Source organism: Frankia sp. AvcI1 (assembly GCF_001420875.1).
Classification (GTDB): domain Bacteria; phylum Actinomycetota; class Actinomycetes; order Frankiales; family Frankiaceae; genus Frankia; species Frankia alni.
In genome coordinates this window covers 1-113,271 of sequence record NZ_LJFZ01000027.1, presented here as the reverse complement: position 1 = coordinate 113,271, position 113,271 = coordinate 1, and the positions used below count along the sequence as shown (strand labels likewise).

At 73.4% G+C, this 113,271-nt stretch carries 65 protein-coding genes, 97 pseudogenes and 2 riboswitches; of the genes and pseudogenes, 90 read left to right on the top strand and 72 right to left on the bottom strand.

All coding sequences use genetic code 11. From position 1 onward, the window contains the following. Positions 1–281, bottom strand: a pseudogene (locus tag UK94_RS23975) (TCP-1/cpn60 chaperonin family protein); the annotation flags it as partial. Positions 282–640: 359 nt separating this feature from the next. After that, positions 641–1,447 (bottom strand): hypothetical protein, encoded by an 807-nt coding sequence (locus tag UK94_RS23970; RefSeq protein WP_011607526.1) that lies wholly within the window; start codon positions 1,445–1,447, stop codon positions 641–643. A gap of 4,374 nt (positions 1,448–5,821) precedes the next feature. Here UK94_RS23970 and UK94_RS76435 point away from each other — a divergent pair. The 7 genes and pseudogenes from UK94_RS76435 to UK94_RS23940 all read left to right on the top strand — a co-directional run. Further along, positions 5,822–6,037 (top strand): annotated as a pseudogene (locus tag UK94_RS76435) (SDR family NAD(P)-dependent oxidoreductase); the annotation flags it as partial. Position 6,038: 1 nt separating this feature from the next. After that, positions 6,039–6,130, top strand: a pseudogene (locus UK94_RS63815) (short-chain dehydrogenase); the annotation flags it as partial. Position 6,131: 1 nt separating this feature from the next. Beyond that, a pseudogene (locus UK94_RS63810) lies at positions 6,132–6,349 on the top strand (SDR family oxidoreductase); the annotation flags it as partial. 1 nt (position 6,350) lies between these two features. Then, positions 6,351–6,585: pseudogene (locus UK94_RS63805) on the top strand (SDR family NAD(P)-dependent oxidoreductase); the annotation flags it as partial. A 1-nt stretch (position 6,586) separates the two neighbouring features. Continuing rightward, positions 6,587–6,718: SDR family oxidoreductase (locus tag UK94_RS63800; RefSeq protein WP_235489544.1), on the top strand; the 132-nt coding region annotated here is incomplete at its 5' end. A 625-nt stretch (positions 6,719–7,343) separates the two neighbouring features. Next, entirely contained in the window at positions 7,344–7,562 is a 219-nt protein-coding gene (locus UK94_RS23945; protein ID WP_055751604.1) for a glycosyl hydrolase, read from the top strand. A gap of 285 nt (positions 7,563–7,847) precedes the next feature. Continuing rightward, positions 7,848–8,390 (top strand): hypothetical protein, encoded by a 543-nt coding sequence (locus tag UK94_RS23940; protein ID WP_231861398.1) that lies wholly within the window; start codon positions 7,848–7,850, stop codon positions 8,388–8,390. Between the two features lie 113 nt (positions 8,391–8,503). Here the strand turns inward: UK94_RS23940 and UK94_RS63795 are convergent, their stop codons facing one another. Then, complete coding sequence (locus UK94_RS63795) at positions 8,504–9,301, bottom strand: HlyD family efflux transporter periplasmic adaptor subunit (protein ID WP_055751603.1); 798 nt, start codon at positions 9,299–9,301, stop codon at positions 8,504–8,506. Between the two features lie 334 nt (positions 9,302–9,635). On the opposite strand from UK94_RS63795, the gene UK94_RS63790 reads away from it, so the two are divergent. The 3 genes from UK94_RS63790 (at position 9,636) to UK94_RS63780 (ending at position 11,006) form a co-directional block, all read left to right on the top strand. Further along, positions 9,636–10,373 carry a hypothetical protein gene (locus UK94_RS63790; protein WP_055751602.1) on the top strand — a complete coding sequence of 246 codons (738 nt, stop codon included), beginning with the start codon at positions 9,636–9,638 and terminating at the stop codon, positions 10,371–10,373. A gap of 48 nt (positions 10,374–10,421) precedes the next feature. Then, complete coding sequence (locus tag UK94_RS63785) at positions 10,422–10,703, top strand: hypothetical protein (RefSeq protein WP_231861395.1); 282 nt, start codon at positions 10,422–10,424, stop codon at positions 10,701–10,703. Positions 10,704–10,790: 87 nt separating this feature from the next. Next, positions 10,791–11,006: a hypothetical protein gene (locus UK94_RS63780; RefSeq protein WP_235489507.1), complete on the top strand. Its 216-nt coding sequence runs from the start codon at positions 10,791–10,793 to the stop codon at positions 11,004–11,006. 132 nt (positions 11,007–11,138) lie between these two features. On the opposite strand, the gene UK94_RS23915 is transcribed toward UK94_RS63780, so the two are convergent. The 6 genes and pseudogenes from UK94_RS23915 to UK94_RS63755 all read right to left on the bottom strand — a co-directional run. Then, on the bottom strand, positions 11,139–12,179 hold the full coding sequence (locus UK94_RS23915; protein WP_041939901.1) for a hypothetical protein: 1,041 nt from the start codon (positions 12,177–12,179) through the stop codon (positions 11,139–11,141). A gap of 199 nt (positions 12,180–12,378) precedes the next feature. Beyond that, positions 12,379–13,528, bottom strand: a pseudogene (locus UK94_RS23910) (ABC transporter permease); the annotation flags it as partial. Between the two features lie 329 nt (positions 13,529–13,857). After that, positions 13,858–13,919 (bottom strand): annotated as a pseudogene (locus UK94_RS63770) (hypothetical protein); the annotation flags it as partial. A 1-nt stretch (position 13,920) separates the two neighbouring features. After that, positions 13,921–14,059: pseudogene (locus tag UK94_RS63765) on the bottom strand (ABC transporter ATP-binding protein); the annotation flags it as partial. Position 14,060: 1 nt separating this feature from the next. Further along, a pseudogene (locus UK94_RS63760) lies at positions 14,061–14,150 on the bottom strand (ABC transporter ATP-binding protein); the annotation flags it as partial. A gap of 1 nt (position 14,151) precedes the next feature. After that, positions 14,152–14,414: ATP-binding cassette domain-containing protein (locus UK94_RS63755; protein ID WP_235489505.1), on the bottom strand; the 263-nt coding region annotated here is incomplete at its 3' end. Positions 14,415–16,417: 2,003 nt separating this feature from the next. Between UK94_RS63755 and UK94_RS32990 the strand changes: the two genes are divergently transcribed. Continuing rightward, a complete protein-coding gene (locus UK94_RS32990) occupies positions 16,418–16,585 on the top strand; it encodes an SAM-dependent methyltransferase (protein ID WP_095212948.1) in 168 nt (55 codons plus the stop codon). Between the two features lie 129 nt (positions 16,586–16,714). Here the strand turns inward: UK94_RS32990 and UK94_RS63750 are convergent. From UK94_RS63750 to UK94_RS23860, 11 genes and pseudogenes are all read right to left on the bottom strand, one after another. Further along, positions 16,715–17,015, bottom strand: a pseudogene (locus UK94_RS63750) (hypothetical protein); the annotation flags it as partial. A gap of 1 nt (position 17,016) precedes the next feature. Beyond that, positions 17,017–17,482 (bottom strand): maleylpyruvate isomerase N-terminal domain-containing protein (locus tag UK94_RS63745; protein WP_268761585.1); only part of this gene is annotated, 466 nt, incomplete at its 3' end. Positions 17,483–17,675: 193 nt separating this feature from the next. Continuing rightward, the gene (locus UK94_RS74890; protein WP_157734410.1) at positions 17,676–19,484 is read right to left on the bottom strand and encodes an Ig-like domain-containing protein; all 1,809 of its coding nucleotides are present in this window, start codon (positions 19,482–19,484) and stop codon (positions 17,676–17,678) included. A 1,366-nt stretch (positions 19,485–20,850) separates the two neighbouring features. Continuing rightward, positions 20,851–21,969: a type III polyketide synthase gene (locus UK94_RS23880; protein WP_235489503.1), complete on the bottom strand. Its 1,119-nt coding sequence runs from the start codon at positions 21,967–21,969 to the stop codon at positions 20,851–20,853. Next, a complete protein-coding gene (locus UK94_RS23875; protein ID WP_200912892.1) occupies positions 21,966–23,216 on the bottom strand; it encodes an acyl-CoA dehydrogenase family protein in 1,251 nt (416 codons plus the stop codon). The genes UK94_RS23880 and UK94_RS23875 overlap by 4 nt, the downstream gene beginning before the upstream one ends. Then, a complete protein-coding gene (locus UK94_RS23870) occupies positions 23,213–23,962 on the bottom strand; it encodes a methyltransferase domain-containing protein (RefSeq protein ID WP_055751620.1) in 750 nt (249 codons plus the stop codon). Before UK94_RS23870 ends, UK94_RS23875 begins: the two co-directional genes overlap by 4 nt. Positions 23,963–24,219: 257 nt before the next feature. Further along, positions 24,220–24,547, bottom strand: a pseudogene (locus tag UK94_RS63725) (hypothetical protein); the annotation flags it as partial. 1 nt (position 24,548) lies between these two features. Continuing rightward, a pseudogene (locus UK94_RS63720) lies at positions 24,549–24,705 on the bottom strand (hypothetical protein); the annotation flags it as partial. A 1-nt stretch (position 24,706) separates the two neighbouring features. Beyond that, positions 24,707–25,077, bottom strand: a pseudogene (locus tag UK94_RS63715) (hypothetical protein); the annotation flags it as partial. Positions 25,078–25,681: 604 nt separating this feature from the next. Next, a pseudogene (locus tag UK94_RS63710) lies at positions 25,682–25,928 on the bottom strand (SpoIIE family protein phosphatase); the annotation flags it as partial. A 1-nt stretch (position 25,929) separates the two neighbouring features. Then, a partial coding sequence (locus tag UK94_RS23860) for a SpoIIE family protein phosphatase (protein WP_313949583.1) occupies positions 25,930–28,228 on the bottom strand: 2,299 nt, incomplete at its 3' end. A 224-nt stretch (positions 28,229–28,452) separates the two neighbouring features. Here UK94_RS23860 and UK94_RS63705 point away from each other — a divergent pair. The 4 genes and pseudogenes from UK94_RS63705 to UK94_RS63690 all read left to right on the top strand — a co-directional run. Continuing rightward, positions 28,453–28,886: pseudogene (locus UK94_RS63705) on the top strand (HAMP domain-containing protein); the annotation flags it as partial. A 1-nt stretch (position 28,887) separates the two neighbouring features. After that, positions 28,888–29,131 (top strand): annotated as a pseudogene (locus UK94_RS63700) (HAMP domain-containing protein); the annotation flags it as partial. A 1-nt stretch (position 29,132) separates the two neighbouring features. Further along, positions 29,133–30,591, top strand: a 1,459-nt coding sequence (locus UK94_RS63695; RefSeq protein ID WP_235489499.1) for a HAMP domain-containing protein, incomplete at both ends; no start/stop codon positions are given. Positions 30,592–30,636: 45 nt separating this feature from the next. Next, a partial coding sequence (locus UK94_RS63690) for an ATP-binding protein (RefSeq protein WP_235489497.1) occupies positions 30,637–32,007 on the top strand: 1,371 nt, incomplete at its 5' end. A 72-nt stretch (positions 32,008–32,079) separates the two neighbouring features. Here UK94_RS63690 and UK94_RS23850 read toward each other — a convergent pair. From UK94_RS23850 to UK94_RS23845, 3 genes and pseudogenes are all read right to left on the bottom strand, one after another. Further along, positions 32,080–32,955, bottom strand: a pseudogene (locus UK94_RS23850) (acyl-CoA desaturase); the annotation flags it as partial. A gap of 83 nt (positions 32,956–33,038) precedes the next feature. Further along, positions 33,039–33,192: pseudogene (locus UK94_RS63685) on the bottom strand (acyl-CoA desaturase); the annotation flags it as partial. A 29-nt stretch (positions 33,193–33,221) separates the two neighbouring features. Then, positions 33,222–34,337 (bottom strand): ferredoxin reductase, encoded by a 1,116-nt coding sequence (locus UK94_RS23845; protein WP_235489495.1) that lies wholly within the window; start codon positions 34,335–34,337, stop codon positions 33,222–33,224. A 385-nt stretch (positions 34,338–34,722) separates the two neighbouring features. On the opposite strand from UK94_RS23845, the pseudogene UK94_RS76430 reads away from it, so the two are divergent. Further along, a pseudogene (locus UK94_RS76430) lies at positions 34,723–34,925 on the top strand (hypothetical protein); the annotation flags it as partial. 1 nt (position 34,926) lies between these two features. After that, positions 34,927–35,544: DUF308 domain-containing protein (locus UK94_RS23840; protein WP_235489493.1), on the top strand; the 618-nt coding region annotated here is incomplete at its 5' end. Positions 35,545–35,604: 60 nt separating this feature from the next. Here UK94_RS23840 and UK94_RS23835 read toward each other — a convergent pair. After that, positions 35,605–36,384 carry an SDR family oxidoreductase gene (locus tag UK94_RS23835; RefSeq protein WP_055751593.1) on the bottom strand — a complete coding sequence of 260 codons (780 nt, stop codon included), beginning with the start codon at positions 36,382–36,384 and terminating at the stop codon, positions 35,605–35,607. Positions 36,385–36,939: 555 nt separating this feature from the next. Here UK94_RS23835 and UK94_RS63680 point away from each other — a divergent pair. From UK94_RS63680 to UK94_RS23815, 8 genes and pseudogenes are all read left to right on the top strand, one after another. Continuing rightward, positions 36,940–37,175: pseudogene (locus UK94_RS63680) on the top strand (TOBE domain-containing protein); the annotation flags it as partial. Between the two features lies 1 nt (position 37,176). Further along, positions 37,177–37,219: pseudogene (locus UK94_RS74880) on the top strand (hypothetical protein); the annotation flags it as partial. Position 37,220: 1 nt separating this feature from the next. Further along, positions 37,221–37,362, top strand: a 142-nt coding sequence (locus tag UK94_RS63675) for a TOBE domain-containing protein (protein WP_235489538.1), incomplete at its 5' end; no start/stop codon positions are given. Between the two features lie 249 nt (positions 37,363–37,611). Further along, positions 37,612–37,730, top strand: a pseudogene (locus UK94_RS74875) (hypothetical protein); the annotation flags it as partial. 1 nt (position 37,731) lies between these two features. Next, positions 37,732–37,878: UBP-type zinc finger domain-containing protein (locus tag UK94_RS63670; RefSeq protein ID WP_235489534.1), on the top strand; the 147-nt coding region annotated here is incomplete at its 5' end. Between the two features lie 75 nt (positions 37,879–37,953). Continuing rightward, positions 37,954–38,803: pseudogene (locus UK94_RS23820) on the top strand (SRPBCC family protein); the annotation flags it as partial. A gap of 1 nt (position 38,804) precedes the next feature. Continuing rightward, a pseudogene (locus tag UK94_RS74870) lies at positions 38,805–38,927 on the top strand (cyclase); the annotation flags it as partial. Between the two features lie 112 nt (positions 38,928–39,039). After that, positions 39,040–40,149 (top strand): zinc-dependent alcohol dehydrogenase, encoded by a 1,110-nt coding sequence (locus tag UK94_RS23815; RefSeq protein WP_313949582.1) that lies wholly within the window; start codon positions 39,040–39,042, stop codon positions 40,147–40,149. A 14-nt stretch (positions 40,150–40,163) separates the two neighbouring features. Here UK94_RS23815 and UK94_RS23810 read toward each other — a convergent pair whose 3' ends face one another. Further along, positions 40,164–40,847, bottom strand: coding sequence for a TetR/AcrR family transcriptional regulator (locus UK94_RS23810; protein ID WP_055751588.1), 684 nt, complete (start codon positions 40,845–40,847; stop codon positions 40,164–40,166). A 156-nt stretch (positions 40,848–41,003) separates the two neighbouring features. On the opposite strand from UK94_RS23810, the gene UK94_RS23805 reads away from it, so the two are divergent. Then, entirely contained in the window at positions 41,004–41,771 is a 768-nt protein-coding gene (locus UK94_RS23805) for a HesA/MoeB/ThiF family protein (RefSeq protein WP_011607487.1), read from the top strand. Positions 41,772–42,381: 610 nt separating this feature from the next. Here the strand turns inward: UK94_RS23805 and UK94_RS23800 are convergent. Next, a partial coding sequence (locus UK94_RS23800) for a hypothetical protein (protein ID WP_235489491.1) occupies positions 42,382–43,431 on the bottom strand: 1,050 nt, incomplete at its 3' end. Between the two features lie 797 nt (positions 43,432–44,228). Between UK94_RS23800 and UK94_RS63665 the strand changes: the two are divergent. The 21 genes and pseudogenes from UK94_RS63665 to UK94_RS76420 form a co-directional block, all read left to right on the top strand. After that, positions 44,229–44,819 (top strand): annotated as a pseudogene (locus UK94_RS63665) (AAA family ATPase); the annotation flags it as partial. Between the two features lies 1 nt (position 44,820). Further along, positions 44,821–45,061 (top strand): annotated as a pseudogene (locus tag UK94_RS63660) (ATPase); the annotation flags it as partial. A 1-nt stretch (position 45,062) separates the two neighbouring features. Continuing rightward, a pseudogene (locus UK94_RS63655) lies at positions 45,063–45,233 on the top strand (ATPase); the annotation flags it as partial. Between the two features lie 1,424 nt (positions 45,234–46,657). Next, a pseudogene (locus UK94_RS63650) lies at positions 46,658–47,413 on the top strand (DUF58 domain-containing protein); the annotation flags it as partial. Positions 47,414–49,062: 1,649 nt separating this feature from the next. Beyond that, positions 49,063–49,409: pseudogene (locus UK94_RS63645) on the top strand (transglutaminase-like domain-containing protein); the annotation flags it as partial. Position 49,410: 1 nt separating this feature from the next. After that, a pseudogene (locus UK94_RS63640) lies at positions 49,411–50,151 on the top strand (transglutaminase domain-containing protein); the annotation flags it as partial. A gap of 379 nt (positions 50,152–50,530) precedes the next feature. Beyond that, complete coding sequence (locus tag UK94_RS23780) at positions 50,531–50,713, top strand: hypothetical protein (protein WP_041939897.1); 183 nt, start codon at positions 50,531–50,533, stop codon at positions 50,711–50,713. 288 nt (positions 50,714–51,001) lie between these two features. Next, positions 51,002–51,138: pseudogene (locus UK94_RS63635) on the top strand (PIG-L family deacetylase); the annotation flags it as partial. Between the two features lies 1 nt (position 51,139). Beyond that, positions 51,140–51,269, top strand: a pseudogene (locus UK94_RS63630) (PIG-L family deacetylase); the annotation flags it as partial. Position 51,270: 1 nt separating this feature from the next. Then, positions 51,271–51,396 (top strand): annotated as a pseudogene (locus UK94_RS63625) (PIG-L family deacetylase); the annotation flags it as partial. Between the two features lies 1 nt (position 51,397). Next, positions 51,398–51,640, top strand: a pseudogene (locus tag UK94_RS63620) (PIG-L family deacetylase); the annotation flags it as partial. A 192-nt stretch (positions 51,641–51,832) separates the two neighbouring features. Next, positions 51,833–51,928, top strand: a riboswitch (glycine riboswitch). Continuing rightward, a riboswitch (glycine riboswitch) is annotated at positions 51,929–52,056 on the top strand. Beyond that, a pseudogene (locus tag UK94_RS63615) lies at positions 52,043–52,407 on the top strand (glycine dehydrogenase (aminomethyl-transferring)); the annotation flags it as partial. Its footprint overlaps the riboswitch before it by 14 nt. A gap of 1 nt (position 52,408) precedes the next feature. Further along, a pseudogene (locus UK94_RS63610) lies at positions 52,409–53,273 on the top strand (glycine dehydrogenase (aminomethyl-transferring)); the annotation flags it as partial. Between the two features lies 1 nt (position 53,274). Then, a pseudogene (locus tag UK94_RS63605) lies at positions 53,275–54,530 on the top strand (aminotransferase class V-fold PLP-dependent enzyme); the annotation flags it as partial. Position 54,531: 1 nt separating this feature from the next. Next, positions 54,532–54,669: pseudogene (locus tag UK94_RS63600) on the top strand (hypothetical protein); the annotation flags it as partial. Positions 54,670–54,727: 58 nt separating this feature from the next. Continuing rightward, positions 54,728–54,849: pseudogene (locus UK94_RS63585) on the top strand (hypothetical protein); the annotation flags it as partial. Between the two features lies 1 nt (position 54,850). Continuing rightward, on the top strand, positions 54,851–55,156 hold a 306-nt coding region (locus tag UK94_RS63580), incomplete at its 5' end, for a hypothetical protein (protein WP_235489489.1). Between the two features lie 755 nt (positions 55,157–55,911). Continuing rightward, a pseudogene (locus UK94_RS63575) lies at positions 55,912–56,410 on the top strand (FkbM family methyltransferase); the annotation flags it as partial. Positions 56,411–57,484: 1,074 nt separating this feature from the next. After that, positions 57,485–59,884: diguanylate cyclase (locus UK94_RS23760; RefSeq protein ID WP_235489487.1), on the top strand; the 2,400-nt coding region annotated here is incomplete at its 5' end. 807 nt (positions 59,885–60,691) lie between these two features. Continuing rightward, positions 60,692–61,036: pseudogene (locus tag UK94_RS76425) on the top strand (hypothetical protein); the annotation flags it as partial. 141 nt (positions 61,037–61,177) lie between these two features. After that, a pseudogene (locus tag UK94_RS76420) lies at positions 61,178–61,598 on the top strand (hypothetical protein); the annotation flags it as partial. A gap of 66 nt (positions 61,599–61,664) precedes the next feature. Here UK94_RS76420 and UK94_RS23750 read toward each other — a convergent pair. After that, a complete protein-coding gene (locus UK94_RS23750; protein WP_268761592.1) occupies positions 61,665–62,399 on the bottom strand; it encodes a TetR-like C-terminal domain-containing protein in 735 nt (244 codons plus the stop codon). Between the two features lie 159 nt (positions 62,400–62,558). Between UK94_RS23750 and UK94_RS23745 the strand changes: the two are divergent. The 4 genes and pseudogenes from UK94_RS23745 to UK94_RS63560 all read left to right on the top strand — a co-directional run. Beyond that, positions 62,559–64,356, top strand: a pseudogene (locus UK94_RS23745) (MMPL family transporter); the annotation flags it as partial. 1 nt (position 64,357) lies between these two features. Then, positions 64,358–64,444 (top strand): annotated as a pseudogene (locus tag UK94_RS63570) (hypothetical protein); the annotation flags it as partial. Position 64,445: 1 nt separating this feature from the next. Next, positions 64,446–64,574, top strand: a pseudogene (locus tag UK94_RS63565) (MMPL family transporter); the annotation flags it as partial. A gap of 1 nt (position 64,575) precedes the next feature. Further along, a partial coding sequence (locus UK94_RS63560; RefSeq protein WP_235489485.1) for an MMPL family transporter occupies positions 64,576–65,003 on the top strand: 428 nt, incomplete at its 5' end. A 76-nt stretch (positions 65,004–65,079) separates the two neighbouring features. Here UK94_RS63560 and UK94_RS63555 read toward each other — a convergent pair. From UK94_RS63555 to UK94_RS63460, 19 genes and pseudogenes are all read right to left on the bottom strand, one after another. Continuing rightward, positions 65,080–65,379: pseudogene (locus UK94_RS63555) on the bottom strand (glutamine synthetase); the annotation flags it as partial. Between the two features lies 1 nt (position 65,380). After that, positions 65,381–66,147: glutamine synthetase family protein (locus tag UK94_RS23740; protein WP_313949581.1), on the bottom strand; the 767-nt coding region annotated here is incomplete at its 3' end. 515 nt (positions 66,148–66,662) lie between these two features. Further along, positions 66,663–67,313 (bottom strand): annotated as a pseudogene (locus tag UK94_RS63545) (ferric iron reductase); the annotation flags it as partial. Position 67,314: 1 nt separating this feature from the next. Continuing rightward, positions 67,315–68,245, bottom strand: a pseudogene (locus tag UK94_RS63540) (IucA/IucC family protein); the annotation flags it as partial. A 340-nt stretch (positions 68,246–68,585) separates the two neighbouring features. Further along, on the bottom strand, positions 68,586–68,768 hold a 183-nt coding region (locus tag UK94_RS63530; protein ID WP_235489483.1), incomplete at its 3' end, for a hypothetical protein. Beyond that, positions 68,765–69,264: pseudogene (locus UK94_RS63525) on the bottom strand (lysine 6-monooxygenase); the annotation flags it as partial. The pseudogene UK94_RS63525 and the gene UK94_RS63530, both read right to left, overlap by 4 nt. A gap of 1 nt (position 69,265) precedes the next feature. After that, a pseudogene (locus tag UK94_RS63520) lies at positions 69,266–70,040 on the bottom strand (SidA/IucD/PvdA family monooxygenase); the annotation flags it as partial. 1 nt (position 70,041) lies between these two features. Further along, on the bottom strand, positions 70,042–70,351 hold a 310-nt coding region (locus UK94_RS63515), incomplete at its 3' end, for a SidA/IucD/PvdA family monooxygenase (protein WP_235489527.1). 50 nt (positions 70,352–70,401) lie between these two features. Continuing rightward, positions 70,402–70,612: pseudogene (locus UK94_RS63510) on the bottom strand (siderophore synthetase); the annotation flags it as partial. 9 nt (positions 70,613–70,621) lie between these two features. Continuing rightward, a pseudogene (locus UK94_RS63505) lies at positions 70,622–70,681 on the bottom strand (hypothetical protein); the annotation flags it as partial. Position 70,682: 1 nt separating this feature from the next. Next, the coding region (locus tag UK94_RS63500; RefSeq protein ID WP_235489523.1) for a hypothetical protein at positions 70,683–70,737 on the bottom strand (55 nt) is incomplete at its 3' end. 19 nt (positions 70,738–70,756) lie between these two features. Continuing rightward, the coding region (locus UK94_RS23725; protein ID WP_235489521.1) for an IucA/IucC family protein at positions 70,757–72,099 on the bottom strand (1,343 nt) is incomplete at its 3' end. Between the two features lie 290 nt (positions 72,100–72,389). Then, positions 72,390–73,160 (bottom strand): annotated as a pseudogene (locus tag UK94_RS63495) (pyridoxal-dependent decarboxylase); the annotation flags it as partial. Position 73,161: 1 nt separating this feature from the next. Then, the coding region (locus tag UK94_RS63490) for a pyridoxal-dependent decarboxylase (RefSeq protein WP_235489480.1) at positions 73,162–73,958 on the bottom strand (797 nt) is incomplete at its 3' end. After that, a pseudogene (locus UK94_RS63485) lies at positions 73,955–74,473 on the bottom strand (aminotransferase class III-fold pyridoxal phosphate-dependent enzyme); the annotation flags it as partial. The gene UK94_RS63490 and the pseudogene UK94_RS63485, both read right to left, overlap by 4 nt. A 1-nt stretch (position 74,474) precedes the next feature. After that, a pseudogene (locus tag UK94_RS63480) lies at positions 74,475–74,654 on the bottom strand (aminotransferase class III-fold pyridoxal phosphate-dependent enzyme); the annotation flags it as partial. A 1-nt stretch (position 74,655) separates the two neighbouring features. After that, positions 74,656–74,843, bottom strand: a pseudogene (locus UK94_RS63475) (aspartate aminotransferase family protein); the annotation flags it as partial. 35 nt (positions 74,844–74,878) lie between these two features. Continuing rightward, a pseudogene (locus UK94_RS63465) lies at positions 74,879–75,217 on the bottom strand (aminotransferase class III-fold pyridoxal phosphate-dependent enzyme); the annotation flags it as partial. Between the two features lies 1 nt (position 75,218). Beyond that, positions 75,219–75,394, bottom strand: a pseudogene (locus UK94_RS63460) (aspartate aminotransferase family protein); the annotation flags it as partial. Positions 75,395–75,874: 480 nt separating this feature from the next. Here UK94_RS63460 and UK94_RS63455 point away from each other — a divergent pair. The 3 pseudogenes from UK94_RS63455 to UK94_RS63440 form a co-directional block, all read left to right on the top strand. After that, positions 75,875–76,502, top strand: a pseudogene (locus UK94_RS63455) (type III PLP-dependent enzyme); the annotation flags it as partial. Position 76,503: 1 nt separating this feature from the next. Then, positions 76,504–76,594: pseudogene (locus UK94_RS63450) on the top strand (hypothetical protein); the annotation flags it as partial. Between the two features lie 21 nt (positions 76,595–76,615). Beyond that, positions 76,616–77,305: pseudogene (locus UK94_RS63440) on the top strand (type III PLP-dependent enzyme); the annotation flags it as partial. A 9-nt stretch (positions 77,306–77,314) separates the two neighbouring features. Here UK94_RS63440 and UK94_RS23705 read toward each other — a convergent pair. Further along, positions 77,315–77,677, bottom strand: a complete 363-nt coding sequence (locus UK94_RS23705; protein ID WP_235489520.1) for an NUDIX hydrolase — start codon at positions 77,675–77,677, stop codon at positions 77,315–77,317. 448 nt (positions 77,678–78,125) lie between these two features. On the opposite strand from UK94_RS23705, the gene UK94_RS23700 reads away from it, so the two are divergent. Next, on the top strand, positions 78,126–78,422 hold the full coding sequence (locus tag UK94_RS23700) for a hypothetical protein (RefSeq protein WP_055751574.1): 297 nt from the start codon (positions 78,126–78,128) through the stop codon (positions 78,420–78,422). A gap of 551 nt (positions 78,423–78,973) precedes the next feature. Here the strand turns inward: UK94_RS23700 and UK94_RS23690 are convergent. From UK94_RS23690 to UK94_RS74865, 5 genes and pseudogenes are all read right to left on the bottom strand, one after another. Then, the coding region (locus UK94_RS23690) for an ATP-binding protein (protein ID WP_268761591.1) at positions 78,974–79,727 on the bottom strand (754 nt) is incomplete at its 3' end. 273 nt (positions 79,728–80,000) lie between these two features. Then, positions 80,001–80,646, bottom strand: a pseudogene (locus tag UK94_RS63435) (PP2C family protein-serine/threonine phosphatase); the annotation flags it as partial. A 1-nt stretch (position 80,647) separates the two neighbouring features. After that, positions 80,648–81,711: pseudogene (locus UK94_RS63430) on the bottom strand (GAF domain-containing protein); the annotation flags it as partial. Position 81,712: 1 nt separating this feature from the next. Further along, positions 81,713–81,965 (bottom strand): annotated as a pseudogene (locus UK94_RS63425) (serine/threonine protein phosphatase); the annotation flags it as partial. A gap of 26 nt (positions 81,966–81,991) precedes the next feature. Next, a partial coding sequence (locus UK94_RS74865) for a hypothetical protein (protein WP_268761590.1) occupies positions 81,992–82,075 on the bottom strand: 84 nt, incomplete at its 3' end. 174 nt (positions 82,076–82,249) lie between these two features. On the opposite strand from UK94_RS74865, the pseudogene UK94_RS63420 reads away from it, so the two are divergent. From UK94_RS63420 to UK94_RS76410, 17 genes and pseudogenes are all read left to right on the top strand, one after another. After that, positions 82,250–82,724 (top strand): annotated as a pseudogene (locus UK94_RS63420) (hybrid sensor histidine kinase/response regulator); the annotation flags it as partial. A gap of 1 nt (position 82,725) precedes the next feature. Next, positions 82,726–82,813: pseudogene (locus UK94_RS63415) on the top strand (hypothetical protein); the annotation flags it as partial. 1 nt (position 82,814) lies between these two features. Then, a pseudogene (locus tag UK94_RS63410) lies at positions 82,815–83,210 on the top strand (HAMP domain-containing protein); the annotation flags it as partial. 1 nt (position 83,211) lies between these two features. Then, positions 83,212–83,258 (top strand): annotated as a pseudogene (locus tag UK94_RS76415) (hypothetical protein); the annotation flags it as partial. A 1-nt stretch (position 83,259) separates the two neighbouring features. Continuing rightward, positions 83,260–83,968 (top strand): annotated as a pseudogene (locus UK94_RS63400) (HAMP domain-containing protein); the annotation flags it as partial. Between the two features lies 1 nt (position 83,969). After that, a pseudogene (locus UK94_RS63395) lies at positions 83,970–84,265 on the top strand (HAMP domain-containing protein); the annotation flags it as partial. Position 84,266: 1 nt separating this feature from the next. Then, a pseudogene (locus UK94_RS63390) lies at positions 84,267–86,300 on the top strand (ATP-binding protein); the annotation flags it as partial. A 1-nt stretch (position 86,301) separates the two neighbouring features. Next, positions 86,302–86,352, top strand: a pseudogene (locus UK94_RS63385) (hypothetical protein); the annotation flags it as partial. Position 86,353: 1 nt separating this feature from the next. Next, positions 86,354–86,476 (top strand): annotated as a pseudogene (locus UK94_RS63380) (hypothetical protein); the annotation flags it as partial. A 1-nt stretch (position 86,477) separates the two neighbouring features. Beyond that, positions 86,478–86,554, top strand: a 77-nt coding sequence (locus UK94_RS74855) for a hypothetical protein (RefSeq protein ID WP_268761589.1), incomplete at its 5' end; no start/stop codon positions are given. 136 nt (positions 86,555–86,690) lie between these two features. After that, a pseudogene (locus tag UK94_RS63375) lies at positions 86,691–86,889 on the top strand (response regulator); the annotation flags it as partial. Between the two features lies 1 nt (position 86,890). After that, positions 86,891–86,990, top strand: a pseudogene (locus UK94_RS63370) (response regulator); the annotation flags it as partial. 1 nt (position 86,991) lies between these two features. Then, a pseudogene (locus tag UK94_RS63365) lies at positions 86,992–87,329 on the top strand (response regulator); the annotation flags it as partial. Positions 87,330–87,864: 535 nt separating this feature from the next. Continuing rightward, positions 87,865–88,094: pseudogene (locus UK94_RS63360) on the top strand (hypothetical protein); the annotation flags it as partial. Position 88,095: 1 nt separating this feature from the next. Continuing rightward, positions 88,096–88,247 (top strand): annotated as a pseudogene (locus tag UK94_RS63355) (serine/threonine protein kinase); the annotation flags it as partial. 1 nt (position 88,248) lies between these two features. Beyond that, positions 88,249–89,119: pseudogene (locus tag UK94_RS63350) on the top strand (protein kinase); the annotation flags it as partial. Positions 89,120–89,391: 272 nt separating this feature from the next. Further along, complete coding sequence (locus UK94_RS76410) at positions 89,392–91,155, top strand: hypothetical protein (protein ID WP_313949580.1); 1,764 nt, start codon at positions 89,392–89,394, stop codon at positions 91,153–91,155. Between the two features lie 87 nt (positions 91,156–91,242). Here UK94_RS76410 and UK94_RS23665 read toward each other — a convergent pair whose 3' ends face one another. Further along, complete coding sequence (locus tag UK94_RS23665) at positions 91,243–91,911, bottom strand: alpha-ketoglutarate-dependent dioxygenase AlkB (RefSeq protein WP_041941099.1); 669 nt, start codon at positions 91,909–91,911, stop codon at positions 91,243–91,245. Positions 91,912–92,205: 294 nt separating this feature from the next. Between UK94_RS23665 and UK94_RS23660 the strand changes: the two genes are divergently transcribed. Next, positions 92,206–92,742, top strand: coding sequence for a MarR family transcriptional regulator (locus UK94_RS23660; protein ID WP_011607454.1), 537 nt, complete (start codon positions 92,206–92,208; stop codon positions 92,740–92,742). 144 nt (positions 92,743–92,886) lie between these two features. On the opposite strand, the pseudogene UK94_RS23655 reads toward UK94_RS23660, so the two are convergent. The 11 genes and pseudogenes from UK94_RS23655 to UK94_RS63300 all read right to left on the bottom strand — a co-directional run. Continuing rightward, positions 92,887–93,121: pseudogene (locus UK94_RS23655) on the bottom strand (metal-sensitive transcriptional regulator); the annotation flags it as partial. 1 nt (position 93,122) lies between these two features. Continuing rightward, positions 93,123–93,168 (bottom strand): annotated as a pseudogene (locus UK94_RS74850) (transcriptional regulator); the annotation flags it as partial. Between the two features lie 35 nt (positions 93,169–93,203). Continuing rightward, positions 93,204–93,532, bottom strand: a pseudogene (locus UK94_RS63340) (allophanate hydrolase); the annotation flags it as partial. 1 nt (position 93,533) lies between these two features. Further along, on the bottom strand, positions 93,534–95,012 hold a 1,479-nt coding region (locus UK94_RS63335; protein WP_268761588.1), incomplete at its 3' end, for an allophanate hydrolase. Between the two features lie 507 nt (positions 95,013–95,519). Further along, positions 95,520–95,682: pseudogene (locus tag UK94_RS63330) on the bottom strand (cysteine hydrolase); the annotation flags it as partial. Between the two features lies 1 nt (position 95,683). Then, positions 95,684–95,792: pseudogene (locus tag UK94_RS63325) on the bottom strand (isochorismatase family protein); the annotation flags it as partial. 1 nt (position 95,793) lies between these two features. After that, a pseudogene (locus UK94_RS63320) lies at positions 95,794–95,991 on the bottom strand (cysteine hydrolase); the annotation flags it as partial. A 1-nt stretch (position 95,992) separates the two neighbouring features. Beyond that, positions 95,993–96,113, bottom strand: a pseudogene (locus UK94_RS63315) (cysteine hydrolase); the annotation flags it as partial. A gap of 1 nt (position 96,114) precedes the next feature. Next, a pseudogene (locus tag UK94_RS63310) lies at positions 96,115–96,398 on the bottom strand (hypothetical protein); the annotation flags it as partial. Positions 96,399–96,463: 65 nt separating this feature from the next. Further along, positions 96,464–96,919, bottom strand: a complete 456-nt coding sequence (locus UK94_RS63305; protein WP_268761587.1) for an FCD domain-containing protein — start codon at positions 96,917–96,919, stop codon at positions 96,464–96,466. A gap of 19 nt (positions 96,920–96,938) precedes the next feature. Beyond that, positions 96,939–97,189: GntR family transcriptional regulator (locus UK94_RS63300; protein WP_268761586.1), on the bottom strand; the 251-nt coding region annotated here is incomplete at its 3' end. A gap of 333 nt (positions 97,190–97,522) precedes the next feature. On the opposite strand from UK94_RS63300, the gene UK94_RS23635 reads away from it, so the two are divergent. Next, complete coding sequence (locus UK94_RS23635; protein WP_050997280.1) at positions 97,523–98,284, top strand: alpha/beta fold hydrolase; 762 nt, start codon at positions 97,523–97,525, stop codon at positions 98,282–98,284. Between the two features lie 567 nt (positions 98,285–98,851). Here UK94_RS23635 and UK94_RS23630 read toward each other — a convergent pair. Continuing rightward, positions 98,852–99,151 carry a hypothetical protein gene (locus tag UK94_RS23630; RefSeq protein WP_011607446.1) on the bottom strand — a complete coding sequence of 100 codons (300 nt, stop codon included), beginning with the start codon at positions 99,149–99,151 and terminating at the stop codon, positions 98,852–98,854. A 69-nt stretch (positions 99,152–99,220) separates the two neighbouring features. Between UK94_RS23630 and UK94_RS76405 the strand changes: the two are divergent. Beyond that, a pseudogene (locus tag UK94_RS76405) lies at positions 99,221–99,403 on the top strand (hypothetical protein); the annotation flags it as partial. An 817-nt stretch (positions 99,404–100,220) separates the two neighbouring features. Next, positions 100,221–100,451 (top strand): hypothetical protein, encoded by a 231-nt coding sequence (locus tag UK94_RS63295; RefSeq protein ID WP_011607444.1) that lies wholly within the window; start codon positions 100,221–100,223, stop codon positions 100,449–100,451. A 6-nt stretch (positions 100,452–100,457) separates the two neighbouring features. On the opposite strand, the pseudogene UK94_RS63290 reads toward UK94_RS63295, so the two are convergent. Further along, positions 100,458–100,602 (bottom strand): annotated as a pseudogene (locus UK94_RS63290) (FmdB family zinc ribbon protein); the annotation flags it as partial. Positions 100,603–100,699: 97 nt separating this feature from the next. Further along, positions 100,700–101,427 (bottom strand): 5-formyltetrahydrofolate cyclo-ligase (locus UK94_RS23615; protein ID WP_235489477.1); only part of this gene is annotated, 728 nt, incomplete at its 3' end. A gap of 381 nt (positions 101,428–101,808) precedes the next feature. On the opposite strand from UK94_RS23615, the pseudogene UK94_RS63285 reads away from it, so the two are divergent. The 11 genes and pseudogenes from UK94_RS63285 to UK94_RS34070 all read left to right on the top strand — a co-directional run. After that, a pseudogene (locus UK94_RS63285) lies at positions 101,809–102,019 on the top strand (sugar phosphate nucleotidyltransferase); the annotation flags it as partial. Between the two features lies 1 nt (position 102,020). After that, positions 102,021–102,300, top strand: a pseudogene (locus tag UK94_RS63280) (UTP--glucose-1-phosphate uridylyltransferase); the annotation flags it as partial. A 1-nt stretch (position 102,301) separates the two neighbouring features. Further along, on the top strand, positions 102,302–102,741 hold a 440-nt coding region (locus UK94_RS63275; RefSeq protein ID WP_268761582.1), incomplete at its 5' end, for a sugar phosphate nucleotidyltransferase. Between the two features lie 277 nt (positions 102,742–103,018). Continuing rightward, a pseudogene (locus UK94_RS23605) lies at positions 103,019–103,979 on the top strand (molybdopterin molybdotransferase MoeA); the annotation flags it as partial. Positions 103,980–104,005: 26 nt separating this feature from the next. Beyond that, a pseudogene (locus UK94_RS74845) lies at positions 104,006–104,056 on the top strand (hypothetical protein); the annotation flags it as partial. A gap of 1 nt (position 104,057) precedes the next feature. Beyond that, positions 104,058–104,365, top strand: a pseudogene (locus UK94_RS63270) (molybdopterin molybdenumtransferase MoeA); the annotation flags it as partial. Further along, a complete protein-coding gene (gene moaC, locus UK94_RS23600; protein WP_055751562.1) occupies positions 104,362–104,991 on the top strand; it encodes a cyclic pyranopterin monophosphate synthase MoaC in 630 nt (209 codons plus the stop codon). The pseudogene UK94_RS63270 and the gene moaC, both read left to right, overlap by 4 nt. After that, complete coding sequence (locus UK94_RS23595; RefSeq protein WP_055751561.1) at positions 104,988–105,569, top strand: MogA/MoaB family molybdenum cofactor biosynthesis protein; 582 nt, start codon at positions 104,988–104,990, stop codon at positions 105,567–105,569. Before moaC ends, UK94_RS23595 begins: the two co-directional genes overlap by 4 nt. Before the next feature lie 9 nt (positions 105,570–105,578). After that, positions 105,579–105,977, top strand: a pseudogene (locus tag UK94_RS63265) (GNAT family protein); the annotation flags it as partial. Position 105,978: 1 nt separating this feature from the next. Next, positions 105,979–106,211: GNAT family protein (locus UK94_RS63260; RefSeq protein WP_235489475.1), on the top strand; the 233-nt coding region annotated here is incomplete at its 5' end. A 443-nt stretch (positions 106,212–106,654) separates the two neighbouring features. Beyond that, positions 106,655–106,795 (top strand): hypothetical protein, encoded by a 141-nt coding sequence (locus UK94_RS34070; RefSeq protein ID WP_157734409.1) that lies wholly within the window; start codon positions 106,655–106,657, stop codon positions 106,793–106,795. Between the two features lie 1,691 nt (positions 106,796–108,486). Here the strand turns inward: UK94_RS34070 and UK94_RS23580 are convergent. Together UK94_RS23580 and UK94_RS63255 are read right to left on the bottom strand one after the other, a co-directional pair. Further along, positions 108,487–109,197: a cyclase family protein gene (locus tag UK94_RS23580; RefSeq protein ID WP_011607435.1), complete on the bottom strand. Its 711-nt coding sequence runs from the start codon at positions 109,195–109,197 to the stop codon at positions 108,487–108,489. Positions 109,198–109,419: 222 nt separating this feature from the next. Further along, on the bottom strand, positions 109,420–109,607 hold a 188-nt coding region (locus UK94_RS63255; protein ID WP_268761581.1), incomplete at its 3' end, for a YiaA/YiaB family inner membrane protein. A gap of 114 nt (positions 109,608–109,721) precedes the next feature. Between UK94_RS63255 and UK94_RS23570 the strand changes: the two genes are divergently transcribed. The 3 genes from UK94_RS23570 (at position 109,722) to UK94_RS23560 (ending at position 112,293) form a co-directional block, all read left to right on the top strand. After that, positions 109,722–110,954, top strand: coding sequence for a DUF5931 domain-containing protein (locus UK94_RS23570; RefSeq protein WP_235489473.1), 1,233 nt, complete (start codon positions 109,722–109,724; stop codon positions 110,952–110,954). Continuing rightward, the gene (locus UK94_RS23565; protein ID WP_055751557.1) at positions 110,941–111,621 is read left to right on the top strand and encodes a response regulator transcription factor; all 681 of its coding nucleotides are present in this window, start codon (positions 110,941–110,943) and stop codon (positions 111,619–111,621) included. The genes UK94_RS23570 and UK94_RS23565 overlap by 14 nt, the downstream gene beginning before the upstream one ends. Before the next feature lie 123 nt (positions 111,622–111,744). Further along, a complete protein-coding gene (locus UK94_RS23560; RefSeq protein ID WP_041939884.1) occupies positions 111,745–112,293 on the top strand; it encodes a YbaK/EbsC family protein in 549 nt (182 codons plus the stop codon). Positions 112,294–112,330: 37 nt separating this feature from the next. Here UK94_RS23560 and UK94_RS63250 read toward each other — a convergent pair. From UK94_RS63250 to UK94_RS23550, 3 genes and pseudogenes are all read right to left on the bottom strand, one after another. After that, positions 112,331–112,450: pseudogene (locus tag UK94_RS63250) on the bottom strand (phosphopantetheine-binding protein); the annotation flags it as partial. Position 112,451: 1 nt separating this feature from the next. Next, positions 112,452–112,591 (bottom strand): annotated as a pseudogene (locus tag UK94_RS63245) (acyl carrier protein); the annotation flags it as partial. 116 nt (positions 112,592–112,707) lie between these two features. Continuing rightward, the coding region (locus UK94_RS23550; RefSeq protein ID WP_055751556.1) for a ferritin-like domain-containing protein at positions 112,708–113,271 on the bottom strand (564 nt) is incomplete at its 5' end.

Here is a 113,271-nt window from a genome sequence, read left to right as displayed (position 1 = left end):
TCTTCAGGCCCAGGGGGTTCGCGCCGGCGGCCACGTTGCGCAGACCCTCACGCACCAGGGCCTGGGCCAGGATCGTCGCGGTGGTGGTGCCGTCACCCGCGACGTCGTTGGTCTTCTTCGCGACTTCCTTGACGAGCTCCGCACCGATCCGTTCATAGGAGTTTTCCAGTTCGATCTCTCTGGCGATGCTCACACCGTCGTTGGTGATCGTGGGGAGACCGAACTTGTTCGCCAGAACGACGTTGCGACCCTTCGGACCGAGCGTGACCTTGACCGCATCGNCCAACCGGTTCATGCCGCGCTCCAGGCCGCGCCGAGCCTCCTCATCGAAGGCGATCATCTTTGCCATGCGTGATGGTCCTCTCAGGGGGGCAAGCCTGCGCGGAGAGGTACCAGTCATCGATGGGGTGCCCGGCACCGCGGGCGGTGCTCGGCGTTCATGCAGGCACCCGTCGCACCGAGGATTGGCACTCGACCTCGCTGAGTGCCAGCCACTGTATAGCCCGCGGAACCTCCGAAAACGAGGTCACCACCACGTCGGAGCCGCGTCCGCCGCCATCCCACCCTGAAGTGGGGCCCTGCCGGGAAGGCCGACCCGCGGCTGAGGGAACGGCGGTGAGCGCCGGTGCGAGGTGCCGGGTCAGGCGGGGGACGGACCGGCCGGGGCGGCCCTGACCCGGAGGGTGAGCAAGGTCAGGTCATCCTTCTCCACCGCGCCCGACCCGCGCTGGGTCGCCAGGTGGGCGCGCAGCTCGTCCCGGGGCGTGCGGGCGACCTGCCGCAGTCCGGCCGGATCGTCCCGGGCCAGGGTGAGCAGCCACCGGGCGACCGCGTCGGTGGCGAGGAACAGGGTGTCGCCGGCCGTCAGCGGGCCGGCCAGGTAGCGCAGGCCGGTGCGCAGGGCACCGTCGATCATGGCCGGACTGCCCGGCACGAGGTGCGGAGTGTCGGTGAACTGCTCCGGCCCGGTCAGCGGAAACGTCGTGATCTCGGCGTCTGCGCCGAGCCGGACCAGGCAGCAGTCGCCCACGGCGACCGCGTCCCACCCGGTTCGACCGTCGGGGCGCCGGACCAGTTGCAGCCCCAGGAAGGTGGCGTAGGCGGTGGTGACCGCGCCGGGCCCGTCGTCGAGCCAGCTCGGCCCGACCGCCTCGGGCGCCGTCGCGGACCACTGCTGTGCCACGGCGTGGAACCAGTCCCGCAGCTCGGTGCCGGTCGGCTGCACCGGCGGCGGTCGACGGATATAGGCGTGCACGAGGGCACGCGCCCACAGATGCACGTCTCGGCCGGCCGACGCGCCGTCCGCGACGGCGAACCGCCCCGTCCGTTCGCTCGCCGCCGCGCCGTCCTCGATCGGGTCGATCGCGTTCTTCGGCAGGCGCAGGATCCCCGCGCTGGTCCGCAGCGGCCCCTCCGGCCGAGGGACGGCCGACTCACCTGCGGTCATCGGTCAGGCTCGTGCCGACTCGCAGCGCCAGGACGAGGTCGTCGGGCGCCNCGTTCGCCACGAAGCCGCGGGCGCCCGCGGCCAGGGTGATGTCGTTGGTGTACTCCGCCCGCTTGCGCATCTCCGCCGGCACTTCGCTGGAGGTGTCGAACAACAGGCGGGCGAACTCGTCACCCACCGGCAGCTCGGTGGAGCTGGCCGGGAAGCGCACGGAGACCGACATGCCGTCGGACAGGCTCACGTTGAACAGCAGGAGGTTCCCGTCCCGAGTGTGCAGCGACCGTAGCCGACCGGCCCACGTCCGCACCGCCTCGCTGTCACCGTCGGTCGCCATCCCGTCGGTGATGTTGATGACGATCGGGGGATGCGAGCGCTGGTGACCGGCCGCCCAGCCGTTGGCCAGGCGGCCGGCCTGGTTGAAGGCCGCGCACATCGGGGTCGGGCCGGTCGCGAACGGCTCGACCCAGACCGGCTTGGGCCGGCCGTCGCGATCCTCGTGCCGGAGGATCGAGCCGAACAGCTCCGGGATGGACGCCAGCCACTGGCCGGCCAGCGGTCCACCCAGCAGCGAGCGCACCTCCTGCCCGTAGTAGCCGATCACCGCCAGGTCGTAGTAGGCCCGTGGCGTGGGCTCGGTGTGGACCTTTCGGCAACGGCGCATGATCATGGCGATCGTGTCGTTGACGATGTCGGCCAGCAGTTCGGCCCTGGAGACACCGGGACGACCGCCGACCGGCAGGTTCATGGAGTCGGACTGGTCCAGAAGGAAGATCACACAACCTGGGGTGGTGCGGTCGATGGACTGGGAGTAGGGCACGAACCATCTCCTCGCGGTGTCACGAAGCGTCAGAGGGAACGGCGGTCCGGGCGTTCCCCGAGCGCGGGGACGGGCCCGGCGGCCAGGGTCGGCGCCGACGGATCCACCACCACGTCGGGCCAGGGATCGCCGGATTCGACAGTCCAGCGATGTGCGCAGTGCCCGCAGTCATAGGTCGCCGTGATCGCGTGATCGGTGCTACAGCGCGGGCACATCGGATCGTTCAGTAGTCGCCAGCCGAGGGACGGCGGCGCCGCTGGTCGCGCGGGCGCGTAGTCGTCGTCCGAGGCCCCCTCGGGCGGTGTCTCGGGGAACGGCTTCCGTGCGGGCCTTCCGTACTCCGCCTCCACCTCGTACTCCGCCTCCACCTCGCGTGCTGCCTCCGCCTCGTATGCCGGGCCTGCCTCGTACGGCGAGCCGGTCTCGTACGCGGGTTCGGTGTCGTACGCCGTTTCGGCGTCGTACGGCGGGGACGCCTCGCGTTCCGCGAGTCCCTCCGGCTGCGCGGGGAGGGATCCCGACCTTCGGGCGCCCTCGGTACGAGCGCCCCCCAGGACCAGGTTCGTCATCGGTATCAGAGCGACCCCCACCGCGAACAGGACAGCCCAGCCGAGCGCTCGACCGCTGCGGGTGTCGTCGGCCGTCGCCCGCCGGGTCGCGTCTCGCAGCCGGGATGCCTTGTCGCTCCCGGCAGTGTCGCCGTACACGGCAAAGGAGGACGGCAGCTTACCGGCGGCGTCCCGCAGGTCGCCGGCAGCGACCAGGAGAACCCCGGCCGAGCGCAGCGCCTCGGCCTGGCCGGGCTTCAGCGCCAGTTCCACCACGGCGCCGGCCCCGGTGGGCGCGGCCTTGTAGACGGGCGTCTTCTTGTCCACCGGCCACGTGCTGTCGAAGTGGAGCGGGCCGGAAAGTCTGAGCACGATGNCGCGCTGCTGATCGGCAAAGCACGGGGGTTTGGCACCCTGCCCGGAGCCGGTACCGAGGGGATGGTCCGGCTCACAACGGGGATCCTGCGCGGGTCTTCTGTCCGCCGGAATCGCCTTGACGTTCGACGGGTAGACGGAGGTGGGGAAATCCACCTGGCTGGGCNCATCCGACGGCGGTGCCGAGGACGCAGTCCTGCCGACCAGGGCAACCAGTTCGTAGGCGCGGGACTCCGATTCCGCCACCTGAGCGGCTCGGGACGGATCTGTGGTCACGAAGGCCCGGGGCGCCGGCGAAGCCGAGGATCCGCCGGTCAGCAGCCCGGTCACCGCGATGACCAGTAGCGCCGTGGCGACGACGGCGATGTGCACGCGGTAGGCCCGGACATGGTCCGCGAGAGTCGGCGAGCGGCCGGGCGGCCGGGTTGGNGGCGAAGCGGGATTCTGCATGGAGCCGTCCTCAGCGGGCCGGAACGTCAGGAGANCGGAACGTCAGGAGATCAGAGCCAGGGTGACAATCAGAACGGCCAGGGCCGCCAGAACGAGGACCGTGCGACCGAGCCGACGTCGTGGGCGGGTGCGCGGCGGATGGGACGTGGGGGCGACGGCGGGCCCCACGGGCGGCGTGGAAATGATGGTCGTGCCCCTGCTCTCCTCGGCCTCGAACCATTCACCGCCGGTTTCCACCGGACCTTGGCCGGGTTCCTCCCACCAGCGGTCCCCGTCGTCCTCGGCGCCGTCATTCCCGCCGACCGGTGTCAGGGCCACCTGCGTCGTGGAGCCCTCGGCCAGCGCCTTGNGATGGCTCTCCAGCAGGGTCGTGAGGTCGCAGCCCGGGTCGGCCGGCCCGTCACAGAGTTCGCGCAGCAGGGNCAGGAGCTGACGGACTTCCCGGTCCGAACTGCCGGACAGNCGGTCCCACAGGGAGGTCCTGCCGGGGCGTGCCAGATCGTTGTCGCTGAACACCAGGTTCTCGCCGTTGTGATAGCGCTCCCAGAGTTCCGGGTCGGCGGNCAGCGCGCGAAGCGACGCATAGATGACCAGCGCGGAGAACGTGTCGGTGGTCCGGCCCCAGTCGGTCCGNCCGCGGCGCGGATGCTGGTAGTGCCGGTGCCCCGTCTCGCTCGGGGGCAGGTGGGCTGTGGACNGAAGCCAGACCCCGTCGAGGTCGACGGCCTTCAGCTGTCCTTTCGGCGTGACGAAGATGTTGTCCTGCTGGAGGTCGCCGTGCGCGATGTCGGNGGCGCCGAGCGCGGAGACGAACGCCAGCCAGTCCTCCGCGGCCGCGAGCAGCCTCCCGGGCTCGTTCTCGACCGCGTGCTCCACGTGGTTGGCCAGCGTGNGACCCTCCACCCGTTCCATCACGATCACCGGCCACCACTCGCCGTCAACCTGGACGCCGCGATCGATCCACTCCGCCTCGGCGAGCCCGGCGAGCCCGGCGAGCCCGGGGTTGCCCGCACGCCGAGCGGCCAGCTCCGCGTAGCGGGCCGGGGCGCCGCTGCCGAGGTCGCGGGTCGGGCAGCGCAGCGCCACGCCCTCCGTTCCCCGTCGGCCGAAGAAGACGACGGCCGAGGCGCCGAGCGCGTGCAGAAGCCCGCCGGACGCCTCCCGATCGAAGGTGATCCCCTGGAGGCGCGGGTGCTCGAACGAACCGCGGGAGACCGCCGCCTCGAACTTCCCGTCGTCCGGCCAGGAACGCACTCCACCCACCATCAACTCCGAAGGAACAACGGATACGAACTAACGGTGGCTGAACGCGAAGTAGACCGGAGGATGAGTCCGGAATCGGAGCAGCTTGAAAAGACCGCCTCGTGATGGNCGGGTCCAGGAACACTACCCTGGCTGCTGTCTGGCCTCTGTACAGTCGAGACGGACTTGAGAAACGATCAGACCCCCGTGTGAATTACTATAGCCGAGGCCCGGCGGGAACGTCCACCTGTGATCCGCGGGCTGCTGATGCCCGTTGACTCCATCCGGCAGCCCAGCCCCTCGGCGCCCGGTTCCGCATGTATGGGCTNCCGAGAAGAGGTGTTGGGTCGACGTTGAGATCGGACGATGCGGTCATGTTCTCCCCCGNGAGACAGCACAGCGAGCTCCGCTTTTGATGCTATCGCATCTACTAAACCATGGTCGCGGGTGCGCTGGAGCGGGAAGCCGGTGGCGGTCCCTGATCGCGGATTGGGTCGCTCACCGGGGCTTCGGCAGAGTTGCTGGTCGGCAAACCGGGTCGGTGGTGCGGACGTACGCCGGCGAGTGGACCGGGCAAGCGGCCGAGGGGGCGGACGAGCGCGGGCCGTCGGGCGAGCGCGGGCAGGCAGCCTGACGCTGCCGATCGTCCACCCCTTCGTCGACCGGGGTTCCCTCGTCGACCGGGGTTCCCTCGTCGACGACGGTCCCGACGCGGGCCGCGGCCCGTCGGGCGAGGGCAGTCGTCCCGCTGGACCGACGCCGCTTTGATCGCCTCGATGCCGGGAATGCGTGACCCCGGCGGAATGACGGGTAAGAAGCGCTGGATCGTGGGTGCACTGCCGCGACGAACTTTCTGCGGCCCGATCGGACGTCGAGCCGGATCACGCCCTGGTGAATCTCTCGGCGAGGCGAGTCGGCCTGCCGTGCAGCCCTTGGCCCTCGATGATGCACCGTATAAGGAGGATCGTCGCGGCCGCCTACCGTAGGCTTGGCCGGCTCGCGGCCGCGGGCGCCGGCGGGTCGAACTGCCGAGGAGGGGTTGAGGAGAATGTCATGGGTGTATTAGACGGCAAGGTCGCGATCGTGACCGGCGCGGGCCGGGGTATCGGCCGGGCGATCGCGCAGGAGTATGCGCTCGAAGGCGCCCGCGTCGTCGTCNCCTCCCGGACCGCGGGGACGGTCAGCGAGGTGGTCGACGGCATTCGCGCCCGGGGCGGTGACGCGCTGGGCATCACCTGCGACGTCGGCGTGNCGCAGAACATCCGCGAGATGGTCGACCGCACCGTGGCCGAGTACGGCGGCGTGGACATCCTCGTCAACAACGCGCAGAGCTTCGGCACCCGCGACCGGCCGCGTGCCTCCAGCGAGCCGACGAACCTGGAGGACGTCGACGAGGCCGAGTGGGACTGGAACTTCGAGACGGGCGTCAAGGCGACGCTGCGCGCCATGCAGGCCGTCTTCCCGTACATGNAGGCCGCGGGCGGCGGGCGAATCCTGAACTTCGGGTCCCGCCGCGGCATCATGTGCAACGCCGAGTCCGCCTCCTACAACTGCAACAAGGAGGCGATCCGTGCGCTGAGCCGGACCGCGTCCAACGGCTGGGGGCAGCATGGGATCACGGTGAACGTCCTGAACCCGGTCATCCTCACCGATGCCGCCGAGGGCGTCTTCGCCGACCACCCCGGGGCGCGGGAGGCGGCGCAGGCNCAGATCCCGCTGCGGCGCTGGGGTGTTCCCCGGGACTGCGCGCGGGTGGCGGTGTTCCTCGCCGGGCCGGACGCGAGCTACCTGACCGGCATGACGTTCATGGTCGAGGGCGGCCTGACGACGCTTCCCTAGCGTCCGTCGGCAACGCCCGTCCCGTCCTGCCGGATCGGCGGACTGNGCACACCGATGTCGAGCGTGCGGACCCACCACCTGGCGTGGACCTGGCTGGTTGCTGCGGCGACGTCGGCCGAACAAGATGCCCGGCGTCGCCGCCGTTCGGATCGGCCCGCTCGCCGCGGTGGCCGCGCCGAGTCATCGACCAACCCGCCGGCAGGTACCGGTGTTCGGCTTTCCGTAGGCAGACGCAAAACCGTTGGTCTCGTCGGAGGCGTTTTACCGGAGTGGCTCGATGGCCGGCGTTGCCAGCCTTCGTTCGAGGTGGATTGAGGGGCGTCGAATCTCCGGAGAATAGCGCCTGTCCGGAACGGGGCGACGGAATGCAGGCGGAAGAAAGATCGGACGAGAAGGTATTCCCGTCGGAAGCGCGTTCCGGTGGCGCTGGCGCACGGACTGGTCCGCGGCATGTGCGCAGTGTCCGGTCGGCGCCGGGATGGCGGGTGCGAGGACGGTCCGCCGAATCCGAGGGCACACGCACCGACCGTCAGCGCGGGCGGCGTGGGCGACACTCCCGGCGGGCGGGATCCTCGCCCTCCTGGCCGGCCGGCCGACCTGCCCGGCGCTGGGTCTTATCGCGGTCATGACGACGCTGGCGACGCCGAGCCACAACGCGATGGACATGTGCCCGGGTGACGCCTGGGTGGATGTCGTCGGTCTCGACGCCTACGAGTTCTACTTCAACAACTGCGATCCCGGAAACATCGGGTCCAATAACCTGTATCGCCCACTCGGTGGTGACTGCGTCTACGTGAATCCCAACGCAGCCGCACGCTATAAACAGCGCTACTCGGCGAACTAGGCCCGCCGAAACGCTCACCGCCCGGTCGGCCCGCGGCCTNGGTCGACGGGCCGACCCGGCTCACCGCTTTACCGGCTCGGGTCCGGACGTCGAGCGAGGCCTGCCCAGGTCGGGGGCCGGTATCGGGAACGCGACGGTGCCGGCAGGCGCGGCAATCGCTACAGTTGCACAGCGTCCCCGCGGGCGCGGTAGATCTCTGACCAGGCGATAGCCGCACGAAGTTGGTGGTGGATGTTTTCGACAAGCGCTAGGCCGACCGCTCGGACCACGCGGTACGCGGCTGCTGTGATCGTGTTGCTGCTCTCGGTCACGCTGCTCGGTGCGTGCGGCGGCTCGTCGGGTGGCTCCGGGAAGAACGGCGTCCGTACGTCGAGCTCGGCGGGCACCGACACCGACTCCGAGTACTCCGGTTCCTGCCCCACCTCGGGTAACACCAAGGTCTTCGCGAAGACGCGGTTCGCGCTGCATTCCGGGCTCGCCCTGGGCGCCTTCCACCGCTACATCTACAAGCCGACGAAGAACGGCGCCTTCGCCAAGGGTGCGCCGAAGCGGACACGGAGCTTCGCCAAGGCCGCGGTGGCCGGGGCGTTCACGGTCCACGAGCTCAAGGTGGCCAAGCGGTTCGCGCTGGCCAATCCGACGCTGTGTAACTCGGTGCAGTCGATCAGCGACAAGTTCAGCAGCCTGACCGGCAAGCTGAAGAACGGCACCGCGACGCAGGCCGACATCGACGCCGACGAGAACGCCTTCGCCGCATTCCAGCAGGGCGCATCCAGCAACGGCTTCGGCTTCAAGGAACGGAACGCCACCGTTCCCGGCGCGGCCTGACCCCGCCTGGATCATCCGCCGGTCCCGCCGTCCGAACCGGACGGCGACCGGCACCCCACGGCCGGGCCGGCCGCGAGTTCGCTCTCGCGACCGGCCCGGCCGACCCAGCCCGTTCAGGCCGTCTGATCAGCCTGCCCGGTTGCCACCGAAGCCCCGGCCCGGCCACCGCCCAGACCGCCTGCACCGAGCCCGCCTCCGCCGAGGCCGCCGCCTCCGAGCGCACCACCGAGGCCGCCACCGCGGCCGGTCGTGGTGCCGGCGCTGGGCAACGGGGTCGACAGGTCGGCGAGCACCACCCGATCGCCGACCTTCACCCCCGAGGTGATCTGCGTCAGGGTCGTTCCGGCCGCCCCGACACCGACGATCGTGGTCGTCGCCTTACCACCGCGCACCACCGTCACGGTCTGTATCTGGCCCAGGGATCGCAGGGCCGAACTGGGCACCGCGGTCGCGTTCGCCGCCTGAGCGATCACGATGGAGACGTCGGCGTCCGAACCGGAGAAGATCCGCTGGCTCGCCCGGTTGAGCGAGATCGTCACCGGATAGCTCACCGAACTCGACGCCCCCGAGCCGCCGCCGTTCGAGCCGCTCGTCAGCGAGGACGTCGGCAGCAGCCCGATGCCGACGACCGTGCCGGTCAGCGCCGTGGCCGAGCCGTCCACGATCGCCGACGCGGCCTGACCGACGTGCACCTTCGCCAGGTCGGAGTCGGCCACGGACGTCTCGACCGCGTAGGAGGTCCCGGCGCCGATCACGGTGATCCCGGAGCCCGCGGAGGCCGTCGAGGCGGCCTGGACGGACTCGCCGACGGTGAGGCCCACCGCCCCGACCGTGCCCGCCAGCGGACTGACCAGAGTGGTCTGGACCAGGTCGTCCTTCGCCTGGACCAGTGCGGCCTGCGCCGCGTCCACTGCGGCCTGGTCGGCAGCGATCTGTGCCGGGGAGGCCGGCGCGCCCTGGGCACCGCCGCGCGCCGAGGACGCCGCCCCGTTGGAGCGCCCCGCTCCGGATCCGCCGCCGGCGCCTCCGGAACCGCCGGCGCCCCCGGAACCGCCGGCGCCTCCGGAACCGCCGGTGCCACCGGAATGAGCCGACCGAGCGCCGCCTGCGCCCCCGGTACCACCCGCAGCTCCTTCGCCACCGCCACTCACGCCGCCTGCACCACTCACGCCGCCTGCACCACTCGCGCCGCCTGCACCACTCGCGGTCGCCGTCCCCGCGGCCGGCCCGCCGGGGTTCGCGCCCGTGGCGGTCGATCCCCCTGCGGACGGGGTCGCCGCGGAGGAACCGGAGGTGGGCGCGAGGGCGACGAGGGCCTCGATCGCGTCACCGAGCGTCGCCTCGTCCTGGGTCACCGCCCCCTGGTCGGCCGACACGAGCTGCTGGTCGGTAAGCACGGTGCTCAGCAGCGCCGAGCAGGCGGATGCGGCATCTGTGCCCGCCGCCGTCCCCGTGGCCACCGCCGTCCCCGTGCCCGTCGCCGTCCCCGTGGCCGCCGAGACGGACGAGGTCGCGGGTTGCGCGCCCGACCGCTGCACGGTCTCGATCACCCGGAGCCCCGAGGTCGACGAGGCCGACGAGGCCGGCGCGGCACTCCTCGAGGCGGAGGCGCCCGTGGTGATGGGTGCCGGGCTCGCGGCCGGTCCCGACGTGGCCGGTACCGATGTGGCCGGTCCTGCAGTGACCGGTGTCGAGGGGACCGGTGCCGACGCCGTCGGTGCCGAAGTGGCCGGTGCCGACGTGGCCGGTGCGGGGGAGTTCGACGTCGGCGGGTTGGTACGGAGCGGCGGGGCGGCGGGTGCGGACGAGTCGGCATGGGCCGACGGGGCGCTGCGGACCACGCCGCCCGACCGGCCCCTGCCCGCCGGGGTGGAGCCAGCCGGACCGGCCGCCGTCGCGGGCGATCCGACCGTCGCGGACGGTGTGGCCGTGCCGGGCGTCGCCGTCGCGTCGATGTACGCCGCGCAGGTCGTCTTCTCCTGACCGAGGTCCGTCGTGGCGACGGCGAGGTCGGTGTCGGCGGAGTGCTGCGTGGCGACCAGGGACTTCTGCGCCTGGGTGATGGCGGCGCGGGCGGCGGCGACGGCGCCGCCGTTCCCCGCCGTCGTGGGGCCTTCCGCCGTGGAGCCTGACCTTGCCGGTCCGGAGGCCGTGGGGCCGGAGACCGTGGGGCCGGACACGGTCGGGCCGGATGCCGTCGGGCCGGATGCCGTCGAGGTGGGCGGGGTCGGGGTGGAGGTCGTCCGGTCGGTGGGCCGGGCGCCGCCGGTCACCAGGGAGATCGGCTGGATCGTTGCCGGGCCGCCCGCGTAGGAGGCGGTGGAGCCCGTCGCCGTGGCAGACCCGGTGCCGCCTTCGCCTGCCTCGTCGGAGCTCAGCTTCGCCTGGTCGGAGGCAAGCGTGGCTGTGGCCGCATCGACCGCGGCCGACAGCGCGGCGCCGTCGAGAGTGGCCAGCGTCTGCCCGGCCTCGACATGGTCACCCGGGGCCACGGCGACGCTGGCGACCGTCCCCGAGACGGGGAAGGTCACGCTCGCCTGGCTCGCCGGCGAGACGACACCGGTCGAGTCCAGCGTCTGCGCGACGGTGGCGCGCACCGCCGTGGCGGTGCGGTAGTCCGGACCGGAGGACCCCGTCGCCGCGAGCGTCGCCGAGCCGGCGGCGACGACGATCACGGCGACGACGCCGATCACGACCCAGGTTCGGGCTCCCCGCCGGCTGGTCCGGGCCAGCGCCCGGCCGAATCGTTCACCCATTGGCCGTGCCGCCGCCCGAGCCCTGACGCCCCGAGCCCTGGCCGCCCGAGCCCTGGCTACCCGAGCCCCGACCGCCGAAGCCCCGGCCGCCGAAGCCGCCGGTGCATCCCCCCTGCTGGGCGGCCGGGCGGACGCTGATGGAGGTGGCGGACACCGCGCCGGTGTCGTCGGCCTTGCCGACGGCGGTCAGGCATTCACCGACGGCCAGGGCCGCCGAGGTGGCGCTGCTCGTCTCCTCGACGGTCGTCGACGAGCCCAGGATCACCGTCGAGGTGACGGTCGCGCCGGACGGCGAGGTGGCGGTGGGCGCCGCCGAGGCCGATGCGCCGACGCGGAGCCGCTGCGGACCCTGGACGGTGATGGTCGTGCCCACCACCTTCGTCACCGACCCGGTGACCACGGCGAACCGGCCGTTGTCCGGGCGACCCTGCCCGTTCGGACGGCCCTGCCCGTTCGGACGGGTCGTCGAACGGTCACTCGGACGGGCGGTGGGCGCGCCGGACGGCCGGGCACCGCCCGGGAACCCGCCGGCCCCACCGAAGGCGCGGCCGAAGCCCGCCGTGCAGCCGCCGGACACCGGCGCGCTCACGGTCACGGTCTGGGCGGTGAACGTGCTGCCCGGGCTGCCGCCGGTCACCGTCACGCAGTCGCCGACCGCGACGGCGGACGCCGTGGCGGTGGCGGTCCTGACGAATCTGGTGCTCGGTGTCCAGGTGACGGTGACCTGGCCGGTGGCGGGGTTCTGGACCTCGACGTTCGTCGCGGTGACCGCGGCGATGGTGCCGCTGGTGCCCGGCCGGCCCGCCTGACCCTGCCCCTGGGCGGAGCCGGCGGCCCGGCTCGGCGTGCTCGCCGCGGCGGCCGTCGCTCCGTCGGACCCGTCGGAACGGCCGCCGCTGCCGCCGCTGCCGCACGCGCTGACGGTGATGATCATTGCGAGCCCGATGCCGACGATCGGCCCCGCGGCCAGGGCGCGGCGATGCGGGCGGGACTGGCCCGATCGGACCGGGGCCATCGGATTGACAGTGGTCATGAGGTCGTCGCTCCTGACGGACGGCCCGGGACTTCCCACCCGGGCTGGGACGAGGCGCGCGGACAGGTGCTGCGCAGTCGAATGGCCCGCAGTCGAAAGGCCCGCAGTCGAAAGGCCCGCAGAGGAAAGGCCCGCAGAGGAAAGGCCCGCAGAGGAAGGGCCCACGGTCGGGCGCGACGCGGGCGGGTGCCGGCCGGTGTCAGTCACTGCGCAGCGCCTCGATCGGCGCGAGCCGGGCCGCCCGGGTCGCCGGGTACACGCCGAACGCCACCCCGATCGCGACCGCGATGACGATCGAGCCGACGGTGGCGGTCGGGGAGATCGAGATCGGATCGGAGATCAGGTGCGGCAGGATGGCGGCCCCGGCGAGGCCGAGCGCGGTGCCGAGCAGGCCGCCGGCGAGACCCAGCACGGACGCCTCGACGAGGAACTGCCGCCGGATCACCCGCGGGGAGGCGCCGAGCGCCTTGCGCAGGCCGATCTCACGGATCCGTTCGGTCACCGAGACGAGCATGATGTTCATGACGCCGATGCCCCCGACCAGCAGGGAGATCCCGGCGACGCCGGCGAGCAGCACCGTCAGGGTCCGGTCGACCGAGGTCGCGGTGGACAGGATCGACTGCTGGCTGGTGATGGAGAAGTCGGCCGCCGTGGGCGTCGTGATCCGATGCCGGGCCAGCAGCTCGTAGTCGGCCTCCTGGTAGGCGGCCGACAGGGTGTGGCCGGAGGTCGCCTCCAGGTAGATGTCCTGGACGGCGTTCCGGCTCACGCCCCCGGTGATCCGGTCGGCGGCGGTCGTGATCGGCACGATGGCCTGGTCGTCCTCGTTGGTGTTCGCGGACGAGCCGGCGGCGGTCAGGGTGCCGATGACCGTCATCGGCACCCCCGACACGGTGACGGCCTGCCCGACCGGGTCGCGCGCGCCGAACAGCTCCTCGGCGGTGGTCGCGGCCAGCACCGTCACGGCGGCGTGGTCGGCGACGTCCTGGCCGCTGATGAACCTCCCCGTGCCGATCGCGCGGGCGCGCACCGACAGCCAGTCGGGCGTGGTGCCGACGACCGAGGCCGTCCACGAGGCACTGCCGGCGGCCAGCGCCGCGGACCGGGAGGTCGTCGGTGCGACCGCCCTGATGTCGGGGGCCACGACCGTGGACCTCAGGGCGTCGGCGTCGGCCCGGGTGAGGGTCGACGCGCTGCCGAAGCCGCCGCGTACCCCGTTCGTCGTCGTGCTGCCGGGGGCGACGATCAGCAGGTTGCTGCCGAGCGCGTTGATCTGGCCCCGTACCTTGTCCTGCGCCCCCTCGCCGAGCCCGACGGTGAGGATGACCGCGGCGACGCCGATGAGGATGNCGAGCATCGTCAGCCCGGACCGCAGCCGGTGCGAGCGGACCGCCTCGAGCCCGGTCCGCACGATTTCCGCCCAGCTCACGTGCGCACCGTCCGGGACACTCGGGCGGATGGACCCGAATCGGCCGTGACCACGCCGTCGCGAACCTGCAGCACCCGGTCCGCCGCGGCGGCGACCTCGGCCTCGTGAGTGATCAGGACGATCGTGCGGCCGAGGTCGTGCAGGCGCCGGAACAGCCCCAGGACATCCTCGGTGGACGCCGAGTCGAGGTTGCCCGTCGGCTCGTCGGCGAGGATCAACGACGGGTTGGTGACCAGCGCCCGGGCCANNGCGACCCGCTGCTGCTGACCGCCGGAGAGCTCCGCCGGGCGGTGCTCGACCCGGTCGGCGAGNCCCACGTCGGCCAGCGCGTCGACAGCCCGCTGCCGGCGTTCGGCGCGCGGCCCCCCGGCATAGCAGAGGGGCAGCTCCACGTTGCGCCAGGCGGTCATCGAGGGGAGCAGGTTGAACTGTTGGAACACGAACCCGATCCNCCGGTTGCGGACCTCGGCGAGCTGGTCCTCCGACATGCCGCCGACATCGTCGCCGGCCAGCCGATACAGGCCCGACGTCGGGACGTCGAGNCAGCCGAGGATGTGCATCAGCGTCGACTTTCCGGACCCGGACGGGCCCGTGATCGCCACATATTCACCTTCCTGGATGGACAGGCTGACCCCGCGCAGGGCCGCCACCTCGAACAGCCCCGACCGGTAGGTCTTGCGGACGTCCGTCAGCTCGATGACGGCGGCGCTCGCCCCGAATTCGTGCGCTCCGAATTCGTGCGCCCCGGATTCCTGCGACGTGGAGTCGGTGGATGGGGAGTCGGATGAGGAGTCGGTCGGGGTCATCCGGTGGCCCGCCCACCGAAGCCGCCGCCGCCGAAGCCGGTGCCGGTGCCGCCGCCGAAGCCGGTGCCGCCGCCGAAACCACCGCCTCGGAACCCGCCGCCCGCGCCACCGCCGAACCCACCGCCGGTACCGCCCGTCCGGGCCCGGGTGGTCGAGCCGCCGACGACCGGGACGACGACCTGGTCACCGGCCACGAGCCCGGAGGTGATCTGGGTCTGCGCCCCCGAGGTGGCGCCGGTGGTCACCACCGTGGAGACCTGACGGCCGCCGCGCATCCGATAGACGACGGTCTGCGACCCCGAGGTGTGCAGCGCCTGACTGGGGACGGTCAGGACGTCGGAGAGCTGCCGGACGATGATCGAGACGTCGGCGCCGGCGCCCGGGTGCAGACCGGTCGGGGTGCCCGTGACGTTGATGGTCACCGGGTAGCTGGCGACCCCGGAGGTGCTGGTCGCGATGAGGCCGATCGTGCCCACGGTGCCGTAGATCGTCCCCGACCCGCCGGCGCCCGACAGACCCGCACCCGTGCCACCCGTCCCACCCGTCCCGCCCGAGCCGGCTGCTCCGCCCGAGCCGGCGATCCCGCCCGAGCGGCCCGCCCGGGCGGCGACGGTCGTGGCGCCGGTCGAGCCGGTCGGGGTGATGACGGCCTGGTCGCCGGTCTTGAGCTGGCCGATCGCCGTGTCGTCGACGGTCGCGTTGACCAGGTAGGAGTCCGTGCCGACCACGACGATCTGGGCACCGGACGCCGAGGACGACGACGACGTCAGCGAGGACGACGCGCCCGAGCCGGACCCGCCGCCGTTCCCGCCCAGGCCGCCCGAACCCGAGCCACCGCCCGAGCCGGAGCCGGAGCCACCGCCCGAGCCGGACCCGCCGGCGGATCCGCTGCCCGACCCGCCGGCGAGCTGCTGGCCGACGGTGAGGTTGACCACGGCGACCGTCCCGGCGATCGGCGACGTCATCGCGCTCGCGGCGAGGTTGCGCTGCGCCGCGCCCGCCGCGTCCTGCGCCGAGGTCAGCGTGGCCTCGTCGGCCGTGAGCTGCGCGCCAGTTACCCCCGACGCCTGGTCGGAGGCGACCTTCGCCTGGTCGTTCGCCACCGTCGCCCGTNCCTGGGCGGCCGTGGTGGCGAGCGCCGCCGAGTCGATGGTGGCGAGGGTCTGCCCGACCTGCACCTTGTCGCCCACGGCGACCTTGACCGCGGTGACCTCGCCGGACACGGCGAACGAGAGGTTGGCCTGCCGGGTCGGTTCGAGGGTGCCGGTCGCACTCACGGTCTGGCGGATCTGCCCGACGCTCGCCGCGACGAGCCTGGACGAGGCCGGCGTGCCCGCATCCCCGCTCAGGGCCCAACCGAGCAGGCCGCCGCCGACGGCGACGACGACGACGGCGGCAATCACGACGACGCCGGCACGGCCCCGGGGAATCCGCACCCGCCGCCCGGCGGACGACGGGTGGCGGGCACTCCGTCGTGTTCTACGATGGGACGACTCCGGCGGCTCGATGCTCTGCTGCGGCGCCGTTTCGTCTGCCGACAAGGACGACAAGAACCCTCCAGGATGACCCGCGATCCGGGGTGTGGCCACCGGAAGGCATGCAGAGGTTGAAATTCCGTTGTCTTTTTGGGTTTCCGGCGGGCAACGCCCGCGAGAGTTCGGTTGGGGCGGTCCGAACTTTGCCGGAAGATCCTAAAGGTTCACTGGTCGGATCCTGTGAAAATACTTAGCGAACCATTGGATTTCGGTCGCGNCCGCACCGAACGTTGAAGCTATGAATCACCTGTGAGTACCGGGGATGTGGGTACGGATCGCCTACTGGTTCGATCCAGTTCCCTTCGGCCCGTTTCCCGAGTTCCCGCTTGCCCGAGTTCCCGATGNCCGATGCCCGATGGCCAGGTCGGCCCGGCGCGCTGTGGGCCGGGCGCGGTACGTTGACGACATCCCACGCACTCGGGACGGTCTGACGCGGCGAGACGAGCGTGTCGTGGCGGAGCCGGACGCTTGGGCGTCGGGCAGTCCCCTGCGCAGGTCGCCCAGTTCTTCGGCGGCCTCGACCTCGTCGGCCCGGGCCTGCGGGTCGTGCACCGTTGGCAGCCCGCCGGCGACGTCGACGAGGGCCTGACCGACGCGCAGGTCGGCGTCCACGGAGCCGTCGCACGCAAGGGCTGACCGCCGCTGACGGCGGAACAGCCGGCGCGGTTCCGCGGAACCGCGGACGAGGTCGAGGCCGTCACCGGTTGACGCCACCGCGGGATACGCGCCGCAGTCGCGGCTACGCGAGCCGGGTGGCGACAGAGCTCAGAAGCCGGGAAATGCCACCCGAAGAAGGTCGACGTCCACACCGTCGGCCGCCAGGGGCGGGGTGTGGGCGGGGTCGAGACGGCCGTAGACCAGCCGGACGAACGCCTCTGCCGGCAGGCTCAGCCGGGCGGGCCGCTCCGCTCCGTCCCAGGGCCCCAGGTGCACGGCGTCGCCGAGATCGAGGGCGATCTCGCGGTCCGGGTCGGTGGTGGTGACGTGGATCCGGGTGGGGTCGGTGGGCTTGCCGGCGAAGCCGGCGATCATGCCGAGACCGTCGATGAGCAGGTCGACGGCGGTCNCCTCCACGGTGGCGGCGGGGTCGAGCATGACCGCGACGTCCCAGGTGTGCACGGCGTGCTCGCTCAGCCGGAGCCGGACGACCCCGGCGGCATCCAGGCTCATCGGCCCGAGCGCGACCCGCAGGCCCGCAAGCTGGGTGTCGTCGAGGGCCTCGTACGCCTCGACCAGGGCCAGATCGGCGGGCAGCACGTCGGCGGCCTGCGCGTCCGGGGTCCTGGCGTTCCACGTGTCCCAGACGGCGACGAAGGCGTCCTGGCCGGGGGCGTCCTGCCCGGCGACGGCGGCGTCGAGGACGAGCCGGCCGATCTCGGCGCCGGACCCGAGGTGGGACAGCACCTGGGCGATCGTCCACTCGTCGTCGTAGGAGGGCCCGCGCACGGCCTGGGCGTCGAGCGACCCGACGAGGGCGCGCAGCCGCTCGTGCGAGCGGCGCAGGCTGGCGATGACGGTGCGGGCGTCGGTCAAGGGGACGGCTCCTTCGGACGGAGGCCTCGGCGGCGGGGCCGGTGAAGCCGGNCGTGACGACCGCCCGCGGAGGTGTTCCCATCGTTCCAGGTGACGACGGGTTGCGCCGACCCCGGCCGCCGCGGAACCGTACTCGGCCGCCCGACGCGGGGCGCCACCCGCGTCAGGCGGCCGAGGGGTGTGGGGGTGGGTGTCAGGCGCACTGACCCGATCGCGGGCCGATCACGACGTTGCCCGTCTGCACCAGACTCGGCTGGTTGCCAGTGCAGCTCAGCGGCCCGGTGACACGGTTGTCGCGGAACTCGGGCACCGCGTCGTCGGGCAGTGGGCCGCTGCCGCTGTTGCCCGTGATCCGAACCGGGCCGGTAATGGTGTTCGCGGAGGCCTCGAGGCCGCCGGTGTTCGCGTCCACGGTCAGCGGGCCGCGCAGCGTGTTGCCCGCGCAGGGCGTGACGTCGGCGGCGTCGGCGCCGAGCAGGACGTAGCCGCCGGCGGCGTGGACCGTCACCGGGCCGGTGATCGTCGACCGGCAGGCGGTGAGGGCCAGCGCGCCCTCGGCGGACACCGGGCCGGTGACCTCGGCGCCGGTGAGCGCGAGGGCCCCGCCGGAGCGGACGGTGACCGGACCGACCTGCCGGCCGCCCGGTCCGACGCAGAGCGCCTGGCCGGCGGCGACCGTCAGGGGTCCGGTGCGCGTCGTCGTGACGCACGGCTGGCTGAACCCGACGGTGACGTCGGTGGATCCGGCCGTGGTGCCCGGCGCGAAGGCCGGGTCGCCGCTGTAGCTGGCCGTGATCGCGTGCGCGCCGGGCTGGAGACCGTTGACGCTGACGCCGGCCTGGCCGCCGGCGAGCGACGCCGTTGCCAGAGTGGTGGAACCGTCCAGGAAGGTGACCGTCCCGCCGGGGGTGCCGGCGGCCGGGTCCGCGCCGGTGACGGACGCGGTGAGGGTGACGGTCTGGCCGAACAGCGGCGTGGTCGTGCTGGCGGCGACCGCGACCGAGGCGCCGTAGCGGAACGACACCGTCGCGCGACCGTCGCCGTGGTTGACGCCCCCGACGAGCGCGGCGTCGGTCACCGTGGGTGCCGCGAAGCCGCTGCCGCCGCCACCGCCCGCCCCGGAGAAGTTGCCCGGGTCCCCGCCGCCGGAGCCGCCGCCGCCGCCGTAGTAGCCGCCCCCGCCCCCGCCCCCGCCGTTACCGCCCCCGGCGCCGTTGCCGCCGGGGCCGCCGCTGCCCGGATTGGGCTCGCCGGTCCAGGGATCGATGTCGCCGCCCGGGATCCCCGGGCCGCCCCTGGCCGAGTTCGGGCTGCCCGTGCCCGGCGCGGTCTGCGTGGCGCCGCCGCCGGCGACCCCGGAGCCCGCCGGCCCGCCGCCCTGGCCGCCGTCCTCCCCGGCGAGCCCGCCGCCGTTGCCGCCGTGCAGCAGCGGCCCGCCGTTGCCGGCGCCGCCGCCGGCGCCGGCCACCAGGACCCGGTCGCCCGCGCCGAACGCGCCGACCCGGACGTCCGAGCCGCCGCCGCCCGCCCCGCCGCCGCCGTGCGCCCCGCCGCCGCCGGCCCCGTGGCCGATGCCGCCGCGCCGGGCGAACTCGCCGTGCCGCGACGTCCCGGGGACGCCCGCGGCGCCGACGGTGAGCTGGAGAACCTGTCCCGGGCTGACGGCCAGGGTGCCGCTGGTCTCGCCGCCGAGGCCACCGGCGGCGCCGGTGTTCGGCGGGTTGGGGGCCACGAACCCGGCCGCGCTGCCGCCCTCGCCGCCGAACAGGTCGATGCGCACGCTGGTCACGCCGGCGGGCACGGTGAAGGTGTCCGTGCCCGCCGTGGTGTAGGCGCAGGTGGGCGGGGAGGTGGTGAGGACGCCGGTCGCCCCGCAGGTGGCCGTCCCGCCCGCGGCGTCCGCGACGGCGGGCAGGGGTACCGCGACGGCGACGGCCAGGACACCGGCCGCGCCGGCGATCGCGGCCAGCCGGCCTCTGGGCATGGTGATACGACGGTTCAAGGGAATCGATGTCGCCTTTCGGGTCAGATGCCGTCGTCGGCGCACAGCGCCCAGACGTCGGTGTAGGTGCTCGGCGAGCTCGCGCCGCCGGTGTGGCTGAACGCTGTCCAGTACGCCGCGGTGGTGGTGCCGTCACTGACGGGGCTGCCGCCGGAGGTGCTGGGGAAGCTGCCGTTGAGGTGGTCGCCGCCCGAACCCGGGCCGGTGNAGTCGGTGGTCGTCACGCTGCCGCCGCTGACGGCCGCACCGCCGCTGATCAGCTTCCCGTCCCCGGCGCCGCAGCCGACGGTGGCCGTCTGGCCGGTGGTCGCCGAGGTCGGCCCGCTCACCTCGCTGTAGCGGACCTTCACGGTGGCCCCGCTGACGTTGATGCCGCTGCCGCTGCAGATCGCGTAGGCGTAGGTCACGTTGCTGGTGCCGCCCCCGCCGCCGTTCCACCCGACGGACGCCCAGGAGTTCGGGTTGGTCGCCCCGTCGGCCGCCGCCTTCCGGCCGTAGTCATGGGCGGCGTCGTTGAAGGTGGGGAAGCTGGCGATCGGCTTGAGGCTGCCGATGCTCGCCGGGGTGGTGCGCGCGCCACCGCCGAGCAGGATCGTGTTCGCCGGGCAGGTCGCCACCACCAGGTTGACCGTCGATGCCGCCGTGGGGCCGCTGGCCTTGTTCATGACCACCTGGGTGTGGTTGACCAGGTTGCTGGTCAGGCAGGTCGCGTAGGGGGTGGTGGAGTACGCGGCGTCGGTCGCGCCCCCGCTGCCGCCGATGCCGAGCCAGTGCGTCACGTCGGTGCCGACGACGCCCGTGGTGCCGGTGTATTCGGTGCTGCCGTCGGAGCTGGGCTCGCTGCCCATCACGTGGTTGCCGTTCGAGGCCGAGCCGGTGCCGATGGCCTGGTTGACGCCGCCGCCGGCGGCGAGGCCGCTGGAACAGTCGGCGTGGGTCGAGATCTCGGCAAAGGCCGAACCGGGTCCGCTGGTGGCGCCGGGTGTTTTCACGGTGACGCCCACGGTGTTGGCGTGCGCGGTTCCCGGTACCGAGACGGCCAGCAGGGCACTGAGCCCCAGCACGACGGCACTGCCCATCGTGCGACGACGCAGGGTCATTTCCGCCATCAGATCCTCTCCTGGTGCGAGACGGCCTGCGCCCCCGAGACGACCGGCACGGGGCGGCCGGTGGTCGGCGGCAGCCCACGCGAGCAGGCGCGCATCCGCGGCTGTTTTCCGAGGTCAGGAGCCAGGTCGCAGCCGTCATGGCTGCGCGGATACGGACGTTAGCATCGAAAAAGTCCGTACACACGGCATGTTGGACGAAATTTGTGCGCAGATGAGTCTCTGTGACTCGTTGTGACCCGCTCCGGGGAGGGCTGCCGCTACCTGCGGCGCAGCGCGGCGAGGCAGAGGGTCAGGCCGGGGCCGAACGCCATCGCGACGGCGGTCGCCCCGGCGGCGAGGCCCCCGCGGATCTGGTCGAGGACGAGCAGGACGGTGCCCGACGAGCAGTTCCCCCGGGTCGCTAGCACCCGGCGGGCCACGGCGGTCTGCGCCGCAGCGAGGCCGAGGCGTTCCTCGACGACGTCGATGATGCGCGGCCCGCCGGGATGCACGGCCCAGCCCGCGACGTCGCCGCGGTCCGCGGTGAACGGGTCGAGCAGCGACGCCGTCGCCTCCTCGACGTGCTTCGCGAGGACGTCGGGCACCTCGCGGGACAGCCCCATGCGGAAGCCGTGGTCGGTGACGTGCCAGGTCATCAGGTCCTCGCTGCCCGGGGCGGTGGCGGCGGTGGTGTCGAGCACCTCCAGGCCGTGGGCGGCGTCGGGGACGAGCACGATCGCCGCGGCGGCGTCGCCGAACAGGGCGTGCGCGACGACCTGTTCCAGATCCCGATGTGGCTGCTCGGGCTGGATGTGCAGGGAGGTCAGTTCCACACACAGCACGAGCGCGGGCAGCCGGCGGGCCCGGACGAAGTCCGCCGCCGCGCCCATCCCCGGAATGGCGCCGTAGCAGCCCATGTGCCCGATCAGCAGGCGGCGCACCGAGGCCGGCATGCCGAGCTCGCGGGCGAGCTGGATGTCCAGGCCCGGCGTCGCGTAGCCGGTGCAGGAGACGACGACGAACAGCCCGACCTCGGCGGCGCTCAGCCCGGCGTCCGCCAGCGCGCCCCGCACGGCGCGACCGCCCAGCGCGGGCGCCTCGTCGACGTAGCGACGCATCCGCGCGGCCGTCGACCAGCCGCTGACGTCCTCCCGCCGCGGATCCACCACCCCGTGCCGGGTCCGCACCCCGGCGCCGAGGAACAGCCGGCGGGCCAGCCGGTCACCCCGGTACCGCCGTTCGAAGACCTCGTCCCACAGGCTCTGCTGGTCAAGGGAGCCGGGAAACGCGGCGCCCATGCCCGTGATGACGGCGGCGCTCAACGTCCCGGTGCTGGGCGTCCTGGTGCTGGGCGTCCGCGCGCTCGGCGTCCGCGCGCTCGGCGTCCGCGCGCTCACCACCGGGCCACGTCCGCGTCCGCCTCCGGGTCGCCGCCGAGTGCCGCGAGCCCCAGCCAGTCGGCGCAGACGTCGGTCGTCGCGGGCTGCAGGGACCCGCAGCGGGCGTCGCGGTAGAGCCGTTCGAGCGGGTGCCCGCGGCGGGTGACGGCGGTTCCGCACGCCTCGACGACCGAGGCGGCGACGTCCTGCGCCGTCCGGCCGGCGAGCAGCTTGGCTCGCCACACCCACCGGTTCGTCGACGCCGAGCCCGGGTCGGCGTCGACCCGGCGCGCGCACTCGTCGACCACCGCGTCCAGCGCGGCCAGTGCCGCGTCGGCATGGCCGAACCGGGCCCGCACGGCGGGCAGCGCCGCGAGGCCGCCCGGCATCCCGGCCGTGCGCCTGGCGCGGGCGTGCGCGACCCCCGCGTCGAACGCGGCCCGGCCGACCCCGGCGTAGACGGCGGCGTAGGAGGCGACCAGCCACTGCGGCATGACCTGCGCCACCAGCGAGCTGAGCCCCTCCAGACCGCCGACGAGCGCCTCCGCCGGCACCCGGACGTCGAAGCGCACATCGTGGCTGCCGGTGCCCCGCATGCCGAGGGTGTCCCAGGCCGGCTCGACGCGCACCCCGGCCCCACGCGGGACGAGAAAATGACTGATCCGCGCGGCCCCGCCGTCGGCGTCCGGTGCCGCGTCCGGTGCCGCGTCCTCGGCGCGGGCGGCGACGAAGTAGACGTCCGCGTGGGACGCCCCCGAGCAGAACGACTTGACCCCGGTGATGCGGTAGCCCCCGTCCTCGCGCCGGTAGCGGGTCCTCAGCTCGGACAGCCGGGACCCGGCGCCCCGCTCGCTCATCGCGACGGCGATGAACTCCCCGGCCGCGGCGCGGGCCAGCATGCGGTCGCGCGCGGCGAAGAACGACTCCGGTGCCCCCATCGTGCGGGCGAGCCCGTCGGGCGTCCCGGCCAACGCGCCCACGACCGAGGTGTGCATGTTCAGCACCAGGGCGGTCGCGCCGCTGCCCGCGGCGAGCACCCGCGCCGCGTCGGCCCAGTCGGCGAAGCCGCCGCCGGACCCGCCGAGCCGGGCGGGCACCAGCAGGCCGAAAAGCCCGGCGGCGCGCAGGTCGTCGAGGTCGGCGCCGGGCAGCTCCCCGTCCCGGTCGGCGGCGCCGGCACGGGCGGCGAGCGCGTCGACGACACTCCCGGCGAGCCCCGCGCCGTCCACGGCGGGGCCGCGAGGTGCCGGGATCGTGGCGTTCACAGGTCGTCCCTCCCGGTCTCGATCCTGGTTCCGACCGCCTGGTAGACGCCGGCGGTGGAGCCGGTCGGCAGCATCCGCACCGAGTCGGCCCGGCGGGCCAGCCAGCGGGCATAGTCGACGAGCGAGGGGCGAAGGCCGCCCACGACCGTCATCTCGATGCCGCAGCCGCCCAGCGCGCGGGCCAACCGGTCGGGCGCGACGAGCAGCCGAGGATCGTGGATGCGCGGCGGCGGCCCCCCGGGAAGGCGTTCGGCGACGCCCACCAGGGCCACCCGGCAGAACAGCGTGTCGGCGAGCGTGTCGATGACGAGCGTCCCGCCCGGGGCCAGCACCCGCGCGATCGCCGCGCAGGCCGCGTCCAGATCCTCGAGGTGCTCGAACAGCTCGCCGGCGACGACGCAGGGGAACTGCCTGTCCCGGAACGGCAGGCGCAGCACGTCGGCCTGGATCGCCGTGACGCCGTGCCCGGCGGCCTGCTGCAACGCCGGCGAGGACAGGTCGACGCCGACGTGCCGCCAGCCGGCGAGCCGGCCCGTCAGGGCCAGGGAGAGCAGCCCGGCGCCGCAGGCGAGGTCGAGCAGCGCGGCGCCGGGCTCGGGCGGGTCCGGGATGAGCCGGCCACGGGCCTCGGCGAGCCAGCGCAACGCGGCGAACCGCCCGTGCGTCGGCCACCACTCGGCGGCAAGATCGTCGTACTGGGCGGGATCGTTGCGGGCCCGCCGTGGTCTGCGCCGCCCCGCGACCACGGTGCCGGTCGGGATCGATGCCGGTCGGCCCNTCGACCTGTCCACATGTCTCCCCTTGGTCTGGAGAATCCGTTGTCCGCGGCTGACATGGCGACCGGTCCGACGCAGTCTGTGCTCTGAGTAGCGCTCAGGGTAATCATCGCCCAGCCCCGATCCAATGACCTGCACGGTGTCGNCTGGCCTGCACGGTGTCGGCTGGCCTGCCGGTGCCGGTGCCGGTGCCGGTGCCGGTATCGGTGTCGGTGTCGGCGTCGGCGTCAGGCCGGGCGGGTGCCGGCGGCGGCGACGAGCGCGACGTCGATCGCGGCGACCGCCATCGCGGCGCGGAAGGCCTGCCGGTCGCCGAGGCGCAGGCCGAGCCCGGTCAACCCGCTCACCGCGGCCAGCGCGCCCACCTGCCAGCCCCGCGGGTCCCCCGGGCCGAGCACCGCGACGACGGAGCCCGCCGCGAGCAGCAACGCCGCCGACGCGCGCACACCGGCCGGGCCGAGGCGCTGCGGCAGCCCGCGCACCCCCGTGCGGGCGTCGGCGTCGAGGTCCGGCAGGACGTTGGCGAAGTGGGCGCCCGAGCCGAGCAGCGCCCCCNCCAGCGGCAGCCACCACGGCGGCGTGGGGTGGCCGGGCAGTCCGAGGACGACGGAGGCGGGCAGCAGCGCGAACGAGACGGCATAGGGGGCGACGGACAGCGGCGTCGCCTTCAGCCCGAGGTTGTACGCCCACCCACCCGCGACCGCGGCGAGATGNGCCGACCCCGCCCGTCCGCCGGAGAGGAAGGACAACGGCACGCACGCGACCAGCGCTGCGGCAGTGGCCCCGGCGACCGTCCCCGGCGCCAGGCCGTCGACGACGATCGGCTTGTCCGTCCGGCCGCCGGCGGCGTCCCGGCCACGGTCAACGAGGTCATTTCCCCAGCCGACCGACAGCTGACCGGTCCCGACCGCCGTCGCCACCGCGACGACCCCGGCCCTCGTGCGACCGCCGGCGGCCGCGAGCGCCGTCGCGAACAGCGTCACCGCGACCGTCGGCTCCGGATGACAGGCTCGCACCAGCGCGACGATTCGCCCCCCTGCCAACCGGGGCGCCGCTCCCGTGGCTGCCTGCCGGCCTGCTTCCATGGCCCTTCCGGTGGCTGCTTGCCGGCCTGCTTCCATGGCCCTTCCGGTGGCTGCTTGCCGGCCTGCTTCCGTGGCCGTTTGCCTGACCGCTCGCAGGGTTGCTCGCCTGGGCGTTCCTGCGACCGCGCGGCTGACCGGTCCTGGCATGGGCGCGACCGTCTCAGAATCGCAGGCCCGACACACGCCGCACCGCCGCCCGGCGCGCCGGGCCTGAACCGTGTGTCCAGCTTCGTGAACCCTGGGGCACTCGGCGGCCGACCCGGTCGGCACGGGCCCCGGCCGCCGCCTGCCGGTCCGGATCTCGGCCAGATCGCGGCCAGATCATGCCGAGGCTTCGGCACGGTTTTTCGGCCGAAAACCGTGCCGAAGCCTCGGCACGTTTCCGTGCACGAATGGTTACCCGGTTCTCCGGGCGTCGCGGGTCTTCCGGGGGCCGGGAGTTGTCGGGCAGGTCAGGAGTCACCCGGCGAGCCGGCCTTTACCCGGCGAGCGGCTGTCAGCCCGCGAGCGGCTGTTGCCCGGCGAGCGGCTGTTACCCGGCGAGCGCCTGTTACCCCGCGAGCGCCCGTTACCCCGCGAGCGCCCGTTACCCCGCGAGCGGGCGTTACCGAGTGGGCCGGGCAGACGCTGGTTGGGGCGCGGGGGCACGGCGGTCGCGGCGCTGGATGACGATGAGGCAGGTGTCGTCGTCGGTGTCGGGCCTGGTGTGTGCGAGGACATGGTCGGCCTGCCGGGCGACGTCGGGCTGGCGCTGGGCGGCGATCCGCAGTAGGGCGGCCAGGGAGGTGTCCAGCCCGGTGCCGCGGCGTTCGATGAGACCGTCGGTGAACAGCAGGAGGATGTCCTCGGGGNCCAGATGGTGGACCGCCTCCTCGTAGGCCGCGTCGGGCTCGACGCCGAGCAGCAGGCCGTCCGGCTGCGGCAGCGTGCTGGCGGACCCGCCGTGGACGAGGACCGGGGGCAGATGCCCCGCGCGGGCCCACCGCAGCGTGTGGTCCGACGGCCGGTACAGGCCGCAGACGACGGTCGCGGTGATGTCGTCCGTCAGATGGTAGGTGACCCGGTTGAGCCAGTGCAGCAGCTGCGCGGGTCCCGCGCCGGTGACGGCCAGGCCGCGAAGGCTGTTGCGCAGGGTGACCATGCCGGAGACGGTCCGGATGCTGTGGCCCGCGACGTCGCCGACGACGAGCAGGACGTCCCCGCCGGGGAGGGTGACGGCGTCGTACCAGTCGCCGCCGACGAGGTGTTCCTGTTCGGCGGGGCGGTAGCGGACGGCGACGGCGAGCCCGCTGGCCTCGACGGCCTCGTCCGAGCCGGGCAGCAGCGACTGCTGCAGGGTCAGCGCGAGGCGGTGCTGGCCGGCGGCCCGCGCCTCGGAGTCGGCGAGCTGGTGGCGGGTGGCGTCGAGGACGACCTGCGTGCGGTAGTGGCTCGTCAGGTCCTGGTAGACGCCGCGGACCGCGACCAGCGTCCCGGCGGTGTCGGTCACGGGCTCGGCGAGCGCGCGAAGCTGGCGCATCGTCCCGTCGGGAAGCAGGACCCGGAAGGAGACGGTGACCGAGCGCTTCAGCCGCAGCAGCGCGTCACGGAGCTGGTCGACGGCCGCCCGGTCCTGGGGATGGACGTGCGTGTGGAGATCGTCGAGGGGGATGGGTGGGGTGTGGCCGGCCCGGCCGAACAGCTCGTGGGTGTGCCGGGTCCAGCGGACCGCGCCGGTGCGGATCTCCTCCTGCCAGGCGCCGAACCGGCCGAGGCGCTCCACGGCGCGTAGCAGCGAATACCCGCCCTCGCTCGCCTCGCCGACGGTCCAGCCGATGGCGACGCCGTCGAAGAGGCGGGCGATGCGCACGTCGACCTCCTCGCCGACGACCACGTCGTCGACCAGGGTGAGCAGGATGGTGCCGTCGGCGCGGTACGGCTCGCCGGTACGCAGGACCTCGACCGCGCGCCCGAACAGGCCGGCGTCGGCGCCGAGGAGGGGGTAGAGCTCCAGCAGGCCGCGCCCGCGCAGCTCGGCGCTTGGGCGCCCGCCCGGATCCCGGAAGCCCTCGCCGACGTGGTCGATGCGGAAGTCGAGCACCTCGCCGTCGTCGGCGCGCTCGGCATGGGTGAGCAGCACAGACCCGCCCACGGCGTCGAGCAGCGCCGGCAGCCAGGCGACCCCGGCCGCCAGGGTCGGCGTGCCGTCACCGATCTGCGTCGGCGAGGTGCCGGGCGCGTTGCCGGGCGCGTTGCCGGACGTGTGGCCGGGCATGTGGCCGGGCATGCTGGTGGGTCCGCTCGCCGGCCGCAGGCTGCGCAGGCAGAGGTCGGCGAGGGCGACGAGTTCGCGCCGCAGCCCCTCGCCGAACTGCGTCTGCGGGGCCGGCCAGCAGACCTCCATGGCGCCCACGACGGCGCCGGCCCGCCGGAACGGCAACGCTGCCCGCGCCCCCGGCCAGGGACCCAGCCGGGGTGGCCCGTCCGTGCCCCCCGCGACCCCCGTACCGGCCGGCCCGAGCGTGCCTCGCGCGCCGAGCGTGCCTCGCGCGCCGACCGTGCCTCCCGCGCCGAGCGTGCCGGCCGGCCCGACCGTGCCTCCCGCGCCGACCGTGCCTCCCGCACCGGTCGGGTCGACCGCTGGCCGCGGCGGGGATCCGGCCGGCCACCACTGGGGTGTGCCGAGGCGGGCGGCGCGCTGGGCGGCGCAGTCCAACTGCGGCGGGATCCGCTGCCAGCGGCTCGCGTCGAGCGGGCTCAGACCGGCCTCGCCGACCAGGGCGAGCGCGCCGTCCGGCTCCAGCAGCCAGAAGGCCACGGCCACCGCGCCCAGCGGGGCCAGGACCTCGTCGTAGACGGCCTGCGCGACCGGGCAGCCGTCGTCGGCGTGACCGACGGCGGCCTGCGCCAGCCAGGAACGGCGGCGGGCCTCGGGGTCGAGTGCCGGCCGCGGGGACGCGCCCGGGGCCTGGCCGAGCACCTCGGCCGCGAGGTCGGCCGGGGCCACTCCGGCCGCGGCGGCGAGGCTGCGAAGCTGCTCGCCGGCCTCGACCACCGAGCACCGCAGCCGTTCGACGAGCACTCCGGTGGCGACGTCGATCAGGGCGTCGGATGCACTGCGTGACCGGGCTTCCGCGAGCTGTCGCTGCTGGCCGGCGATGACGTTCAGCATGCCCGCGGCGGGGCCGGACCGGCCAACACTGCCTTGCGCGGAGCCCACGACCGTGTCTCCTTGTCCACCCCGAGCGCTGGCCGTTCACCAGGACAAGGGTGTATGGCCGGGACGCCGGTCTTGTCACCCTTACCCTACTGCAGAAGCTTCGAACGGATCTGGACATCGACCGCGGCGGCTCCCGGAAGGGGGCGGGCACCGTGGGCGACAGGCTGGAGGCAACGGTGACCGAGGTCACGGATCGTGAAGCGGCGCGCGCGAGGTTGGACGATCCGGCCCTGCGGCAGCTGCTGGCCGGGCTCACCGCCGTGCGGGGAGGTGATTTCGGCACCCGCCTGCCCAGGGTCGGCGACGATCTGCTGGACGAGATCGCCACGGTCTTCAACGGGATGATCGACCAGCTCGCCCTGTTCACCTCCGAGGTGACGCGGGTGGCGCGCGAGGTCGGCACCGAGGGCAAGCTCGGCGGCCAGGCCGAGGTGCCCGGCGTCTCGGGCTCGTGGAAGGACCTGACGGACAACGTCAACGCCATGGCCGGCAACCTGACCGGCCAGGTCCGCGACATCGCGCAGGTCGCGACGGCGGTGGCGAAGGGCGACCTGTCGCAGAAGATCACTGTGGATGCCCGGGGTGAGATCCTGGAGCTCAAGAGCACGATNACCGACGGGCGGCTCGGCGGGCAGGCGGACGTCAAGGGCGTCTCGGGGACCTGGCGTGACCTGACCGAGTCGGTGAACGTCATGGCCGGCAACCTCACCGACCAGGTCCGCTCGATCGCCCAGGTGACCACGGCGGTCGCCCGGGGGGACCTGTCGCAGAAGATCCGGGTCGACGCCCGCGGCGAGATTCTCGAGCTCAAGGAGACCATCAACACGATGGTCGACCAGCTCTCCGGCTTCGCCGNCGAGGTGACCCGGGTGGCCCGCGAGGTCGGCACCCAGGGCAACCTCGGCGGCCAGGCCAACGTCCGCGGCGTGTCGGGAACCTGGAAGGACCTCACCGACAACGTCAACGTGATGGCCTCGAACCTGACGGCGCAGGTCCGGTCCATCGCGCAGGTCGCCACGGGTGTGGCCCGCGGCGACCTGTCACAGAAGATCACGGTGGAGGCGAAGGGCGAGGTCGCCGCGCTGGCCGCCACGATCAACACGATGGTGGACACGCTCGGCGCCTTCGCCGACGAGGTGACCCGGGTGGCCCGCGAGGTCGGCACCGACGGCCGCCTCGGCGGCCAGGCGAGCGTGAAGGGGGTGTCCGGCACCTGGAAGGACCTCACCGACAACGTCAACTTCATGGCGAACAACCTGACCAGCCAGGTCCGCAACATCGCCCAGGTCACGACGGCGGTCGCCCGGGGTGACCTGACCCGCAAGATCGACGTCGACGCCCGCGGGGAGATCCTCGAGCTGAAGACGACCATCAACACGATGGTCGACCAGTTGTCCTCGTTCGCGGCCGAGGTGACGCGGGTGGCCCGCGAGGTCGGCACGGACGGCATCCTCGGCGGCCAGGCCGAGGTCGAGGGCCTGTCGGGCACCTGGAAGCGCCTGACCGAGAACGTCAACGAGCTGGCCGGGAACCTCACCCGGCAGGTCCGGGCGATCGCCGCCGTCACCAGCGCCGTCGCCACCGGCGACCTGACCCGGTCGATCGACGTCGACGCCCAGGGCGAGGTCGCCGAGCTCAAGGACAACATCAACGCGATGGTCCGCTCGCTGCGCGAGACGACCCGCGCGAACCAGGAACAGGACTGGCTCAAGACCAGCCTCGCCCACATCGGCGGGCTGATGCAGGGCCACCGCGACCTGCAGACCGTCGCCCAGCTCGTCATCGACGAGCTGACGCCGATGGTCGACGCCCAGTACGGCGCCTTCCTGCTCGCCGAGTCGGGGGTCGACCGGCCGGCGCTGAACCTGATCGCGAGCTACGGCTACCAGGCCCCGTGGGACGTCCCGCGCCGGTTCGACTTCGGGCAGTCCCTGGTCGGGCAGGCCGCGCGGACGAAGCGGACGATCGTCGTCGCGAACACCCCCGCCGACTACCTGCAGATCGCCTCGAGCCTCGGGCAGTCGGCGCCGGTCGCCCTGATCGTGCTGCCGATCCTGTTCGAGGACCAGGTGCTCGGCGTCATCGAGCTCGCCTCCTTCAGCCCCTTCGCCCAGGTCCACCACGACTTCCTGAACCTGCTCACGGAGACCATCGGCGTCAACGTCAACACGATCATCGCGAACGCCCGCACCGACTCCCTGCTGGACGAGTCCCAGCGGCTCGCCTCCGAGCTGCGGGCGCGGTCCGAGGAACTGCAGTCCCGGCAGGAGGACCTTCAGCTCTCCAACGCCGAGCTGGAGGAGAAGGCCACCCTGNTGGCCCGGNAGAACCACGACATCGAGGTCAAGAACTTCGAGATNGAGCAGGCCCGACAGGAGCTGGAGGAGCGGGCCCGCCAGCTCGCGCTCGCCTCGAAGTACAAGTCCGAGTTCCTGGCGAACATGTCCCACGAGCTGCGCACGCCGCTGAACAGCCTGCTGATCCTGGCCCGGCTGCTGGCGCAGAACCCGACCCGCAACCTGTCACCGAAGCAGGTCGAGTACGCCCACGTCATCCACTCCGCGGGTTCGGATCTGCTGCAGCTCATCAACGACATCCTCGACCTGTCCAAGGTCGAGGCCGGGAAGATGGACGTCCACGTCGAGGAGGTCGCCCTGGTGGACATCGTCGAAGACGTCCAGGCCACCTTCTCGCCCATCACCGCGGAGAAGGGCCTGCGCTTCACCGTCGCGATGGCGCCCGACCTGCCCGCGCGGCTGCGCACCGATCGCCACCTGGTCGCGCAGGTGCTGCGCAACCTGCTGTCGAACGCGGTGAAGTTCACCGAGCAGGGCAGCGTCGACCTGGCCATCGCGGTGTCCGGCGCCGGCGCCGGCGGGCGCGCCCCGGGACAGGCCGTGCTGTTCTCGGTGTCCGACACCGGCATCGGGATCGCGGCGGAGAACCTCGAACGCATCTTCGGGGCGTTCCAGCAGGGCGACGGCACCACCAGCCGACGTTACGGCGGCACCGGCCTCGGGCTGTCGATCTGCCGCGAGGTGGCGACCCTGCTGGGTGGGGAGATCCAGGCCCGCAGCGAGTTCGGACGGGGCAGCACCTTCACCCTCCAACTGCCCATGGCCCCGGCCGCGACCACCTCGTCCGACGGCCCTCAGCCTGCTGCCGAACAGCCGGCCGCCGTTCCCCCCTCCCCGCGGGCCGCGCTCCCCGCCGCGACCCCCGTGGACGAGGCGAAGCCGGGGCTGCACCTGGTGACCGCGACCGCAGCGGCGCCGACGACGGCGTCGACTCTCGTCGATCCGGGCCCGTCCCCGGCGCCGGAGGTGGCCGGTGCGCCGGGGATCGCCGGGCGCACCGTGCTGGTGGTCGACGACGACGTGCGCAACGTCTTCGCCATCACCAGCATCCTCGACCTCTACGGGCTGCGGGTGATCCACGCCGCCGACGGCCGGATGGGCATCGACGCGCTGCGGTCAAACCCGGGCATCGACCTCGTGCTGATGGACGTGATGATGCCCGAGATGGACGGCTACGCCACGACCACCGCCATCCGGGCCATGCCCCAGTTCGCCGATCTGCCGATCATCGCCGTCACCGCCAAGGCGATGCCGGACGACCGGCAGAAGTGCCTCGACGCCGGGGCCACCGACTACGTCACCAAGCCCGTGGACATCGAGGAGCTCCTCGCCTGCATCCGGGCCGGCCTCGCCCCCGGCGGGCACCCTCGGTAGGCGGGCCGGGGGCNGCTCCAGGCCGGCCGGTGCGCCGCCAGGTCGGCCGTCGNGCGGAGGTTCGGGCGGAGGTCAGGCGGCGCGGGGGACGACGGGTTCGGTCCGGCCGCGGCGCGTCGCCGAGCGCACCGGGCCGGGCAGCGCCAGGCGGGTGATCTGTCGCCAGACGCTCGCCGTCTGCCGGGGCAGCGAGCCGGTGGTGTAGGGCAGGCCGAAGCGTTCACACAGCTCGCGCACCCGCGGGGCGATCTGCGCGTACCGGTTGCTGGGCAGGTCCGGGAAGAGGTGGTGTTCGATCTGGTGGCTGAGGTTGCCGGACAGCAGATGCAGAAGCGCCGGGCCGCTGATGTTGGCGGAGCCGAGGAGCTGGCGCAGGTACCACTCGCCCCGGCTCTCCTCGGCGATCTCGTCCTCGGTGAAGGTCCGGGTGCCCGCCGGGAAGTGGCCGCAGACGATGATGGTGTGCGCCCAGACGTTGCGGGTGACGTTCGCGGTGAGGTTGCCCAGCAGGACGGGCAGGAACGCCGGACCGCCCAGCAGCGGGAACGCCACGTAGTCCTTGAGCCCCTGGCGGGCGGCCTTGCGCAGCGCCCGTGCGAGCTGGCCCGCCGTCTCCCCCCAGCCCTTCTCGCCCTGCCACGCCTTGTCGATCTCCGCGTCGTAGATCGCGATGCCGTACTCGAAGACGGCCGCGAGACCCAGGTTGTAGAGGGGCTGGGCCAGGTACACGGGGTGCCAGGGCTGCTCGGGGGAGACCCGCAGCATGCCGTACCCGAGATCCCGATCCCGGCCGAGCACGTTCGTGTAGGTGTGGTGGGCGTAGTTGTGGGAGTGCCGCCACTGCTCGGCGGGTGAGGCGAAGTCCCATTCCCAGGTGGTGGAATGGATGTCCGGGTCGCGCATCCAGTCCCACTGGCCGTGCAGGACGTTGTGCCCGATCTCCATGTTNTCGAGGATCTTGGCGACGGCGAGCATCGTCGTGNCGGTCAGCCATGCCGGTGGCAGCAGGGACGCGAACATGACCGTCCGGNCGCCGACCTCGAGCCTGCGCTGGGCGGCGATCACCCGGCGGATGTAGCGGGCGTCGTCCTCGCCGCGGCTCGCGATGACCTCGGCCCGCAGCCGGTCGAGCTCCCGGCCGAACTCCTCGATGTCTCGGGCGCGCAGGTGCGTGGGCGCTGGCATCCGTGTTCTCCTCACAGGTTCGGTTCGGGTCACAGGTCGAGATCGACGTCGCCGACGGCGGTGGACACGCAGGTCTGGATGACGTCGCCCGGGTCGCCGTGCTCCTCGCCGGTGCGCAGGTCCCGGACCCGGCCGCCGGCCAGGCGGGCCAGGCAGGTGCGGCAGACCCCCATCCGGCAGCCGCTCGGCATGGAGACGTCCGCCTTCTCACCCGCCGCCAGCAGGGGCGTGCCCGCATCGGCAAGCGTCTCCCGTCCGCTGCGGACGAAACGCACCCGCCCGCCGGGCCCGGCGGACGGGCGTGTCACCGGCTGGAACCGTTCCGTCCGCAGCCGGTCGGCGATGCCAGCCGCCCGCCAGTACGCCTCCGCGTCGTCGAGTAGTCCCCGCGGCCCGCAGACCCACGCCGGCCGATCCGGCAGATCGGCGCAGGCGGCGGCCAGATCGGCCATCGTCGGCCGCCTCGCCCGCCGGCCGGGGCGGGGACGGGTGTGATGCTCGTGCAGGTGCAGACCGGGGGTTCGGGCGGCCATCCGGCGCAGTTCGTCACCGAAGATGACCGCCGGCCCGTCGGGTGCGACGTGCGCGAGGAGGATGTCGGGCCGGTCTCCGGTGAGGGCGAGATCGCGCAGCATCGACATCACCGGGGTGATGCCGCTGCCGGCGGTCACGAACAGCAACCTGGGTGGCAGGTCCGCCGGCAGCACGAACCGGCCCGCCGGCTGGCCGAGCCGGACGATCCCGCCGGGACGCAGCCGGTGGACCACGTGGTGGGACACGAGCCCGCCGGGAGCGGCCTTCACGGTGATGGTGACGAGCCCGTCCGGGCGGCCGGGCGGGGACGACAGCGAGAACGTCCGCCAGTGCCACACGCCGTCGATGTCCACGCCGACGCCGACGTGCTGGCCGGCGAGGTGCCGTCGCCACCCGTGACCGGGCCGCAGGACGACGGTCGAGGCGTCGGGGGTCTCCGGCACGACCTCCTCGACCCGGCCGGACAGCTGACGCCGCGACCACAGCGGGTTCACCATGGCCCGGTAGTCGTCCGGCGTCAGCGGGCTCGTCAGGACACCTGCCGCCGCGCTCAGCATCGGCCGCACGCTCGGCATCGGCCGCTTGGTCAGCTTCCGCCTGAAGGTCAGCATCGATCGAATCACCTCGCCGGCGGCCATACCGGACCAGACGTCTTTCCGAAGAGAATCCCGGTGACTCCGAGNATCCCGGTGATTCCGAGCGGGGGCACAGCGACTTCGGGTCGGCTCGACGGCAGGTTACACCGCAGCCTCGGGCCGTCGATTCGATCAATGTGCCCCGTGGTTGGCGTAGGCGGCCTTTGGCAGTGCCTTCCCGAGGATTCCTGCGCGGTCGGTCAGCTGAATGCGGCTCGCGGGGGCGGGCCGGGTCTGACCCGAATGGTCCGGTACCGCCGCCGGCGGTCCGTCGGGCTCACCCGCCTTCCGTGAGCATCCCCGCGTGATTTCCGGTGGCCATGCGTGGTCGGCTCCACGGTGGGAATCAGGGTGCTGACCTGTGGTCCAGGGGACGGATCCCGCCAGACGGGACGACCCTGACAAGACGGGGGTGGGCACTGTGATCGATCAACGGGCTGCGGAACGAAGGACGCAGTCGCGGCCATCCGGTATTCCGTGGTACGCGCTTCTCGCTGTCGGGGTGGCTTTCGCGCTGTTTGCGCTGGCGATCCCGCAGTTCGACATGAATTCCCTGAAGAAGATNGCGGTGGTGCTGGGGATCGTCCTGCTGCTCGGCGCGGTCAGCGAGGTGCTGGCCGCGAGGGCGACCGCCCGGGACTGGCGGTGGTCTCACCTGCTGCTCGCCGCGCTGTTCGTGGTGGGCGGGATCGTGGCGCTGGTCTGGCCGGATCCCACCTTCAAGGTGGTGGCTCGGACGGTGGCCTGGTTCTTTCTGATCAAGGGTGTGTACGACATCATCAACTCGTTCGCGGCCCGGCGCTCCGAGCAGCACGCCGAGGTCGAGGCGGACGGGCGGGCGCCGGCGCAGTGGTGGATGCCGCTCGTCGTCGGCGCGCTGGAGATCGGGGCCGCGTTCTGGGCGGTGGGCTACCCGCGGGACTCGCGGTCGCTGCTTGCCCTGTGGGTCGGGCTCGCCGCCCTCGCGCTTGGCCTGACCAAGATCGCCATGGCCCTGCGGCTGCGGGGAGTCCGGTCGCCCGCGCCCCTGGACTGCCTGCACCTGGACGACCTGACGACCGCCGGCTTCGGCGGCCGGGCGGTCGCGGAGGGCGGCCGCCTGGAGGGGGGCCGCGCCCAGCGGGCGACGACGGCCGCCGACCGCTACCCGGGCGGCGACAGCTACACCGGCGGCGACCGGTAGGCGACCGGTAGGCGATCGGCGGTAGGAATCGGGCGGTTGACCGGGCCGCGCCGGCGGCCCTCAGGCTGTGGGGCCGCCGGCGAGGACCGACCAGCCGGCGTCGACGCGCAGGACCGTTCCGGTCGCCGGGCGCAGGGCGGGGTCGAGAGCCAACCCGACGGCGGCGGCGACGTCCGCCGGTTCCAGGACACGATGCAGCACCGAGTTGTCCGCCAGCGCCTTCTCACGCTCCGCGCCGAGGACCGCCGCGGTGGCCTCGGTGCGCACGGCGCCGGGTGCGACGGTCAGGACGCCGATCCCGTCGCGGGCCGTTTCGGCGGCGACGTGACGGGCGAAGGTGGCCAACGCCGCCTTCGCCGTGCCGTGGGCGAGCCGGCCGGCGCCCACGTAGTCGGCGGCGGTGCTGCCGAGGTAGACCACCCGCCCCTCGCCCTGCGCCCGCATGACCGCCACCACCTGCTGGGTGATGTGGAAGGCCCCGGCGAGCTCGCCGTTCATCTTCGCGGCGAACTCCGCCCAGGTCAGCTCGCTCAACGGCGCGAAGGGCGGGGCGGCGGTGTTCGCGTTGACCACCAGCGCGTCGATCCGACCGCGGTCGGCGAGCACGGTCGCGACCATAGAGGCCACATCGCCCGGATCGGTGACGTCACCCGCCAGCGCGACCGCGCTGCCTCCGGATCGGTGAATGCCCGCGACCACGGTGGCGGCCGCGTCGGCGTCGCGCCGGTAGTTGACGACCACGTGGTAATCGCGGCGGGCGAGGTCGGCGGCGATCGCCGCCCCGATTCCCCGTCCCGCTCCGGTGACGATCGCCGTCGCTTTCGTCGGTGTGTCTGCCATTGCGTCCGTCCTCGTTTCGGATGAGCGAGTAGGCCACGGACCTCGGCGAATCCCCGAATCACGGGCCGCCGCCAACCGCGGGGCGGGACGGCATTCGGCCCGGCTCCCCGGCGGCTGTCGAACCGAACCGCACACCCACCATCGGGGCGGGCCGTCATTGCCCGTACTCTATCGGTCGGTCGGTCGCCGGGCGGGTGGTGGCCGGAGCGTTTTGGGGTGAACATCCGGCTGGCCCGGTTCAAGCCGCTTTGCGCCGTTCTGGCCGGAGCTGACGGCCAGCAATCCCCCGCCTCGGGCGACATGCGCCGGGGACGGCAGGAACCTGTCGAGCGGTCCCGGGACATCGACGCCCGCGCCGAAATGTGGGATCGGCCACATCCGTGCGGCCACTTGCCTACGCTTTCCGGACGCAAGTCGAGACGCATCCGCGGCGTTCACTCGCGGCTCTTTTCGGTACGTGCGGAAATCAGGACGGCGACGGGAGCGGGCACCCGCCCGAGGTGAACGAGTAGAACTGAAGGGACGTCCTGAGCAGCCCAATGAAAGGCGGACCCCGTGAGTCTGACCATACGTAACCAACTGACCGGAACCGTCACCGACATCACCGAAGGTGCGGTAATGAGTACGGTACTGATCGCATTGTCTGGCGGGCAGAATGTGACGGCCGCGGTGACCGTGGATGCGATCAGGGAACTCGGCCTGTCGGCGGGTTCCACCGTCGAAGTGCTGATCAAGTCGACCGAGGTTTCCCTGACCACGGGCAGCGTGGACGGTCTGAGCATCCGCAACCANCTTCGTGGCACGATCTCCGGCCTCGAGACCGGCGGCGCGATGGNCGTCGCGCACATCGCCCTCGACAACGGCGGCGAGCTCACCTCCGCGATCACCCTGGCTGCGGCGACCGATCTCGGCCTCGCCGAGGGCTCCGCCGTCACCGCCCTGATCAAGTCGACGGAAGTGGCCCTCGCGGCAGCCTGACCGGCCCGGCACGATACCGACGCCCGCGCCGCCGCGGCCGTGCGCACGGTCGCGGCGGTCTCACCCCCGGTCGGGCCCGCCCGCCCGCGCCGCTCGGTGGCGGGGCCGGCCGGGTCCGTGACCTGCCGGGATCTGGCGTCATACCTCGATTGGTTCCGGCCCACGGGGGCAGCCTTCGCGTGACCCGCACGCCGCGCACTCTCGGGAGGGCATCGTGGGTGAGGCCATAGAAAACTTCGGGGGTCGATCATGACCACTACCGGGGTGGATCCCCATCTCGCTCTGGTCCGACCCGTTGTTCCGCACACCGCGCGCGGCTGTGAGGACTGCCTGCGGGTCGGCTCCGTCTGGGTGCACCTGCGGCTGTGNCTGACCTGCGGCCACGTCGGCTGCTGCGACTCCTCCCCGCTGCGCCACGCCCGGGCCCACGCGCACGCCACCGCCCATCCGATCGTGCGCTCCTTCGAGCCGGGCGAGCACTGGCGCTGGTGCTACGTCGACGAAACCTTCGTCTGACCGGGATCAGGAGCCGATCACGAATGCCCACGCCCGGCCGGNGCGGCCGGTCGAAGTCGAAACGGGGGATCAGCGATGAGCACGCAGAGCACGCAGAGCACGCAACAGCAGTTCCGCGATCCGCAGGCGCGCCAGCCCGGCGATCAGCGGGAACGCGGCGGCGCGCGAGGGGCCGTCCGCCTGGACGCCCTCGGTGGCGCGCTCGGCTGGTTCAGCATCGGCCTCGGCGCGACCGAGCTCGGGGCGCCCGACCTGGTCGCCCGGGCCGTCGGAGCCGAGGACTCGGCCGTCTCCAGGACCATCACGCAGATCTTCGGCGGCCGCGAGATCGCCAGCGGGGTTGGCGTGCTCGGCAGCGAGCAGCCGGGCTGGTGGCTGTGGGGACGGGTCGCGGGCGACCTCCTCGACCTGTCGGCCCTGGCGCTCGTCGCGGCCCGCCGCCGGGTGACCGGCGCCGGGCTGGCCCGCCCGCTGCTGGCCGTGGGCTCGGTCGTGGGCGTCACCGTGCTGGACGTCATCGCCGCCCGCCGCCACAGCCGCGCCCAGGCGCCGGGCCATCTGGTGCACGCGAGGTCGAGCACCACCATCCGCCGGGCCCCCCAGGACCTCTACCGCCGGTGGCACGACTTCGAGTCGTTGCCCACGTTCATGTACCACCTCGACTCGGTGCGGACCGACGACGGAACCTCCCACTGGAAGATCCGGGGACCGGCCGGGAGGAAGATCAATTGGGATGCCCGGATCGTCGCGGACCGGCCCGGCGAGCTGATCGCCTGGCAGTCGGTCGGCCACTCGGACATCCGCAACGCCGGCACGGTGCGCTTCGCTCCGGCGCCCGGGGGCCGGGGGACCGAGGTCCAGGTCGACCTGGAGTACCAGCCGCCCGCCGGAGCCGCCGGCGTCGCGCTCGCGAAGGTGCTCGGGGNGGACCCCGGTCAGCTTCTCGCCGAGGACCTGCGCCGCTTCAAGCAGCTCATGGAGACCGGCGAGGTCGTCCGGTCCGAAGGGAGCCCGACCGGCTCCCGGCCGGTCAGTCGCCTGCTGCGCCANCACCCGGCCCAGCCGCTCGGGCGGTCATAACTCGAAGGGACTGCACTCATGCGTNCAAACTGCTGGCTCGGACGGGGCGATGTCGAGGTCCGACAGGTCCCCGATCCGCAGATCCTGAACAGCCATGACGCGATCGTCCGGATCACCAAGACCGCCATCTGCGGCTCCGACCTGCATCTCTACGGCGGGTTCGTGCCGACGATGATGAAGGGGGACGTCCTCGGCCACGAGTTCATGGGCGAGGTGGTCGACGTCGGCCACGACGTGGAGTCCCTCCGCATCGGCGACCGGGTCGTCGTGCCGTTCCCCATCGCGTGCGGACAGTGCAACACCTGCCTCGCCGGCGACTACTCGCTGTGCGAGAACTCGAACCCCAACGCGGCGCTGGCGGAGAAGATTCTCGGTCACGCCCCCGCCGGCATCTTCGGCTACTCGCACATGCTCGGCGGATTTCCCGGCGGGCAGGCCGAGTACGCCCGGGTGCCGTTTGCCGACGTCGGACCGATCAAGATCGAGGACGATCTGCCGGACGAGCGCGTGCTGTTCCTCTCCGACATCCTGCCCACCGGCTACATGGGGGCGGAGTTCTGCGACATCACGCCCGGGGACGTCATCGCCGTCTGGGGGGCCGGGCCGGTCGGCCAGTTCGCGGTCGCGAGCGCCTTCCTGCTCGGCGCCGAGCGGGTGATCGTCATCGACCGCTTCCCCTACCGGCTGGAAATGGCCCGGGACAATTCGGGGGCCGAGCCCGTCAACTATGAGGAGACCGACGTCCGCGAGGCGCTGCTGGAACTGACCGGCGGGCGCGGCCCGGACGCCTGCATCGACGCCGTGGGCCTCGAGGCGCACCATTCCTCGCACGCGGCCTACTCCTACGACCGCTCGAAGCAGATCACCCGGGTGGAGAGCGACCGCCCGTTCGCTCTGCGGGAAGCGGTGCGCAACTGCCGCAACGGCGGTATCGTCTCGGTCATCGGCGTGTACGGCGGGTTCGTCGACAAGTTCCCGATGGGCTCGCTGATGAACCGCGGGCTGACCCTGCGGTCCGGCCAGTGCCACGTGCAGCGGTATCTGCGGCCGTTGCTCGACCGGATCCGCAACGGCGAGATCGACCCGAGTTTCGTCATCACCCATCGGCTCGGGCTCGACGACGCGCCCCACGGCTTCGAGACGTTTCGCGACAAGGCGGACGAGTGCATGAAGGTGGTGCTCACGCCCTGACGGGACGGCGGCCGCTACCCGCCAGCGGCCGCCTCGCCGCGCACCCCGGGCGGCTCCGCCTCCAGCGCATCGCCGCGCATCACGGTGAGCAGCTCGGACTCGGACGGGGGCGGCGCCGCCGGTGTCGCCGAGGCGGCCTGTAGCCCGTCGAGCAGCAGGGCGATCAGTCGGGCGGAGCTTTCCGGGGCGTGCGCGCCGGCGCGGTGGACGAGGCCGGCGTTCGCCATCAGGATGATCAGGATGTCCTGCGGGGCGAAGTCGGCGCGCAGCGCGCCGGCGCGCTGCGCGCGGCGGATGGTGCGCACCACGTCCCGCCGGGCGTTGTCGCGGGCGGCGTCGATCGCGGCGTCGGGAAGGGTGTCGCTGGTCAGCAGGTCGGCCAGCCCGCGATCCGCCGCCTGCATCCGGCACAGCGCCGTCAGGTAGCCACGCAGGGCATTCCACGGATCGGGTTCCGCCGCCGCCGCGGCCGCCATCTGCGCGTACTTTTCCATCTGCTCGGACAGGGCGGCGGCGACGAGCTGGCAGCGCGAGCCGAAATGCCGGTACAGCGTGGCGTTCCCGACGTTGGCGCGCTGCGCGATCCCGTCGAGTGAGGCCTGGACGCCCTGCTCCGCGAAGACCCGGCGAGCGGTCGCCAGAATCGCCTGCCGGTTACGGCGGGCGTCCGCGCGGGTGGCCGGTGCAAGATCAGGCATCCAGTCATCCCAACCGCGGCCCGGGATGCGACCGGCGTCGTTGGTAGTGTGGCCGGCGAACCGCAGATTCGTCCCCGGTGGGGGTGAGAAGCCGCAAGCGCGGGAGACAAGCGCCAGCTTCTGGAAAGCGTCGGCCACAGCAGACGAGGGCAGGTCATGGACACCCAGCGCTTCACGCGCCAGCTGATGGCCGGTTTCGGCCCGGGTGAGCAGGAGCGCCTGGGCGGGGCGACGGTGCTCGTGGCCGGGATCGGCGGGGTGGGCGGCGCCGCCACCACCTATCTCGCCGCCGCCGGCATCGGGCGGCTGGTGCTGGTCCATCCCGGCGCGTTGGAGAAGCCCGACCTGAACCGCCAGACCCTGATGCGCCCCGACCGGATCGGCGAGCCCCGCGTCCTGATCGCCGCGGACACGCTGGGTGTCCACTACCCGGAGGTCGCGGTGGAGACCTGGGACCGGGACCTGTTCGATCCGCTGCTGCCCGAGCTGGTGGCCGCCGCCGACGTCGTGATCGACGCCCGGCACAACTTCCCCGAACGCTTCCAGCTCAACCGGATGTGCCTGGACGCCGAGGTGCCCCTGGTCGTCGCGGCGATGAACGCGACCGAGATCCAGTTGCTCACCGTCGCCGGGGACAGCGCATGCCTGCGGTGCGTGTTCGCCGAGGGCGACCCCGACTGGGACCCCCTGGGGTTCCCCGTCTTCGGAGCGGTCGCTGCGACGGTGGGGTGCCTCGCGGCGATGGAGGTCATCAAGCTGGTCTCCGGGTTCGGTGAGCCGTCCATCGGCCGGATGCTCGTCGCCGATCTGTGGGATCTGGACGTCCGCTCGCTGTCGGTCGCGCGCGATCCCGCATGCGCGGACTGCGGCTCCCGGCAGCGCACGCCTCGCGCCTCCCGGTCCGCCGGCGCCGCGGGGCGTTAGGGCTGGGCCGTCCCGACGCCGAGGCCTGATCGTGGGTGAGCCGGCGGCCGGGCCCGGTCGTTCAGGTGGGTCGGCGGGGGGAGTGGGGCTGTGTCGTCGCGTCGGCGCCCGGAAGCTCGACGAGTGTCTGCTCCGGTTGGGTGGTGATGCCCGGCCGCGGGCTCGGGGTGTCCGTGGGCTGCGGGGGGCGAGGGACGGGCGATGTCGTCGGCGGCGGAGGCGGCGGGGCGACCCCGTTTCCGGCTCCGGGGTTGGGAGTGACGGCCGGTTGCAGCCCCGACCCCGACCCCGACTCCGACCTCGTCCCCGTCCCCGCCCGCTCGGCGCTCGTGGGTGCCGGGCGCGGCTCGACCGGCGTGGCCTGCGGTCGGGGCGGCGGGGCCGGCAGCGGGCGGGCCGGCGCCGTGCCCGTCTGACCCGGCAGGCCCGCTGGCTGTTTCGCCACCGTCGTCCGCCGCGTGCCGTCGATGAGCACGGCGTTGGGACCGGCCGGATCGTTCACCCACACCTGTTCGCCGTCGGCGGTCACGGTGATCCGCGCGGCGTCNGTGGCGGCCGCCGGCCGGGGGGTGGAGCCGGGGACGACGACCGGCGGGGNGAATTCGCGGGNGCGCGTGTCGAAGACCCAGACCATCCGAGCATCCTGGTCCGGGATGTAGATCATCCCGTCGTGCTCGACCGGTGGGCCGAGCCGGCGCGGAGCCACCGGTCCCTCGTCCCCGCTGTGGGGGTCCCCTGGAGACACCGCCGAGCCCGGCAGCGATCCCGCGGGTCGATCGATGTCGGGGAGCACGGTCGAGGCCACGGTGTCGCCGGCGGCCGCGTCGTCGCCAACCCCCGCTCGGGCCTCTTCCGCGCCCGGCACGGCTGGCAGCTCGTGCGTGGTCACCGTGCCGTCGTGGACGTCGGCGAGCAGGAGCCGTCCGGCGACCGCGTCGAGGATCGGGACCGTGCTCCGCTCTGCCGCGTCGGCCGCAATCACCACCGGATCGGACGGTACGGACGCGGTGGTCAGGGTCACCGGCAGTGCCGTCGCCCGGCCGGGCCGGGCGCCGGTGAGCGGGATAGCCGTCCCGGCGGTGCCGTCGACGACCACCGGGCGATCCTGGGCCAGCACCATGTCGATCTGATGGTCCGGTCGGGCGACGCGAATCGGGGCCGACGCCCCGCCATCGCGGATCGGTACCACGGAGCCGCTGGTGCGAACGGGCGCCCACAGCGTTTCGTCCCGCGTCCGGACGGCGGTGCCAAGGGTTCCGCCGAGGTCGATGACCGGTCCGACGTCGGTGAGCAACCGTCCGTCCAGGCGTCGTACCCGCCCGCTCGCAGCGTCGACGGCGTAGATCACCCTGTTTCCCACGATCACCGTGGTGCCGGGACGCAGCGTGGCCGTTCGGGCGGGGGCGAGGCGTTGCGGCTCGATCAGGTGGAGCAGGCCGGCGTCCTCGTCGCAGACGAGGAGATCCGGGCCGTCGCGCAGGACGGAGAGCCGATGCCCGACCGCGCCGGGCACGGTGACGGCTGCGTCGGCCCGCCCGGTCGTGCTCTGCAGGTGCGTGACGATGCCGGTCGACGCGCTCGCCAGCCAGGTGCCGCCGGTGGTGAGGTCGAGAGCGAACGGCGGCGTTCCGGGCGCGGCGGCGGCCAGCCCGGCGCCCACGCACAGGGCCGCCCCGGCCGCCGCCGTGATGACGCGACGAAGCCGCCGCCCGAATGCGGAGATGGTGTGGTCTCACTTTCCCTGATCATGGCCGGCGCGCGGATGCGGCGCGGCTGCGGTGGCCCGGCCGCGCCGAGCGTCGTCGGTACTCGGCGCCGGAGTGCAGGCGGCCCGTAACGGGTCGGTGTCTGTGTGGGCGTGCCACCCCGCCCGCCCACACAGACACCGNGGGGGAGCGCCGTGGGAGGGGTACAGCGCTCACCGCGTCCCAGGCGCCATACCCAACGGCGCGCGGNAGTCTGTTGATATTCATGTTCTGATGTTGACTAACCCGAGATGGACCACTCGGGCGGGTCATCCCTCTCGATAGGTAAGACGCGGCATCCACCGGACAGGTTGCGACGCGATTGCTGCCTTTCGTGACATCGCCTCGAGAGGCTCGCGCAGCACGTGGCACGCCGGTGCGGCGCGTGCATGTCGGTGTGGCTCCTCCGGCCATCAGATCAACAACTAATTCGGGCTATGGCACAACGAAACGGGGGTGCCCGTCGTCTACCGCAGCGGAACGGATCGTCTCCGTGCCGGCGACGGTCGCCGGAGTCACCGTTCCCGGGCGGATCTCCCCACCGCCCGTGGGCGGACCGGGCCGGTCGCCCCCTCGTCCGGCACGGTCCGCCTCCCGACTCGCACCAGCCCACCCCCACCAGCGAGGAGGAGCCCGACCCGGTGATGAGCAGCCAGCCCGCGCGGCGAGGACGGTCAGCGTTCCCTGCCCCGACCGGACCAGGAGGCAGGGCATGACGAACAGGAACGACGACCGCGACCATCTGCGCGGTGACCAGTCCGGCGTGGCCGCGTTCTCGGCTGCCTTCCAGGACGTCGTCGCGAATGTCGAGAAGGTCATCCGAGGCAAGCGGGAGGTCGTCGAGCTCGCGACGATCTGCCTGTTCGCCGAGGGGCACCTGCTCGTCGAGGACGTTCCGGGCCTGGGCAAGACCTCGTTGGCCCGAAGCCTCGCGGCCTCGGTCAACGCCGGCTGCCATCGCATCCAGTTCACGCCGGATCTGCTGCCGGCGGACATCACCGGGACGATGGTGTACGACCAGCGTGCCAACGAGTTCGGCTTCCGCCCCGGACCCGTCTTCGCCAACCTCGTCATCGGCGACGAGATCAACCGGGCCTCGCCGAAGACGCAGTCGGCCCTGCTGGAGGTGATGGAGGAGGCGCGGGTCACCGCCGACGGCACGGGCTATCCCGTGCCCCGCCCGTTCATGGTCGTCGCGACGCAGAACCCGATCGACATGGACGGGACGTACAGCCTTCCCGAGGCCCAACTGGACCGGTTCCTCATGCGGCTGAGGATGGGGTACCCGTCGGTCGACGCCGAGNTGGAGATCCTCGAAGGCCGGCAGGTGGGACGGCGGATCGAGGACCTGAGGCCGGTGATGCGGGCGGAGGACGTCGTGGCCCGAGCGGCCCAGACCTTCGCCGTCCACGTCGCGCCGGCGCTGCGCCGTTACCTGGTGGACCTGGTCGCCGCCACGCGGACCATCCCCGACATCGTCCGGCTGGGCGCAAGCCCACGGGGCAGCATCGCGTTGCTGCGCGCCGTCCAGGTCAGGGCCGCCGCNCACGCCCGGGTATTTGCCACTCCCGACGACGTCAAGGCGGTGGCCGGCCCTGTTCTGGCGCATCGTCTGGTGCTCAGCCCGGAGGCCGAGCTGCGGCGCGTCATCGCCGAGGACGTCGTCGACGAGATCCTGCAGACGGTGCCGTCACCGCGTCGCCTCGTCGGCATCTGATCGTGTCGCACCCCGACGACCGTCGCCCGGGCGACGACCGGACCGACCGCGGGCTACTCCGGGTCATCGACGCGGACACGACGACCACCCCGTTGCCCGCCTCGGTGCCGCCCATCTCGGTGCCGCGTGCCACGGAGCCGCCCGCCTCGGTGCCGCGTGCCACGGAGCCTCCGTCGTCAGCCTCCCTCGTCCGGACCATGCGGCGCCGGACGGGCCGGTCCGTGCCGGATCAGCCCGAACCCCCCGGGCAGACCGCGCGCGGGCTCGGTGAGCGCCATCGCCCGCCTGTCCCGGAGCCACTACCGCGGCCGGCCGCTTCGGGCCGAGGAAACGCCCCGGCGGGCCGACGGACCGCCTCGGCCGGTGCGGACGTCGCAGGCCGGCCGGACGTCGCAGGCCGGCCGGACGTTGGCGAGCGGGCAGACGTCGGACAGCGGGCAGCCTCCGCTCCGCCGGGCCCGACACAGGCGGGGCGGGCTCGGGCGGAGCAGGGCTGCCCGCCGAATCGCGGACCCGTGGGGGGCGCGGAAACGCCGGGACGGGCCCGCCTGAGGGCCACCCCGCTGGGCTGGGGGGTGTGCGTCACCGTCGCGGTCCTGCTGCTGGGCGCGCGGGTGCTGCGCTACGCGGAGCTGGCTGTCCTCGGCGGGGCGGGGGCCGCGGCGATGGGCCTCGCGGCCGCCACGGCCGTTCGCCGTCCACGAGTGTCGGTGACCGTCCGTGTGTCGCCCAGACGAGTCATCCGGAGCGAGCCCGCCACCCTCACCGTGACGGTCCGCAACATGTCGCGGTGGCCTTCGCCGCCGTTCACCCTGCACCTGCCGCACGGCCCCGTCGTCGCCCGTCCGGACCCGCCAGGGCCGGGCGCCCCTCGTGCGGGGCGGCTGCTGGCCGCCTCTGACCTGGTGGAGACGTGGTGGGACCGGCGTGCGTCGACCGTCACCGCCCGCGGAGGGGGCGGCCGCGTACACACCCTCCCGGCCGCGCACCGGGGGGCGCCGCGCACGGGCGGCGGGCCTGACGACCGCCCGACGCGCGCTGCCGACGTCCTGCACGGCTCAGGCTCCACGCCGTCCCGCGGCGCCGGCACGGATGGCCGGGCCGCGGCGGCCGGTGCGCCGGATACGTACCCCCCGACCGGGACGGACACGCCGGCTGCGGCAGTGTCCGTCCCGGTGCCCCGACTCGCCGGCTCGGGCTGCCGGACGATCGAGCTCGCCATGGACACCAGGCGACGCGGGGTGGTCCGGCTGGGCCCCGCGGAGGTGATCAGATCGGATCCGTTCGGCCTCACCCTGCGCCGGCAGCGGCTGCCGGCGGCCGACACCCTGCACGTCCGACCGCGGACCCGGCCGCTGGCACCGCTNGCTTCCGCGCCCTCGCGCGACCCGGACGGGCAGACCGGGCAGGGCACGNCCGGCGGGTTGGAGATCCACACCCTGCGGAGATACACGCCCGGTGAGGATCTCCGCCTCGTGCACTGGCCGTCCAGCGCGCGGGCGGGCGAACTGATGGTCCGCACCCATGTCGATCCCAGCGAGCCGGCGGCCACCGTCGTCCTCGACAACCGGCCCGCGGCCTACCCGCCCGGTCGGGTCGGTGTCGCGACGTTCGAGGAGGCCGTGGACGTCGCCGCCGCCGCGGTGATGACCTGCGCGCAGGAGGCGTTCGGGGTGCGGCTCGTGACGACCGCCGGGCTGCGCGTGGCTGGCCGGCGCCGCCGGCGGGATGCCGACGCCCTGATGGACGAGCTGGCGGGTGTGCACCTGGACGACAACGCCTCGCTTGACGTCGTCGCAACGCTGCGTCGCGGCGGGCTCGGCACGCTGGTGCTCGTCACCGGCGGATTCGACCGGCAGGCGCTGGCCGCACTCGCCCCGGTGGCTCACGCGTACGGGCGCGTCGTCCTGGTCCGGGTGGGCCCCCGCAGCCCGGCCGCTGCCCGAGCCATCGATCGGCGCGACTCCTCCGACCGGGCCCGCCTGCGGACCGCGTCGTCCGGCCGGGTGGTGGGGATCGGCGTGCTCGGCAGCACCGTCCCCACCGGCGGTACGCACCTGGACGGAACCGCCACCAGGGCCGCCGGCCGGCTGACGGTGATCGACGTTGCCGATGCCGAGGCGCTCGGCGAGTACTGGCCGACCGGCGAACGGCACTGGCGATGGCCACGGGGCTCCCCCNGGACGGCCCGGCCATGACGCAGCTCGGTGCACCGCCCGGCGGGGCCGTGCGCTCGGCGGCCGGCGCGAGCGGGGGGCATGTGGTCGGGGTCGACCTTCCCGCCCGTCCGGAGGTGCCGGTGCGGCCTCGCCTGGTGGCCCTGGCGGTGGTGGCGGGACTCGCGATCCTGGCCGGTTTCGGCTTCCGCCGGATTTTCCGTCTCCCCGATCTACAGGTGATCATTCCTGTCGCCGCGGTCGTGCCCGTGATCACAACAGCGGTGNTGGGCCTGCGGCGCCGGCCGGTGCCCCTTGTCGGGACGGTCGTGACCTGGGTCGGGGGGTTCCTGGCCTGGGCCAGCTTCACGGTGGCGGCCGGCGCGGGTGGGTTCTGGGCGCGGTTGTCCCTGGTCCGTTCGGGCGTCCTGGACGGATGGGCGCGCCTGCTGGACGCGGCCGTCCCGGTGCCGCCCGACGGGGCCCTCCTGCTCGTTCCGGCGNCACTGACCTGGCTGGCCGCCGCCATCGGCGCGGAACTCGTCATCCGTACCCGGGCTCGGCTCCTGCCCGCCCTGCCCGCTGCCCTGGTCCTGGCGGTCGCGGTTGCCTACGCCGCCCCCGTGCCGGGATCCGACGCGCCGCTCGCCGCCGCGTTCGCCGCGGCGGCCGCGGTCCTCGTCCGGGTACGCGGGAGCGTCCTGTCCCGGTCACCGGGAGAATTCGCGGTCGCCGCCCCCGGCCCCGCCGGGCCGGGCGGCGGCCCGGGCGGGGCCTCGGTGTCCCCCCGATCCGGGCCAGGTCTGCTGCCCGTGGCAACCCCGCGAGGCTGGGCGGCGCTCCGCCTCGCGGCGCGGTCCATCGTCGCCGTGGCCCTCGTCGTAGGCGCCGGTCTCGCCCTCGCCCATGGTCCGATCGGGCCGGATGGGCGATCGCCCGTCGACCCTCGCGACCACCGCACGACCGCGCCGGCACCGCTTGCCGCCCTCAACCCTCTGAGCCGGCTCGCCGGGTGGACCACCCATCCCGACCAGGTCCTGTTCCGGGTGGGGCTGTCCCCGCAGCCGTCGGGGCCGGTCGCGCTCCGGCTCGCCGTCCTCGACTCCTATGACGGCGCCACCTGGTCCACGAGCGGCCGTTACCTGCCCGCGGGACGGGCGATCATCGGCGGGGCGGGCGTATGGGGGCGGGCGGGACGGGCCGCGGGCCAGAGCGGTGGTCAGCCGTCCACACCGGTCACCCAGGATCTGACCGTCGTCGACCTCGGTGGGGATCTTGTACCCGCCCTGGCTCGGCTCGGCCGGTTCGCCATGGTCTCCGCCGCCGGCACGGTGTCGCCCGCCTCGCCGACATCGCCCGCCTCGCCGACATCGCCCGCCTCGCCGACATCGCCCGCCTCGATCACCGCAGGCACGCCGCCTTCCCCGAGCAGCCTGCGCTCCGCGGCGGCTCCCGAGGGGCCGGCAGGCCGGTTCGCGGTCGATCCGGACGACGGCACACTCGTGCGTACCACGCCACTGCGCCCCGGCAACCGGCTGCGCCTGGTCTCCACCCCGCCGACCACCATGACCGCCGACGGGCTGCTCGCCCTCACCGTCTCCGCGACGCCGTCCAACGCCCCCTACCTCGCGGTGCCCGAAGGGGTCCCCCCGGTGCTGCGGGAACTGGCCTCNGTCGCCACCGGCGGCGGCGCGACGCCCTACCAGCGGGCCGCCCTGCTGCGCCAGTACCTGATGGCGAGCTTCAGCTTCGATCCCACCGTGCCCGCCGGGCATTCGCTCGCCCACATCGACCACTTCCTCGGCCAGACCCGACGCGGCACCTCCGAACAGTTCGCCACGACGTTCGTCCTCGCGGCGAGGCTGCTGGGCCTGCCCACCCGCCTCGTCGTGGGATTCACGGCCGCCGACTCCGCCGGGGCGACCCGCACGATCCGGGGCGCCGACGCCCTGGCCTGGGCGGAGGTCAACTTCGACGGCGCCGGCTGGTTGCCGTTCTTCCCGACCCCCCGCGCGGGGGANGAACGCGGTGCGACGGTGGCCGGGTCCACCCAGGGCGAGTCCTCCGCGCAGACCTCACTCGTGGAGGAGGTGCTGCGGACCACCGTCCCCGTACCGCCCGGTCGGGCGGAGGCCACCCCGCCCGGGCAGGCCCCGTCGCGTTCCACCGACCGGCGATCGCCCTCGCCCGGCTGGGTGGGACTTGTCCTCCCGTCGGTGACGGCCGTCGGCGTCACCGCCGTGCTCGGCTGTCTCCTGCTCGGCTGGGCGCTGCCGATCGCGCGGCACCGGCGGGCGCGGCGCGCCGCGAAGGGGAGCAGGGCGCGGATCGTCGTCGCCTGGCAGCGAGCCATCGAGATGTTCGCCGATTCCGACCGGGCGATGCCGCAGGCGGCCAGCCCCAGCGAGGTGGTGGCTCTCGCGGCGGGCCTGGTCGACGACGCCGGACTGACCGCGCTGCGTGGGCTGGCCGACCTCGCCACGCTCGCACTGTTCGACGACGGCACCATCGGCCGCTGGGACGAGGGTCCCGGCCGGCGCGCTGCGGATGAGGCGTGGCGCCTGGTCGACGGCCTCGAGCAGGCGGTCCGTCGCGCCGTCCCACGCCGTCGCCGACTCGGCAGGCGGATCTCGCCCCGAACGGTCCGCACCGAACTGCGCAGGCTGCGCCGGACGGCGCCGACGCCCCATCGGGCCGCCCACCGACCGGCGGGGACAGGCGGACCCGATGCCCGGGTCTCCACGGCCGATCGCCGCCGCTGAACCCCCGCACCGGGTCCAGGTGCGCCTTCGCCGCAGGGCGATCGGGCCGGTGCCGAGCACCGATCGCCCGTCATTGGTAGCCCGCGCGGGTCGGCACCCGGAACGGGCCGGCGCCCCGCCCCCACCCACCGGGTGTCCACCCGTTCGTCGAGTTCGCCGGCCTCCGGTCCGCGCCGCGTGAACCGGTCCACGGCGGTTCCGGCCGGTCGCGGGCGGGTAGTCCGACACGGGGCGGCTTGCGGGGCGGGCCGTGCGGGGACCGGGCCCGCTCGGGCGCCGTACACCGCCGCGTGCGGGGGGCCCACTCGGGCGGGTGCGCGGCATCAATCATGGCCGATCGGGCCATGCCGGTCGCGGCCGGGACAGGAGGAGGCAGGCCATGGCTCAGACGATGAAGGGACGCACGAGGCCCGCCGGCGAGGGCACCTCCAACGATGAGATGGCCAGGCAGGTCGCAAGTCAGACCTCGTCGGACCGGATGGCCGAGGCCGTCTTCCGCCGGGAGAAGGACGGCGCGCTGACGGACACCGAGGCAGCCAAGTGCGAGGCGCTGCAGCACTGAGGGCGTTGGGGGCGTTGGCAGCACCCGGTGGCGGCCACGGCGCCGAGGGAGGCCGAGGCGTCCGCCGGGAGCCGGTCCCGCGTCGCGGGGGGCCCGGGACGAGCATCACGGCCGGTCCCCGGCCCGATGTCCGTGCGGAGCGCCGGTGGTTCGGCGTATGGATGAGCGATGCACGAAGACACCGCCGAGGCGGGCCGGCCCTTCACCGACGACGGCACCCCCGAATCGGCCTGGNGGGCCTGGCAGCCGGGTTGGTCGGAGCTGGATCTCACCCCCGCGCCGCCAGCAGTGGTCGTCGTGGCCCCCCATCCGGACGATGAGGTTCTGGGCGTGGGCGGGCTACTTGTCCGCCTGCACGCCCTCGGCGCTGCGATCACCGTCGTCGCGGTCACCGACGGCGACGCATCTCATCCCGGGTCGCCCACNCTGGCCCCGGCCGAACTGGCCCGGCGGCGGGTGGCCGAGCAGCACGCCGCGTTGGCCGCGCTGGGGCTCGCGGAGGTGCCGGTGCACCGGATCGGGCTAGGGGACGGACAGGTCGCCGGGCACGAGGCGGNGCTCGCCGATCAGGTGGAACCGCTGCTCACCCCCGGCTGCTGGGTGCTGACCACATACACCGGGGACCGCCATCCGGACCATGAGGCCACGGGGCGCGCGGCGGTGCTGGCGGCGGGACGAGCCGGNGCGCGGCTGCTGGAATACCCCGTCTGGACCTGGCACTGGGCGGTTCCAGCTGACCCCAGGGTGCCATGGGCGAGGGCTCGAACGGTGCCCCTGCCCCGCCCGTTGCAGGAGGCCAAGCGGCGCGCGGTCGACTGTTACACCACCCAGATCGCTGCGCTGTCCGACGATCCGGCGGACTCGGCGGTCCTCGGGGCGCCTACGCTGGCCCGGCTGCTGCGCCCCTACGAGACGCTCTTCGTCTAGTCCGCCGTCCTGAGCACGTCGCCCTGAGCACGTAGCCCTCAGCTTGCCGCCGTGAGCTTNCCGCCGTGAGCTTGCCGCCGGAGCGGGGCGGCGTGGGTGCGTCGTCGAGCGCAGCCCCCGATCGGACCATCGTTGGCGAGGGATCGCGATCGCAGCTAGTCTGCGGGGCAACGAACTGCATACTGCTGCCGCTCACACCCGCGCGGGAGAGTCCCGGCCGCGACTGCCGGGACGCCGAAGGAGCAAGCTCTCCCCATAAACTCTCAGGCCCCCAACCGCCGGGTCAGGCAACTCTGGAAAGTGGACATCCCGATGTCCCGCCGACGGTGAAAGCCGCGGCCGTCGTCCGCGGGTCCTCGGCTCGGACCCATGGCGGCGGCGGCCGGTGAAGCTCTCAGGCCAATGACAGAGGGGGAGGCCCGCCGCGGCGTCGACTCTCGTTGTCGTCGTCGCCCGACCTCCGGAGCGCTCATCATGCTTCACGGCACCGATCACGAGGACGCCTCCGTAGCGGCCGCCACCAGCGACGTCACCGCTTCGGCGGCCGTGGCCGTGGCCCATCCCCGGTTCGCCGACCGTCACATCGGGCCGGACGCCGCGGCCCAGCGGTCCATGCTCGCCGCGCTCGGGGTGGCGTCGCTGCGGGCGCTGACCGACGCCGCGGTCCCGGCCGTCATCCGCGACCGCAGCCTCGAGTTGCCCGCGGCGCTCGACGAGACGGCGGTTCTGGCGGCTCTGCGCGCGCTCGGACGCGACAACCACCCCGTNCCGTCGATGATCGGCCTGGGTTTCCATCCCGCGGTGCTGCCCGGCGTCATCCAGCGCAACGTCCTGGAGAACCCCGCCTGGTACACGGCATACACGCCGTATCAGCCGGAGATCTCCCAGGGTCGGCTGGAGGCGCTGCTGAACTTCCAGACGGTGATCACCGATCTGACGGGTCTGGCGGTCGCCGGAGCGTCCCTGCTCGACGAGCCGACCGCGGCCGCCGAGGCGATGCAGATCGCGCTGCGCACGGCCAAGGGGTCCCGCGCGACGTTCCTCATCGACGCGGACACGCTGCCCCAGACGATCGCGGTCGTGGCGACCCGGGCGGAGGCGCTGGGCGTGACCGTCCACGTCGCCGACCTGTCCCGGGGCCTGGCGGCGGGCGACCCCGCGGCCCCGGACGCCGGGGTGCCCGCGCAGGTGCTGGACTCGGCGTTCGGGCTACTGCTGTCCTACCCGGGACCGGGTGGGGCGCTGCGCGATCCGCGGTCGGTCATCGCCGAGGCACGTGCGCGGGGGATCGTCGTCACGGTCGCGGCCGACCCGCTGGCACTGACGCTGCTGCGCTCGCCCGGCGAGCTCGGCGCCGACATCGCCGTCGGCAGCACCCAGCGTTTCGGGCTGCCGCTGTCGTTCGGCGGGCCGCACGCCGGCTACCTGGCCGTCCGCAAGGGTCTGGAGCGGTCCCTGCCCGGACGGCTGGTCGGGGTGTCGGTCGACGCGGACGGCGCGCCCGCGTACCGACTCACCCTGCAGACCCGTGAGCAGCACATTCGGCGGGAGAAGGCGACGAGCAACATCTGCACCGCCCAGGTGCTGCCTGCCGTGCTCGCCTCGATGTACGCCGTCTACCACGGCCCGCAGGNACTGGCCGGGATCGCCCAGCGCATCCACGGCCTCGCGGTCCGGCTCGCCGAGGGGCTGCGGGCCGGCGGGATACCCCTCGGCGCCGACACCTTCTTCGACACCGTCGTCGCGGCGGTGCCGGGCCGGGCCGCCGAGGTGGTGGCCGAGGCGCTGGCACACGGCGTCAACCTGCGGCTCGTCGACGGCGACCACGTCGGGGTCTCCTGCAACGAGACGACCGTGGAGGCGGATCTGCGCGCCGTCTGGGCGGCGTTCGGGGTGCCCGCGGCGGCATCGGCCGAGGTGCCGGCCCCCGCGACCCCGGCGACCCCGGCGACCCCCGCGGCGGCGTCGGCGCTGCCGCGCGAGCTGGTGCGCACCGACGCCTACCTCGAGCACCCGGTCTTCCACGAGCACCGCTCCGAGACGGCGATGCTGCGCTACCTGCGCCGGCTGTCCGACCTCGACCTGGCCCTGGACCGGGGCATGATCCCACTGGGGTCCTGCACGATGAAGCTGAACGCGACCACCGAGATGGCCGCCGTCACCTGGCCGGAGTTCGCCGACATACACCCGTTCGCGCCCCTCGACCAGGCCGGCGGATACCTGACGATGATCCGCGATCTGGAGGACTGGCTGGCCCGGATCACCGGCTACGCGGGCGTGTCGGTGCAGCCGAATGCCGGCAGCCAGGGTGAGCTTGCCGGTCTGCTCGCGATCCGTGCCTATCACCGCGACAATGCGCTGCCCGGGGCACCGGCCCGCGACGTCTGTCTCATTCCCTCCTCCGCGCACGGGACGAACGCGGCGAGCGCCGCCATGGCCGGAATGCGCGTCGTCGTGGTCGCCTGTGACGACGACGGGAATGTCGATCTCGACGATCTGGCGCGCCGCGCGCGGGCGAACGCCGACGTTCTCGCCGCGCTGATGGTGACCTATCCGTCGACGCACGGCGTCTACGAGGAGGGCATCGGGCAGGCGTGCGCGATCGTTCACGAGGCCGGCGGGCTGGTCTACGTCGACGGGGCGAATCTCAACGCGCTCGTCGGGCTCGCGAAGCCGGGCCAGTTCGGTGCCGACGTCAGCCACCTCAACCTGCACAAGACGTTCTGCATCCCGCACGGCGGCGGCGGCCCGGGGGTCGGGCCGGTGGCGGTCGGCGAGAAGCTGCTGCCCTACCTGCCGAACCACCCGCTGCGGGCCGAGGCAGGGCCGGCGAGTGGTGTGGGGCCCATCTCGGGGTCGCCCTGGGGCTCCGCCGGAATTCTGATGATTCNCTGGGCGTACATCCAGATGATGGGGGCGGACGGGCTGCGACAGGCCACCTCGGTCGCCGTGCTGAATGCCAACTACATCGCCCACCGGCTCCGGCCGCACTATCCGGTGCTCTACGCCGGACGGGACGGACTGGTTGCNCACGAATGCATTCTCGACCTGNGGCCGCTGACGAAGCGGACCGGTGTCACGGTGGANGACGTGGCCAAGCGGCTCATCGACTACGGTTTCCACGCGCCAACCATGTCCTTCCCCGTGGCCGGCACCCTGATGGTCGAACCGACCGAAAGCGAGGACCTGGCGGAGATCGACCGTTTCTGNGCTGCCATGATTGCGATTCGCGCGGAGGCGGACAAGGTCGGTGACGGAACCTGGCCGCGCACGGACAACCCACTGCGCAACGCCCCGCACACCGCCCAGATGGTCACCGCCGACGAATGGCCGCATCCTTATCCGCGGTCCGTTGCGGCCTACCCCGTAGCCGCCCTGCGGACCGCGAAGTACTGGCCGCCGGTGCGCCGCATCGACGGCGCCTACGGCGATCGCAACCTGGTCTGCACCTGCCCGCCGGTCGAGTCCTTCGCCGCGCGGTCCGAGGACGGCCCCGTTCTCGTCGCCGCCGGCTGACGGGGCGGGCCCCCGACCGGAGGACGTGCTCCTCCCCGGGCGAGGTCCCGATCTCGGGTGCGGGGGCTGCGATCGTGGGGTTTCGCGGCCGTGTCCTCATCGTGACCTGGCCGCGACCCCGACCTTCCCGGCATGGTGAGCGTCCGGTCGGCCGGCCGGTGTCGTCGGGTCCCGGCGCGGCGGAATGCCGGCGACNCCGCCCGGTCAGGTACGGCGACCGCAGGGGACGCCGACATCCGAACGTCGCCGGAGGACCACTCCTCGCAGGGATGGAACTCTGCGGGTGATGTCCTTGCTTCTTTCCGTGAGAACGTGTGCGGATTACGTCTGCTCCAACGCAATGCGTGGCCTCGGCGACCGCCGGATCGCGGTGCGCGGGGAGGTCCGGCCACTCTTCCCGGGCGTCAGGGTCCGGTCGTGCAAGTCTGCCGTTGCGGCAGAATTCTGCCGGCCGTGCCGCGCGTGATGGCGGCGAGGTGGTACCACCGCTATTGACCGTTGATCGCGTCCCCCTAATAGTGGGTGGCCAGATGCTGTGGTGGAACGTGGGGTTAAGCCACTCCGGCAGATCACCGATGGGGCAACGGGAGGTTGTGCGGATGGATCCTCGGGTGGAAAAGCAGCTTGCTCAGCTCCGCCGGAAGGCGGTCGATTTGGGCCTCGGTCCGGCGTTGAAGCTGGTGCGTGACACCGTCGTGCCNACGGCCCGGCGNAATCGCAATGACGACCGTCACCTGGCTCTCCTGCTGTCGTTCGTGTTGCGGGAGAACTCCAACTGCATCGACGTGGGCGCGCACCGCGGAGACGTGCTCCGAACGATTCTGCAGCACGCCCCGCGGGGACAGCACATCGCCTACGAGCCCCTGCCGCACATGGCGGCCGCCCTGACGACCGACTTCCCGGGGGTCCAGGTGCGCCAGGCGGCGCTGTCGGACAAGCCCGGCGTACTGCCGTTCAGCTACGTCCGCAGCCGGCCCGCCTACAGCGGGTTGCGCGACCGGGTGCCGGACACCGAGGACGTCGAACAGATCCAGGTGGCGGTCGAGGTTCTCGACGAGGCGCTGCCCGCGGACTACCAGCCGACCCTCATCAAGGTCGACGTCGAGGGCGCCGAGTACGGAGTGTTCCGCGGCGCCCGGAAACTGATCGCCGCCAGCCGGCCGCATCTGGTCTTCGAGTTCGGCGCCGGTGCGCGTGACTACGGCACGACGGCGGATGAGATGTACGAGCTCGTCGACGGCGATCTGGGTCTGCNGATCTTCGATCTCGACGGCGATGGTCCGTACACCCTGCCCAAGTTCCGGGACACCTTCGAGACCGGTCGCCACTTCAACTTCGTCGCGCATCCCTGACGATCGTCCACGGATCACCGCNCAGCACCGATGCCCGGCCGGCCGGCGAGGACGGGCCGCTCGGGCGGTCCGCATACGTGCTTCCGCACCCGGTGAGTGGGAGCCGAGAACAAGAATCGGACAAGAGTCCATACGAGGACTCAAACGAGTGTGTACGAAGAGCGACGGTTCGGTACGGTTTCGGAAGGTCGCGGCGATCGACCCACCGAAACCGTCTGGGCGGGACTGGTGCTGCCGCTGCTGCCGGATCCGGTCATGGATCGCCGGGAGGCATCGGGCGTACGCGGCCGGTATGCGCACCACCCGTCCGGTCAACTGAGAGGCTGCTCATGGCCCGCTCCCCCCGGGGTGGCTGTTCGCCGCCACCCGGTCCCGCATCGTCCACGAGCCCAAGCTCGTCGGTGGACCAACCGACGACGGGTCTGCCGCGGGCCGTCCCCTGGCGTCACCGCGTCCCCGCGCCCGCCGGGCGGCCCAGGTCCGGGCCTGGGGTCGCGTCGGCGTCGCCGCCTTCGCCGGCACCCCCCCGAACGGATCCCGCGTCCCGAACCGAGGGGTGATGCCGGCCCCGCCGTGGCGCGCCGGGCCGGGCCGTGGCTGGCTCGCCTGTCCGGGGGCCGGCCTGGCCGCGGTCGTCGCCTCCGTCCTGCCGCCCGCGGTGGGTGTCGGGCTCGGCTGCCGGATGGCGTTGTACCTGCTGGTAAGCCTGTCTGCCGCCGGTGCCCTGCTTGCCGGACCGCATCGCCTCGCCGCCGAACCGCGCCGTGGCTGGATGCTCCTGGCGGGCGGTCAGGTTCTCTACGCGGCCACCGGTGCGGTCCTCTTCATCTGCCCGCACGTGTCCTCGGTCACACCCGGTGCGGCGGCGGACGTCGTTCTGTTCCTCCGTTATCCGCTGCTGGTCGCCGGCCTGCTGACACTGCTGCGGGCGCGTCGTCCCGGGCGAAGCGCGGCCGGCCTGCTGGACACCGCGATNGTCCTCGCCGCGGCCTGCCTGCTGTCCTGGGTGTATCTGGCGGCACCGGCGGTGCGAGCCGGGGGTGCCTCGGCGGCCGGGATCATCCCGGTGGCGTGTACGGCGGCGAGTCTGGTGGTGGTTGGTGTGACCGTCCTGCTCACGGCGGGGGACGGCGAGCGCCCGGCCACACTGCTGCTGCTGGCGGGTGGGGTGCTCGTGAGCGTGGCCGCGGACGCCGCCGACGTGTTCACCCGGATCGGTGACGCCACCGCGGGGGGCATGGGGTTGACGGGTGTCGTGGGCATGGCGGGTGGCATGGGCATGACGGGTTCGGGCGGTGCGGGGGTGGATGGCCCGAACGCCGCCCGGATGGTGAGCGCCCTGCTGCTCACCGCCGCCGCGTGCCATCCCTCGCTGGCCCGATCGGGCCAGTCGGTGTCGCCGCCGACGGTGCCGATCCGCGACGGGTGGAGGGTGGCCGGGTTGTGCGGGCTCGGGCTGGTCGGGCCGGTAGTGCTCGGCGTGCAGGCTGGTCGCGGCGATGTCCGGGATGTCGGCGTGATCGCGGTGGTGAGCGCCGGCATCGTGCTTCTGATCATCGCCCGGATGGCCCGGCTGGAGGCCGATCAACGACGAGTCGCGATCACGGATGGCCTGACCGGGCTACGGACCCGTCGGTATCTGGAGGCCGAGATGCGGGTCGCCGCTCGGCGGGCTCGTCAGATCGGGTCGGGGATGGGCCTGCTCCTCGTCGACGTCGACCATTTCAAGTCCGTGAACGACCGGTTCGGCCATCCGACCGGCGACCAGGTGCTCGCCGAGGTGGCCAGGCGGCTGCTCGACGTGACCCGTCCGGGGGACGTCGTGGCCCGTTACGGGGGGGAGGAGTTCGCGCTGCTTGCGCTGGACGTCCGGGGCGACGCGCTGGCGGACATCGCCGAACGGCTGCGGCTCGGGGTGGGGCGGGAGCCGGTGCGGGTGGCGCTGCCCGCGCCGGCCGCCGCCGCCGACTGGTCGCCCGCCTCCGCCGACTGGTCACCCCTCCCCGTCGGCGCGGAGGCTGCGACGGTCCGGGCGGCCGACACCATCCGGACCGTGGGAAGCGTCGCGACGACGACGCGCAGGGACGGCCGGGACACGGCGGGCCCGGCCAGAGCCGCCCCGGGTCCCGCCCCGGGCCCCGGCCCGTCGTCGCTGTCCGTGCCGGTGACGGTCTCCGTCGGGGGCGCCGTCCTACCCGACCACGCGGGCGACGTCTACGCGCTGGTCGCGGTCGCGGACCAGGCCCTGTACGCCGCGAAGGAAGCGGGCCGGGACCGGGTCGCGATCGGTCCGGAGGGGGCGCCGGGTCCGGGGCGGGTGCCGGCAGCGGCGCCGACACCCTCCGCGCGGGCCTCGTCCCACACGCGGCCGCCTCGACTGCCGACGGCCGGTCGACCGGTGCTCGACTCCCCGCCATCCCGACACTCGCCGCTGGACTGGCCGGCCGGCGACCATCCCGTGGCCGACGGCTGTGCGGCTGATCCACTCGGCATCCACCCGCCCGCGTTCCCGCAGCCTGCCGTCGACCCGTTCGGGTCCGTGCCTTCCCCGCTCGTGCCCTCCCCGCCTGCGCCCGCACCGCTCGCCCCAGCACCGGTCTTGGCGACCGCCGCCAACCCGGACGGCACGCCGACCGTGCTTGCCGAGCCCGCGGCGGTGGCCGCGGCCGCCTCCGCGGTGGCCACCGCGGTGGCCGCGGTGCTGGTCGCGGAGCCGCGCGAGGTGCCCAGACGTCTGCCCGACGGCGTCGAGTGCCTGCGCCGGATCGCCGAACAGGTCGACGCCTGGCATGCGCCGCGCGCGGATGGCCGGGCGGTGGGCCACTGGCTTGGGGAGGTGCTCACCGTGCTCGGCTATGGCGCCGTGGCACGCCACCGGGCTCGGCTGGCCGGGCGGCTGCACAACGTCGGAAAGATCCTCCTGCCGCCGCACGTCCTCGCCCGTCCGGGCCCCCTCGACGCCGAGGAGTGGCGCCTGATTCGCCTGCACCCGGTGATGGGCGCGACTCTGCTCGCCCAGGTACCGGACCTGCGGGTGGAGGCAGAGATCATCGCTCAGCAGCGGGAGTGGTTCGGTGGGGGCGGCTACCCCAGCGGGATCGCCGGGTCCCGGATCCGGATGGAGTCACGGGCCCTCGCGGTCTGCACCGCCTGGGCGGCGATGCGCGGCGGGCGCGGTGGGCGGGATCCCCTGAGCGGACCCGCCGCTCGGGAGCAGCTTCGGGCCGGGCGCGCCACCCAGTTCGACCCAACGGTCGTCGACGTCTTTCTGGCCCTGGAGGCCGACGGACGGGTCGGGTTACCCCATCCGGACGACCGGCTTACGACCACCCCGGCCGCGTGGGCGTCCACGCTGCCGGTGCTGGGGTTCGCCTGACCGCGCGCCGCCGTTCCGGCCGCGCCGGCGCCCCGGCCGCGATGGTGCCCGAGTGCCACTGACGAGGTAGGAGAGAGCGCGCCCCTTGGGCATGGCCCGTTCGGCCGAGTCGGTGGGTCGGCGAGTCGGCGCATCCGGTCAGCCGATGCCGGCCTGGCATCGGCTGGCCCGGCAGCGGGTAGTTCTCTCCCGATCGCTCCCGGAGTAACCGCTCCGGGCGCTTGGTCGGATACCCACCGTAGCCTCGTGGGGCGGTAGTGCGGTNCCGGTGCGGCGCGGTGTGTTCGCGGCCCGTCCCGAAAGTGGTGGTTGATACCCGCGGGGAAAGAGGGGGAGTGACGGACCGGGCCGCAACACCGATACTTTGACGCTCCAGCATCTGACATGTGTCGGATCGGTCATGCTCCGCCAGACCGCGAAGAGGACGCGGCGAACCTGAGCGCGTGGAGGTACCGGAAACGACCCGGGCGGTCGAGGCGTTGTGAACGGAGGTAGGCAATCATGCGGTCAGTGGCACGAGGGGGAATCACCGCCCGGACCGCCTGATACCCACCTCGCAACGNCTGTAGCAGATCCCCACAGGACGTCGTCACCGGTACGGGGGTTGTCCGTACCCAAGAAAGGTCACGAGAGAGGGGCGTCCGTGCGAACGCTCGAACCCACCAGCCTCGACCTCGACACGATCGAGGTGGACAAGCTTGCCAAGGGCATCACCCTGAGCCTGTTGATCCCGGCCCGCGGCCCGGAGGCGGCCCGGACTCTCGGCGAGANCATCGCGCAGAACCGGCAGCGGTGGATGCAGGAACNCAGTGTGTTGGACGAGATCGGCGTCGTCGTCGATCCGTCCTCGGACGGCGACGAGCACGACCTCGTGCGCATCGCGACGGACGCGGGCGCGAGCTGGGTCGTCCGCGGGCAGTCCGTCCTGCAGCGCCATGCCGGCCGGGAGGCCACGATCACCGGCGGGAAGGCCGGCGCCATGCGCAGCCTCGCCTACCTTGCGTTCGGCAATCGGCTGATCTTCCACGATGCCGATCTGGAAAGCTACGATCCGTACACGGTCGGGGTGCTGGCCGCCGCGACGACCGCCGGCAACGCTCCACTTTTCGTGAACGGAAGTTCGCGGAGGGTGACGGGTGACGGTCAGCCCGGNGGGCGCACCACGGAGATGCTGCGATCGTTGTTGTCGAAACAGCTCGCCCGGTATGTGCCGTCCATCACGCGCACTATCCAGCCCCTGATCGGGGAGTTCGTCATCGACGCGGATGTCTTCGCGGCGCTGGCCTTCTCGCNCGGCTATGGCGTGGAGACCTCGCTGAAGGTTCTGGCGCTCGACCTGCTCGACTACTCGGACAGCCTGCAGGTCGAGCTGCCGATCAAGTATCAGGTCGGCCAGCATTACCACAGTCTCGTGAAACAGTTCCATGAGATTAGTTTCACAATCGACGTCCTGGAAGCATACTTTCAACGGCGCCGGGTCGATCCGCACGTCGCCATCTGGCAGATCGCCGACAACTACGACCTGCTATTTCCGGGGCGCACCTACGCCCTGCATCGGCCCCCGGGCTACGACGAGACGGATTTCGTCCCGCGTATGGGCTTCTACCAGCCGCTGGCCACGGCGCCGGCCTATCAGGCCCGGCTCCCGGAGATCAAGAGTGCCCGCCGGGTCGCCCTGGACGCGCTGGAACGCCGGATGCGTACCTCGGCCTGACCATTCCCAGCCCCCGACCGGGCGCCGATCCGCCCCGACCGGGCGGGGGTGGCCCGGTCGGGTGCTCTAACGGCCGCCCCTGCGGGCTGGTCCAGATCCGACCGTCCGGTCCGGTCGGGTCGGGTCCTGCGCGCCCGGCGGGGCCGCCGGAACGATCGCGCGGCAGGCCTGAGCGAACACGTCGACCATCTGGCGGTCGAACAGATCGGCGGGATCTCCGAGGGCCGGGGGGAGATGGCCGAAGGACTCCAGTGACAGGAAGCCGTGCAGCTGGGTCCAGGCCGCCAGGCAGACCGCCATGCCACCGGGGTCGATCGCCACCTCGTGGTCGCCGGCCCAGGCGCGCAGCCTGGCCTGCATCGTCGGGGTGAGCTCGGCGTCGAGGTGGCCGGTGTCGACCAGCCCCGCCTCGATCGCCTCCGTCATGCAGCGGAACAGCACGGCCACCGACCGCTGCAGCTCGGCGGCCACCCGGACGCTGACGAACCCGCCTTCGGGTACCCGCGTACCGAAGAGCAGCGTGTACTCGACGGTGTGGTCCAGCGCCCAGCGGCGGTGGGCCCGGGCGACATCGAGCCACCGACCGAGATGATCGTGCGGATCGCCCGCGGTGAACGCCGCCTCGAGGGCGTCGGCCAGCGAGGCGAAGCCGTCGGCCGTCAGCTCGGCCAGCAGCACCTCACGGCTGTCCACGTAGCGGTACAGGGCCGAGGGGGCCATGCCCATCGCCCGCGCCACCCCCCGAAGGGACAGGGCGGCAGGACCGAGCTCCGCCAACTGGGCATGCGCCGTCTGCTTGATCTCGTCGAGGGTGGCCCGCCGTAGCCGTTCCNGGCGGGGGACTGGACTACTCACAGCGGCCATGGTCGATCTCCGGGTGAACGCTGTCAACTTTTCGCCCTTCTGACCTTGACGAGAACACCCGGCGCGAACACTGTTCTCTACAGGGTTGCCCCATCTGTGGAGGAAGCCGTGTTCTCGTCCCTTGTGGCGCTGGTGACGCGCCGCCCACGCCTGGTGCTGGTCCTCACGGTCGTCGCCCTGCTCGGCGGCGGCGTCCTCGCAAGCACCGCCTTCGGCAAGCTGCAGACCGGGGGCTTCGACGACCCGGCTTCCGAGTCCACCCGGGCAGCCGATGTGATGGACGCCCGCTTCCACGGCCGTCCGAACGTGCTCCTTCTCGTCACCGCCCGGCAAGGGGATGTCGACGACCCGACGGTCGCCGCCGCCGGCCGGTCCGTGGCGGCCGATCTCGCCGCCCAGCCGGGCGCCCGCGACGTCGTGTCCTACTGGACCGGCGGGGGGTCGGCACTGCGCTCCCGGGACGGCCGGTCGGCTCTGGTCGTGGCCAGCGTGCGGGACGATGACGAGGCCTCGGACATCGTCGATCGCTACGAGTCGCGTCGAGAATGGTCGGACACGGTGACCGTGCTGCCGGGTGGTGCGGCGACGGTGGGCGAGGACATCGGCAGCCAGGTCTCCAGCGACCTCGCCGTGGCCGAGTCGATCGCCATTCCCGTCACCCTGGTGCTCCTGGTGCTGGCGTTCGCCGGCGTCGTCGCCGCGTTGCTGCCGCTGGGCATCGGCCTGCTCGGCATCGTCGGCGGTTTCGCGGCGCTGTCCGTGATCGGCGGGCTCACCGATGTGTCGATCTTCGCCGTGAACCTCGCGACGGCGATGGGCCTCGGCCTCGGTATCGACTACTCGCTGCTGATGGTCAGCCGGTTCCGTGAGGAACTGGCGGCTGGGCGCGACCGCGCGGACGCCGTGGCGGTGACCGTGCACTCCGCCGGTCGGACCATCCTGTTCAGCGGTGCCACGGTGATCGTTGCGTTGGCCGTGATGCTGCTGTTCCCGCCGTTCTTCCTGAAGTCCATGGCCTACGCGGGGATCGCGGTGACGCTGGTGGCGGTGGTCGCGGCGATCGTGTCGCTGCCGGCCCTGCTGATGGTGCTCGGCGAGCGGGTGAACGCCTGGCGGGTGGGTGGCCTGATCGGACTGGCCCGCCGACGCCGGACGGGTCGGTCCCGGCCGGCGGGCATCTCCGGCGCGGACGGCGGGGACGGCGGGGACGCGGTCGCGGTGCGCCAGGCGGGCGAATCCCCGTTCTGGCGGCGGGTGGCGGCGACGGTGATGCGCCGGCCGGTGCTCACCGGGCTGCCGGTGGTCGCGGTGCTGCTCGTGCTCGGGGCGCCGTTCCTGCACGTCAACTTCGGGACGCCGGACGACCGGGTGCTCCAGCCCGGCTCCGCGCCCAGCCGGGTGGTCGGGGACGCGCTGCGTGAGGACTTCGCGGCCGACCTCGGCGGTGCCATGGAGGTCGTCGTGCGGGCCGAGGGGACGCGGTCGGTCGACCGGTCGGCGCTGGCCGCCTACACGGCGACGCTGTCGCGGCTGCCCGACGTGGCCCGCGTGGACGGTGCGCTGGGAACGTACGTGCAGGGCCGCCGTGTCCTACCCCCCGATCCGACCAGCGGCCGCTTCGCGGTCGCCGGCGCGGACTCGTTGCAGGTGGTGACCTCGGTCGACTACGCGTCGGGCCGCGCGCAGGATCTCGTCCGGGCCGCCCGGGCCGTGCCGGCACCCGCCGGGACCAGTGCCCTGATCGGCGGGGCGCCCGCCGTCCTGGTCGACGGCAAGAACACGGTCGCCCACCGGCTTCCCCTCGCGCTCGGCCTGATCGCGCTGGCCACCTTCGTCCTGATGTTCCTGTTCACCGGCAGCGTGCTGCTACCGGTGAAGGCGATCGTGCTCAACGNCCTCGCCATGTGCGCGGTGTTCGGCGCATCCGTCTGGATCTTCAGTGACGGGCACCTCGAGGGACTGCTCGACTTCACCCCCGGTCCNCTGGACACGTCCATGCCGGTGCTGCTGTTCTGCATCGCCTTCGGGCTGTCGATGGACTACGAGGTCTTCCTGCTGTCGCGGATCAAGGAGGCGCACGATGCCGGTGCCTCCAACGGCGAGGCCGTCGCCNCCGGGCTCGCCCGGGTGGGCCGCATCGTGACCACCGCGGCGGCGCTGCTCGCCGTCACCTTCGTCGCCTTCGCGACCTCGTCGGTCCGCTTCATGCAGATGTTCGGGGTCGGCACGGCGTTGGCCATCGTGCTGGACGCGACGCTCATCCGGGGGGTGCTGGTCCCGGCGTTCATGCGGGTCGCGGGCAGCGCGAACTGGTGGGCGCCACGCCCCCTGCGGATCCTGCATGACCGGTTCGGACTCCACGAGTACCGCGCGCCGGCCCCCCCGGTCCGGCCGGAATCCTCGTCTGTCCCGCGCGCGGAGCTCGGATCGGCCGCCGCGGGCCTGGCACCGGCGCAGCGGTCCGCGGCCCAGGGCGGGGCGGCACCGCGCGGCGACGCCGGACAGGGCCCGGCCGGGCGGCCGGGGCCGTCGGCGGGCTGACCGGATCGGGCCCGTCGCCGGGAGAAAGGGGCAGCGCGGTCCTGCGCGAAAGGCGACGGCGGGCCGCCCGCCGGCGTCAGAAGCGCTCGAAGCCGCGTCGGCGTTCCCAGTCGGTGACCGTGCCCTCGTACGCGGCCAGCTCGACCTCGGCCGCATGAGCCAGATGGGCGACCACCCGGTCGCCGAAGGCGGCGCGGGCCACCGCGCTCGACCGCCACCGCTCGACGGCGTCGCGCAGCGTCGCGGGCAGGGGCGGGAGCCCCGGCATGGTGAACGCGTTGCCGATCCGGCCGGGTTCGAGCGCCAGCCCGTGCTCCATCCCGAACCGGCCGGCGGCGATCATGCCGGCCACCGCGAGGTAGGGGTTGGCATCCCCNCCGGGCACGCGGTGCTCGATGCGCAGCCCCGCCCCGCTGCCGACGACCCGCACCGCGCAGGTCCGGTTGTCGCGTCCCCAGCTCACCCCGGTGGGCGCGAACGCACCGGGGGCGAGCCGCTTGTAGGAGTTGACGTTGGGTGCGAAGAGCAGCGTGAAGTCGGCCATGCAGGCCAGCTGCCCGGCGACGAACGAGCACATCAGCGGCGACATCCCCGCGGTGTCGGATCGGCCGGGGCCGGGCGCGGCGGCGAACACCGGCTCGTCCCCGTCCACTCCCCGCAGGGAGAGGTGAACGTGGCAGGAGTTCCCCTCGCCCTGGTCGTACTTCGCCATGAAGGTCAACGCCTGCGCCGACGCGGCGGCGATCTTCTTGGCTGTCGTCTTGTAGAGGGCGTGGTTGTCGCACGCCTGGAGTGCCTCGGCGTAGCGGAACACGATCTCGTACTGGCCCGGATGGACCTCACCCCGAGCCGACTCGACCGCGATCCCGGCGTCGGCCATGGCCCGCCGGATGCGCCGGGTCAGGTCGTCGAGGTCCTCGGTGCCGAACAGCGCGTAGTCGATGTTGTAGCGGCTGGCCGGGGTGAGCCTCGACCAGGAACGCCGCGCCGCCCGTCGGTAGGACTCACGGAAGACCAGGAACTCCAACTCCGTCCCGGCGAGGGCGGTGAGCCCGACGGCGGCGAGCCCGTCGAGCTGGCGGCGTAGCACCGTTCGAGGGGCGACGTCCACGGGGGCCCCGTCGGGCCAGGTCGCGTCGGCCATGACGACCGCGCTGGACGGGCGCCACGGTGCCCGGCGCAGGCTGGTCAGATCGGGGCGGAGTCGAAGATCGCCAAAGCCGTCGTACCAGGGGGTGCGCGGATACCCGCCGTCGGTCTGCATGTCCACGTCGACCGCGTGCAGGTAGGTGCACGCGCCCATCCCGTCGGCGAGCACCTCGCCGGTGAAGTGGTCGGGGGACACGGCGCTNCCGACCAGCCGGCCCTGCAGGTCGACGGTGGCGACGATCACCTCCTCGACGGCGTGGTCGCCGGTCAGCAGCGGGTGCAGGGCCTCGATGGCCGCCGCCTGCGGATCTGCCAGGGCCTGGGGGTCGACGTCCACCGATCGTGGGCCGGCGCCGGCGCCGTGGCCGACACTGGCCCGATCGGGCGACGAGGCCGGGTCGGGGGGCTGAGGCGGTGCAGGTGTGGGCAGGTGAGCAGCCGCTTCGGCCGGATCCTGCCGCTCGGCGGGTCCCGCGGAGCGGGCCGGTGGTATCGGCGCTGGCAGTGACGTCATCCACCCTCCGTTTGTGCCATCGAAGCCTCGGCCGGGGACGCGGGCCCGCGGGCGGTGATCGTCGCCACCGGGTTGGCCACCTCCCCGTGCATCAGGTCGAACCCGCCGTCCCGGTCCGCCCGGTCGTGGAACCCGGCGCCGGCGAGCTGCTCGCGGTTCAGGCAGACCCGGTCGAAGCGGGGCGTGAGCAGATCTATCTCGCGGAAACGATCCCGTAGCTGGGGGAACCGCGCGTGATAGCCGTCGACCGCCGCCCGGACCAGCCGCCAGAACTCGCCCTCCTCGACCTGCAGATGATCCGCCGCCAGCACGGAGAAGTAGCGGAAGTGGCCGGCGAACACGGCGGAGAGCACCGAGTGGGCCAGCAACGGCCCGGGCCAGCGGCGGCAGTACGCGGCCGCCTGCGCGGGCATGCCCGCGCGTTCGGGGAAGTCGCCGTCCACCAGCTCGATGTCGGCGCCGAAGTCCTTCACCGCGATCCGCCGGGGTCGCTGCTCGGCGTCGAAGATGCAGATGATGTTCTCGCCATGCGGGGTGAAGGCGACGCCGTACCGGTACAGGTAGTGCAGCAGCGGGGGTAGCAACGCGGCGAAGAGCGCGGCGAGCCAGTCGTGGGCCGACTGGCCCGACCGGGCCACCAGCTCCGCNGTCAGGGACCGTCCGTCCGACCCGATCGTGAGCAGCGACGCGAGGCTGCGGGCCTGCTCCCCGTCGACGAGATGCCGCTCCACCGGATCGCGCCAGATCACGCCGAGCAACTCGTGCAGCCGGTAGGGCGCGCCGGGGATGGCGTCGTAGACCCCATGTCCGACGGCGGCGCCGGCCACCTCGGGCAGGGGCAGCACTCCCGTCACCTCCCGCAGGAACGGATCGGCGTCGCGCAGGTCGAGCAGCCAGCGCGACACCGCCGGCCCGGCGGCGGCGTCCGCCGCGGACATGCCGCGCCAGACCAGGGTGTTGCGGATCATCAGCGCGAGCTTGACGTTGCGTCGCTCGGGTCGGTCGATGTTGGCCAGCGTGCGGACGGCCTGCAGCGGGAGGTACCGGTCCGGTCCCTCCCCCAACGGGACCAGCAGACCCGTGGCGAGCTCGGCGGCGAACAGCGGGACGATCACGTTCTCCCACTGCCAGGGGTGTACCGGCAGCCAGACGTAGTCCTCGGCCGCCGTGGGGGGTGCCGTGGGCGAGGGGGGCTGGCTGGCGCGGGCGGGGGCGTCCCCCGGTGGTGCGGCGGCCACCAGCGCGCGGCCGAGGACGTCGGCGAACTGGGCGCGGGTTGCGCTGTCCAGCTCCGCGCGGACCAGGGCGGCATTGCCCGACCGGTCCATGGTGGACTCGTCCGGATGGTCGGGTCCGGTCGACGCGATGTCCCAGCACCGCCCGATGGTGGGATGCGCCGCCACCCAGCGCAGGCGAAAGGGCGACCTGGCCTCCGGGGTGAACCGGCTGGCGGCCGCGCCGAAGCCGAGGCGCCCCTTGTTGGCGACGAGGCAGGGGTGGCCTGACTGGTGGCCTTCCAGCGCGACGAAGGACAGGCCGGCGAGGGACGCCGCGGGCGAGGCCGTGGCCAGGAGGCGCTNATCGGCCGACTGGGTGGCGAGCAGATCGCGCACCACGTCGGCGACGACCGGATCGGGCCACCCGAGCAGGGGCTGCGCATCCCGTAGGAACCGCACCGGGTCATCGGCGGCAGCCGCGCCGGACCGCGCCTGACCGTGCGGGTCGACTGGCCGGTGGTCCTCCGGTCCGCTCGGGGGAGACAGGAGGGGCCCTTGCCCGCCGACCGGTGGGGCGGTGCGGGTGAGGCTCGCGGGATCGATCCACCATGACCCGAACGTGCCCCGCCGGGCGCGGAATCGGTAGACGGCGCCGGCCGTCACCAGTTGGTGGGCCAGCAGGGGCCCCCGACCGATCGGGGNATGCTCCGCGAGGTCCGGGCCACCGGCGTCGTCCTCGATCTGCGGCCTGAGCAGATCCTCGTAGGCGAGTTCCGCGATGAGCTTGGTCAGCAGCGCGCGACCGGCCTGCCGCCAGAGGTAGGCAGACCCACCCGGCCTGACCGGCGGCGGCGGGAATCCTGCGGTGGGCGGGGGGAGGGTCACCGTTCGGCCTCCCCGAGCATCACGGGTTGCCGTCGCCGTACCCCCCGATCGGAGGCCCCTTCCACCGCGCCGTCGGGTTCCCGACGTCCTCCACCCTCCGCCGCCGGTCGGGCGGCGGCGCCGCCAGGCCCGCCATGGCCCGTCGCCGTCGCCGTCGCCGCCGTCGCCGCGGTCCTCGGGGCATGGTGGTACCCACCCGCCTGCGGAGGGGCGCCGAAGGTTGTGAACGCCGACGGCGGCGGCAGTCGGTACGCGTGCCCCCCGGTCAGGTCATCGAGGATGACCGCGGCCCGCCAGGCACCCAGGCCCAGATCGGGGGCGCCGATCCCATGGGTGTGCAGCTCGGCGTTCTGGACGTAGAGGTGCCCGGTCACGCTCGGGTCGGTGGCGATCCGGTACCGGGCGTCGATCTGGAACCGACCTCCGTCGTCGAGCCTCAGCAATCCGGCCACCGGATCGAGCAGGGCTGGGCGCCGGGCGGCATATCCCGTGGCCANCACCACCGCGTCGGTGGTCAGCGCGAAGGTCCGGTCCTGATCACGGTGGCGGCACGCGAGCGCGATCTCGCCCCGCTCGCCGTCCAACGACGTGGACTGCACCGACACCCCCGGCAGCAGGGTGACCGCCTCGTCGCCACCGTCGATCGTCCGTTCGTAGAGCAGGTCGTAGATCTCCGCGATGGTGTCCGCGTCGATCCCCTTGTAGAGCTGCCACTGCGCCGGGACGAGCGCGTCCTTGCGGCCCTGCGCCAGGCCGTGGAAGTAGCGGACGTAGTCGGGGGTGAACTGTTCGAGGCCCAGCTTCGAGTACTCCATCGGCGCGAAGGCGGGGGTGCGGGTGATCCAGGTCAGGTGCTGCGCCGCCGTCCGCTGGTTGCGCACCAGGTCGGCGAACACCTCGGCGCCGGACTGGCCCGATCCGACCACGGTGATGTGGGACAGCTCCGCCAGGGACGCGCGCCGTTGGCGGTAGTGCGCCGAATGGAACACCCGGTCACTCTCGACTCCCGCGAAGGCGGGAGGCGTGGCCGGCTCGGTGCCGATACCGAGGACCAGATGCCGGGCCGTCACCACCCGGGTGGACCAGGCGCCCGCGTGGTCGGCCGGCGGCTCGCCGTGCGCCGGTGCTGCCGGCGGTGCCGTCTGCGTGACCACGAGGCGAAACAGTCCGGCGTCGGGATGCCAGCGAACCGCGTCCACCCGGGTGCCGAAGTGGGTGGAGTGCAGGCCGTCGGCGACCCACCGGCAGTAGGCGTCGTACTCGCGGCGGGGGNTGTGGAAGCGTTCGTAGAGGTAGAAGCGGAAGAGCCGGTCGTGCGCCCGCAGGTAGGACAGGAACGACCACGGGCTGGTCGGGTCGATGAGGGTGACCAGATCGGCGAGGAACGGCACCTGCAGGGTCGTGCCCTCCAGCAGCAGGCCGGGATGCCAGGTGAACGCCGGCGCCTGCTCGAAGAAGGCGGCCCGCAGGCCGGGGAGGCCGTCGGCCAGCGCGGCCAGTGACAGGTTGAACGGCCCCAGCCCGACCCCGACGACGTCGTAGTCCGGTGTCTCCGGATGGGGGAGTCCCGGTGCCGAGACCATGACCGGGGCCCGCGGCGGCTCGTCGCGGGGTTCGAGCGGGTTGCGGGACGTCACGGGGCGGCCTCCAACAGCGGGTTCGGAATCTGTACGTAGACCGACTGGGTGGCCACCGGTCCGATCAGCTCGTCGCGGCCGTCCACGCAGGTGCGCAGGTTGCCCTTGCTGGGCAGAGCGGAGGCCGTCAGGAGGGTGTCGAGCAGCCGGCGGCGGACGGCGGGCGGCCCGACCGGGCTGTGGTCCGATCGGGCGTCTGAGGCCATCNGGGACAGNAGATCGCGTGCTCGCCCGAGCAGGAGGTGTTCGTCGGCGACGTCGGCCGCGCCCAGGGCTNCGGCCACGGCGAAGACGTTGTTCACGAACAGGTAGTAGATGATGCGTTCCGCCACCAGGTCGTCGTCGAAGATNGCGTCGAGATCCGTGGCGAAGCCGGGGAGCAGGCGTTCCATGGCTGCCGCGGCCGAGGCGGCCACGTAGTAGCCCTGGCTGTCGCGGTACCACCCGGCCACCGGCCAGCCGTCGGAGTCCAGGCTGACCAGGGTGTTCTGCAGGTGCGCCTCGACGCCCACGCCGAACCGCAGGTACAGGTCGAGTACGGGCGCCGCGAGCACGGCCAGGTAGCGCCCGAACCAGGTCTCGGCGAGTTCCTGGACGGATTCTCCCCGGCGGTCGGCCAGCCGGGTGAGCAGCCGGGGGAGCATCGCCGCCCGGGACCGTCCGCGGCTGTCCGCCGCCCGATCGGGCCGGGGCGCGATCAGCGCCGCCAGGCTCACCGCCCGATCGGTCGGGCCGAACGGGTTCGTCCGGATGGCGGTCTCCAGCCCCACCGTGCCGTCGCTGCCGTCCGTCGTCGCGCCGAGCGTTCCGGTGGTCCGGGGGATGCCCGGCTGCTCGGATCCCCCGGACGGCGGGTGGCGGCCCGGACGGGTCACCGCCACCCAGTCGGGCTCTCCGATGAGGTGGAAGTCCGGATGCCGGGCGGTGAGAGCGGCGCCGAGGCCCGCGTCGACCAGTCTGGTGATCATCTCGGCCAGTCGGAGCTCCCCGAGGTGCAGGACCCGGCGGGAGTTGGTGATCCGCAGGCCCAGTGAGAGCTTGAGCATCACCTTGCGGTCCGGCCGCCAGACGGTGCGCAGGGATGACGTCGGATACCACGGCTGGCCCGACCTGCCGAGGTCCACGAGGCGGCCGTCGGCAAGCAGCCGGGCCAGGGGGCTGTCCGCGCGCTCGGTGAGTTCACGGGCCTGCCACGGATGGGCCGGCACCGGAACGTAGCCGGGCGGGACGCGCCGGTCCGGCTGGCCGTCCAGGTCGGCGCCGGTAGGTGCCGACGGGCCTGCTCCGATCGGGCGGTACCCCGCAGCCGCGCCGAGGGCGCCGTCGCCGCCGTACAGCTCGGTCAGCAGGCGCGTGACCGGAGGGCGGCCCACCGCCGACGTCGCCGTGGGTCCGCGCCCTGCCGCCGGGGCACCCGACGTCGCCACCACCGAGGGATGAGCGGCGAACCAGTGCAGCGCGAAGGAGCCGGCCCGCTCGGGGGAGTAGGCAGCCATCGCCCGGTCGGAGGCCCCCTGTCGGCTCGCCGCGGCCGGGTGGAAGGGATGGCCCGTGAGCGACGCCTGCTCCGCGGCCAGGAACGGAGGGATGGCACTCGGGTGCCCCCGCGTCCGGCGGGCGTCGAGATGGGCGGCGATCCGGCAGGCCGAATCGAGGATCCGGGCCAGGGCCTCGGCCCCCTGGGCCGCAGGCATCCCCTGTTCCGCGGTGATCTCCCGGACGAGGAGCGCGGCGAGCAGGCCGGCGTCGACGGGCACCGGCGCGCCCGTCGGGGAGACCAGCTCGGGCTGGGCGAACCGGTGCCACCCGGACGGCGAGCGGTGGGTCACCGTCGCCCGGACGGACAGGCCCGACGCCGGCAGCGCCACGTCTATGGCACGGACGCCGACAGCCGGCAGCGCGCCGGTCTCCCGAAGCCAGCAGCGCAGGAGGGTCTCGGTGACGAGGTCGTCGGCGATGGCCGCGGCCGTGGGCTGGTCTGCGGTCACGAGACGCTCCCGATGCCACCGCCGTCCTCGCCGGCGAGTTCGTCGCCGATCTCGGCGACCAGGCGGAGCAGCGCATCCACGTCGGCGTGGGTGGCGTCGTGGTTCAGGAGGGTGAGCTTCAGGTGCACAGCCCGATCGGGTCCCGTTCGGGTCCGACCGACCACCGCGCGCCCGTCGAGCAGCAACGTGCGGCGAATATCGGCATTGAGTCGGTTCAGTCGATCGGTGGTGCACTCTGCCGCCGATCCGGCGGCGCCGGCTCGCGGCCGGTAGCGGAAGACGATCGTGCTCAGCGTGACCGGGAAGGCGGACTCGAGGCGGGGATCGGCCTGCACGGTCCGTTCCGCGTGCCGGGCGAGGTCGTGGCAGGCGTCGACCAGGGCGCCGAGCCCGGCGCGGCCGAGCGCGCGCAGCGTCACCGCGATCGGGAAGGAGTCCGCGCGGCGGGTGGTCCGCAGGGACCGGTCCAGGAGGCTGGGGAAGCCGGCGGCCTCGTCGTCTTCGGAACGGAGATAGTCCGCATGCGCGACGCGTACGCTGGGCCACCCGTCCGGGCGTGGCGTGAGGAAGACGCCGGCCGGAGCCGGTTGCCAGCCCAGCTTGTGCAGGTCCAGGGACACCGAGTCGGCGAGCGCGAGCCCGTCCAGGCAAGCGGCCAGCCGATCGGAGAACAGCGCGCCGCCGCCGTACGCCGCGTCCACGTGTAACCAGCCGGACGAGGCGGGATGGCCCGTTGCGGCCGGTGCCGCCGGGGGCCGCCGCAGGGGNGGCCGACGCCGGTGCTCCTCGACCGCGGCCGCAATCTCCCGCAGCGGGTCGACGGCCCCCGCGTCGGTGGTGCCCGCGGTGGCCACGACGACGGCCGGGCCGGGGTGCTCAGCGAGCGCCCGTCGCAGCAGGTCGAGCCGCATCCGGTCCTGGCCGTCGGTGGGGATGACGGCCACCGGCGGGTCGTCGAGACCCAGCACGGCGGCGGCACGGTCCACCGACAGGTGCGCGGCGGCCGAGCGGAACACCCGCAGCCGCCCGCTCGGCCCCGTCCCCGCGGCGTCCGCGTGGGCGGCATCTCGGGCGAGAAGCAGGCCCATGAGGTTGGACTCGGTGCCACCGGTGGTAATCGTGCCGGTGGCCCGCGTCGGGTCGAAGCCGGCCAGCGCGGCGAGCGCGGCGACGACCTCGGTCTCGATCGTGGTTGCGGCCGGGGCCTGATCCCAGGAATCCAGGGACGGGTTGAGGGCGCTCACGGCGAGATCGGCCGCGACCGCCACGGGCAGCGGGGGGCAGTGCAGATGGGCGGCGCACCACGGGTCCGCCGGGTCCACCGACCCCGCCGCGAGGGCCTCCACCAGCCCGGTGATCGCGGCTGTCGATCCGATACCGGTGCGGGTGAGCAGGCTGGTGCGATCGGGCGATACGCCGAGAGCGGCCTGGATCGCCGCACGCACCCGCACGGGCCCCCCGGCGGGCAGCGGTCCGCCGCGCCGACGCCGGCCCTCGGCCAGCGCCGCGAGGGTCAGCCCGACGAGCTCGTTCAGGCCCCGCCCGGGTTGCGGCGCTTCGCTCACGTGGTCGGGCGCCCGGCGGCGTCGGCGGTGAGCCGCCGCACGGCCGCATCGGTGGCGTCGGCAAGGATCGCCAGGACGCGCTCGATCTCCTCCTCGCCGATGATCAGGGGTGGCAGGAGCCGGATGACCGCCCCGTGCCGCCCGCCGAGCTCGATGATCAGCCCGCGGCGGAGGCATTCGGCCCGGACCAGGGCGGCGAGCCGGGGGTCGGCCGGATGCGCGCCGACCGCGTCGGCCTCCATGGTCGGATCGACCAGTTCGGCGCCGAGCATGAGCCCCCGGCCGCGCACGTTGCCCACCTGTGGACGGTCGCGGGCGAGATCCTCGAGGCCGGCCAGCAGCCGGGAGCCCAGGCGGGCGGCGCGCTCGTCGAGCCCGTCCTGGCGCACCCGCCGCAGGGTGGCACGGCCGGCGACCATCGCGAGCTGGTTGCCGCGGAAGGTGCCGGTGTGCGCGCCGGGCGTCCAGACGTCCAGCTCGGCCCGGTAGGCGATCACGGCCATCGGCAGGCCACCNCCGATCGCCTTGGACATCACGAGGATGTCGGGCGTGATCCCGCTGTGCTGCGCGGCCCAGAACCGCCCCGTCCGCCCCACCCCGGTCTGTACCTCGTCGAGGATGAGCGGGATGCCGCGCCGACGGGTGATCTCCCGGAGGGCCCGCAGCCAGCCGTCCGGCGCCGCGACCACGCCGCCCNCCCCCTGGACCACCTCCACGATCAGCCCGGCCGGATCGGTGACCCCGCCGAGTGGGTCATCCAGCAGCCGTTCGATGTAGCGGATGGAGAGTTCCGCACCGTCCGGACCGGCGGCGCGGCCGGGCGTGGACCCCACCCCGAACGGGCACCGGTACGGATGGGGAAAGGGCAGCCGGACAACCGAGGCCNTGGCGGGCAACGGGTTCTTGACGGCGACGTTGCNGGTCACCGCCAGCGCGCCCGCGGTCATGCCGTGGTAGCCGCCGGTGAACGCGAGCATGGTCTGGTTTCCGGTCGCCGTCTGGGCGAGCTTGATCGCCGCCTCCACCGCGTCGGCCCCGCTCGGACCGCAGAAGTGCAGCTTGACGTCGCTGCCGAGCCCCGGTGGCAGGCAGGCCCGCAGCTCCTCGGTGAACGCGTCCTTCTCGGGGGTGGCGAGGTCCAGGGTGTGCAGGGGGGCACCGCGGGAGAGCGCCGCGGTGATCGCCTGGACCACGTCCGGGTGGTTGTGGCCCAGAGCCAGGGTGCCGGCGCCGGACAGGCAGTCCAGGTAGCTCCGGCCNTCCGCGCCGACGACCGTGGCACCGTTCGCGCGGACCGGCACGATCGGGAGGGTGCGCGCGTAGGTCCGCGCGGACGACTCCCGCTCGCGCTGCCGCGCCAGGATGGCGGCGGGATCCCACGCCGGGGGGACCGGGTCGATGCTGGCGCTGATGCCGTTTCGAGCGGAAATCGTCATCGCGGGCGACTCCCTTTCGAGCGGACCGTGTTCAGGGAAGCCTAACCTAACTGCGCGAGGAGCTGTTGCTCCGCGCAAGGATACGGTCGCGTCTGGCACCATCGGCGGGTCCCTCCATGGTCCGTCTGGATGCCCGGCATCGTCGCGGAATTGCTGCTCCCGGGGCCTTCCCCGGCTTGGGTCCCCTCCATTCGGGCAGTGTCCGAGCGCACACCTGACGGTGGAGTCTCCGCCTGGGCGTGATCGCGGCTGTCCTGGGACATGGCCGCACTCTCGGCGCACGGCCCGTTTCCGCCCCGCCCATGCGGGCGGGATCACACCTGCGCCCGGGCCGCCGGGGCCGTCGTCGCCGGGGCGGGTGGACGCAGGGGTTGTGCACGCATTCGGGATTTTATTGCGCGGAATGCGCCGCATTCGCCAGGCTGGAAGCGGCGCGGTGGTCCGATCGGGCGATGACCNGGCCTCGGGGAGGAGGCTCGGATGGACCTGCCGCCGTCGGCGGCTCCGCTGCACGCGCTGCCCGCGGGTCGCCTGCCCCTCGCGGTGCTCGCGGCGGTGCGCGATCGACCGGCGGGGGCGGCCGAGTTCAGCGCCTACCTCTACGACCCGACCGTCGCCGCGCGCAACGCCGCCGCGCTGCGTGGCTGCCTGCCCGGCTGGGCCGAACTCTGCTTTGCGGTGAAGGCCAACGGCTTCCCGCCGGTCCTCGACGCGCTGCTACGGGGCGCAGCCGCTGCCGGCACGCCTGCGGACATTCAGCTCGCGGACATCCGGGCCCACGGACCCGGCGCGGGCGGCGGGCCTGATCCGAGTGTCGGACCCGGCGCGAGTGGCGGGCCTGATCCGCGTGTCTGCGGGCACGGCGGGGTGGACGGTTTCGAGGTCTCGTCGGTGGGAGAGACGCGCCTGGCCCTGGCTGCCTACGGCCGGGTTGCCCCCGCCCGATCGCCCTACCTGGTCGCGTCCGGCCCGGCGAAGTCGAGCACCCTGTTGACCGCGCTGGTCGAGGCCGGCGTGTCGATCGTCAACGTCGAGAGCCCAGGCGAGCTTCGGCGGCTGGAGGCGGTCGCGGCGCGGTTCGGGCGGCGGGTCACCGTGGCGGTGCGGGNGAATCCTGCCAGGGTCGCCCTCGCGGGCTCCCTCCAGATGGGCGGGCGTCCGAGCGCGTTCGGGGTCCCCGAGTCGGAGGTGCCGGCCGTGNTGGACCTGGCGAGGCGTCTNCCCCATCTGGACGTGGCTGGCTTCCACGTCCACGCGGTGTCCGGCAACCTCGATGCCGCCGCCCACCTGGACTACGTCCGCTGGTGCCTCGAGTTCGCCGAACGCACGGCCGCCGACGCCGGGATCGACCTGCGGGTGGTCGACGTGGGCGGGGGCCTCGGCGTGCCGTTCGAGCCGGACCGGCGCGGCGAACGCCCCTTCGACCTGGACCGGTTCGGGGAGGGGCTCGCGCGGTTGCCGGTCCCACCCGGCGTCCGCATGATCATCGAGCCGGGCCGGCTGCTCGTGGCCGACTGCGGCTGGTACGCCGCCGAGGTGATCGACGTCAAACGCTCCTACGGGACCGACTTCGTCGTGCTGCGCGGTGGCATCCACCATTTCGCCCTGCCGACCTCCTGGGAGATCGTGCACAACTTCGCGGTCGTCGCCGGGCCCACATCGACCGCGGCCGAGGACAAGGGTGTTGACACGGCCGGGCGGCCGGTGACCGTGGTGGGCGAGCTGTGCACGCCGGAGGACACGCTCGCGCGCGACATCACCGTCGGCCCGGTGCGGCCCGGGGACGTCGTCGTCTTCCCGATGGCCGGCGCCTACGGCTACGAGTTCGCCCTCGCGGATTTCCTCGGCCATCCCCGGCCCGCCCGCGTGGTGCTCGGGGAATCGGTGGATCGCGGCCCACGGGACGCCTGATCCGGGCGTTCACCCGCCGTCGAGGAGAAGGGCCATGACGCCGACGAGAGTTGCGCTGCTGACGATCTTCCGCTGGCGGATGAGCTCGCCGATCTCGTCGAGCGGTATCCATTCGATGCGATCCGACTCGTTGAGCTCGGTCGGCGGTCCGGTAAAGGTGGCGCTGTCCGCCCGGAACACGAAGTGCTGCGCGTCGGTGATGCCGTTCGCGGGCTGCGCGTAGATCAGGGGCCGCAGCGGCCCCGGACGCCAGCCGGTCTCCTCCTCCAGCTCCCGGGCGGCGGCGTCGACGGGTTCCTCGCCGTCCTCCACCAGACCCATCGGCAGTTCCCAGCCCCAGGTGTCGGTGACGAACCGGTGCCGCCACAGCATGAGCACCCNCCGCGACTCGTCCAGCAGCGCCGTGATGGCGACATTGCGCAGCCGGACCACGTGATACTCCGCCCGCTGCCCGTCCGGCTGCTCCACGGCGAGGAAGGCGAGAGTGATCCAGGGCGTCTGGAAGACGGTCCGTTCCTGGTGTACCCGCCACTTCATGAAGCCTCCCTGCTCGTGCGACACTTGACCGGCCGCCGGCCGCAGAGGCCGGCTCGCGATGCGGGGTCGGTTCTGCCTCTGCGCCGAGACGGTAGCGGTTTCCCCTTCGACGGCATCTCGCCGAAGGGACCGCAGTGGAGGGCGCATCGGTTTAGACCGGTGGAGGTGNCGTCGACCGAGCAAAAAACGTCAGGTGCTTCCGTGCCCCGGGAAAGCCTGCGCCCTGCCTCCGTACGGCGCGAACCGATGTTACCGTCTACTTGTAGACGTTGGGAGGACCCTGATGACCGAACCGGTAAAGCGGCGGCGTTCTCTGCTGGGCGATGCTCTGCCAGCGCGGACGTTCGACCAAGGTATCGATCTTGAGGTTGCGGAGTGGATCCTGGGTGCCCTGACCGCCAGGATCTCCAGTTTGCTGGCTGAGGAGTCGGACGAGACGGTGGCGCAGAGCCTTCGGGCGGAGCGTGCCGCCCTGGCTGCCGAGCGGCGTCGGATGATTGCCGGGGGCCCGTCTGCAGGCGCCCGGGTGCTCCAGGAGTATGGATCGCGGGCCAGGCAGCTCCGAGAAAAGCGGCAGTGACCGAGGAGTTCAGGCTCGATCCGAAGAGCCGTACGGCCCGTTCTCGTCCAGGGCGTTCTGGACAGAAATNGTAACTCCTCACACTACGCGAACATCGACCGCGCGCCCCTCCGGATCNCGGATTACGTGTCGGCCGAGNGGAATCCGGGGTCTTGTAGCGTCCTGCCGGACGGTGAGGCCGAGGCGAAGGTGATCGGTCCTCCGGGCGGCCGCCGCCGGGTAGAGCTCCACCACCGTTCCGCCGGCCAGGGTCGTCGAGAAATGCTCCGGCCCATTGCCGTGGGATTCTTTTCGGAACGTGAGCCCGAGTCTCTGGTAGAAGTCACGGCACGCGGCGAGGTCCGCGCAGTAGATGACTACGAGGTCGATTTCCGGTGCTGTCATCGCTGTACTGTAGGTCCATTTTGGGCCAGAGCCCGGGCGCTTCGCGGGTGCGGCTGACCCGGGGCCTCAGAGCAGCCGGGTGATGATCCTGGAGTTGGGCTGGTCGTCGTCCGGCCGGGGGGCGCCCGGCCCGGAGCTGGCCGCCCGGACCCTNCCCGAACCGGGGNGGGACCGCCGCTGGGAGGTGGCGGAGGCGGTCGAGGTCGTGGGGATCGCCGTCGGTGTGTCGGCGCGCAGGCCGGACGGGACCAGGGCGGCCCGCGGCGCGGCGGGGGGCGCAGCCCTGTCCGGCGGTGGTGTGGACGGCGCCAGCGTGGAGGGCGGTGGTGTTGACGGCGGTGGTGTGGACGGCGAGGCGGGTCCGTCGCGACGCTCCTCCGTCGGGAGAGGCCTCGTGGCGACCTGGGCGGAAGCCGCCGGGTCCGCTGCGCCGGCGGACGCCGGGGTGCGGTCGCCGTCGCGGGAGGCCGTCGCCGTGGCCTCGCCGTCGCCGGCGGTGGCGGGTTCGTGCGGCACCGGCAGGTCGAACCAGAGGTACTTGCCCGACTCCGCCATGACCGTTCCCCAGCTACCGGCGAGGGCGTCGAGGACGAGCAGGCCGCGGCCGCCCTCGGCGTCCGGCGCGGCCGTGCGCCGCTGCGGCAGGACGGTCGAGGTGTCCGAGACGGAGGCGTGGATCAGCCCGGGGCGCATCTCGATGAGCAGCCACAACGGCGGCTCGCCGTACTTGACGGCGTTCGTCACGAGCTCGCTGACGAGCAGCTCGGCGGTGCTGCGGACGTCCTCGGGGAGGTGCGCCATCCGCATGCCCTCCCGCAGGACCCGCCGGGCCTGGGGAACGGCCGAGGGCAGATACGGAAGCTCGGCGAGTATGTGGGTCGCGGGTGGGCAACGCGAGGTCGCCTGCCGAACCACGTCCATCGGAACCGAAGACGCGCTCATCTACCACCAAGCCTGAACAACGAGGACATCGCTCATCGTGTACCCGCTCAGAGCCGATTGAAGCCTCGGAATCCGGATCGCACCCCTTGGGGCGATGNCCACTCGGCATTCGATCTTGCCGTAGCCGGCGGACCTGCGGTGATGGCCCGCCGGCCGGCGGGCGGCGCGGACTGAGCGTGACGGCCGTCGCCACCACCCGGGACCGACGGGGCCGGTCAGCCGGGTACCCGCGCGACCAGGATCGCGACGTCNTCGCGCAGGTTGCCGCCCGCGAAGCGCTCGGCCGCGGCGAGCACCCGGTCGGCGATGCCCTGCGCCGACAGCCCCGCGCACCCGGCGACCGCCGCCAGCAGCCGCTCCTCGCCGAGCAGGTCGCGACCGTCGCGGGCCTCGATCACCCCGTCGGTGTAGAAGACCAGCGACTCGCCGGGGCCGAGGGTGACGTCGATCGCGGGGAAGGAGACCTCGTCGTCGTCGAGCACGCCGAGCAGGGTGCCGGGCCGGCCGACGAGCGAGGCGTGCCCGTCGGCATGCAGCACCACCGGCTGGGGGTGCCCGGCGAGGAACAGCCGCAGGCGGATCCCGGCGGCCTGCGCGTCCCCGGCCGGGGACGCGCCGAGCAGGCTCGCGGGGCCCGCGATCGACGCCGCGGCCAGGGTGCAGAACCGGCCCTGACCGTTGGGGTTCGAGGAGGCGGCGTCGCGCAGTGTCCGGTTCAGCTCGAGCAGGACCTCGCCGAGATCGGTGCCGCGCCCGGTGAGCAGCCGCAGGACGGCGCGGGCCACCCCGGTGACCGTCGCGGCCTCGGCGCCCTTGCCGCAGACGTCGCCGATGGCGATCGTCCAGCCCAGCGGCCCCCACAGCAGGTCGAAGAAGTCCCCGCCGACGTCCAGACCGGNCGACTTCGCGGCGCCGTAGGCGGAGCCGAGGTCGAGGCCCTCGATCATCGGCAGGTCCGGTGGGCGCAGCCCGGCCTGCAACGTGCCGGCGAGCTCCACCTGGCGGCTGTAGAGGCGGGCGTTGTCGATGGCGAACGCGGCCCGGCGGGCCAGGTCGGCGAGCAGATCAATCTCGTCGGCGGCGAACGCGCTGCCCTCCGGGCGGCCGAGGGCGAGTACCCCGAGCACCCGACGGCGGGCCCTGAGCACCATCACCATGGCCGGGCCGCCGAACGCGGTCAGCGAGTGCACCCGGTCGCCGCTCGCGGAGCGCACCGCGGCCATCAGCACGCCGCCCGGGTCGGCTGCCGCCGCGCCCAGCGCGCCGGCCATGTTCTCCTCGGCGTGGGCGGCCGACCACAACGCCGGATCGGCGTTCTCCCGATGCAGGTAGACCGCGCACCACTGGGCGAGCCGGGGGACCGGCAGCCGGGCCAGCAGGGCCAGCGAATGGCCGAGGTCGAGGCTGCCGGCGAGCAGGTCGGACGCCTCGGCGAGGAACGACAGCATCCCGATCCGGCGCTCCTCGGCGCGGCGCATGTCGCCGCCGCCCAGCGCCAGCGCCATCCACCGGGTCGCCAGCCGGATGCGGTCGACGTCGAGCCCGGCCAGGCCGGCCCCGGGGGCCGGCCACAGCAGCAGCTCACCGAGGCTCGACTGGGTCGGGTCCAGCGGGAACGCCACCGCCTCGTCGGCCTCGCCGACGACGCCGAGGGTGGCCACGGTCTCGACCCGGCCGCCGTCGCGGCCAGGTCGTCGCACCTGACCGGCGGTCACGATCAGGGCGTCGACGAGCTGCGCGAGCAGCTCGTTCACCTCGCCCTCCGCGGTCAGGGCGCGCGCGGTGTCGCGGGCGATGAGCCGCGCCGGGCGCGTCTGGGCCGGCACGATCACCGCCGCGTCCTCGGCGCCGGGCTCCTCCGACGGGACGTCCGCGGAACCGAGCCGGAACCAGACGGTCTTGCCGCCGGGACGGTGCTCGGTGCCCCAGCTCGTCGCGAGCGCGTCGACGAGGGCGAGGCCGCNGCCGTCCTCGCGCAGCCCGTCGATGCCGAAGTCGGCCTCCTCGGGGAACGCCGACGGCGGGCGCGGCACGTCCACCTTCTTCACCCGCGCCATGCCGATGCGTACCGGGTGCCGGTCGGCGACGCCGACGCGAACGCCGTCGCCCTCCTGGCGGACGTCGACGGTGGCCGCGGTGCCCGCATGAACCACGACGTTGGTGACCAGCTCGGTGACCAGCAGGAGCGCGGAGTCGAGCAGGTCGTCGTCGAGCCGGNCGCGCAGCGTCTCGAGCAGGAACCNCCGCGCGGACCGAGGGGAATCGGGCGTCGGCGGCAGCGTGATGGCCTGGGTCGTCGTCGTCGGACTCCCTCCTGCGCCATTCATGTCGCTCAGTCTCTCCTGCGTTGTCCATCGTGAGGCGGATACTGGCGGCTGGTGTCACCTGTCCACCGACGCCCGCCCACGCCGGTGCCCCGAGGAGACCGCCCCTGGCCCGGGCTCCTCCGCCCGGCCCGTCGTCCGAGACGATCGTGCCGACCGAGCTCAGGTAGGAGACCGATGAGTTCCACTGACGACCAGCAGGCCCCGGTTCGCCGTGATCCCGTTGCACCCGGCGGTGACGCTATCGCGACCATCGTCCCTCATGCGACCCGTGACGGGGACGAGACCCGGACATCGCGTACCTCGTCGGATGAGCTGATCGCCGATCTCCTGCACGGTCTGACCAGGTTGTGCGAGGGCGACTTCGCCACCCGCCTGCCGGCCCGAGAGGGGTACGCCGGCGACGTGGTGCGCAAGTTCGACGAGCTGGCCGCCATCCAGGAGCGCCATGCCGGCGAGCTGGCCCGGGTCAGCAAGGTGATCCGCCGCGACGGGCGGCTCACCCTGCGGATGGAGGACCAGGGCAGTCCCGGCGACTGGTCGGACATGACCCAGGCGGTGAACTCCCTCATCGACGACCTGGCCCGCCCGACCCACGAGGTCGCGCGTGTCATCGCCGCGGTGGCCGAGGGGGACCTGTCCCAGCACATGGNGCTGGAGATCGCCGGCCAGCCGGTGCGCGGGGAGTTCCTGCGGATCGGCACGACGGTGAACACGATGGTGGACCAGCTGTCGTCGTTCNCCGACGAGGTGACCCGGGTGGCCCGCGAGGTCGGCACCGAGGGCAACCTGGGCGGGCAGGCCAAGGTCAAGGGCGTCTCCGGGGTCTGGCGGGACCTGACCGAGTCGGTGAACTCGATGGCGGGCAACCTCACCAGCCAGGTTCGCAACATCGCCCAGGTGACCACCGCGGTCGCGCAGGGCGACCTCAGCCAGAAGATCACCGTCGACGCGCGCGGCGAGATCCACGAACTCAAGTCGACCGTGAACACGATGGTCGACCAGCTCTCCGCCTTCGCCGACGAGGTCACCCGGATGGCCAAGGAGGTCGGCACCGAGGGCAAGCTGGGCGGCCAGGCGCAGGTCAAGGGCGTCTCGGGCGTCTGGCGGGACCTCACCGACTCGGTCAACGTCATGGNCGGCAACCTCACCACCCAGGTTCGCAGCATCGCCGAGGTGGCGGCGGNGGTGGCCCGTGGCGACCTGACCCGGCAGATCACCGTCGACGCGCGCGGCGAGGTCGCGGGCCTCGCCCACACCCTGAACACGATGGTCGACCAGCTCTCGTCGTTCGCCGACGAGGTCACCCGCGTCGCCTGGGAGGTCGGCACCGAGGGCAATCTGGGCGGCCAGGCGCACGTCCGCGGGGTGTCCGGGGTCTGGCGGGACCTGACCGAGTCGGTGAACTCGATGGCGGGCAACCTCACCAGCCAGGTTCGCAACATCGCCCTGGTGGCCACCGCGGTCGCCCGCGGCGACCTGTCCCAGAAGATCACCGTCGCCGCCCAGGGTGAGATCCTGGAGCTCAAGGACACCCTGAACACGATGGTCGACCAGCTGTCGTCGTTCGCCGACGAGGTCACCCGCGTCGCCCGCGAGGTCGGCACCGAGGGGGCGCTGGGCGGGCAGGCGCACGTTCGCGGGGTCTCGGGGGTGTGGCGGGACCTGACCGAGTCGGTGAACTCGATGGCGGGCAACCTGACCAGCCAGGTCCGCAACATCGCCCTGGTCACCACGGCGGTGGCCCGCGGCGACCTGTCGCAGAAGATCACCGTCACCGCGCAGGGCGAGATCGCCGAGCTCAAGGACACCGTCAACACGATGGTCGACCAGCTCTCCTCGTTCGCCGCGGAGATCACCCGGGTGGGCCGGGAGGTCGGCGTCGAGGGCAAGCTCNGCGGCCAGGCCACGGTCGCCGGGGTCGCCGGGACCTGGAAGGACCTCACCGACAACGTCAACCAGCTCGCCTCCACCCTGACCATCCAGCTGCGCGCGATCGGCGACGTGTCCACGGCCGTCACCCGCGGCGACCTGACGCGGTCCATCTCGGTGGAGGCCGAGGGCGAGGTCGCCGAGCTCAAGGACAACATCAACCAGATGATCGCCCGGCTGCGGGAGACCACCGAGCTCAACGCGCAGCAGGACTGGCTGAAGTCGAACCTGGCCCGCATCGGCAGCAAGATGCAGGGCCAGNGCGACCTCTACGCGGTCTGTCAGATGATCATCAGCGAGATGACCCCGGCGGTCAACGCCCAGCAGGGCACCGTCTACCTGCTCGACTTCATCGAGGGTGACAAGCTTCGCTACGTCGCCGGCTACGGCTCGGTGCCCCGGCGCCGCTCGGACGGCACGTTCCTGTTCGGCGAGGGCCTGATCGGGCAGGCGGCGCTCGAGCGCAACCGGATCCGGGTCGAGCACGTGCCTGCCGGCTACCTCAACATCCGCAGCGGCCTCGGCGAGGCGCCGCCGTGCGACCTCGTCGTCGTCCCGGTCGTCTTCGAGAACCAGGTGCTCGGCGTCATCGAGCTGGCCTCGTTCACGCCGTTCTCCGAGCTGCACCTGACCCTGGTCGACCAGCTCGTCGACACCATCGGCGTCGTCCTCAACACGATCATGGCGAACGCGCGGACGGAGGAGCTGCTCGCCCAGTCGCAGCGGCTCACCCAGGAGCTGCGGTCGCAGTCGGTCGAGCTGCAGCGCACCAACAACGAGCTGGAGGAGAAGGCGGCGCTGCTGGAGGACAAGAACCACGAGATCGAGCTGGCCCGCATCGGCCTGGAGGAGAAGGCCGAGCAGCTCGCGCTGTCCTCGCAGTACAAGACGGAGTTCCTGGCGAACATGAGCCACGAGCTGCGCACGCCGCTGAACAGCCTGCTCATCCTCGCCAAGCTGCTCGCCGACAACCCCGACCGCAACCTGTCCCGCAAGCAGATCGACTTCGCCGAGACGATCCACTCCGCCGGCTCCGAACTGCTCGGCCTGATCAACGACATCCTCGACCTGTCGAAGGTCGAGGCCGGCAAGATGGACGTCGACGCGACCAGCGTGCGCACCGCGGCCCTGTGCGACGCCGTCGCCGGAGTCTTCGGCCCCGTCGCCGACGAGAAGGGGCTGGCGTTCGAGGTCAACCTCGCCGCCGACGTGCCGGCCGAGTTCATCACCGACGAGCAGCGCCTGCAGCAGGTGCTCAAGAACCTGCTGAGCAACTCGGTGAAGTTCACCGACAGCGGCACCGTCCGCCTCGACGTCACCCTCGCCCGCCCCGACCTGCCGCACCTGGCGTCGCACCTGCGTTCGGCCGGCACGGTGCTGTCCTTCGCGGTCAGCGACACCGGGATCGGCATCGCCGCCGAGAAGCTGCGCATGATCTTCGAGGCGTTCCAGCAGGCGGACGGCACCACCTCACGCCGCTACGGCGGCACCGGGCTCGGCCTGTCCATCAGCAAGGAGATCGCTCGCCTGCTCGGCGGCTCGATCGCGGTGTCCAGCGCGGTCGGGCACGGCAGCACCTTCACCCTGTACCTGCCGGCGGTCCCGCTCGCGCAGATGCCGGCCTTCGGGGTCACGCCGGGCGAGCCCGACGACGTCCTGATGATCGTCGGCGCGGCCGACGGTGGCTGGGGCCAGAACGACTCGACGAGGGCGGCCCTGGCCCCGGCCGGCTCCCCGGCCGCGCAGGGCTGGCGCAACGGGGTCGCCGACCGGATCGACGGCGCCGGCGGCCGCGGCGGCGCCCCCGCACCGATGCCCACCGCCGGCGGCGGAAGCGGCCAGAGCTCGGGCGCCGCCAACGGTTCGGGCGCTGCCAACGGCTCCGGCGCTGCCAACGGTTCGGGCGTCGCCAGCGGTTCGGGCGGGGCCTACGGTGCGGGGGCTGCCCACGGTTCGGGGGCTGCCAACGGCTCGGGCGCAGCCGGCGGCTTCGGCGCGGCGAGCGGGGCCGGGGCTCCGACCGGTCCGGTCGACAACCGCGTCTCGCCACCGGCCGCGACGCCCTACCCCACGGACTGGCGGCCGGGCGACAGCGCGGTGGGCACCCCGTTCCTGACGGAGCCGGCCGACACCGGCGCCCGGCTGCCCGCGGGGGACATCGACGACTCCGACCCGCTGGTCGGCACCACGGTCCTGGTCGTGGACGACGACGTGCGCAACGTGTTCGCGCTCACCAGCGCCCTGGAGATGTACGGAATGCGGGTCCTCTACGCCGACAACGGCCACGATGCGATCCNCACCCTCCAGCAGGACACCGCGCCGGTGCACCTCGTGCTGATGGACGTCATNCTCCCCGGGATGGACGGCAACGAAACGACCTCGATGATCCGGGACATGCCCGCCTTCGCCGACCTGCCGATACTGGTGCTGACCGCGAAGGCCATGCCCGGGGACCGGGAGAAGAGCATCACCNCCGGCGCCACGGACTACATCACCAAGCCGGTGGATCTCGACCACCTCCTCGGGGTGATGCGGTCGTATCTGTATTGATCAGATCGCGTATGGTGCGCATTCGGGTGTCTATCGGTGGGGCGGTGAGATGCCGTCGGGAGCGATCAGCGATGGTGGTGGGGTGGCGACACCCACCATGGACCGGCAAGGCGATCGCGAAGGAGGGGGCGGGCGGGTGACCGAGCGGAGCGGCGGTTCCGTCGACGGCGAAGGCGGGCCGGCCGCGGAACGACCCCGCAGCAAGATCCTTCTGGTTGACGACCGGGCCGACAATCTCATGGCGCTGGAGGCGATTCTCGCCTCGCTGGATCAGGATCTTGTCACGGCGTCGTCGGGTGAGGAGGCGCTCAAACGCCTTCTCGTCGACGACTTCGNGGTGATCCTTCTGGACGTCCAGATGCCTGGGATGGACGGATTCGAGACGGCGCATCGGATCAAGCAGCGCGGGCGCACCCGGGACACCCCGATCATCTTTNTGACGGCGATCGACCGGGAGCCGCACCACGCGTTCCGCGGTTACGCTGTCGGCGCGGTCGACTACATTGCGAAGCCGTTCGACCCGTGGCTGCTGCGGGCCAAGGTCAGTGTGTTCGTGGAGCTGTTCGAGAAGAACGAGCGGCTGTCCGAGCTGGTTCATCAGCGGGTCCGGGACTTCGACCTCATGACGGAGGTCGCGGAGCGGCTCATCGCGCTCGACGTCCTGCTGGAAGGCGGAGCCGGGAGCTCCGCCGAGGAGACGATCGCCGCTGCCGGCGCCGAGGTGCGTGGTCTGGTCGCCCGGCTGCAGCCGTTCGCCCGCTCGAACAACACCTGACGTCCGCCCGCCCGCGTCGCCCGGTCGCCCCGTCGCCCGGTCGCCCCGTCGGCGTGCCATGCCCGACTTCCGTAAGTGCGTGGCCGGCGGCCGGGCGACGGTCGGGGATGCGTGGGAGACGGGCGCGGGGTCGCCCCCGGCGGGACTGCCGGCCGGCTCGTCCGGGTGGGGTCGGGCGCGCGGCGGGGTAGGCGGGGTACCCGGCCGGGGGAGATCCGGCGCGCGGGCGCCGTTGTGTCGGTCACATCACGGCGTCACCGAGGGTGGCGACGGATCCGATCGGAGGCGTCAGCCCGCTCCCGACAGGTCACGCTTCGTCATGCGGGCGCTGCAGACCAGTGNCAGATCGGCCGCCCAGCCGCATCGGACGGGTCCGCTGCGCACCGCCCCTGACGCTGTGGCCCGGCTGACACCGCGCCGTGACCGAATGGATGTTGTCCCCGTCCTCGCTCCGCGCCGATAGCATGCTTTTGTCGACCAGATCCGCCGGCGTGCCCGCGCAGCCGGTTTGTGCAGCCGTAGGAGGTTTCGTCATATGGCGATTGCCCGGCGCACTCCCCAGACTCTTGCCGGGCTGGATCCCCGGACTATCGGTCCGTATACGGTTGACCGGAAGCTTGTCGATGCCGGGACCGGACCGGTGTTTCTTGCCCGTAACAATCTCGCGCGTCCCGTCCTCATCAAGCTGATCACGGCGCCGTTCGCGCGGGACACGGAGTTCCGTCGCCGGTTGCGCATCGATCTTGATCATCTTCGGCGGCTGGCNCCGTTCTGCCTTGCCGCGATCCTGGACCTGGATACGCTGGCACGCCCTCCCTACGTGGTCGTCGAGTACATCGACGCGCCGACCCTCGCCGCCAGCGTCGAGGTCGACGGTCCGTTGCACTCGGCCGACACCGCCAGGCTCGCCGTGGGGCTNGCCGCGGCGCTGTCGGCACTCCATGGCGAAGGGATTGTCTTCGGTGATTTGAAACCGACCAATGTGGTGCTTTCTCGGCAAGGCCTGCGCCTGGTCGACTTCGGTCTCGCCCGAGTGCTGAACGGCGTCTCCGCCGACAATTCGGGCACTTCCCCGTCCGGCGTCGGAACGCTCGCGTTCATCAGTCCGGAACAGGCTCTCGGCCAGGCGGTCACCGCCGCGTCCGACATCTTCACCTGGGGCGGCGTGCTGCTGTTCGCCGCGACCGGCCAACCGCCGTTCGGCGCCGGTACGCCGCGTGCTCTGCTCCAGCGTGCCGTCTATGCCGAGCCCGACCTGTCGATGCTCGATCCCGACCTGCGCGACCTGGTGTCCGCCGCGATGCGCAAGGACCCCAAGCGTCGGCCCCGCGCTGTCGATCTGCTCGAGCACCTCATGGTGGGCGCTCCCGAGGACGACCCGCTGACCGTCCCCGAACCCGGCGTGCTCGGACTCCCCGAAGATGCCGTCGAGGCCGTTCCGGCGACAGCCCGGGAGACGACGGTGACCGTCGCCGCTCCGCCCGTGGCCGCTCCGCCCGTGGCCGCGCCGCCCGTCGATGAGCACCCGCGGCCGCCGGCAGCACCCGAGGCGGAGCCGGTCGCGCGGCCTGAGGTCGAGGCGGAGCCGGACGCGCGGGCAGCGGCCGGAGCGGAGGCGGACGCGCGGTCTGAGGTCGAGCCCGGGGCGCTGCCCGAGTCCGGTGTGGAGTCGGAGGCGCAGACCGAAGTGGCGGCGGAGTCCGGTGCGAAGTCGGAGGCGCAGCCGGAGTCCGGTGTGGAGCCTGGGGCCCGACCCGAAGCGGCGGCGGAGCCAGAGCCGACCTCCCCGTNGGCCGCGACCGTGGCCGGCCCGACCTCCTTGTCTCTACCGGTCGGTTCCGGACGGCCGGCTGGGGACGGGACCGCGGTGCGGGCGGTGGCCGCGACCGTCCTGATACCCCAGCAGGCCCTGCCCGCGCCGTCCCCGCCCACCCGGCAGGCGGCGACGGTCCGCCCGGCCCGCACGGGGGAAGTGNCGCTCGCCGCCCGGCCGGCGGGGGCAGAGGGGGCGCCCCGGCAGGGCGACGACGTCGTCACGGAGACCGCCCGCAGTGGCGAGTCCGTGGCTACCACGCGCAGTGGCGAGTCCGTGGCTGTCACCGGAGGCGGCGATGCCGGCGGCACCGGTGGCACCGGCGAGGGCGGCGAGATCATCGGGACGGGGGGAAACCGGGAGGAGGCGGCGGTCGCGGCGCCGCAGCGGGCTCGGTCGGATCGCGGGTGGCTGCGGCGCGCGCTGTCGCTCGGCGCCGCGACGTCGCTGCTGGTGATCCCGGCGTTCGCGGTTCTGGTCACTGTGCGCGACCGCGGCGGCGCGGCGACGTCCCGCGGTGCCGCCGGGGCCGCGATCCGCCTGCTCGACCGGGAACCGAACCTCGCCGGGCAGCTGGCCGTCGCCGCGTATCGGGTCGACCCGACCGCGCTGGCCGCCCAGGCCCTGGTCGAGGCGAGCGTCAGGCAGATCGTCGCGTCGACCGGAACCATTCGTGACCTGCGGGTCACCTCGGATGGCCGCTATCTGATCGCGGTCGGTGATGCCGGCGGGTCCGTCTGGGACATCGCCGATCCCGCTCGGATACGCCGGGTCGGCGACCTGACCGCGCACGCCGCGGCGACCGTCGCCGACCGCGCGCAGCTCGCCGCAGGCTCCGGCGACCGGTCCGCGGGTGGCACCCGACCTGGTTTCAACACCGTGGAGCTCACCCCGGACGGCGCCGCCGGCGGTGGCACCGGCACGGCCGACGCGCCGGGCGTGACCGAGGCGGCCGACAGCGCCCCGTGGTCGGCCGGGTCGGCGCTGCGTGCCGTCACGATCGTGCCGCGCCCGTCCGCGTCCGCCACCGCCCCGGTACCGCAGACCCTGGTGACGACCGGGGCGGACGGCGTGATCCGGCTGTGGCAGCTCATCCCGCCCAGGCTGGTGGACGACGGCGCGCTGGACCAGGTGCGTACCGCCGCGGCCGAGGTCTCGCCGCTGGCGGACCTGCGCGGTCACCCCGGCGCCGGGACGGCCGTCGCGGTCAGCGCGGACGGCCGGACACTCGCCTCGACGGGGGCGGATCGGACGGTTCGGCTGTGGGACGTCAGCCGCCCACGCTCGCCGCGGGCCCTCGCCGTGCTGACCCAACCGTCGGCCGTCACCAGCGTGGCCTTCACCCCGGACGGGCGCTCGCTCGTGCTGGGCGGCCCGGGTCGCCTCGCCGTGTGGGACGTCACCGATCCGCGGAACCCGCGAAGCCGCGCGGAGCGCACCGCCGCGGCCGACGTCCGGGCGATCGTCGTCAGCCCGGGTGGCCGCTGGTTCGCGGCGACGACCACGACCTCCCGCGGCACCCAGACGGAGATCTTCGGGCTGGGTGATCCGCGAGGCCTGCGCCGGTGGGCGTCCATCGCCCCCGGACCGGCTCCCGCGTCCGGCGCAGCCCCCGCGTCCGGCGCAACCCCCGCGTCCGGCGCAGCCCCGATCCCCGGAGCGGCTCCGGCCGCCGCGGTGGCGTCGCCCGGGACCCTCGCGCTGTCCGCGGACGGCCGGGTGCTCGCCGTCGCAGGCGCAGCCGGTCAGATCACGCTGTGGGACGTGTCCTCGCCGTTCCAGCCGGTGCGCCGGGGCAACCTGCCGGTCGGCGCCACCACCGGCGTGAGCGCCCTCGGCCTCGCCGGGCCCACCGGCACTCTGGCGGCCGCGGTCGGGGACGGCGTCCGGCTCTGGCAGCTTGATCTGCTCGCGGCCCAGGACGAGGTCTGCGCCCGGGTCGGCGAGCGCATCAGCCGCGACCAGTGGCGCAGCCAGCTCGGTCACCGCCGCTACGACCCGCCCTGCGACTGACCCCCCGCCCTGCTGAGCCCGCCCTGCGACTGACCCGGCCTTGCGACGGGTCCGGCCCTGCCATTGGCCTCGCCCGGCGCGACGCGGCTACCGGTCGAAGTGGCGGGCCGCACCGTAGCCGGGCCCCTGCTCGGGCCGGCCGGCCCGGGAGGTCCAGCGCCACTGCACGGAGATGCGGGTGCCGACGTGCCCGTGCACCCGCGGCACCGCGTGCAGCCAGTCGGCCTGAGCGCGCCCGCCCAGCACGATCAGATCTCCGCCAGCGGGGGACAGGTCGCGTCCGCCCGGCGCCTGCGGGTCGCTCAGCAGCCGCCGGCCCGGCGGCAGGTGGCGCGACTTCACCAGGAACGGCCGCCGCGCACCGAGGGTGAGGATCGCGATGATCGTGTCGTCCAGCCAGCGCATCTCGCGGTCGCGGTGGAAGCCGACGCCGTCGGAACCGTCCCGGTACAGGGACATGCCGAACCCGTCGAACTCCACCCCGTAGGTGCGTCGCAGCGCCCGGTAGGCATCCACCAGAGCGGGGAAGGGCACCGGCGCGCCGCGGGGGACCCACGCGGTCAACCGCGGCTCGGTGACCTGGCGCTCGTAGCGCCACATGGCACCCTGCCGCCAGGGCAGGCCCGAGCGCATCGCCTCGTACAGCTCGTCCGCGCCGCGCAGCCACCCGCGGGTGACGTCGACCCAGGACCGCTCGTCCAGCCAGATCCGATCCGCGCGTGCCGCCGGATCCACCGCGCCGACGCCCGGCGGCAGGGACGCCCCCGTACCCGCCCGCGCGGCCGGCCCGCCCGCGCGGGCGGCACCCGGGGCCGGTGAGGCGGCGTCCGTCACCTCACCGACGCTACCTCGTGGCCACGGCGGGTCCCGGTGTGGGCCGATCCATGGTCGCGATGTGCCGCCGCCGTCACCGCGGGGCGTAACCTGCGGGATCGAGGCCCCGGATACCGGTGGTGTCGTCGGCGTGGAACGGACAACAACAATGCCAACCATGATGGAGCGGCGTTTCCCCCCCGCCGTGCACGGCGGGGTCGCCACGGCGCGGACCCGATGACCGGAGGATCCGTCGAGCCCGGCGTCGCCGACGGCTCGGCCGTCCGCCCCTCGTCGACGGCCGGCGAGACCCCGACCGGCCCCGACTGGGACGTGCGCCGACTCACCGAGGTCGTCACCCGGCTGCGTCGGGTGCTGCGGGCGAGCATCCGTACCGAGTACTCGTGGGAGGCCCTGCCGATGGCGCAGGTCGAGCTCCTGCAGTGCCTGGCCGAGGCGGACGGCACCCGCGTCGGTGAGCTCGCCGGGCGTCTGCGGCTCGCCCCGAACAGCGTCTCGACGCTGGTGCAGCAGCTCGCCGACGCCGGCTACCTGCACCGTGAGCGTGACCCGGCGGATCGGCGGGCGGCGCTGCTGCGGCTCACCCCGGCCGGGGCGGCAGCCCTGTCCGGCTGGCAGCGTGCCCATGAGCGACGCCTCGGCGCGGCGCTGGCCCGGCTGGTCGAGGCCGACCGGACGGCGATCCTCACCGCCCTGCCCGCGCTGTCGAACCTGGTGGATGCGCTGGGGGACCGTGGGCAGCCGGCCGGGTGACCGGTCGGGGAACCGCCTGCGCTGACGGCTTCGAACGGTCTCGGCTCCGGCCAGGCACGGGCCTGGCGCGGGCCCGCACGCAAGCCCCGGCGCGGAGGCACGGCGTGCGGTCAAGCCAGTCAAGACGGGGAGGCGGGGAGGCCGTCAGGACCGGATGAGCCGAGCGATCGCGGCGGACGCCTCCCGCAGCTTCTCGTCGGCGACGGGGCCGCCCTCCGCCGCCGCGTGGGCCACGCAGTGCGCGAGATGGTCCTCCAGCAGCCCGAGGGCGACCGACTGCAGGGCCCGGGTCGCGGCCGAGACCTGGGTCAGGATGTCGATGCAGTACTTGTCCTCGGCGATCATGCGTTGGAGGCCGCGGACCTGCCCCTCGATCCGGNGCAACCGGGCGGTGTACTCGTCCTTGGTGTTGGTGTAGCCGTGCATCCGCAACGCCTTCCCCCACGATGACCGGTACCCCCCTACGGTACCTGTGAAGGCGTTGTCTCCGTCCGGGGTCGGGCCAGATACGGCCGCCAGCCGCCGAGGGCGGTGATGTCCAGCGCGCCGTCCACCGCCGCCGACTCGCACAGGAAGCCCAGGGTGGGGCCGCCGGCGAGGTCGAGGGTCCCGATCGCCAGCGGAGACGGCACGCCGAGCAGGAAGCCACCGGCCGCGGCGAGCGGCAGCCGCCACACCTCGGCGTCGATCGCCGCGCCGCCGGTGTTCACCCGCAGCAGGCCGGGACGGTGCGGCTGCGGGCCCGGCAGGGCATAGAGCCGGTACCGGGGCAGGGTGCGGTCGTGTCGCANCAGCACCGCGCCGAGTCGGGTCAGCTCGCCGTTCAGTGGCAGCCCACTCATGTGCGCGCCGACCACGGCGAGGTCCAGGAAACCGGTAGGTGTGCCCGGCGGGCCGGCGGGCCCCGACCGTGCTGGCGTGGCCGACTGTGCTGGCGTGGCCGACTGTGCTGGCGTGGCCGACCGTGCCGGGGCGCCCGACCTGGCCAGGGCGTGGCCGGTGGCTCCGACCGGCAGGCCCGTCCGGGCGTGCAGGCGCGACGCGAGGTCCGCGAGGAACTCGTCCCGGCCCGCGGGGGCGATGAGGGTCAGCCCGTGCGGGAGTCCGTCGGCGAAGCCGATCGGAATCGCGATGGCGGCCAGATCAAGCAGATTGACGAAGGTGGTGTACCGGCCGAGCCTGGCGTTCAGACCGATCGGGTCGGCCGCAACGGCCTCGACCGGGTAGGTCGTGGGCACGGTCGGCAGGACCAGCACGTCGATGTCCCGCCAGATCTCGTCGGCCTGGCGGCGCAGGGCGCGCAGCCGGGTCAGGCCCCGGAACGCCTCCACCCCGGTGATCGACGCGCCCGGCTCGAGCACGGTGCGGATGACCGGATGCACGTCGTCCGGCCGGGCGGTCACGAACTCACCCACCGAGGCGAACCGCTCCGCCAGCCAGGGCCCGCCGTACAGCAGCGCACCCGCCGCCAGGAACGGCTCCAGATCGATCTCCCCGGTCCGCGCGCCGGTTCCGCGGATCAGTCGTAGCCCGTCCTCGTAGACCGCTCGGGCCCCCCGGTCGCCGAAGAAGGTGAGCTGCTCCGGCCTGGCCACCCCGACCCGTAGCCCGTGTGGGGGGCGCGACGGATGATCGTCGGTCCCGCCCGCCCCCTGCTCGGGCGGGACCAACGACGCCGACGCCGACGCCGACGCCGACGCCGACGTTGACCTGGACGCCGGGGCCGGCCTGGCGTCCGCCGCAGGCATGAGGGGGAGCCTGCGCGAGTAGGGGTCGGCGGCGTCGTAGCCGTTCATGACCGACAGGGCCAGGCGCGCGTCCGCCACGCTGAGGGCGAAGACGCTCAGGCAGTCCAACGACCGGCAGGCCGGGACCAGACCGCGGGTGCTCACCAGGCCGCGGGAGGGCTTGAGCCCGACGACGTTGGTCAGCGCCGCCGGCACCCGGCCGGAGCCCGCGGTGTCGGTGCCGACCGCGAAGGTCACGAGGCCGACCGCGACCGCCACTCCGGAGCCGGAACTCGACCCGCCGGCGATCAGGGCGGAGTCGAACGGCGACACCGGTGTGCCGTAGGGCGAGCGCACCCCGGACAGGCCGGTCGCGAACTGGTCGAGGTTCGTCTTGCCCACGCAGACGGCCCCGGCGGCGAGCAGCGCGGCGACGGCCGGGGCGTCCTCGGCCGGCTCGTAGGCGAAGCCCGGGCAGCCGGCCGTGGTCGGGAGCCCGGCGACGTCGATGTTGTCCTTGACGGCGAAGGGCAGCCCGAACAGGGCAGGCAGGTCCGGCGTGGCGTCTCCTGACCCGATCGGGTCAGGGTCCGGCCCGACCGGGCTTCCCTCGCCGCCCAGGGGGTGGGCGCTGTCGGCGGCGGCCGGGGGTGGTCCGAACAGGGCATCCCGCTGCGCGTCCAGCGTCNCAGCCCGGGCCAGTGCCTGGGCCCGGGGGAATCTCGAAATCCACACCGCGTCGTCCCCGCGGGCCTCGATCCGGTCGTAGACGGCGGCGATCACCTCGGACACCCGCAGCCGGCCGCTGCGGTACCCCNCCAACAGCACCGCGGCCTGCAGATTCGGGGCGTCCAGGCGGAGGGCGTCCAGGTACGGGTCCGACGGGTTCGGGGCCTGCGGGTTCGGGGCCCGCAGGTCCGAGGTGTGCAGGTCCTGGGTGGGGATGGTCCGATCGGAGTGGGCGCGTCCTGGGTGGGCGGTGGATGGTGCGGGGGCCGTACTGGTCGGGTCGGGGGAGGGAGCGTCGATGACCATGGAGCGGGACGAGGCTCAGACCGCGGCGGTGGCCGCGGTGACCGCAGTACGCACGGCGTCCGAGGTCGCCACCGAGCCGAAGACGCCACCCTGCATCGTCACCATGTGCAGCGCGGCCGCGTGGTTGCTGGGATCCGTGGCCCCGGTGCAGTCGGACAGCAGCAGGCACTCGTACCCGNGGTCGTTGGCGTCCCGCATCGTCGTGTGGACGCACACGTCGGTGGTGATGCCGGTCAGGATGATGTGGGTGATGCCGTGCCGGCGCAGCACGAGGTCCAGGTCGGTCGCNTAGAAGGAGCCCTTGCCCGGCTTGTCGATCACGATCTCGCCCGGCAGCGGCGCGACCTCGGGCACGATCTCCCAGCCGGGCTCGCCGCGCGTGAGGATTCGCCCGCGCGGGCCCCGATCCCCGATGCCGGCGCCGATCTGCTTCGAGCGCCACAGCTTGTTCGGCGGGCAGTCCGACAGGTCCGGGCGATGTCCTTCCNGGGTGTGCACGATGAGGAAGCCCAGCGGGCGCAGCGCGGCCAGCAGTGCCGCGGTGGGGGCGAGGCCGGCGCGGGTCAGCCCGAGGTCGTAGCCCATCGCGTCCACGTAGCCGCCCGGGCCNCAGAAGTCGACCTGCCAGTCGATGTTGATGACGGCGGTCGTCGCCGGGCTGAACGAACCGTCGTAGGGCCAGGCATAGGGGTTCGCGACGACAGGCCCGATCCGCAGGTCCCCGGCGGCGGCCAGCCGGACCGGGTTGGGCAGGGGAGGGCCGGCCGTGACGGCGGGCCGAGTCACGACGGCGGGGCCTTCGGTGCCGGCGGGGCCTTCGGCGCCGGCGGGCGCTTCGGCGCCTGCCGGGGCTTCGGGGTCCAGACCGGTGGGGGCTGAGGTTGCGGCGGTCATGACGGTCCTCCTCGTGCGAGCCGACGGTGATCGGTCGTGCTGGTGGGCGTCCGCCGCCGGCGCGGTCAGCTCCTGATCCCCGAGGCGCGGCTGCGGTTGAGCACCATCTGCGTGATCGCCCGGGCCGCCCGCTTCTCGACGACGTCCATGGACTCGCCGACGTGCTGGCGCAGGGCGGCGACGCTGCCCTCGAGATCGCCGGCGAGCACCCTCTCGACGATCCCGAGATGTTGGCTGATCGTCAGTTCAACCCGGTCGGCGGTAACGAAGTCATGCATCCGAACGGGGCGTATCCGAGCATTTATTGCGTCCAACATGTGCGCGAGTTCCGCGTTTCCCGACGCGCGGCTGAGGGTGATGTGGAATTCCTCGTCCAGGACGACGAAAGCCGGATCGGGGGCCGGCTGATCGTCGCGCAGGGCGCGCCAGGTGTCCCGCAACGGCTCCAACATCGCCGGGTCGTGCGCGGTGCCGGACTCCACCGCGCGCTGCAGCCCGCGCAGCTCCAGCGTGACCCGGATCTCGTAGAGGTCGCGCAGNGCGCCGAGGTCGGGCTCGGCCGGGTAGTAGCCGCCGTCCTGCCGTTTCTCCACCAGGCCGTCGCCGGCCAGCCGGGTCAGGGCCTCCCGGATGGGGGTGCGCGAGACTCCGAGCAGGGCGGCGAGGCGTTCCTCGGCAAGCCGGTCCCGAAAGGAGAACTCCCCGGACATCAGTCGTCGACGCAGTGCGACATATGCCTGGTCGCGAAGGTTGCCGGCGGCGGTGGACCTCGGGGTCGGCGAGGGAGTCATACAGTCGAGCATCCGACATCGACGTCGACGGTGCGCCACCCCCCTCGGCCGTGCCGCCGCCCGGCGGCGGTCGGCATCCGTCCCCGGCCGGTCGCCGAGGGCGCTCGTGACGGGCCTGACGCCCCTGTTGCATACTGCGCTGTATACAGAGCCNTGTACATGCATTGGACGGTAAGGATTCGAATGTTTCCGATCAATGCGCTCGTTGTTACTTTCCTGNGACGGGGATTGCGGACGCGTTAACGGCCGTCCGTGGACGGTTCGGTCAACGGACGGGACGGAGGCTGACGCGGTGATGGACGACGGGACGATGCGTGGAACGGGGAGGCCGTGATGTCGGAGACGAGGGCGGCCGGGACGCCCGGCACGGCAGGAGGGACCGGGGTGGTGCCACCCGTCGTGCTCGTGCACGGCACGGCGACGACAGGGGCGGTGTGGCGGCACGTGCGTCGAGAACTCGGCGACCGGCCGGTGCAGGCCCCGGACCGGCCGTCCACCGGGAGTCTGGCCGCGGAACTGGTGGCGCTGCGGCCGCTGCTCGACGGCGCCGTCTACGGCGGGGTGAGCGGCGGCGCGACGCTGGGGCTGGCGATCCTCGCCGCCGGCGTGCCCCTGGCGGGTGCCGTGCTGCACGAGCCGGCCGTGGGGTCGCTGCTGCCCGGGCTGCTCGCGCCGATGGCCGCCGCGTTCGCCCAGGGCGGCGTGGTCCCCTTCGCCCGCGCGCTGTACGGGCCCGCGTGGAGCTCCGCCGACGCACCGGCCGACCCGGACGCCGTCGCTCGGGACCTGGCGATGTTCCTGGACTTCGAGCCGCCGCCGCTGCCGGCGCGGATCTGCCCGACGATCATCACGGTGGGGGCGGACTCGCCGCCCGTGCGCCATCGTGCCGCCCTGCTCCTGCGGGAGAAGCTGGGGCTGACGGTCCGGGTCGTGCCCGGTTGCGGACACGCAGCCCACCTGGAGGCGCCGGCCGCCTTCGCCCGCCTGCTCGAGAGCGTCCACCGTGGCCCCGAGGCCGGCTCGGCGCCTGCTTCCCGCGGGCAGTCCAGCTCCGACCACGGATTGCGCGTGCCGGGGGCGCGGTCAACGCGGTAAACCGTGCCTCGGCACCCGCAATTCGCCTGATCTGGCGCGGGTGCCGTGGTACGGCGGTCGGGCTTACCTACCGGTAGAGGTATTGTGCCGGGAAAGCCGGCCCGACGCGGCGCTTTCCTCCTCGTGGCCCGCGCCGGTGACCAGCGGTGTCGCCTGCGGTCAGCGCTCGACGTGGTGCGGCGGCAGATCGGCGAGGAGCCGCTCGATGTCCGGGTCGTCTTCCTCGGACAATGACTCGTCGCCCCATCCGATCTCCCGTTCGTCGTCGAACGCNTCGTCGTCGCGCGGCTCAGTGGCGCCCATGATCTTCCCCTCGTGTGGCGCGGCCTGTTGGTTGCCGCGGTCCCGGACCGGCGATCGCGGTCGGGGCCGCAGGTCGGTGCTGAATCGATTGCCGACGGGACGCCGACTGCGTCCCGCTGACGGGTTAGCCGCGAGCCGTTGTTCGGCCCGATGCCCGGGCCGCTCACGCGCCCGGGCCGGCTGCGGCAATGCCGCCGGCCGGGGGCGCGGGGCCCGGATCCGGACGGGATGGTGGCCACCCGGATCCGGGCCGCGCGCCGACGGTCAATCTACGCCGCTGGAACCACCGCGGGCGGGTGGCGGCGTGGCCAGGGCGTGCCCGATCACCTCGATGACGAGCCGCAGGGTAGCCCGGCTGCCCGCCAGGAAGGCGTCCGTCTCCCGTTGGGACCACGCGGAAGCGACGATCCCGGGCTCCGGCGTCCGGACATCCAGGACCGCCCGGATCGACGCCCGGTAGCGGCTCACCGTGATCGGCGGATCCCCGATCGGATCGGTGTCGTAGTCCTCGTCGCGGTCTAACAGCGCCCCGACCTCATCGGCGCGGCGTGGCGTGGGGGGCATCAGTTTCCTCCTCCGTAAATTTGCTACGCAGCAAAATAGACCCTAGCGAGGTTCTTGGGGAAGAGCANAGTGGTTACGATGTTCCGCGTGGACGACGGTGAGCAGTTGGTCGGCATCGGGGACATCGCGTTCCAACTCAAGATCACTCGCCAGGCGGTGGACTACTGGACGCGCAAGGACTCCCGGTTTCCGGCACCCTTGCAGGTCATCAACGCGCCGACGGGTAGTGGTGCCAAAGGCACCCGAGTTTGGNGCAAGCGAGAGGTAGACGCCTGGATCGTGGAGCACTATCGACGCCGCAAACAGTAGGCGGTGTGTCTGGTACGGCGGCGCGGGCGCGTGACCCGATCCGGAGTCGGTCCGGATCGGCGGCCGTCGCCGTCGTCGGCTTCGGCGGTACCTGCCGTCCGGAGGCGAACGGAAATGCCTGGCAGCCGTGCTGAATCGCACTAACAGCGCATTTCGGGGAGCTGTACGAAACGGAACGTCCGCTCCCGTCCCGGTTCATCGGTGTGCGGTGCTCCGATCTGAGCGGAGCGCCGGTCGCCGGTCACCACTGGGGGAAGGCGAGNCGGACAGGCATGGGACGCCCGTCCACGTGGCACTCGTCGGGCCTGCCCGACCGCGCGACCGCGACCGTCGACTCCCGTGATCCCGGCTTCGTCGGACCCGGCCTCCTCCGGCCCCGGCTCCGGCATCGGTCACGTCGCCGTGGGTCCCGTCATCCGGTCTCGTCGGCATCGGCATCGGTCAGGGCGACGCGGAGCCCCGGCCTCGTCTCGTTCGGGTCGCCGGGGGCGGTGCGGTGCATCGGGTACCGCTCCGGTGCCGGCAAGCGTGCGGGACGTACCGCAGTGCGCCACCCGGCAGTGGGCTGACGCCGAGGGCCGGTCGTGCGGGACCGGTCGCGCGAAGGCGGGTGCTCGGCCCGGCGGGGTGCTTGGCCCGGCGGGGCGCGTGGTCCAGCGGGGCGCCGAGTCCAGCGGGGCGCCGGGTCGTTGCCGCCCGGGGCATACCGAAGGCGCCCGGGGCGACGAGCGCCCGGACGCCTTCGGTGGACGGTGCAGGTGTGTCGGTCGGTCAGGCCGCCGCGGTGCTGGAGGCCGTGCTCGACGTCGAGGGCGCCGACGAGGACGAGCTGCTGCTCGCCGCGGTGGCGGCCGAGGACGACTCGGAGCTGGACGACGAGTCGCTTCCGCCGGCGGAGCTGGTGGCGTTGGTGCTCGCGGCGTCCGCGGTGTCCTTCGGGCGGTGCTGCGTGGAACCGCCGGCGGAGCTCGACCGGCTGTCGTTCTTGTAGAAGCCNCTGCCCTTGAACACCACGCCCACCGAACCGAACACTTTACGAAGTCGTCCGGCGCAGGTCGGGCACTCCGTCAGTGACGCATCGCTGAAGCTCTGCACGACTTCAAGGTCACGTCCGCAGTCGGTGCAGCGGTACTGGTAGGTAGNCACGTACTCCTCCCGGAGCTGGCACTCAGAAGTGGCGACTGCCAACTTTAGCTCGTGGACGGNCTCGGATGTTCCCGGGTGCCGTCGGTCGGTTCNCACCGTAGCGTACGACTTGGCGTGACGATGATCTTCACGCTGCGATCGTGCTCCTCCGTGGGGACGAGATCGAGCAGCTCCTGGTCGTAGAGCACGGCGATCACGGGCACGTCGGGCGCGACCCGGCGCAGCGCGCGGTCGTAGGAGCCGCCGCCCCGACCGAGTCGCCGTCCCGCCCGATCGACGGCGAGCGCCGGGATGATCACGACGTCGGCCGCGGAAAGGTCCCCCGAGGGTGCCGCCGCGGGTGGCTCCCGGGTGCCCAGGGCGCCCGGGATCAGGGTGCCGGCGTACTCGCGGAAGTCGAGGTCGAGATCGGCGCGCACCACCGGCAGCAGCACCCGGGTGCCGCGGGCGAGCAGCCGGGCCAGCAGGTCGGCGAGATCGGGCTCGCCGGGCAGCCCCACATAGGCCGCGACGCACCGGGCGTCGGTGATCTCGGGGATCTGCAGGATCCGTGTCGCCAGCACCGCCGTGTCCGCCGACGACCAGGGCTCGTGGCGCAGGGCCAGGGAGGCTCGCCGCTGGGCGAGCAGCCGGGCGCGCAGCCGTTGCTTGGCGGAGCCGCCCGCCGCGGCGTCACCGTCCGATCCGAGCACCGCGCCGGCCACCGGCAGGCCGGGGTGCAGGGCCGGCGGCAGGGAGGGTGGCAGGGCGGGCGGCCGGGTCGGCGGCTCGGCGGCGGGCGTCTCCCGCGGGTGATCGGGTGGTGGGTGTTTTCCCTGCACGTGCTCAGCCTCCCGCAGGTCGGCGCCGCAGGGGCGGTTGCCGGGGTCCTCGGCCTCGGATGATGTCGTGGGATGCGCGGCGGAGCAGGCCACCGGCCCGCGCGGCCACGACGGGTCACACCGGCGGCCGCGGTCGCGGGGGCGCCGGCGGGGCTCCACGGCCCGCGGACGGGGCGCGCGAGCCGCAGCGGGCGGGTCGTCCGGATCGTGGGAGCCGTGGGCGGCGGGTGGGCGGGGTGGGTGCTTGGCGCGCGGGGCCGGCGGTGTCGTGGCCGGGCCGGTGGCGCCCGGCACCCGGACGGACACCGCCCGACCTGTGCATCGTCCGTGGAAGGCGCCCGCCGCGGTGCCCGTGCACTTCGACCCGGCTAAGGTTTCCCCATGCCAGTGACGAAGGCGGTTATTCCGGCCGCGGGTCTGGGCACTCGCTTCCTGCCGGCCACCAAGGCGGTGCCCAAGGAGATGCTGCCGGTCGTCGACAGGCCGGCTATCGAATACGTCGTCGAGGAGGCCTCCCGGGTCGGCCTGCGCGACGTCCTCCTTGTCACCAGTCGTACCAAGAAGGCGATCGAGGACCATTTTGATCGAGAGGNGGACATCGAGGCCGCGCTCGAACGCAAGGGCGACGAGACCCGCCTTCGCCGAGTCCGCGCGTCGGCGGAGCTGGCCGAGGTGCACTCGGTCCGCCAGCCCTCGCCGCGGGGGCTCGGTCACGCCATCCTGTGCGCGGCCGCGCACGTGGGCGACGAGCCCTTCGCCGTCCTGCTCGGTGACGATCTCATCGACGAGCGCGACCCGCTGCTGGCGGAGATGCTCGCGGTGCAGGCCCGCTTCGGCGGCAGCGTCATCGCGCTGATGGAGGTCCCGCGGGAGNAGGTCTCGATGTACGGCGTCGCCACCGTGGAGTCCGTCCCCACCGGGCCGGACGACCGGTACGGGATCGTGCGCATCCTGGACCTGGTGGAGAAGCCGCCGGTCGCGGAGGCGCCGAGCAACCTGGCGATCATCGGCCGCTACGTCCTGGCCCCGGAGATCTTCGAGGTGCTGCGGCGCACCGAGCCCGGGCGAGGCGGGGAGATCCAGATCACCGACGCGCTGCGGACGCTGGCGCTGAACGCGGTGGCCGGGGGCACGGACGCCCAGCCGGTGCACGGCGTGGTGTTCACGGGCCGGCGCTACGACACCGGGGACCGGATCGACTACCTCAAGGCGGTCATCCGGCTCGCCTGCGAGCGGGCGGATCTGGGCCCCGACCTCTATCCGTGGCTCGAGGAGTACGTCGCCGCCGGCGGACCCAAGGGAAATTTGTCCTAATTCACGGGCCTTTCTCCGACCTTCCTCCCTCTGATTGACCTTGTTGCATTCGTCTAACCTTGACGCTTCCGGCGTGGGCAGGAACGCTCCCGGGATCGGCCCGGGCGCGATCGGCGCGCAGGTCGGGCGTGGATCGGTGGACGTCGACGGGTGCGTGGCACCCGCCCGCCCGCCGATGCAGTGAAGGTGTCCGGGCTCCGATGGCCGTAGCCCGGACGATGCCGGCCGGGCACGCCGGGCCGGCATCACAGGGCAACAGGAACGGGGACGGGCGCCGATGACGACGGTGGATGAACACCTGGAGCGGATTCTCGCGGAGGTGGCGCCGACCCGCCCCCGGCGCGCCGGGCTGGAACAGGCCCACGGCTGCGTGCTCGCCGCCGACGTCCGGGCGACGGTGGCCCTGCCCAGCTTCGACAACTCGGCCATGGACGGCTACGCCGTGCGGGCTGCCGACGTCGCCGCGGCCACCGCCGACGCCCCCACCACGCTGCCTGTCGTCGGCGACATCCCGGCCGGGCCCGGCACGCCGGCGCCGCTGGATCCCGGCACGGCGGTGCGGATCATGACCGGCGCTCCGCTGCCCCGCGGAGCGGACGCGGTGGTCCAACTCGAGTGGACCGACGGCGGGCGCGCATCGGTCGCGGTCCGCCGACCCGCCGCCCGCGGGCTGCACATCCGCCGTGCCGGCGAGGATGTCACCCCCGGCGCGCTGGTGCTGCCGGCGGGGACGGTCATCGGCTCGGCCCAGATCGGCCTGCTCGCCGCCGTCAACGTGGCGCGCCCGCCGGTGCACCCGCGGCCCCGGGTGGCGGTGCTGTCCACGGGCACCGAGCTCGTCGAGGTCGGCTCGCGGCTCGGCGCGGGGCAGATCGTCGACTCCAACAGTCACGGCATCGCCGCCGCCGCCCGCGAGGCCGGCGCAATCGTCCGCCGGCTGACCGGCGTGCCCGACGAGCCCGACGCCTTCGCCAAGGCCCTGCACGGCGTGCTGGGCGAGGTCGACGCGGTGGTGACCACCGGCGGGGTCAGCGTCGGCGCCTACGACGTCGTCAAGGAGGTCCTCACCGGGACCGGCAGCGTGCGGTTCGACCAAGTGGCGATGCAGCCGGGCAAACCGCAGGGCTTCGGCCTGGTCGACGGGGTGCCGATCTTCACGTTGCCCGGCAACCCGGTCAGCGCGCTGGTCTCCTTCGAGCTGTTCGTGCGCCCGGCCCTGCGCCGGATGCGCGGGCTGGNGGCCACGGGTCTGCCGCGGATCGTCGTGACGGTCGGCACGGCGCTGCGTTCCCAGCCCGGCCGGCGCACGTTCGTGNGGGTCGTCCTCGACCATCTCGACGTCGACGGCCGGCCCGGCCCGGACACCGTCGCCCGCCCGGCCGGCGGCCAGGGCTCCCACCAGCTCACCTCCCTGGCCGGCGCGCAGGCGTTGCTGGTCATCGCCGAGGACATGACGGAGGTGCCGGCCGGCGCCCGGCTGCCGGCACTGTTGCTTGGCGGGGACGCAGGCGCCATCCTCTCCGGCATGGGCTGGGCGGAGACCGACAGGTCGGACACGGGCACGGGCGCAGGCGCAGGCGTGGGCGTGGGGCCGTCGGAACCGTCGGGGCCGAACGCCCGATGACCGCGGCCCGGCTCACCCACGTCGACGAGCACGGCGCGGCCCGAATGGTCGACGTCACGGCCAAGGACGTCACCGCCCGCACGGCGAGCGCCACCGGCCTGCTGCGGGTCACCCCGGAGGTGGTCGGGCTGCTGCGCGGCACCGGGGTGCCCAAGGGGGACGCGCTCGGGACCGCCCGGATCGCCGGGATCATGGGCGCGAAGCGCACGCCGGACCTCGTCCCGCTGTGCCATCCCATCGCGATCTCCGGGGTCACCGTCGACCTCACCGTCCGCGACGACGGGGTGGAGATCACCGCCACCGTGCGGACGGCCGACCGGACCGGCGTCGAGATGGAGGCGCTGACCGCCGTCACCGTGGCCGGACTGACCCTGCACGACATGGTCAAGGCGGTCGATCCCGGCGCGGAACTGACCGGTGTGCGGGTGCTGGCCAAGACGGGCGGGCGCCACGGCGACTGGCGCGCCGGGCCCTCCCGGGAGGTCGTGCCGACCACGCCGGCGGGACCGGCGGAGGCGGCGGAGGCGGCGGGACCGGCGGAGGCGGCGGGACCGGCGGAGGCGGCGGGACCGGCGGAGGCGGCGGGACCGGCGGAGGCGGCGGGACCGGCGGAGGCGGTCCGGTGAGTGGCTCGTCGAGCCCTCCGCCGGGAGCGCGAGCTCGGGTCGTCACCGTGTCCGACCGGGCGTACGGGGGCGTCTACCCGGACCGCTCCGGGCCGCTGCTCGTCACCGGGCTGGCCGCGCTCGGCTTCGCGGTCGGCCCGGCGCAGGTCGTCCCCGACGAGCGGGAGCGGATCACGGCCGCCCTGCGGGCCGCCGTCGCCGACGGGATCGACCTGGTCGTCACCACCGGCGGGACCGGTCTCGGGCCGCGGGACGTCACCCCCGAGGCGACCGGGGACGTGATCGAACGGCCGATCCCCGGACTCGCCGAGGCGCTGCGGGCCGCCGGCCGTGACGCCGTCCCCGCGGCGGTGCTCTCCCGCGGGCTTGCCGGGACCGCGGCGGCGACGCTGGTGGTGAACCTGCCGGGTTCGACGGGCGGCGTCCGCGACGGGCTGGGCGTGCTTGCCGGGGTGGTCGGACACGCCGTGGCCCAGCTCCGCGGCGCCGGCGACCACACGGCGGCTGACCACACGGCGGCTGACCAGACGGCCGCTGACCACACGGGGGCGCCCGGCGTCGCCGAGACGGCGGAGTAGGGCGCCATGGTGCGGGCTCCGGGCTGGCCGGCGGTGCTGTCCGAGGGATCGGTGACGGTGCGGCCGCTGCGGCTGCGTGACGCCTCCGCGTGGGTCGAGGTGCGGCTGCGCAACGCCGACTGGCTGGCGCCGTGGGAGGCGACCCCGCCCGGTCTCGTCATGGTCCGCGAGACCTGGGCGCAGCGCCAGACCATCTCGGTGTACCGGCAGATGCTGCACCGGCTGCGTCAGCAGGCGCGGATCGGCATGGCGTTGCCGTTCGGGGTCGTTTTCCACGGGCGGCTCGTCGGCCAGGTGACGGTGTCGACGATTGTCCGCGGCGCCTTCAACAGCGCGCAGGTCGGCTACTGGGTGGACAGCGGCTTCGCCGGGCGGGGCATCACCCCGACGGCCCTCGCGCTCGTCGTCNACCACTGTTTCGGCCCGGTCGGCCTGCACCGCGTCGAGGCCAATGTGCGGCCCGAGAACTCCGCCAGCCAGCGGGTGCTGGCCAAGCTCGGTTTCCGCGAGGAGGGCCTGCACCGGCGCTATCTCTCCATCGACGGGCACTACCGCGACCACCTCGGATTCGCGCTCACGACCGAGGACGTTCCCGAGGGGCTCGTGCGCCGCTGGCGGGAGAGCCGCTACAGCCGGCCCTGACCGCTCGCGGTCGGCCCCGCGCGGACGCGCCGGCGTCGGCGAGCGTGAGCCGCCGCCAGCTGCCCCGATCCGCGGTGGCCCGGAGCGGGATCGGGGGCCCGCTTCCGGGTTATGCCGTGGGTGGGGTGACGAGTTCCACTCCGCTCGGTGGCGGGTGTCGGTAAGCGGACGCCCGCCCCTCGTCGTCACGGCGCGTTGTTCCGACACTCACGCCCGAGCTCATTCGCAGCGACCTGCTGGAGGCGGGTGCTATCTGCGAGTGCCTGCGTATGCCAAGCCGAGCCCACACGGGGGGCTCGGGGTCGGTTAGACGACGGTGGGACGACCCTCGCCCATCCGATTGCGGATGCGACACGCGGGGTTCGGGTCGGTGACCACGTGGATTTCGCTCACTAGCGTCAACAGCGAAATCGCTATCCGCTGGTGTCGAGAAGAGGCCCCGCATGGTCAGCACCTCCGCGCTCGCCGCGCTCGCCGCGCCCGGCGCGGACGGTGCGTGCTCGGCCTCCCGCGCGGGAATCGTGCCGGTTCCGGCGCCGCGGCATCGCGGGATCCACTCCGGCCGGACGGCGGTGCTCCGGTGAGCGCGCTGATCTGGGCGGCGATTGTCGCGGTGTGGGGATTTGTCCTGATCCCCATGTGGCTGCGCCGCCACGACACGGCCTCGGAGCAGCGTTCCACCGAGCGGTTCACGGTGGCGATGCGGGTGCTCTCCCGCCGTCCACCTGACCACGACGAGGCCGAACCCGATCGATTCGACAGTGACCATGAACGTCTCGGCGGGGTGAGAGGAACGGGTATGTCGCAGGCGGAGTCCCCCCGTTCGCGCGATCCCATCACCGGCGCGCAGGCCGCGCCGGACTCCTACGCGGCGCGGGTGTCCGCGCGCCCCGGCGCTCCTGGGGACCCCGACGACAGGTCGGCGGCTTCGAGTGGTCCGGCGGCTTCGAGTGGTCCGGCGGCTCCGGGCAGGCCGGCGGCTTCAGCCAGGCCTACGGCTTCGGGCCGGCCGGCGAGCCTGGGCTGGCCGGGAACTCCCGGAGGGCCCGGTACGTCGGGCGGGTCCACGGCCGCGGGTGGGCTGGGGTCGTCGGCGCGGTCCGGGGCTTCGGGCGGCCCGGTGTCGGCCGGCGGCGACGGCCCGGTCCGCGGCGGCGAGCGGGTCGACTCCCGCCGCACCATCGCGCTGCACCGGGTGGCCGCAGAGCGGGCGGCCCTGATGCGGGTGCGCCGCCAGCGGCTGACCCTGATGGCGGCGGTGTTCCCGGTGACCGTCGTGCTGGCCGTCGTGTTCGGCGGGATGTGGATCGCCGTGCAGCTCCTGGTCGATCTCGGGCTCGCCGGTTACCTCGTTCACCTGCGCCGCGCCGCCCAGGTCGAGCGCCGGCTGGCGATCACCCGGGTCTCGATCGAGCGCCGGATCGAGGCCGAGCGGGTCGCCCGCAGCCGCCGCCGGCCGGTCGGCTCCTCCTTCGCGTACCACGAGCGAGACGCCGGCGCCCAGGACACCGGCTCGGGCGCCGGCTCCCACCACGGCCGTCCCCAGCCGGCGGAGGAGCTGACCCCCGAGGAGCTCGCGCATGCCCGGGCGGAGACGATCGACCTCGGCGGTCTGATCGCCGCCCAGCACGCCTACCGCGACGACGCCGGGCAGGACGAGCAGCCCGGACCGACCCACTGGACGGGCGGGGGAGCCCATCCCGAGAGCCCGGCCGTAGCCAGCGTGCAGGAGCAGGAGCCGGGCGGCCCGGNGAGTGGCGGCCACGCGAAGGTCCTCTACGGCTACGCACCATCCGCCGGCCCCGAAGCGCACGTCGGTCATGACGGTGCCGGCTACGACTACGAGGGTGCCGGTTACGACGGTGCCGGTTACGAGGGTGCCGGTTACGACGGTGCCGGTCACGACGCTGCCGGTCACGGGGCCGAGTACGTCGAGGTGGAGGCCGGGGACGTCGGGGACGTCGGGGCGGCAGCGGCGGCACGCATGACCGCCCGTCCGGCGGTCCGTCCCCCCAACCGGCCGACCACCTCGCGTCCCGGCCGTGTCCAGATCAACCCGCCGGGCACCCATGGCGGGCTGATCGCGTCCCCGGAGGCGGCGCCGGCAGGCGGGTCCGCGGCCGGCGACCCGGCCGGCGAGAATCCCGGCGACATCGACCCGCTGCTGCGCCGCCACGCCGTCGGGAGCTGAGCGCNGGGGCTGGGGCGGCACGCTGGCCCGGCATCCCACTGAGCTGCCGNCAGCATCCCGTCGAGCGGCGCCGAACCAGCCCGCTCAGGGCAGTGGGCCCAGCCGGGCCACCGCGCGGGCCGGGGCGCCGTCGGCCGCGGCGAGCGGCAGGGGAAACAGGAAGATCTCGATCGTCCGCCCCTGCGCCCGGGCCCGCAGCAGCCTCGCCAGGCCGGTGAGGTTCTCGGCGATCACCGCGCCGGCGCCGCACAGCACCCGGTGCGCCGCCAGGCTGAACTCCTGGCCCGGCCCGGGGGTGCGGTCCACGCTCAGGGCGTCGATGCCGACGGTCCGCACCCCGGCGTCGGCGATCGCCCGGGCCGTGTCCGGCGCCAGGTAGGGGTGGCGCAGGTAGTCGGGGTGCCCCCAGCGATCCGACCAGCCGGTCACGAACAGGACGACGTCACCGGGGCGCAGGCCCGCCGGGAGCGCGGCGGGCCCGATCGCCCCCTGCGCCGCCTGTCCGCGCGCGTCGATGAGCACCGCCGGGCCGGTGAAGCGGTCCAGCGGCAGCTCGTCGAGGCGGGGCAGGGCGTCGTCGATGTGCCAGGGCGCGTCGACGTGCGTGCCCGACTGCGAACCCAGGTGCAGGCGCTGCACGTTCACGCCGTCCTCGGCCGCGCGCAGCGCCGGCGCCACGGCCACCTCGGGATCCCCCGGGTACACGGGCATCCCGCTGACGATCGGCACGGACAGGTCGACCAGTTCGACCAGTTCGCGGCCCCGCGCACCGTCGTCGACGGGAATGCTCGGCATGGGAACCTCCGACGGTGGGGGCGCCCGCGGGCGGCGGGCCGTGGCACCACCATGCCTGCCGGTCCGGCGTTCCGGCCGGCGCGGCCGGCGTGGTCGGCGTGGTCGGCGTCGACTCAGCGACTGACCGGCGTCTTCAGCGGGTCGTACTCCGCCAGGAGCCGCTCCAGCCGGACCTGGTCCACCCGGTTGACGACGCTGGCCGCCTCCTGTTGGTCGCGCACNCACTTGGCCAGGGTGAACGCCGAGGTCACGGTGTAGAGCAGGCCGAGCCAGAGGAAGGCGCGCATCCAGGAGTCGCCGGGCAGCCGGGCGATCGCGTACGTGACGGCGCACAGGGACACGGCGAACGACAGCGCCGCCTGGACGAAGAAGACGGTCGTGGTCCTGGCCTGCGGTGGTGTGGGCGACATATGGATCAGTCTCGGGCCGCTGCGGCGTCCTGACATGAGTACGGATACTCATTCCGTCCTGAGTGCACCTTCTGTCACACTTGCCGGGTGGGGATCCCACAGGGACCGGCCGGCGTGCGGGGCGCGCTGTGGCGGTCCCTGACGGTCTACCGCTGGGTGTCGCTCGCCTACGCCGTCGCCCTGGTCGGCCAGACCCTCGGGCAGGCCGACCGGCCCGCGCTCGGCGTCACCCTCTTCGGCGTGATGACGGCCTGGTCGCTGGTCATGTCGGTGCTCGCGCCCGCCATCGACGGCCGGCGCCCTCGGCTGCTGGCCGTCCTCGTCGCCGCGGACGTCACGCTCTGCGCGGCGATGGTCGTCCTGACCCTGCCGGTGGGTCCCCGCTCCGGCCACGTCCTGCCGGGGATGTGGTCGGCCGGCGGCGTCCTCGGCGCGGCGCTGCTGGGCGGCACGGCGGGCGGCCTGGTCGCCGGCCTGCTGCTGTCGATCGCGACGTTCGTCGAACGCGGCGTGGTCAACGACTCCTCGATCGGCACGGCCGTGCTGTTCCTGCTGTCCGGGACGATCGTCGGGTACCTGAGCCGCACGGCGCTGGTGGCGGAGACGGCGCTCGCCGACCTGCTGGCCGCGCGGGCCGGCGACGCCGAGCGGGAGCGGCTGGCCCGCCGCGTGCACGACGGCGTTCTGCAGGCGCTCGCGCTGATCTCGCGGGAGGCGCCGCGGGGGCTGCCCGCGGCCGAGGTGGCGGCGATGGCCGCCGAGCAGGAGGCGGCGCTGCGGGAGCTGCTGCGCACGCCCGCCGTCGCGCCGGTCATGGCCGGCGCGGCTGGTGGCAGGTCGGGCGGCAGATCGGGCGGCACAACTGCGGGCAGAACGGCGGGCAGAACGGCGGGCAGGGCGACCGGCAGGTCGGGTGGCAGGGTGCCGCGGACGGGTAGTGGGATCTCGGCGGACCTGGTGGAGCCGCTGCTCCGGCTGGCGCGACCGGCGGCGCCGGGCCGGGGCGCGGTGACGGTGGCGACGCCGGGCGCGCCGGTACCCCTGGGCGTCGAGTGCGCGCGGGAGGTCGTCGCCGCGGTCGAGGCCACGGTGGACAACGTGGCCCGCCATGCCGGCCCCGGGGCGTCGGCCTGGGTGCTCGTGGAGGACGACGGCGACCGGGTCGTCGTGACCGTCCGGGACGACGGGGTGGGGATGGCGGCCGGGCGCCCGGAGCAGGCCGCCGCCGAGGGGCGGCTGGGGCTCGCGGTCTCGGTGCGGGGGCGCGTGCGGGAGCTGGGTGGCACGGTGACCGTGACGAGCCGGCCCGGCGCGGGGACGGAGGTCGAGCTGCGTGTCCCACGATGACAGGCCACCGGCGAGGGTGGTGGTCGTCGACGACCATCCCCTGTGGCGGGAGGCGTTGAGTCGGGATCTGGACCAGGCGGGGTTCGCGGTGGTCGGCACGGCCGGCTCGGTGGCGCAGGCGCTGCGGGTGGTCGCCGCGACCCGGCCCGACCTCGTCGTTGTCGATCTGATGCTCCCGGACGGCTCGGGCGTCGAGGTGATCCGGGGCCTGCGCGGTCCGGGGGCGGCCGGCGGGTTCGGCGGCGCGGTCCTGATCGTCTCGGCCTCCGGCGAGCAGGGCGATGTCCTCGCGGCGGTGCAGGCCGGGGCGTCGGGATACGTCGTCAAGTCGGCGCGGCCCGAGGAGCTCGTCGACGCCGTGCGTCGCACGGCCGCCGGTGTCCCCGTCTTCAGCGCGGGGCTCGCCGCGCTCGTGCTGGGGGAGATGTCGCGGGCGGAGCGCGACGTGACCGCGACGCCGTCGACCCCCCGGCTCACGGCGCGGGAGATCGAGGTGCTGCGCCTGATCGCGAAGGGCCTGTCAGCCCGGGACGCGGCGGCGCGTCTCGGCGTCTCGCATCGCACCGTGCAGAACCATGTGCACAACGTGCTGGGGAAGCTCCAGCTCCGCAACCGGGTGGAGCTGACCCGGTTCGCCCTCCGCGAGGGCTACGACGACGCGTCCTGACGTGCCGCCCGGCGGCCTCCGCCGGACCGCCTCCGACCGGCCGCCGCGGACCACACGCGGGGGCGCGTCGGCGCGAACGAGTCGATGGATCGAGGTCCGCGGCGGCGCCGTACGCTCGCTGGCATGACCGAGGTTCTCCAGCCGGTGCCGGCCCTGCACCGACCGGACCTGCTCGCGGCGGCGACCGCGGCGGCGCTGGCGGCCTGGCCGGACGCGGGGTCCGCGCCGCCCGTCGAGCGGGTCGAGGTGGCCCAGATCGACCCAGAGGTGGCCGACACGGCCGCGTTCTGCGCGCGCTACGGGGTCGAGCCGGCCGACTCGGCGAACTGTGTGATCGTCGCGGCCCGGCGCGGAGCCGAGACCACGCTCGCGGCGTGCGTCGTCCTCGCGACGACAAGGGCGGACGTGAACGGGCTGGTCCGGCGCCGGCTGGCCGCCCGCAAGGTGTCGTTCGCGCCGATGGACACGGCCGTCTCCCGCACCGGGATGGAGCACGGCGGCATCACCCCGGTCGGGCTGCCCGCCGACTGGCCGCTGCTGATCGACCGCGCGGTCGCGGAGCATCCCCGGGTCGTCGTTGGCTCCGGCCTGCGCCGATCCAAACTGTGGCTGCCCGGGGCGGCGCTCGCCGCCCTCCCCGCCGCAGAGGTCCTCGACGCCCTCGGCACCTGAGGGGAAGCGGCCGGCTGGCAGGGAGGCGGGTTCGGCGTCAGACCGTCGTCTCGGTGAGCTGCGCCTGCACGATGCGGACGACGTCGTTGATCGTGGTCAGGGTGAAGACGTCCTCGTCCTCGATCTCGATGCTGTACTCGCGCTCGATCCGGGCGATNGCGAGCAGGACCTTCACCGAGTCCGTGCCCTCGACCGTCCGCAGGTTGAGGTCCGCGGCGAGGGTCTCGGCGGGCAGGCGGAGCGCGCCGGCGACGATCTCGGTCACCGTGTTGACGATCTCGGCGTGGGATGACGACATCGGGACTCCTCGGATCGTGCGATCGGCGGTTCGATGCGGATGAGACGACGGGCGTGCCCCGGCCCCGCCGGCCGGCGGGGCCGGGGCACGCCGGCGGGCCGGCGAAGCCCGGGGTGTCACGCCATGGAGTCGGCGAGGGCCTGTCGGATGTCGGAGTTCCGGGTCAGGTCCCGGCCGAGCGCGCTGCCGAGCGCGCGGCGCAGCTTGGCCTGGAGCCGGTCCTGCGCGTCCGGCGGCGAGAACCGCAGGAAGACGTCGATCACGTCGTCGACGGTCTCGTAGCCCCGCATCTCCTCGACGAGCTGATGCTTGTAGACCCCGACCGGGTGGTTGAGCCGCGAGCTCGTCGCATAGAAATGGATGCGTTCCAGGACCGAGGTGAGTTCCTCGGGGTGCTGCTCGAGCCGCCGCTTCAGGTAGTACAGGAATTCGCGGGCGTGGCCGGCCTCGTCGCGGCTCGCCCGCAGGAACAGGTCGGACAGGACGGGCTCACGCACCCAGGCGGACAGAGCCCGGTACGCGGTGTTGACGATGATCTCGGAGATCACGTTCGTGGCCAGGGTGGCGCTCGGCGTGATGCCACGCTCGTACGGCTCGCGCAACGCCTCGATCCTGGCCTGGTCGATGTGTACGTCGACCGCCTTCAGCCAGGCCCGGAACGCGTAGTGGTGCTGGAGCTC

Coding starts and splice junctions, on each gene's coding strand:
- UK94_RS23805 (WP_011607487.1), top strand. CDS start 41,004: ATGGACACCCAGCGCTTCACGCGCCAGCTGATGGCCGGTTTCGGCCCG.
- UK94_RS23780 (WP_041939897.1), top strand. CDS start 50,531: ATGGCTCAGACGATGAAGGGACGCACGAGGCCCGCCGGCGAGGGCACC.
- UK94_RS34070 (WP_157734409.1), top strand. CDS start 106,655: ATGGTCAGCACCTCCGCGCTCGCCGCGCTCGCCGCGCCCGGCGCGGAC.
- UK94_RS23915 (WP_041939901.1), bottom strand. CDS start 12,179: ATGACCACTGTCAATCCGATGGCCCCGGTCCGATCGGGCCAGTCCCGC.
- UK94_RS23845 (WP_235489495.1), bottom strand. CDS start 34,337: ATGCTGACCTTCAGGCGGAAGCTGACCAAGCGGCCGATGCCGAGCGTG.
- UK94_RS23705 (WP_235489520.1), bottom strand. CDS start 77,677: ATGCTGTGGCGGCACCGGTTCGTCACCGACACCTGGGGCTGGGAACTG.
- UK94_RS23635 (WP_050997280.1), top strand. CDS start 97,523: ATGTCGGAGACGAGGGCGGCCGGGACGCCCGGCACGGCAGGAGGGACC.
- UK94_RS23630 (WP_011607446.1), bottom strand. CDS start 99,151: ATGCCCCCCACGCCACGCCGCGCCGATGAGGTCGGGGCGCTGTTAGAC.
- UK94_RS23580 (WP_011607435.1), bottom strand. CDS start 109,197: ATGCCGAGCATTCCCGTCGACGACGGTGCGCGGGGCCGCGAACTGGTC.
- moaC (WP_055751562.1), top strand. CDS start 104,362: ATGACCGCGGCCCGGCTCACCCACGTCGACGAGCACGGCGCGGCCCGA.
- UK94_RS23660 (WP_011607454.1), top strand. CDS start 92,206: ATGACCGGAGGATCCGTCGAGCCCGGCGTCGCCGACGGCTCGGCCGTC.
- UK94_RS23560 (WP_041939884.1), top strand. CDS start 111,745: ATGACCGAGGTTCTCCAGCCGGTGCCGGCCCTGCACCGACCGGACCTG.
- UK94_RS23835 (WP_055751593.1), bottom strand. CDS start 36,384: ATGGCAGACACACCGACGAAAGCGACGGCGATCGTCACCGGAGCGGGA.
- UK94_RS23810 (WP_055751588.1), bottom strand. CDS start 40,847: ATGCCTGATCTTGCACCGGCCACCCGCGCGGACGCCCGCCGTAACCGG.
- UK94_RS23970 (WP_011607526.1), bottom strand. CDS start 1,447: ATGACCGCAGGTGAGTCGGCCGTCCCTCGGCCGGAGGGGCCGCTGCGG.
- UK94_RS23945 (WP_055751604.1), top strand. CDS start 7,344: ATGACGACGCTGGCGACGCCGAGCCACAACGCGATGGACATGTGCCCG.
- UK94_RS23700 (WP_055751574.1), top strand. CDS start 78,126: ATGACCGAACCGGTAAAGCGGCGGCGTTCTCTGCTGGGCGATGCTCTG.